This is a genomic window from Pseudomonas sp. JV241A (genome assembly GCF_900275665.1).
In the GTDB taxonomy this organism is placed as follows: domain Bacteria; phylum Pseudomonadota; class Gammaproteobacteria; order Pseudomonadales; family Pseudomonadaceae; genus Aquipseudomonas; species Aquipseudomonas wadenswilerensis.
The window spans coordinates 1-110,719 of the sequence record NZ_OPYO01000015.1; the positions used below are offsets into that span (position 1 = coordinate 1).

Below are 110,719 nucleotides of genomic sequence, written 5' to 3' on the forward strand. Positions count from 1 at the left end.
CACGTGGTGTCTGGATTGCGACCGGTGCGCGCTCGAGGGCCGGAAAGGCCAGCTCCCACAAGTCCGGCGTACAGAGATCGATTGTGGGAGCTGGCTTGCCAGCGATGAGGCCGGTCCAGCCAGCACATCACGTGGTGTCTGGATTGCGACCGCTGCGCGCTCGATCGCCGGCAAGGCCAGCTCCCACAAGTCCGGCGTACAGAGATCGATTGTGGGAGCTGGCTTGCCAGCGATGAGGCCGGTCCAGCCAGCACATCACGTGGTGTCTGGATTGCGACCGCTGCGCGCTCGATCGCCGGCAAGGCCGGCTCCCACAGGTCCGGCGTACACAGATCCACTGTGGGAGCTGGCTTGCCAGCGATGAGGCCGGTCCAGCCAGCACATCACGTGGTGTCTGGATTGCGACCGCTGCGCGCTCGATCGCCGGCAAGGCCAGCTCCCACAAGTCCGGCGTACAGAGATCGATTGTGGGAGCTGGCTTGCCAGCGATGAGGCCGGTCCAGCCAGCACATCACGTGGTGTCAGGATTACGACCGCTGCGCGCTCGATCGCCGGCAAGTCCGGCTCCCACAGGTCCGGTGTGTACCGATTCATTGTGGGAGCTGGCTTTCCAGCGATGAGGCCAGTCCAGCCAGCACATCACGTGGTGTCTGGAATGCGACCGCTGCGCGCTCGATCGCCGGCAAGGCCAGCTCCCACAAGTCCGGCGTACACAGATCTACTGTGGGAGCTGGCTTGCCAGCGATGAGGCCGGTCCAGCCAGCACATCACGTGGTGTCTGGAATGCGACCGCTGCGCGCTCGATCGCCGGCAAGGCCAGCTCCCACAGGTTCGGCGTACACAGATCTACTGTGGGAGCTGGCTTGCCAGCGATGAGGCCGGTCCAGCCAGCACATCACGTGGTGTCTGGATTGCGACCGCTGCGCGCTCGATCGCTGGCAAGGCCAGCTCCCACAAGTCCGGCGTACAGAGATCCACTGTGGGAGCTGGCTTGCCAGCGATGAGGCCGGTCCAGCCAGCACATCAGGTGGTGTCTGGATTACGATCGCTGCGCGCTCGATCGCCGGCAAGTCCGGCTCCCACAGGTCCTGCGTACACAGATCCACTGTGGGAGCGGGCTTGACCCGCGATGAGGCCGTTCAGTCCGCCGCCAACCCGTTGGCCAGCAACTGCGCTTTGAGCTGCGGCCGATAATTGCGCGCATAGCAACGACCGATACTGCCCGACCAATTCTGCCCCTCAACCCGCCCGGCAACTTGCCAATGCTCCATCAGCGCAGCATCGTATGCCTCGATCGCCGCCGGCAACGCTTGGGCGTCATAGCGCTCGTCATGACGAAACGAAGCCAAGGGCAAACGCGGTTTTTGCAGCGCCGGCTGTTGCACGTAACCCAGCGCAACCCCGCACAGGGCAAAGGATTTTTCCGGCAAGCCAAGCAGCTCGATCATGCCGCTGGCGTTGGCGCGAATGCCGCCCACCGGCACCACGCCCAAACCCAGCGAGCGCGCCGCGGTCATCAGCATCGAGAGGATGATGCCGCCATCGGTGCAGGCGGCAATCATGCCTTCCAGGTGTTGGTGGATGCACTGCTGGTCACCGCTCAGGCGCGCTGCCAGTTCGGTCTTGTAGAAGTCCACTACCAAGGTGATGAACACCGGCGCCGCGGCAATCCACGGTTGCCCACCGGCAAGCTCGGCGATTTGCCGGCGGCGCTCGGCATCGCGCACCACCACCGCGGAAATATGCTGAGCATTGAACGAAGTCGGCGCCTGGTGGGCCGCCTGGAGGATGGCGTCAAGCAGGTCGTCGCTGATCGGTCTGCTGTGGAAACTGCGCTCGCTGCGGTGGCTGGCGAGCAGCTCGATGGTCGGGTTCATGTGCGCCTCATTCCTTAAGGACTTAGGGGGTTACTGCGCGGGCGCCGTCCTCGGCGAAACCCGGTACACGCAGCGTCGGTCACCTGATATCAGATGTTCGCAGCGCTCGACAAGCGCCTGCTCGCCAAACACCGACTGGAAGATCTGCAACTCTGAGCGGCAAAACCCCTGGCAGCGTGATGCCGCCACACAAATAGGGCAGTGGTTTTCGATGATCAGCCAGCCGTTGTCGCTCTCGACCATTTCCGCCATGTAGCCGGCGCGTTCGCGCAGTTGCACCAGGACCCGCACCTTGTCTTCGATCGTTTCGGCCAGACTGCAGGCCTGCAGGTATTCGCTGCGGTTGGCGGTTTCCATGCGGGTGATGAGTTGGTCGACGCCTTCATGGCCGAACACCTGTTCGACCGTCTCGATCAGTTGCAGGGTCAGCACGCTGTGGGAGTCGGGGAAGCGCCGCTGCGCGGCTTCGGTCAGGGTCCACTTCTGCGAAGGACGGCCAGCGCCCTTGGCCGGTGCACTGATGCCAGTGATCAGCTCGGCGCTCTGCAGCTTCTGGATCTGCTGGCGCGCGGCTTCAAAGGTGATGTCCAGCAAGCTGGCAAGGTCGGTGGTTTTCAGCGCGCCACGGGTCTTGAGCAAAAACAGGATGCGGTCGGCGGTGGAGCTGGCGTCGGCGGCGGGTGCAGTCATCGTGTGCAAATAACCCTGCGAATAGGCGTTAACGGTCGACCTGTGGCGCCATCCATTGCGCAGGTAACGAGCTTGAGCATAGCCAGTTTTAGCATTGCGATGGTTATTTGTAAAAGGTATCAGCAGTAAAGTTTAAAGCTCGAAAAAATATAAAAGATCGAATTTGTGTTTTTCCAGCCAGCGACTAGGATCATTTCTTAGTTTTGCGCCTGTGGCCGCAGTGAGCACCGCCAACAGCCAGAACCTTGCCGTGCACGGCAGGCCATCGGCCTGGAACATGCAGGAAATGAAACTCAACAGGGAAGTGAGTGTATGAATGCGCAAAAACCGGTGACCATCTATGAACACGCCGAGGAAACCAATGCCCTCAATGGTGTGTTCGACCTGGTGAAACTCTCCGATCAGTACCGCCAGTCGGCCATCCTCCATGCGGCGGTGGCGCACCAGGTGTTCGACCACACCCGCACGCCGGTCAAGGCCGAGGCCGTGAGCCTGGCGCTGGGCTGGGTGGCCAACAAGGGCAAGATCTTCCTCAATGCCCTGGTCGCCATGGGCCTGCTGCAAAAAACCGACAACGGTTTCGTCAACCAGCCGTTGAGCGAGCGCTTCCTGGTCAGCAGCAGTGCTGAATTCATCGGCCCGATCATTGCTCACCAGCGCCTGCAATGGCAGAACTGGCCGCGCCTGGGCGAGATTCTCAGCACCACCCGGTCACTGGACTTTCAGCAGGAAAACCGCTTCAAGCATGACGTCGCCGCCCGCGATGCCTTTAACGATGCCATGGTCCGCTTCAGCCAGCCAATGGTCGATGTACTGCGTGAGCTGTCAGTCTTTGACCAGGCGAAGACGGTCATCGACCTGGCTGGCGGCCACGGTACCTACATCGCCGAGATCGCCCGCCGCCACCCGCAGGTCAGCGGCGAAATCTGGGACCTGGGCGCCACCCGCCAGGCGGCCGAGAGCACCATTGGCAAGTACCAGCTCGAGCAGCGCCTGAGCTTCAAGGAGCGCAACCTGCTCGACCTTGCCCGTTACCAGGACGCGCGCGCCGACGTGGTGATGCTCAACGACTGCCTGCATTACTTCACCCGTGAACAGACCACCACGCTGATCAAGGGCGCCAGCCGGTTGCTCGAACAACACGGCGCCTTGCTGATCCTCAGCATGACCCTGGACGAGGACGAGATTCACCCGGCGCTGTCGGCTGACTTCTCCCTGCACATGATGGTCAACACCGTGAATGGCGAGCTGCACCCGACCCGCTGGCTGGCAAAACAGCTGCAGGATCAGGGCCTGAGCGTCGACCAGGAGCCGATCGGTCGCTACACCCTGCTGGTCGGGCGGAGGGTCAACTGATGCTCAAGTTCATTCTGCTGCACGGGGCCAATCCTGACGCCCGTGCGCTGACCCTGATCGGTGAGCTGGGCCAGGTGGCCAGCGCCGCCGGTTTCGAATTGCACGCTACCGCGCAACTGTCCCGCCAGGGCGAGGCCGATGGCCTGATCGTGCTGCTGGCAAGTGATCAGCAAGCGGCGCTGGCGGCCCAGCTCAAGGCAGCCGAAGCCCTCTATCGCAATACGGCGGTGACCCTGGTGCGCCTGGCCGACAGCCAGGGCAGGGAGCCTGCTGCAGAGGCCATCAACCAGCAGCTGTCGCAGGCTGCGGCCTGCTTCGTCTACCCCTATGGCCTGACCCAGCTGGACAAGCCGCAGTCGAGCGAGGCGCTGAAAACCTGGCTGGCCGGGTACGCGAAGTTTACCGCTGCAGTAAAGATGTGGCGTGCCCTTGAAGGGGTGTCGATCGACGCCGCCGCGCTGGCCCGCCAGCAGCCGCAGCTCAATCACATCAACATCCTGGCCCGTGATCTGGAGGTTTCCCAGGCCTTCTACCGCAACATCTTCGGCGCGCGCTACTGCTACAACCTCGGCCCGCGCAAGGTGGTGATGGAGCTAAACGGCTTTGATTTCTTCATCGAGCAGAGCGCCGAGTTCAGCTACCCGCCGGGCTATCACATCGGCATTCGCGCCTTGCCCGAAGACGTCAAGCGCATCGCCGAGCGGGTCACCGCCAATGGCTCGATCAAGCTGGTCAAGGGCAACGGCCCGGCGCCGGGTTATCACCATGGCCCGGATAACGTGCGCAGCGCCGTGTACTTCGAAGACCCCGATGGCCTGGTGGTCGAAGTCTACAGCGCGGAAATCGAGATGATCGAAACCAATCGCCGGCTGCTGCTCGACCAGCTCTGAGGCTACCCCTGGGTACTACGTCGTGGGCCGAACCGGGTTCGGCCCCGTCGTGGGCGTCGTTACTCAAAACAAGGTGCAAGGATGAACAGTCTCAAGGATCGGCACTGGCCGCGGCTCCCCAGCCCGCTGCCCAAAGACGTTACCGACCGGGTGCTGATGGGCTACCCGGAACATTACCTGGAATACCCGCTGGTGGAGCAGGTGGGGCTGGCGATCAGCTCGATGCTCGATACACCGGTCGAACAATTGCTGGCGCTGCTTGAAAGCGCTGGCGCGCCGCTGTACCGGCGCATTGCCGCTGGCGAAGTGCTGGGCTTGCGCGGCGACCCGCGCATCGATGTGTTCAACCCGCAGATGATCGACATTCCCGCTGCGACCGTGCAGATCGGCCTGGACCCTGCAAGGGTCGGCCAGGTCATGGACGACTTCGAGGGCCTGGGCCTGGACCGTAGCTGGATCGAGAAGGAAACCCCGCTGCACAGCGTCGATCTGGACCGCTACCGCATCGCCCGCTTTGCCGTGACCAACAGCGAGTACCGGGAATTCTTGCTCGACACCGGCCACCCGGCGCTGCCCAGCAGCTGGGCCTTCGGCCGCTACCCGCTGCAGCGCGCCAACCACCCGGTGTACAGCGTCAGTGACACGGACGCCGATGCCTATGCGCAGTGGTTGAGCCAGCGCACCGGCCGACGCTTCAGCCTGCCCACCGAAGCCCAGTGGGAACATGCCGCGGCCGGGCCCCAGCGCCTGCAGTTTCCCTGGGGCGAGAGCTTCCACGCCGAATACGCCAACACCATCGAACTGGGTTACCTGGACAGCACCCCGGTGGGGGTATTTCCCCAGGGCGCCTCGGTGTTTGGTGCGCTGGACATGGCCGGTAACGTCGAGGAATACGTCGCCGATGACTATCGGCCGTACCCCGGTGGCCCGCAGATCAACGACGACCTGGTACTGGATGTCGGTCGTCACCGTATCGCCCGTGGTGGCAGCTTCACGCGCTTTCGCGACCTGGCGCGCAACCCTCGGCGACATGGGCGCTACCCGCGACCGATCTATGTCATGGGCTTTCGCCTGGTAGAAAACAACAACTGAATCATCTGTCAATCGTGCGAGGTTTGATCATGAACAACGACGTTTCGCTGCACACCAAGGTGCCGATTTCCATTTTGGGCGGTTCGGTCGACGCTCACTTCTTCGGCTTCAAGGGCTTCGACAAGCACAACGAGCATTTTGCCGTCGGCATCAACCTGGACAAGGCCGAGGTGCCGCTGGTGCGGGTGCATTCCGAATGCATTACCGGCGATGTGTTCGGCTCCCAGCGCTGCGACTGCGGCCCGCAATTGCAGGAGGCCCTCAACACCCTGAACGTGCAGGGCGGCTACCTGATCTACCTGCGTCAGGAGGGCCGTGGTATCGGCCTGTACTCCAAGTTCGAGACGTACCTGCTGCAGGACCGTGGCCTGGACACCTATGAGGCCAATCTCGAACTCAACCATCCGGCGGATTCGCGCAGCTTCAGCCCCGCGGCGCAGATGCTCAAGGCCCTCAACGTGCACCGCTGCCGTCTGCTCACCAACAACCCCGACAAGGTCCAGCAGCTGCGTGATGGCGGCATCGACGTGGTCGACCAGGTGCCGACCGGGGTGTTCCTCACCCAGCACAACCGCAACTACCTGCTGTCGAAGGTGGCCAAGTCCAGCCACTCCATCAAGCTTTGATTGTTCTCTGAAGAAAAAAGGATTTTTCGATGAAACACATAGGCCCCATCAGCGGCATTGCCGCCCATGCAGCAGAGTTCGTGGCCACCGCCGGCTACGACAACCAGGTCATCCTGTGGAACGCCCGCACCGGTCTGCCGATCCATCGCGTGCACCATGATCACCTGGCCAACCAGTGTGCCTTCAGCGCCGACGGCAAGCACCTGGTCAGCGCCAGCAGCGACTACACCGCGCGGATCTGGGAAGTGCCGAGCATGCGCCTCAAGGCGGTGCTGTCCGGTCACCAGGACGACGTCGAGATGGCGGTGTTCTCGCCCGACGGCACGCTGGTTGCCACCTGTTCACGTGATCATGTGCTGCGCATTTTCGATTTGCAGGGCAACCTCAAGGGCAGTTTCCATGGCCACCAGGCCGACGTGATTTCGGTGGTCTGGTCGCCGGACGGCAAGCGCCTGATTTCCAGCAGCGACGATGGCACCGTGCGCCAGTGGGACACCACCAGCTTCGCCCAGTGCGATGAGGTGGATATCGGCGGCGTCGAGACCGACACCATTGCCATCACCCGCAACGGCGTGGTGTTCGCCGGCGACGACGAGGGGCGCATCTCGATCATCGGCCAGGGCCAGGTGCGCAGCGTTGCCGCCCACGACGCCGGGATCAAGCGCATCGTCTGGAACGATGACAAGCAACTGTTGGTGACCCTCAGCTACGACCGTTCGGCAATTCTCTGGCGCTTCGATGCCCAGCACAACCTCAGCAAGCTGCGCAGCACCGCGCTGCCGAGCATCATCTGGCCGCGCAGCTGCGCCTTTGTTGGCGAAGAAGAACTGGTGTTCGCCACCTTCGGTTCACGCTACGCCACCTGGAACTACGAGCGTGACGAGTGGAGCGTCGACGGTATCCAGCCCGCGGTCAGCATCAACGCGGTGGTGACTGCCCAGGGCCAGCAGTACAGCATCGGCGATGCCGGCTTGCTGTTTCGCGACAACAAGCCGGTGACCGGGGTCGGCAGCCTGTGCAACTTCCTCCTGCCGTTCGGGCCGCTGCTGTTGACCGGCGGGCAGATGGGCCAGGTGTTCGATGCCCTCAGCGGACAGCTGTTGTACCAGCACCGCTCGCCCCTGAACTGTGGCACCACCTTTGAAAAGGATGGCGTGCCGCATGCGTTGATCGGCACCTACACCGGCGAAGGCCTGGTGTTCATCCTCGACGGTCGCGACGGCCTGAAGCTGGTGGCTTCGATCGCCATGCACGACAACGCCATCAAGGGCGTGGCCGCCAATGAGCGTTACCTGTTCAGCGTCTGCGCCTCGGCCGACGCCGCCTTGCACCGCATCGACGACTTTAGTTGCGCCCGCCACATCGACAACGCCCACGCGCGGATCTCCAACGGTTGCTGCCAGATCGAAGGCGGCTTTGCCAGCATCGGTCGTGACCTCAAGCTGCGTCTGTGGCTGGAGGGCGGTGATGAGGTCTACGATTCGCCGCACCAGCACTCGATCAAGTGCATCGGCGCCTCGGCCGATGGCGCGATCATCGCCACCGCCGCCTACAACGGCACCGTGGCGCTGTTCAACCTGGCCACGCGCAGCTGGCAGCCGCTGCAACGGCCAACCGCGAGCGGCATTTCCTGTATCACCCACAGCGGCCAGCAGCATGATTTTCTGGCCAGCTCCTATGACGGCAACATCTATGGCATCGCCGCCCGGCGTGCTTCCTGAGTGCGAGGAGATCGGTCAATGAGCAAGCAGGCAGTGGATTTCATGGAGCCTTCGGCGTACCGCAAGGCCCTCGATACCTCGTTCGTGCACCGCTATAGCCATGGCGAAGACGAGTGGTCGTGGGACATCGGCATGGCCCGGGCGGCGCGGGTTTTCCTCGCGGCGCTGGGCGACAAGCCCGACCAGCGCATCCTCGATGTCGGCGTCGGACGTGGCCGCGATGCCTCGGAGTTCATCCAGGCCGGGCACCGGGTCACCGGCCTGGACATCGTCGAGAACTCCAGCTGGCCGCTATTGCGCAAGCGCTGGGGCGAACGCCTGGAGCTGGTCAACAGCGCCTTGCAGGACTGGCAGACAGCGGACGGTCGGCAGTTCGACGCGGTACTCGACAACGGCTGCTTCCACCATCAGCACCCCGATGAGTGGGATGCCTACCTGGCGCATATGCGCAGCCATGTGCGCAAGGGCGGTCTGATTGCCCTTAACGTCTTTGGCGTGGACAGTAGCAACCCGGTACCGGGCTGGCGCGAGATGGACAACCAGCGCCAGGGTTACTTCTTCACCGAGCAGGGCATCCGCGACAGCCTCGAAGGCTACGGTTTTGCCTGGCAGGAACTGGTGGTGATCGAACGCCAGCATGGCGACGCCATGTACCTGCTGGCGCTGGTCCGCAACTGAGGTGATCACGGCCGGGATCTGAGGTTTCAGCTCCCGGCCGTTCTGTTTACTTCCTGCAGATCAGGCCGATCTGCAGGCTGTTGCTTTCGAACCCATCCCAGTAGCCCGGCTCCCGGGCATCCTTGCGTTGTTTGCTGATCAAGGGCGCGATCCAGCGGCAGTCGCTGAACCCCGCGGCTTTTGCCGCGTCTTCATACACGTCCTGACGCCAGCGGTAGTAGGTGAAGTCGGCCGGCGGCGTGGACATGAACTGCGCCTTGCAGCGATAGCCGCCATTCACGACATTTTCATCCAGCACACTGATGCCATAGCGGGTGAAGTTGCCCTTGCCCAGGTCGAACGCCGGGTTGGCGGTATAGGCCACCAACTGGCCGCCGGGTTTGAGGTTCTGCGCGGCGCTGCTGAACATCCTCCCCAGCTCCTCGACGCTGCTGGCGTAATTGAACAGCCAGGCAGCGGTAACCTTGTCGTAGGTGCCGATGCGCCCCATCTGCGCCACGTCCCGCACTTCGTAGGCGATGCCGTCGTTGGCCTGGCGGGCCTGATAGATCATGCTCGGCGAAATATCCACGCCGCGCACATGGGCAGCGCCCCAGTCCTTGAGCTGACGGCTGAAAAAGCCGTGACCGCAGGCCAGGTCGAGAATCTCCAGGCCCTGCACGTTGCCGACCATGTAGCGGAAGGTATCGACTTCGATGCCGCGCTGGCTGGCGTGGCTGGTGAAGTCTTCAAACTGTTCGCTGATGCGCTCGTACACCTGTTTGGCTTCTTTCATCGCTGCTCCTTGCATCGGACGGGGGACTCAACTCATCAGGCCAGGGCCCTGGCCGGGTTTCGGGTAAGGCGCCAGGTCAGCAGCAGGGCCAGCGCTGGTGCCAGGGCAAACACGCTGAACAGCCACGTCGAGGCCTGCTGTGCCCCGGCGACGCCGCCGGGCTCGACCAGCCCGGCGCTGTTGCTGACCAGCCCGGCCAGCGCCGCGGACAGGGCGGTGGCGTACAGTTGCACGGTGGTGATCGACGCCGAGGCGAGGTTCTCTTCGCCTGCGCGGGCAGCGCTGAGCACCCGCGTCAGCAGGTGCGGCCAGCCCAGGCCGATCCCTAGCCCGACCCCGGCCAGGGCCAGGCAATACAACGCCAGGCCCGACGCCTGGGCCAGCCACGGCTGTTGCGGGGTCATCAGCGCCAGCGCCAGCAGGGCCACGAGGATCACTGCCGGGCCGAAGCGGATCATGCGCTCGGCGCCAGCACCTGTGCGGCTGGCGCTGAACAACGCGGCGACGGTCCAGCCTGCGGCCATGGCCGCCGTCATATAGCCGGCGGCAAGTGGGCTCAGGCCGTGAATTTCCTGAAGAAAATAGGGGACGAATATTTCCGTGGTGATCGCCGCGATCAGCAGGCACATCACCGCGTACAGCGCGCCCAGCGGCGTGCCCAGTGCGTAGGCGCCGGTGGGCAGCAGGCGTCGGCCAGGGGTGTGGTCGAGGCGGGCGATGAGTGCGGCAAGGGCCAGCCCCGCGCCGATGCCGATCAGGTTCCAGAGCAGCTGCGTCGACAGGCTGGCGGCGGAAATCGCCAGTACTGACGCCACCAGGCAGGCGATCAGGCCATAGGGCGGACGGGATTGCGAGCGGGCGGCAACCTTGTTGCTCAACTGGCTGATGACGATCAGCGCCAGCAGCGCCGCCACCGGCAGCAGTGACCAGAATGCCCAGCGCCAATGGCCGCCCTGGGCAAAGATGCCACCGACCGCCGGCCCGCACAGGGTGGCCACGCCCCACATGCCGGACACCAGGGCCATGGCCCGCGGCCACAGGCGTTCGTCGAACACCAGGCGGATCAGCGCGTAGCTCAGGGCAAACAGGATGCCGCCGCCCAGGCCCTGGACGCTGCGGCCGATCAGCAGCACCGGCATGCTGGGCGCTGCGGCGCAGATCACCGAGCCCAGGGCGAACACTGCCAGGGCCAGGAGAAAGGCTGCCCGCGCGCCCAGGCGTTCGATCAATTGCGCCGACAGGGTCGAACCGATGATCGAGGTGGCGACGAACAGGGTGGTGCTCCAGGCATAAAAGGCCAGGCCGCCGATGTCGGCAATCACGGTCGGCAAAATGGTGGTCACTATATAGACGTTGATCGCATGCAAGGCCACACCTCCGGCCAGGGCAATCGAGCGCAGGGCGTTGCGCCCGCGCAACAATTCAGCCCATGAAGCGGGGGCAGGGGGATGGGCGGTGTTCATGCGCGGCTCCTTCGCAGGTGGGGTTTCGAGTGGCTGAAAGTCTAGGTGCAGTCGCACTATTACACAATGTATTGCTTGTATAAATAGACCGCGCGACTGGCCTTGGTTTTGCTACCATCGCGTTTTTTTACCGCCCGCTCGCTGAAGCGTCGGGCGGCTGACTGGCAAGGCCGAAGGAGAGCAGTATGATCATCACTACCACAGGGACCATCGAAGGCCGGGAAATTGCCGCCTATCTGGATGTGGTCAGCGCCGAGTCGGTCCAGGGTATCAACGTGGTTCGCGATATTTTCGCCAGTTTCCGCGACTTTTTCGGTGGCCGTTCACAAACCCTGGAAAGCGCGCTGAAAGAGGCACGCATCCAGGCCACCGATGAAATCCGCGCCCGCGCGCGCAGCCTGCAGGCCGATGCAGTGGTGGGCCTGGATTACGAAATCAGCATGCCGTCGGCGCGCGGTGGCATGGTCGTGGTGTTTGTCACCGGCACCGCCGTAAAGCTCAAGTAAGCCTCTCAAGTCACCCTGGGGTGCGACAAAATAGCCCGGCCATTGGTCGGGCTTTTTTGTCTTTGCCCGTGTGGTCCACAAATGACCGGCTAGTCTCAGAATCACCAGGGTCAGTGCTTTTCTGGGCAATCATCTGTTTGCCGGTACTGATCCGCTGTCGGAGGGAGACTGGGGCATGGTTGACTTGTTCAATGAGGACAACGGCGACGCTTTTCCAATCAACAATCTAATCCGTTGCGGGCAGAGCGGCTATCGGCTGGGTTTTACCAACATGACGCAGGAAGACGCACAGGTGCGCCTGAACGCGCTGCAGCGTAGCAAGAAGGGCAAATTCACCCCGCGCTTGCCCGCGAAGAAGTAAACGAATCGTCCACCACCCCGCCCAACGGCGGGGTTTTTTTTGCATTGTTTGACCTTGCGCAAAGGTTGCGCGGCTCGCACTCGCCTGATGCCGGGTTGTGTGCCTTACTATCGCCGCCATCAATACAGGAGCCATTCGATGCGTATCAGGGAAGAGACTTACTGGAACTGGGCCGACGCACAACTGCACAGCCGCAGCCATGACGAACAGCTCAGTGACGGGACCAGCCTCGACGTACAGGTAAGGCTGTCGCGTACCGGCGCCACGCAATTGTTCCTCGGTATCTATACGCGCCAGGGCAAGGCCATGGTCGAGGAGTACTACGACAACCGCCCCTGTGAAACCATGACGCGCGCCATGGTCTGGGGCGTCGACCGGGCCAGGGCACTGGCTACCGGGGCGTTGCCACTGGAGAAGGCGCCATTGCGCCGTCAGGCCTGAGGGTGACGGGCGCGGCTGGCCTGGACGATGCGCTGGGCCGGCACGCGTAGCTGGCGCAGCAGGTACTCGGCGAACTCGGCAGAATAATCCTGCAGGGCAATCGCCTGTTCCATGCAGTTCAACCAGATGGCGCTGTGGTTTTCATCGATCGGCCAATGGGCATGGAAGGCCGGGATGGCGATCGGACCATAGCGTTCACTGAACAGCCGCGGGCCACCGAGCCAGCCACTGAGGAAGCAGGTCAGCTTGTCGCGCGAGGCATCGAGGCTTTGCGGGTGCATCTGGCGCACGGCCAGTGCCTCGGGGTTCTCATCCATCAACCGGTAGAACGCATCGACCAGGCGGCGCAGGCCGTCGATGCCACCGGCGGCCTGGTAGGAGGCATCACCGGTGCCGAAAGCAGGTTGGGTCATAAGCGGGCTCTTGTGCAAAGCGCCATTCTAGCCAGGTACCGGGATAAATAAAAAAGGCTCTTCACGGAATCCAGGGTTGGGATGTTGAGGCTTAGCCCCCCAGGACTCCGTGAAGAACCATAAAAAAGCCCAATCCGCAGGGATTGGGCTCAAGCGTGGCTGGGGCAGTGCTGCACCCCAGCGACCCTTAGCAGAGACGGTCGATCACCGCGACGCCAGGAGTGTTCTGCAGCGCAGCCCATTCGCTTTGCAGGGTCTGCAGAACCCGTCCGACATACTGGGTGTCGGCAGCGGCTTTCTTGCCGACGTAGCCCTGGCCGCGACGGTACATCTTCAGGCGGGCACGCATGTTCGGGTTGCATTGCTCGAACTGCGTTTCGTCGCTCATGCTTTCCAGGCTGTCCAGGCGAACTTCACCCGATTCGCAAACCCAGAGGATGTGGCTGTCGAGAGTGTCCTTGCGCGCGGCGAACAGCCGGGCCAGTTCTTCAACAGTCGGTTGATTGTTCAGATTCATCATAAAGCCCCCTAGACCATTCGTTGTTTGTTCGCACTTGGCGCATAACATGTAGCGTTAAATGAAAGCTGCTACAGCAGCGTCACAACTGGGGGCTTCTACACGCTGCCTTTTGGGCAGTACCCATCCGCACACAGCTCATGGATCTGTCGAGCTGCCTGGAACACCCTTGCCAGTACCCCCGATCGGGGAGACGACCTCATCATGCAAGGGGCGACAAACGGCGTCAACAGGTTTTGTAGTGTTTTTTTTAGCGCACTACATCTTGTCCGACAATGCCTCGAATTCGGGGCATTGACACGCATCAGTCTGCGTTAAAGCGATCTGCAGGATCATGGCTGCACATGTTCTGCAGGGAGTTACTCATGAATTCGCCGGCCAATGCGCCTGTCTCTCAAACCGCCGGAACCCGCATGCCTATTGGCCTGCTGGTGGGTATCGCGGCCCTGGTCGGGGTGCTGTTGCTGCCGATGCCCGCCGACCTGCCAGTGGCCGGCCACCGGGTGTTGGCAATCCTGGCCTTTGCCGTGGTGGTGTGGATCACCGAAGCGGTGTCGTACGAAGCCAGTGCGATCATGATCACCTCGCTGATGGCCTTTTTGCTCGGCACTGCGCCGACCGTGGCCGACCCCTCGGTGATCTACGGCTCCTCCGCAGCCATTACCCTGGCCCTGACCGGGTTCTCCAACAGCGCCCTGGCCCTGGTGGTGGGCGCCTTGTTCATCGCCGCGGCCATGACCCACACCGGCCTGGACCGACGCATCGCCCTGGTGACGCTGTCGAGTATCGGTGTCAGCACCCGGCGCATCCTTCTCGGTGCAGTCGCGGTCACCGTGCTACTCAGCCTGGTGGTGCCCAGCGCCACGGCGCGCAGTGCCTGCGTGGTACCGATCATGATGGGCGTGATCGCCGCCTTTGGCGTCGACAAGCGCTCGAACATCGCCGCCGGGATCATGATCATCGTCGCCCAGGGCACCAGCATCTGGAACATCGGCATCCAGACCGCGGCGGCGCAGAACCTGCTGACCGTCGGCTTCATGGACAAGATGCTCGGCGCCCGGGTGTCGTGGATCGACTGGTTGATCGCCGGCGCGCCCTGGGCGTTGATCATGTCGGTGGTGCTGATCGTGCTGGTGCTGAAAATGCTGCCGCCCGAGAGCGACGCGATTCCCGGCGGCAAGGCGGCAGTGAGCAAGACCCTGGCCGAGCTCGGGCCGATGACCGCGGCGCAGAAACGCCTGCTTGGCGTGTCGCTGCTGTTGCTGCTGGCCTGGGCCACCGAGGGCAAGTTGCATCACTTCGACACCACCTCGACCACCTATGCCGGGCTGGTGATCCTGCTGCTGCCACGGATCGGGGTGATGACCTGGAAAGACGTGCAGGCGCGCATTCCCTGGGGGACGGTGATTGTCTTTGGTGTCGGCATCAGCCTGGGCACCACCTTGCTTACCACCCAGGCCGGGCAATGGCTGGGCGCGCAGGTGGTGGCTCATACCGGGCTGGATCAACTGGGCACCCTGGGGGTGTTTTCGATCCTCGCGGCCTTCCTGATTCTGATCCACCTGGGCTTTGCCAGCGCCACCGCGCTGACCTCGGCGCTGCTGCCGATACTGATCGCCGTGCTGCAGACCCTGCCGGGTGACTTCAGCCGGCTGGGCATGACCATGGCCCTGGGTTTCGTGGTCAGTTACGGCTTTATCCTGCCGATCAACGCGCCGCAGAACATGGTCTGCCTGGGCACCGAGACCTTCACCGCCAAGCAGTTTGCCCGGGTGGGGATTGTGGTGACCTTGATTGGCTATGGGCTGATGCTGGTGTTTGCCGCTACCTGGTGGCAGTGGCTGGGCTGGATGTAGCAGCAAGATTCATCGCGGGGCAAGCCCGCTCCTACACAGGTCCTGTAGGAGCGGGCTTGCCCCGCGATCGCATTCTCAGAAGTTCGCCGGGGTGTTGGCGCTGATGATCTCGGCCTCATCCTGGCCGATGTTCTTGAAGCTGTGGGGCAGGGTGGTGGGGAAGTAGTAACCGTCGCCGGAGTTGAGGATGCTGACCTGGCCATCCACCCGCAGCTCGATGGTGCCACGGGTCACCAGGCCACATTCTTCGCCCTCGGCATGCACGATCGGCTCACCGGAATCGGCACCTGGCGCATACAGCTCTCGCAACATGCGCATCTGCCGGCCTTCGACACTGGCACCCACCAGCAGCATGCGCAGGCCACTGTTGCCAAGGTCGGGCTGCTCGTTGGAGCGGAACACAAAGCGCTCTTCGCGGATCGGCTCGTCGAAACTGAAGAACTCCGCCAACGACATCGGAATGCCTTCAAGCAGCTTTTTCAGGGAACTGACCGAAGGGCTGACGCGATTCTGCTCGATCTGCGAGATCGTCGAGTTGGTCAGGCCACTGCGCCGAGCCAGCTCCCGTTGGGAGAGTTTGTTGCGTTCACGCACCAGTTTGAGTCGTGTCCCCGTGTCCATAGCCGCCTTATGTGTCAAAAATTTTGGGCGAAGCATTAAAGCACATTCCGTTAGGCTATAGCGGTCCGCCTGTAGGGATGGATGGCCGCAGGTGTTGCGGGCCCGATTTTGCACGCCACAACGACAGGGAGTGTTGGATGAGCCAGCTTGAACCTATCCCCGAGGGCAATAGCAGCTTGCGCGAGTACGCCAGGCAGTTGAGTGATGGTTTGCTCTGGATAAATGATCGTGCCTGGCCACTAGGGGGGTGTCTGCTATTCCTGTCCGGGCTCTATCTGCACCAGTACATCCAGGTCGAGAAGATCCCCTTGAGTATTACTTCGGGGGCGGTGATTACGGCATTGCCAATCATGTTTGCCATGATGATCTTCGTGATCGTGGTGCTCAGCACCAACATCCTGCTGCCGACCATGGTGCTGTTCCAGCGCCTGGATGCCAAGGGTAGGCGTCTGGCTGATCAGCTGGAGGGGAAGAGCCGGGGCGCAGTGAGCCTGGCGTGGCTTGCGGGCTCCCTCGCATTGGCATTGTTCCTGGCGTTTTCCGGGTATTTCGTGATTCAGATAGGCCCCATGGACTGGTACTGGCTGGTGCTGTTGCCGGTCGGGCTGATTGCCGTAGCAACCTTTGTAGGATTTATCCATTGGCTGGTTCCTACGGATCTCGACAAGCCCGAACGTGGCGAGTTTTACACGATTGCTTTGTGCAGCGCCGGGTTGCAACTGCTGGTGCTTCTGCAAGTCACAGCTGTCGTCGAAACACTGGTGGGCGAGCTGGCCGGCTCAGCCTCGACATTCCTGCCGATCATGGCTCTGGAAGTGCTGGTGCTGGTGATTGTGCAAGTCCTGGTGGTGGCAATGATGGTGCATTTCCATCGGCAAAAAAATGTCTTTCGCCCTTTGATGGTGAGCTTCACTTTGCTGCTGATGGTTGTGGGGCTGTTCCCCGAAGCAGCTGCAAAAATTGGCGGTTACGCCCTGCAAGTGTCGGGCTCGGGCGGCAGGACCTGCATTGTGCTCAATACCGAGCAGGGGCCGACCGAGTCAATGAAAATCCTCGCCGAGGCCGACGGCATCTATTACGCGCGGCCTATCACGGCGACGACAAAGGAACTGCAGTTGATCCGCCGCGACACCGTCAAGGGTTTCGACGAATGCGCGAAACCCAAACCCGCTCAGCCCTGACGCCGCGGCATCGGCCAAAACCCCACCAGCAATAACAAGGCACCCACGATCAGGTATGGCAGGCGTGGATCGACGGCGTAGATCAGGGTTCCGGCCAGCGGCCCGATGACCACGCCCAGGCCCTGCACGGCGCCGATGGAACCGGCCGTGGCGCCTTGTTCGGAGGCGTCCATGGCATTGGCCGCCAGCGCCGAGAACGCCGGGAACACCCAGCCCATGCCGCAGGCCGAGAAAAAGAAACACGCCCACAAACCCACGGCGCTGGTGGCCAGGGCGCTGGCGGCAAAGCCCACGGCGGCGATGCTGGCGCCGACGCGGATCATCCGCAGCGGTGGCCACTCGAGTTTGCGCACCAGGATCTGCGACAGGATCAGCGCCACGCCGACCATGGTCAGGGCAACCCCGGCGGTTTGCGCCGCATCGGCCGGGTCCATGCCCAGACGGTCGAGGGCGAAGAAGCCGACGGTGATTTGCGCCACCGAGACACTGAGCATCGCCACGAAAGCCACCAGCAACGGCTGGCGCAGGCGCGGGTCGGCCAGGCGTACCGGGCGGGGTGGCTGCTTGAGGTGCAGTTCCTGACGCTTGAGCTTGAGCAGCAGCACCAGGAACGCCAGCATCGGTAGCACCGCCATCACATAGAACGGCAGGCTCAGGCTGTAGCGGGCCAGGACCGCTGCCAGCGCCGGGCCGATCACCAGGCCGAAGGCGTTGGCCGCACCCAGCGAAGCCATTGCCCGAGCGCGGTGCTGAGGTTCGATGTTATCGGCAATCAGCGCTGCGCCAGCGACCGGCAGAGCGGCGTAGAAGGCGCCGATCAAGCCGCGGCCAAGCACCAGCCCGGCAAAGGCCAGGGCGGCACTGGGCAGCAGGTGCAAGGCGGTATCGATGAACAGGCATAACGCCCAATAGGCCGCGGTGAAGCCTGCGGTGCCAAGCAACAGCACCTTGCGCCGTCCCAGCCGGTCACTGGCTCGGCCCCAGGTGTGTGCCAGGAGCATCCAGATCACCCCGGCAACCGTCACCGCTGCGCCGGCCTGCCAGGTGGCCAGACCGAGCGTGCGGGCAATCGGGCCGATCAAGGACACGAAAGCCATCATCGCCATGGTGCAGGCCATGTTGGCCGCCAGTAACGGGCGTAGGTCGAAGGTAGATCGCTCGGGTTCGTCGAGCATGGCAGGGTCCGTTGCGGTGGTCATGGGCTATCCAGGGCAGGTGAGGGCAAGGCGGTCGACGACCGGCAGAAGATGATAACGATTGTCATCTGTCGGCGTCGACCGCAAATCACCTGCGTCAGAAATCGCCTTTGAGGGTCACCATGAAATTGCGCGGCTCACCATAGAAGTTGCCCCAGGCCAGGGCGCCGACGCTGGAGTAGTAATGCTTGTCGAACAGGTTGTTGCCGTTGACGGCGATACTCCAGTTGTCATCCAGCTGGTAGCCCAGGCGCGCGTTCCAGATTGCATAGCCGGGCTGTACGGTTTTCGCCGCGCGGTCCTGGTAGTGGTTGTCGCTTTGCGCATTGACCCCACCGCCCAGGCTCCAGCGTTGCAGCGGGCCGTCCAGCTGATAGTCGGCCCAGACCCGCAACAGATGGCGTGGCACATAGCTGGCGGTGAAGGTCGCGTCCTGGCTGTTGGTATTGGTCTTGAGGTATTCAAGCTCGGTGTAGGTGTAGCCGGCCAGCACCTGCAGGCGCTCGGCCAGCTCGCCGCTGAGTTCGGCCTCGAAGCCCTGGGCGCGGACCTTGCCCTTGTCGCTGTAGCAGTAACCGTCGGAGGAGCCGGCGCATACCGAGTTATAGTCGGCTTCGGCGCGGTGCGCCTCGATGGTGCGGAACAGGTTGAACGCCGCGTTCAGGCCGCCATCGAACCATTCGCCCTTGATCCCCAGCTCGTAGTTGGCGCCGGTCTTGGGTTGCAGCGGGCTGCCCTGGGCGTCGGTGTAAGTGCCTTGCGGCTGGAAGATATCAGCGTAGCTGCCGTACACCGACCAGGTGTCGTCCAGGTCGTAGATCAGCGCAGCAAACGGCGTGACCTGGCCGTTTTCCTGGCTGCGGTCATGCTGCCAGTAGTCCCAGGCCTGGGTGTAGGAATCGCGCTGGCTGCGGTACCAGCTGACCCGGCTGCCAAGCACCAGGGTCAAGGGCTCGGCCAGTTTCAGGCGCAAGGTGGCATAGGTGCCGATCTGCCGGGTGTCGCTTTCCACCGGCAGCGGGCCGCCGCGGTAGGAGGCGGTCTGGTACAGGCTGTCCGGCGGCTTGGGAATGTCGCGGTTGGGCGCGAACGGGTCCATGGTGGTGCCAAGCAACTGGGTCATGTTGATCAGCGCGTAGGTGTCGCTGCCCTTGGCCCGGCTGGCGTTGGCACCGATGATCAGCTCGTGCTCCAGGCCCCAGGCGTTGAATTTGCCATCCAGGTAGGCGTCCATGCCGTAGTCGTGCTGGTCGTAGTCGAACAGGCCGGAGTACAGCGGGTTGTTGGCCGAGCTGCTGCCGACCGGCACGCTGCCCAGGGTCATGGCGTACTGCATGTCCTGGGTGTTGTGGCTGTGCATGGCCGCGACTTTCAACAGCCACTGGTCATTGAAGTGATGGGTGAGGTCGGCGAACAGGTTGACCCGCTGGCTTTCCCAGCTGTTCCAGGTCGCGCCCAGGCAGGTGGAGCGCGACAGCTTCAGGTCCGAACCATCGCTGTAGCGCGGCAGGCCCTGCCAGCACGGGGTGGCATTGAGCTTCTCGTAGGCGGCGCCGATGCCGAGGGTGGTGGCGTCGTTGAAGTCGTAGTCGAGGGCGCCATAGACCACCTGGTCGTCGCGCTTGCCCATGTCGTAGAAGTATTGGCGGTCCTGCCCGGCGACCACCAACCGGCCACGCAGGCTGCCGGACGCGTTCAGCGGGCCGCCGGTGTCGAGCTGGGCGCGGTAGTTGTCCCAGGAGCCTGCCGAAAGGCTGACGCTGGTAGCGGCCTTTTCCTGTCCGCGCTTGCGGATGAAGTTGACGCCACCGGCGGAGCTGCCGGAGCCCTTGAGCATGCCGGCGGCACCGCGCAGCACTTCGACGCGGTCGTAGTAGGCCATGTCGCTGGCAAAACTGTTGGCCTGCACGTAGTTGCCACCGAGGTCCAGCGGCACACCGTCGTACTGGTACTGGCCGGCAAGCATGAAACCGCGCGAGTAGAAGTATTTACCGCCCATGGGCGAGTCATGCACGGTGATCCCCGGGGTTTTCTCCATCACCTGTTCGAGGGTGGTGAGGTTCTGCTCGTCCATCATCTTGCGGGTGATCACCGTCACCGACTGCGGCGTCTCGCGCAGTGAGTGCTCGCCCTTGGCAAAGCTGACCTGGCGCACCGTGAGGCTGTCGGTGGTTTCCATGCCGGTGTTGAGGGTGCTGGCGCCGATGGTGGTGGCGCCCAGTTCCAGTGCACCGTTGCTGGCCGGCAGCGGGCGGATCGAGTAGCTGCCGTCAGCCTGGCGGAACGCTTGCAGGCCGCTGCCGGCGAGGATCTGGCTCAACCCTTCGAGTACCCCGAAGCGGCCCTGCAGGCCTTGGCTTTGCAGGCTGGCAGTCAACTGGGCGTCATACGACAGGTTGACTCCGGCCGCTGCGGCAAAGCTGCCCAGCACCCGGCTCAGGGAACCCGCTTCAATGGCGAATACCTGGCCGCTGCTGGCGCTTTCGGTCTCTGCGGCCTGGGCAATGGCGAGGGGTAGCAGGGGCAGGACCAGGGCGGCAGCCAGCAGGTGGCTGCCAATCAGGTGGGGTAGAAGGGCACGGGGGAAGCGGGGTTGCATGGAAATCCTCTTCGTTCGCAAATGAGATTATTTCCTACAGAGGCGGACGAACGAAAAGAAACAGGCACCCCTCGCTGAAATTTTTTTAACTCAGGCCGACGCTGACCCAGAAGCGGTTGTAGCGACGCACCTGGAGCTTGAACGACGTGGCCAGCGCCGACAGCGCCGCATCGCTGTCTGTGAGGGAAAAGGTCCCGGATACCCGTAGCCCGTTCAGTTCGTTGGAGTAAGACAACAGCCCTGGCCGGTAGCGGCCGAGCTCTTCGAGCAAATCGCCCAGGCGCCAGTCTTCGACAATCAGGTGCCCGCCGGTCCAGGCCGCTTCGCTGCTGGCGACGGTCTGCGCGGCATGCACCACATGGCTGTCGAACTGGCAGCGCTGGCCGGCGTGCAGTCGACGTGCCGGCGCCTGGTGCGGGTTGATGCGCACCGCATGCTCGAAGACTTCGACCCGGCTGGCGGTGTCGCGCTGCTCAACGCTGAAGCGCGTGCCCAGGGCTTCGACCAGGCCTTGAGCGGTTTCCACTCGCAAGGGGCGTTGGCGGCTGTCTTTGCCACTGGTAAGAAAGATCCGCCCGTGACGCAAGCGAATCAGCCGTTGCTGGTGGTCGAAGCGAATGTCCACGGCGCTGGCGGTGTCGAGCACCAACTGGCTGCCGTCGTCCAGGGTAAGGTGACGAATTTCACCGGTGGCGCTGTGAACATCAGCCAGCCAGTGCTGCGCCGGCTGGCTGCGATAGCTGCCCCAGCCGCCAAGGCCCAGGCCGGTGGCCAGCAGCAGACCCTTGAGCACGCTGCGCCGGGGCAAGCCCTCAGCTTCGCTGCGCTGCAAGGTGTCGAAGGCCAGCGCCCCGGGCACACTGGCCAGGCGCCCCTGCAATTGCTCGACCCGCGCCCAGGCCCAGCGATGCTCCGCGGCGCTGGCCAGCCATAGCTGCCAGGCCTGGTGCAGTTCGGCCGGGGCATCGCCGGCGGCCAGTTGCACATGCCAGCGGGCGGCGGCTTTCAGGGCCTGGCGTTGGCGCTCGCGCTCCGTCATGGCTGGGCGTCGTAGGCGAGCAGCAGGCAGCGCTCGGTGGTCTTGATCAGGTACTTTTTCACCGTAGTCAGCGACACGCCCAGGGCCTCGGCGATTTCCACGTAGGTCATGCCCAGCCAGTTGGCCATCAGAAACGCCTTGCGCGCCTTGGCGCCACAGCCGGCCAGCAACTGGTCAATTTCACGCAGGGTTTCCAGAATCAGCACCTGCTCTTCGGTGGAGATCTGTTCGGCTTCCGGTTGCGCGGCCAGTGCTTCCAAGTAAGCGCGTTCCAGTTGCTGACGGCGGAAATGATCGATCATCACCCGCCGCGCCACCGTCGCCAGGTAGTTACGCGGCTCACGCAGCAGGCGCACCAGTTCCAGCGCCTCGGAGGAGGCGAGGATGCGCACGAAAGTGTCCTGCATCAGGTCCGCCGCCCGTTGCGGGCAGCTCAGGCGCCGGCGCAGCCAGTGTTGCAGCCACAGGTGATGGTGCTGATAGAGCTGGCCGAGCTCGGCATTGGGCGGTGACGGCGGTGCGCTCATCCTGGCTGCATCCCGGAAAAATGATGCAGATGATAAGCATTCCCAAAAAACTAATAAAGGGTTGTTTTCACACGGCCGCCAGCCGCGTTACCAGAGGGCCAGGGTGTAGCCGACGATCAGGCGGTTCTCGTCGATGTCCGTGGTCAAACCGCTGCTGGAGCGAAAGGTGGCGTTGCGCAGGCGCACGCTGACATTCTTCAGCGGACCGCTTTGCACCACGTAGGCAATGTCGGTATCGCGCTCCCATTCCTTGCCGCCGCTGACGCTGGCGGTTTCGATATGGCTGCCATTGACATAGCGGGTCATGAAGCTCAAGCCCGGCAGACCGAGCGCGGCGAAGTTGTAGTCGTAGCGCGCCTGCCAGGCATCGGTTTCGGCCTTGGTGAAGACGTTCACGGTGACCAGGTTGACCGAGTAGGGGTCCAGGCCCGGGTAGGCAAAATCGCCGTCGCCGGACAGGTTCTGGTAACCGAGGCCGAACTTGTGCGCACCCACGCCGAGGGTGAGCATGCCGTTGAAGAAGCGGTTGTCGATCTTGCCGCCGTCAACCCGCGAGGCGGCGCGCAGGTCGTGGCTGCCTTGTTCGCGGGTGTCGAAGTAACGCAGGTCGCTGCGCAGGTTGATGCCTTCGGCCAGGGGCAGGTCGTGGACCAGCCCGGCGTAGTGCTGGCGGTAGATGTCCTGCATCTGCGCGTAGTAATAACTGACCGCCAGGCGCGGGTTGACCGCGTAGGTGCCACCGGCCAGGTCCAGATGATTGCTCTCGACCCCGGCGTAGCTCATTTCGTCGTTGCTCGAGGAATCGCGCAGGTTCTGTTTTTCCAGGCGGCCGAGGTTCAGGGTCAGGCCGTCGATGTCCTGGGAGGTCAGCAGGCCGCCGCTGTAGGTCGAAGGCAGCAGGCGCACGTCGTTGATCGCCGCCACCGGCAGCATCGGTTGCAGGGTGCCGAGCTTGAGCGTGGTCTTGCTGACCCGCAGCTTGGCGGTCAGGCCCAGTTCACTGTAGTCGTCCACCGGTTCCTGGCTGGCGCCGAAGGGCAGCAGGCCGGTACCGCGACGGTCGCGGCTGGAGTCGAGCTTGACCCCCAGTTCACCCAGGGCATCGAGGCCGAAGCCTACGGTGCCTTCGGTAAAGCCCGACTCCATTTTCAGGATAAAACCCTGGGCCCATTCCCGCGCCTGGCTCTGCGGCGCGCCGCTCTGGCGAAAGTCGCGGCTGAAGTAGAAGTTGCGTGTCTCAAGGCTGGCCTTGCTGTCCTTGATGAACTCGGCCTGGGCGATGTAGGAGGTGAATGCGGCGCACAGGCCGGCACTCACCGTCAGCGAACGGGGCAGAAGCATGGGGCTACCTTTTTTTGTTGTTGTGTGTGGCGGGTGCCAGGTGTCTCTGCCTATATTGTTAACATATTATCTTTATTTTTGAATAGACCTCTTGTGGGTGCAATTGGACCTGAGCATAAAATAATTAAGATATTAATTCTTTGGCAGCGGCCCCGGCCACATGCTGCGCAGCACGCCGTCACGGCGTACCAGCCCGTGCACCAGTGCCGCGCCCAGGTGCAGCAGCACGGTGGCGAACAACACATAGGCCAGCCAGCCGTGGGCCTGGCGCAGCAGGGCATACAGCGGCAGGTCGTGGGGCAGCAGTGCCGGGAGTTGTAATGGCAGCGGATAGCCTCCTGCAGACTGCATGCCCCAGCCAAGCACCGGCATCGCCAGCATCAGCCCGTAGAGCAACAGGTGCGAAGCTTTCGCCGCCCAGCGTTGCACTGGCGGCATGTCGTCGGGCAGCGGCGGGGGCGCCAGGCTCAGGCGCACGCCAATGCGCACGAGCACCAGCAGCAACAGCGCCAGGCCAATGGCCTTGTGCAGGCTGACCAGCCAGGTGTGGCGCGGCGACAGGTCGCTGACCATGCTCACGCCGACGAACAGCATGGCCAGGATCAGCACGGCCATCAGCCAATGGAGCAGGCGGGCCAGGGGATGGAAGGCAACAGGTTTCATGGGCGAGCTCCCAGCTGCGCGGCTTCACGGCTGCGGCGGTTGAAGGATTCCGAATAGGCCGCCGAGCGGGCAGCGAGGATCGGGTCGGCCGAAGGCCTGATGCCGCTCGGTAGAATCAGCGGGTCGAAGTTCAGGTCGCGACAGGCGCCTCGTTCCGCGGCATCGACCTGGTCGAGCACCAGGGTGCCGGCGTTCACCGTGGGGCGTTGTGCGGGCCAGGGCTGGCTTGGGTCGTCGACTGCATCGCCGGCAGCTGCCAGGGTCAATTGCAGGGTCCAGCGCAGCGGGCCCTGGCTCAGGCGCTGGCGCAGGTCATGCTGCAGGTAGTCGTTGTCGTCGACCTTTGCCGGCAGCGCGCTGAACGGCGTTTGTGGCAACAGGCTCCAGCGCACGTAGTGGGCCTTGCCGCTGGCATCGATCAGGGCAAAGGCGTTGATGCTGTTGTAGCTGGTGCTGGCGAAACTGTCGGAGGCCTTGTAGTCCTTGGCCCATTGGCGAAAGGCGGCACTTTCCGGGTGGGCGGCGAAAAACGCCTGCAGGCGCGCGGGGTCGGGTTTGCCGGTGGCCGGGTCCGGGCTCATGGCCAGTACCTGCTGGTAGAAGGCTTCAGGCGTACCCACAGCCAGCACCGGCGGGGTGTTCATGCCGGTGCGCCACTGCTGGCCATCGTCCGTGCTCAGTTGCAGCGCCAGGCTACGGGTCGGCACGCTGGCGTCAGGGCTGTGGGGGTTGGCGCCGCCGATGGCGAAGCGACCGATCACCGCTACGTTGCTCTGGTTGAACACCCGGGCAGTGGACAGGCTCGCCGCCTGCCCGCTGCTCAGGAAATAGCCGCTGACGCACAGGCCCTTGGCGTGATTCTTACGGTAGCCGGGGTAGTGCCCGGCCTGGGTTTCGAAGGTGTCGATAAAGCGCTTCGGGGTCAGGCGCTCGGCGCCGATCCAGCCGGCAGCATAGGCAAAGCCGGTGGCCAGGGCGGTAAGCCCGAGGCCAATGGCAGCCAGGCGCAGGGCGCGGGAGCGACCGTGTAACGGAGTGCTCATGGCGGTGATCCGGGTCAGTGAATGAGCCGGTACGACGCGTGGGGCAGAAATTTATTCCAGCACCAGGGAATAATTCTTCACCACCAGCGTCTGCCTCGTACACTGATCGCCTACAGGCCAAGACTGCGGCAATGAACGAACTAGACGACGAGCAATTGCGCCAGATGCTCCAGCGCCTGCGCCGCTTCGCCCTGTGGCTGACCCGCGAGGCCAGCAGCGCCGACGACCTGGTCCAGGCCACCCTCGAGCGCGCCCTCAGCCGCCGCGCTCAACAACGCGAAGACGCCAGCCTGCGCGCCTGGCTGTTCTCGATCCTGCACCGGCAGTTTATCGACGGTAAGCGCCGCGAACGCCGTCAGGCGCGCTGGCTGGCCTGGTTCGGCCGCGGCGAGGAGGCGGGCAGCAACACCGAAGACATCGTCGTTGCCCAGTCGGGCCTGGCGGCGTTTGCGCAATTGCCTACCGAGCAGCGCGCCTTGCTGTTGCTGGTCAGCGTCGAAGGCCTGAGCTACAAGGAGGCCGCCCAGGCCCTGGATGTGCCGATCGGCACGATAATGTCACGCTTGTCGCGCGCTCGCGCGGCCATGCGCGAACTGGCTGAGGGCAATACGCCGCCCCCGGCGCTGCGGAGGTTGAAATGAGCTTGATTCCGTCTGACCACGAACTGCACGCCTATGTCGACGAACGCCTGGACAGCGAGCGGCGTCGGGCGGTGGAGCTGTACCTGGCGGCCAACCCCGAACAGGCGGCGCGGGTCGAGGCCTGGCGTAACGATGCCCGCCAGTTGCGCGCGGCGCTGTCCGGCTTTGCCGGGCAGGCAGCCAATCTGCGTCTGGACCCGGCCAACGTGCGCCGCGCGTTGCGTCGTCGCCGGCAGCGGCGCTGGGCCAGTGCCGCGGTATTGCTGGTGACCCTGGGCATCGGCGGCCTGGGCGGCTGGCAGGTGCGCGAGGCGAGCCTGCTGGCCAGCAACCCGCCGATGGCCGATGCCGTGCAGGCCCATCGGCTGTTCGCCAACGCCAAGGCCCTCGACCTCAACGCCCAGGACCCGGCGCGCCTGCAAGCCTGGCTGGGCCAGCACTTCGCCCATGTCGGCAACCTGCCGGACCTCTCGGCCTACGGCTTCACCCCGGTTGGTGCACGATTGTTGAGCAACGAGCAGGGGCCAGCGGCGCTGTTGCTGTTCGAGGACGCCCAGGGCCAGCGCGTCAGCCTGTTCCTGCGTTCGCCGGGCGAACACTATGCGCGCATGCCCAGCGGTGAGCGAACCGACGGCCAGTTGCAGGCACGCTACTGGTCGCGGGGTGACTACAACTACGCCCTGATCAGCGCCACGTCCGATAGCCGGGGCGAGCAATTGCGCCAGGCGCTCGATATCACTTTGTAGCTGAAATGCCATTAGGGGCGTAAGCTCAAAGCCGTTGTTCCTGTCGTCATTTCACTTCATTCGAGGTATCCGCCAATGAAGCGCAAGCAAGGTTTGGTATTGGCCGCAGTGGTTCTGCTGGCCGGCCAAAGCGCGCTGGCTTCGGCACCAGAGGTAAAGGATGCGCGTCTGGTTGCCCATGAGCAGGCAGTGCAGGCCTATGCAGCAAGAACCGGCAAGACCGTCCCGACCATCCAGGACTTTACCTACGGTAAATCCGTGGATGTCGCCCGTCTGATCGAACAGACCCCCATGGCCCGCGGCTGCGAAGCGGCGCCGATGCTGATGACCTATGAAGATTCCAGCGGCCAGCTGGTTACCTTGCGTTATCGGCTCGAAGGTCAGTGTCCGCGCTTTCAGTCAACGCGATAAAGCGCCCCGGCAGCGGCGAGGGATCGTCGCTGCGCCACACCAGGTACAGACCCAATCGCGGGCTGGCTCCCAGCAAATGGCAAAAGCGTACCCCCGGCTGGGCATTGGCCTGGGCGGCTGCCGCCGGCACCAAAGCGATGCCGAACCCGCAACCCACCAGGTTGATCAGCGTTTGCAACTGCGCCGCCTGCTGGCTGATGCGTGGGTAAAAGCCTGCGCTTTGGCACAGGTCAAGCAGTTGCTGATGGTATCCGGCGCCCAAGGCTTGTGGGGTGAAGACGAAATCTTCATCGGCAAAGTCCGCCAGGCTGACAGATGTTTCGCCAGCGTGAGAATGTTCACTCGGCACCGCCAGCAGAATCTCCTCTTCCAGCAACAAGCGGCTGCTCAGGCGTTCGCTCATGATCGGCAATTGCCTGACCACGGCGATATCCAGCTGGCCATCGAGCAGGTTCTCGACCAACTGCGCCGACGATCCCTGCTGCAGGTCCAGCTGTACCTTGGGCCAGTCGGCGCGAAACTGCTTGAGCGCATTGAGCAGCAGTGGATAGCCGGCCAGCGCCAGGCTGCCGATGCGCAACTGCCCGGCAATGCCTTCAGCCACGTGCCGGGCCTGGACGATGCCTTGCTGCAAGGTCGCCAGGGTTGCCCGCGCTGTTTGCACAAACGCCGCTCCGGCAGCGGTCAGCGCAACACCTCGGGAGTGACGGGTGAACAGGGCAAACCCCAGACGCTGTTCAAGCCTGCCAATGGCCTGGCTCAAGGGCGGCTGGGCCATGTGCAGGCGTTCGGCGGCGCGGTGAAAGTGCAGCTCTTCGGCCACGGCGATGAACTGGCGGAGCAGGCGGGTTTCGATCACGGCGGGCGTCCTTGATGCGCATCGATATCGGCAGGATATCGGCGGGTCAGCCCGATAGTATTCAACTTTGCAGTGCTCACTGGCTAGGCTGAACGGCCCATCAGGAGACTGCTTGTGATTTCATCCAGAACCGTACTCATCACTGGCGGCGCCCGTGGCCTGGGCCTGGCCTATGCCCGTGCCCTGGCAGAAACCGGTGCTCAAGTCGTCATCAGCGACCTTGGCACCGACCGCGTGGGGTGTGGCAGCGACGCTTCGATCGCCGAAGCCGCGGCCCAGTCCTTGCGCAACGAAGGCCACCAGGTGATCGGCCACAGCGCCGAGCTTGGCGATGAACAGGCCTGCCAGCAGTTGCTTGCCAAGGTACTGGACGCCTTTGGCGGCCTCGATGCGCTGGTCCATAACGCTGGCTGGGTCGGTTATCAGAATGTCGAGGACAGCAGCGCCGATTTCATCGAGCGCGCCCTGGCCATCAATGTTCACGCGCCGCTGTGGCTGAGCAAGCACGCCTGGCCTGCGCTCAAGGCCTCCGGTAGCGGGCGCATCGTGCTCACCACCTCCGACCGGGCCATGTACCTGCGCCATGCGCAGATCGGCCTTGGCGCCTACGCCGCCGGCAAGATGGCGCAATTGGGGATCATGAACGCCCTGGCTGCCGAGGGCGCCGAGCACGGGATTCGGGTCAATGCGATTTCGCCGGTGGCGCGCACGCGCATGTGGGGCCAGCAAGGCGAACCCGAGGATCTCAAGCCCGAGTGGGTTGTCCCCGGCGTGCTGTACCTGGCCTCGGCCGATTGCCAGGACAGCGGCTATATCCTGCGCGCCAGCAACGGCCAGTTCTGTGCCACGCGCTTCGAGGAAAACCCGCAGGTGGACTATCCGCGCGAACTGCGCGGGGTATCGGCCAGTACGGTGCGGGAAGTGCGCCAGCGCTGGCAGATGATAAAAGCCATGTAATAGCGCTTGGTTTGCGCAGGGGTATTAATTAGAATCAATCTCATTTGAGTCTAATCAATCCAGGTGCGTTGACATGAGCGAAGCGGCGGGCCCCACCGAGCAGACCCTGCATGGCCTCTATCGGGAGCATCGCAGCTGGCTTGAGCACTGGCTGTACCAGCGCCTGGGCAACCGCTGGGATGCCGCCGACCTCAGCCAGGACACCTTCCTGCGGGTGCTGGCCAGCCCCCAGGTGCTCAGCGAGTTGCGCGAACCGCGGGCCTATCTGCTGACCGTCGGCAAGCGTTTGCTGATCAACTTCCACACGCGCCGCAGCCTGGAGCGCGCCTACCTCGATGCCCTGGCCAACCTGCCTGAGGCACGGGTGCCTTCGCCGGAGCAGCGCTGGCTGCTACTGGAAACCCTGCAGGCCCTGGACGAACTGCTCGACGGTTTACCGGCAGTGGTGCGTCGGGCGTTTCTCTGGTCGCAGCTCGAAGGCCTGAGCTACGCACAGATCGCCGAGCGTCTGGCTGTCAGTGAGCGTACCGTCAAGCGCTACATGGCCCAGGCCTATGAGCATTGCCTGCTGGTCGAGCTATGAACCGCACCGTCACTCGCGAATCCCGGCAACTGGCCCGCACCGCCGCGCGCTGGCTGGCCCTGCTCGATTCCGGGCGGGCCAGCGCTGATGACCTGCAGCAGTTGCAGCACTGGCGCGCGGCCAACCCGCAGCATGAGCAGATCTGGCAGCGCGCCGAAGGCTTGCGCCAGCGCTTTCAAGAGGTGCCGCCAGCCTTGGCCATGGCCAGCCTGGATCGCCCCGAAACGAGCCGCCGAACCCTGCTCAAGCGCGGCCTGGCGTTGGCACTGCTACTGCCCGCCGGCGGGTTGCTCAGCCAGCAGACGCCGCTGCAGGCTCTGCGCGCCGACTTGCGTACCGCAGTGGGCGAGCGCCGCGGTGTGCGCCTGGCCGATGGCAGCCTGCTGCAATTGAACACCGCAACGGCCGTCAACCTTGACCTTGCCCACCAGCGCCTGACGTTGGTCGAGGGCGAAATCGCCTTGAGTGTCAGCCGCGCACAAGCGCTGCACGTCGATCTCGGCATGGCCCGGGTGAGCGTCGGCCAGGCCCAGGTCTGCCTGCGCCGCGATGCCGAGCAGTGCCGTATCGCCGTACTGCATGGCTCGGTGCAGGTACAGCCGCGCCACGGCACGGCGCTGGCCTTGCAGGTTGGCGATCAACTGACCATCAACGCCGACGGCAGTGGCGCCATGGACCGTTTCGATCCGCATCAACCGGATTGGCGCGACGGTGTGTTGAGTGTCAATAACCAGCCGCTGGGGCAGTTTTTGCGTGAACTGTCGCGTTATCGCCCGGGCTGGCTGCGCTGGGATCCGGCGCTGGAGTCGCTAAGAGTCACCGGCACTTTCCGCCTGGATGACACGGACCGGGTCCTGGCCTTGCTGGCTGCCAGCTTGCCAGTGGCGGTGCAGGCGCGCAGCCGTTACTGGGTGACCCTGGTGGCGCAACAGAAAACGGCCTGAGTCGTGCCTGGTATTTTTACCAGTAGCGCGCCCGCCCGCAGATGGTGATTATTCCGACTCAAGGGCCGGAGCCATGCCGACATGGACGACAACAACAAAGAGCGTCTTCGCCTGTATCAACCTGGAGACACCGTGGTGCTGTACGGCTGTTTTGCCGCCGAATACGGAGTGATGGACACCCAGTCAGGCGAAGTACGCAGCATCGACTGGCGCACTCACCAATTGCAGCTGTACTTCGCCTGCGATGATGAATGCCGCTGTATTCCATTCGCCAGCATCACCGCCGTGCTGGCGCCGGCTCCAGGCTGAGCGCCGACCTTCAAAATGCCGCCCGGACACCCATGCTCATGCTGCGCGGCTCGCCCCACCAGCCCTGGCTGTAGAAGCCGACCTGTTCGTAATAGCGCTTGTCGAACAGGTTGTCGACATGAGCGCTGACGCTGACGTAATCGGTAAGTTGATAACGCGCCATCAGGTTGAACAGGGTATGGCTGCCTTGCTCAAGGTCGGTAAAGCCGCCGGGACGGGCGACATTGTTACGGGAGATACCACTCTGCCAGGTAGCGCCACCACCGAGGGTAAGGCGGCTTAACGCACCGCTTAGGCGGTAGGTGCTGAACAGCTTGGCCTGGCTGCGCGGGAAGTTGCTGTTGATCGCTTCGCCGTCGCTGTTGCGGGCGATGAAATGGGTGTAGCTGGCCGACAGGTTCCACACTTCACTGAGCTGCCCGGCCAGTTCCAGGTCAAACCCGTCGACGCGCGCCCCCGTGCCAGCCTTGTAGGCTTGCTCATTGGCCTGGCCTTCCACGTTCACTCCCGGGATGGCTTCGGCCAGGCCTTCCTGCTGGGTGCGATACACCGCAAAAGCGGCATTCAGACGACCGTCAAAGTAGCCTGCCTTGATTCCCGCTTCGTAGCTGTCGCCGGTCACCGGATCGAGGATGCTGCCGTCGGCGCTACGGGCATTCTGCTGGTTGAAGATGCTGGTGTAGCTGGTGTACACGCTGTAAGTCTTGTCGATGTCATAGATCAGGCCAGCGTAAGGCGTAACCTCATTGTGGTAGCGGTATTTGCGCTGACTGCCGTAGTAATCCTGGTCGATTTGCCAGTCGCTGATCCGTGTGCCGATGATCAGGTGCAGCGGGTCGGCAAGCGAGAAACGCACCACGGCGTAGCTGCCGGTCTGTTTCGTGTGGGTGGCGTCACCGGATGCGCGGGTGCTTGACCAGACCGGTTGCGCAATGTGGTCCATGCCCCAGTCCATGAAGTTGCCGGTGTCCGGTACCGCGCCCAGAGGGCGGAACTGGTCGATGTTCAGGTCATCGTCGATGCTCATCCAGCCCAGGGCCAGCTCATGGCTGCGACCCAGCAGCTGGAACGGTCCGTTGGCCGTCAGATGCCAGTCGTCGCGGCTGCGTTCGCCGTTGTACTTGAGGAAGCTGGCATTCATGCCGCGGCCGCTGTCGCGGTCCGGATAGCCGCCCCGATAGAGGTAGCGCATGCGGTAGTTGCCATCGAAGCGGCTGTAGGCGGCGCGCAGTTTCCAGTCATTGTCCAGGCTATGTTCGAGGTCGACGAAGGCCGTGGTCGACTCGGTTCCGAAGTCGGCCCATTTGGTGTTGTTCGCCGCCGAGCGGCCGAAATCGGTGCGCGAACCGTCGCTGTAGAACAGCGGAAATCCGCTGCCCATGCCATTGGTTTGGTTTTTCTGGTACTCGATGCTGGTGGTCAGACGCGTGCTAGGTGTCAGCTCGCTGCTGATCACGCCGTAAAGGGTACGTGAGCCATAGTCGAGGAAGCTTACGTAGCTGTCTTTGTCCGAATAGGCTGCCACCACCCGTGCCGCGATCCGGCCATCGGCGCTCAGTGGTGTCGACACATCGATATCGCCGCGCCGCTCGTCCCAGCGCCCGGCCCCCGCCGAGCCACTCACGGCGAAATCTGGCAATGGTCTTTTGCGCACGAAATTGACTGCCGCCGATGGGCTGCCGGCACCGGTCAGCAGGCCTGTGGAGCCGCGTACCACTTCGACCCGGTCGTAGATTGCCGAATCCATTTCGGTGGCGCCAAAATTCCACAATCCATTGATCGGTGAAGCCAGACCGTCGAACTGAAAGTTGTCGATGGTAAATCCACGAGCAGAAAACGACAGGCGATTGCTGTCGTTGCGGGTGTAGGAGACGCCCGGCGCAGTGTTGAGAATATCGGCAGTGGTGGTCAGTTCCTGGTCTTCGATCTGCTGGCGGGTGACCACGCTCACCGACTGTGGCGTTTCCTTGATCGACAAGGGTAAACCGATGGCGGTGGACATCGCCCCGGTGGTATAGCTGCCACTGCCTTCGGTGGTTTGCGGCTGGTAGGCCTCGCCCTGGATGTCGATGGCCTGCAGGGTCAGGACCTGATCGCTTTCGGGTTGGGTGGGCTCTTCGGCGCTGGCGATCAGCGTGACGAAAGCGCTGCCCAACAATGCCGTGCGCAAGCGGACAGGACGAGCGGCAGGAGCAAGGCGGTACTGCATGGGAATAGTTCTCCGCAGAGTATAGTTATCGTCTGCGTATTATTCACATTTACCTGGGTTCTCAGTTTTGCCGGATGCCAGAGCCTGTATGGGCGCTGCCAAAGCATAAGGCAGGCGAGAACCTCAGGTGATTTCCCGCGGCGACTGGCCGAAGCGCTGGCGAAATGCCGTGGCAAAATTACTGGCATGACGGTACCCGACATAGTGCGCCGCCTGCTGAATGCGCCAACCTTCGTTGAGCAATTGCCGGGCTTGGTCCAGGCGCCGGTCACGCAGGTAGGCGAACACCGACTGGCCATACAGCAGGCGAAACTTGCCGCGCAGCGAGCTGCTGCTCATGCATGCCAAACGCGCGAGATCGGCCAGGTTATGATCATCGCCGGGTTGCAGGTGCAGATGCTCGCGGACCCGTTCGAGCATCAGTCGGTCGCGAGCGCAGAGGGTGCTGCTCGTCGGTTTTGGCTCGAACTGTGCCAGGGCGTGGGCCAGCAGTTGCAGGCTCACGCCCTGGCAGAGAATGTGCTGCAATGGTCCTCGCCAGCGTGCGGCCAGCAACTCCTCTATGCTGGCCAGCAGATAAGCGGGCAATTGCCAATGGCTCAAAACCGAGCCGTGGCTGCGCAGCCGGGCCTGGATCAGGTCGGCCAGTGCCTCTTCACCAACATCTTCGGGCTGACGCACCGCCAGGTTGAGCCCGCGCAGGTTGGCACCGCGCCGATGCAGCGCCGACATCGGCCGACCATCGGCGCAAAGGGTGGTCATGCAAGTGCCGGGTTGCAGGCGTTGAACAGCGGTATAGGAGATCGTTGCTTCGCCATCGAGCACCAGGGCCAGGGACAGGCCGGGCATGTCCAGTGAGTCGGCGCGGAACGTGTGATAGGGCTGTACATCCGAATGCACCAGGCTGAACCCGGGGGCCAGGCCATGTTCGCTGATCCGCCCCTGCATCAGGCACGGGTCGTCTTCGCCGCCATCGCCTTCGGGCAAGCTGTAGTGCACGTTGTAGCGGTGCCCCAGGGCGTGGAAGTCGGACAGCAGGTAACGGGTCGGTGCGGACAAGGCGCGAGCTCGTGGCGGTAGATAACGTTCACGATAATAACATTCATTCTCAAATGTGCGCTTGTGGAGGAGTATTTCCGGGCAGTTGTGTATTGCTCTGTCGCAGGGGGCTTTCAGTGCAGCTCGATTTGCGCGCAGAGGCCGCCACCGTCACGGTTGCTCAAGGTCAAGGTGCCGCCGATGGCCTGGGTCAGCTGCGCGGCGATGGCCAGGCCCAGGCCGGTGCCGCCGGTGCTGCGGTTGCGCGAGTTCTCTATGCGGTAGAAGGGCTGCAATACCGCGTCGAGTTCTTCGGCGGGAATCCCCGGGCCCTGGTCGAGCACGCGGATAATGGTGCTGTGGCTGGTACCGGTCTGCACCTCAAGCTGCGCTGCGCCGGCGAACTTCAGGGCATTGTCGATCAGGTTCACTAGCACCCGGCGCAAGGCTTGCGGGCGGGTCTCGATCCGCGCGCCGTTCTTGCCTTGCAGCTCGACCTGCTGGCCGCTGTCCTGGTAGTCGAACACCAGGCTGTCGAGAAAGGCATCGAGATTAACCCGGCACGGCGCCTCGCTGTTGCCATCGATGCTGCGGGCATAGGCCACGCCTTCGCGCACCAGGTGCTCCATGGCCTCCAGGGCGCTCCAGAGCTTGTCCCTGTCGATGCTGTTGTCCATGGCTTCGACCCGCAGCTTCATCCGCGTGATCGGCGTCTGCAGGTCATGGGAGATCGCCGCCAGCAGTTGCATGCGCTCTTTCAGGTAGGCGCCGATGCGTGCTTGCAGGCTGTTGAAGGCCACTGCGGCATACACCACTTCCCGAGGGCCGCTTTCGTCCAGTTGCGGCCCCGGGGCGTTGGGGTCGAGCTGGTCGACCGCTTCGGCCAGGCGGGTCAGCGGGCGGATCGCGATTTTCACCGCCAGCCAGGTGCACAGCAACAGAAGTGCCAGCTGGATCAGCAGCACCACGGGCAGCCAGCTCGACATGGGTACCGGCGCCGGGGTGACGTCGACGCTCAGCGGCGCGCCGTCGGCCAGGCGCAGGCGTACCTGGAAGTGCGGCTTGGGCCCGGGGATGTTCTGGTAATCCAGCACATACTGCCCACCCAGGGCCTTGCCGATGGACAGCGCGGCCATGGGCGCGTCGTCCATGCTCAGGCGCTGGCCGGGCTCGCCGGCATCCAGGCGGTAGCGGTAGGTGCGTCGCTCCAGGCGCGGCAGCCAGGCGGTGCGTTCGGCGGCCGGCAAGCGGTCGAGGATGGCCACGGAGGTGGCGACGTCCTGCTCCAGGTTGCCGAGCATCATCGAGCGCGAGCTCTGGTAACGCTCGTAGAACTGGAAACTGAACGACAAGCCGTAAGCCAGCACCAGGCCGGTGAAGAAGATCAGCGCCAGGCGCGAGGCGAGTGTGCGCGGCCAGCGCAGCAGGTTGTTCATGCTCAGGCCTCGACCAGTTGCACAGGCAAGGAGAACACGTAGCCCTCGCTGCGCACTGTCTTGATATAGGCCGGTTCGCGGGCATCATCCTGCAAGCGCTGGCGCAGACGGCTGACCAGCAGGTCAATGGAGCGGTCGAAGATATCCGCCTCGCGGCCCTGGGTGAGGTTGAGCAGTTGCTCGCGGCTGAGCACCTGTTGCGGATGATCAAGGAATACCCGCAGCAGCCGGTACTCGGCGCCGCTCAGGGCCACCAGGGTGCCGTCGGCATCGAGCAGGTGACGCGCCGTGGTATCCAGGCGCCAGTGGCCGAAGCCGATCAGGCGGCTGCTTTCGCTGATGGTCAGGTTCGGCGGCAGCATGCGCGTACGGCGCAGCACCGCGTTGATCCGCGCCAGTAGCTCGCGGGCCGAGAAGGGTTTGGTCAGGTAGTCGTCGGCGCCCATTTCCAGGCCGATGATGCGGTCGGTTTCGTCGTTGCGGGCGGTCAGCATCAGCACCGGCGTGGCCTTGTGCTTGCCGGCGCGCAGTTCGCGGCACAGTAGCAGGCCATCGTCACCGGGCATCATGATGTCGAGCACGATCAGGTCGACCACATCGGATTCGAGAAAGGCGCGCATCTGCCGGCCGTCGGCGACGATGGTCGTGCGCAACCCGTTCTTTTTCAAGTAGTTGCCTACCAGCTCCCTGATCTCGCGATCATCGTCGACGATCAGGATGTGATCGACATGTTCCATCGTCCGGCTCCCGTGGTGGTGGGGCAAGTGTACCGAGCCCGGTAGTGCTTGCCTGCCGGGCTTTGTATTGCAGTGTATCTGCTGTGGCCATAGATACCTGGGGAGGCAAAGCGGGCTGATCCGGACACATCGGCGATACCTGGCGGGCCTGCAATAGACAGCAACGGGGTGGAACCCTCCACCTCCTTGCAACGCTGATTCGGGAGTACCGCCATGAACATCAAGACCCTTGCCACTGCCAGCCTGTTTAGCCTGCTCAGCCTCGGCACCGTTGCTGCCCAGGCCGACGACACCGTACCGGTGCAGCAGTATCGCTACGGCCAGCAACTGGATGTGCACAAGGTCCTGGCCCTGCACGAGGACAGCAGGATTGGCTGCGGCGTGGTCAATGCGCAAATGGACTACCTTGATTCCCAGGGCAAGGAACACCGCCTGCAGTACCTGAAATTTGCCAGCGACTGCAATGACGGCGGTTAAGCCATCGATCAGGGAGGTTCGTACATGAGCATCAACGTCATCACTACCCGCCGCCGGGTGCTGGGCATCGCCGCACTGCTGGCCGTGCTGCTGGCGGTGGCGGGCCTTGGCAACCGCCTGTTCGCTGGCACGCCTTCAAGCCTTGAAGTGCTGGGGCCGATGCCGGAACTGGCCGGCGCCGTGCAGTGGCTCAACTCGCCGCCGCTGGACCGCGAAGCGCTCAAGGGCAAGGTGGTACTGGTGGACTTCTGGACCTACGAGTGCATCAACTGCCGGCGCAGCCTGCCGCACGTCAACACCTGGGCCAAGCGCTACGCTGATCAGGGCCTGGTGGTGATCGGCGTGCACACCCCGGAATACCCCGAAGAGCGGGTGGTCGACAATGTGCGCGAGCAAGTGGCGAAACTGGATATCGCCTACCCGGTGGCCATCGACAACGACTATGCGATCTGGAACGCCTTCGGCAACCAGTTCTGGCCGGCGCACTACATCGTCGATGGCAGCGGCCAGGTGCGCTATGTGCACTTTGGCGAAGGGGCCTACGACACCCAGGAGCAGGTGATCCAGCAACTGCTCAAGGAGCGTGACGGGCAGGCGGGGTGAAGGCGCTCGTCGGGATTGCTATCCTGCCCGGCAACGGCCACCGATGGCGCCGAGCTGACCCTGTACATCTGGCGCGAGTTCGCTGAAAGCCCGACGCCGCCAGCGGTCGAGGGGCCTTCGATCGAGCAGGTGATCGAGCGATTGAGGTTGGCCTTTCAGCGAGCGCCGCCTGATGTGTTGGTTGAACGGGCTTCATCGCGGGTCAAGCCCGCTCCTGCAGAGGGCCTTGGCCAGTTGCCGGATTGCCGTTTCGATCTCGCTGGCCGTCAGCGATGAATAGCCCAGCAACCAGCCCTGTTGTTTATGTTCACCGGCATACAAACGGCTGAGCCCCGGCAACTGCACACCGGCGCGGGCGGCCAGGCGCAGGGTTTGTTGTTCTGACCAGCCTGGCTCCAGCAAACAGGGAATCTGCAGGCCACCCGGCGGGCGCATGGCCGTGACGATGCCCGCCAGGTGCTTGCCAATGGCGTCGAGCAGGCACGCTCGGCGCCCGCCGTAGAGTTTGCGCATGGCGCGTACATGGGCGTTGTAGTGGCCGTCGTCCATGAAGCGCGCCAGGGTCAGTTGCAGGACCTGCGGCGTGTGTCCGTCGACAATGCTGCGCGCCGCACTGAACGGCGCCACCAGTTGCGTTGGCAGCACCATGTAGCCGATGCGCAGGCCGGGATAGAGGGTCTTGCTGAAGGTGCCGATGTAGAGGGTGCGCTGGTGGCGGTCCAGGCCCTGCACGCAGGCGGTCGGCAGGCCGTCGTAGTGGAACTCGCTGTCGTAGTCGTCCTCGATGATCCACTTGCCGTTTTCCGCTGCCCAGTTGATCAGCTCCAGGCGCCGCTCCAGGCTCAGGGTCGCGCCCGTGGGATACTGGTGCGACGGGGTGACGTACACGCAACTGGCACCGCTGCGGTCGGCTCGCAACAGGTCGGTGCGGATGCCGTGGGCATCGACGTCGATCGGCACGACCCGCGCTTGCGCCGCTTCAAAGGCCTTCTTCGCGCCAAAGTAGCCGGGGTTCTCCAGCAGGATCGGTTTGCCGGCGTCGACCAGCATCTGCGCGCAAAGGAACAGTGCCTGACGGGTACTGCTGAGCACCAGCACCTGCTCGGGCGCCACCTTGGCGCCGCGTTCTAGGTTCAGGTAGGTGGCAATGGCCTTGCGCAGGGCCTCGCTGCCTTGTGGGTCGCCGTGCAGCAGGATGTTGCCGCGATGGTCTTTAACGGCCTGGCGCTGCAGGCGTTCCCAGACCTCCAGCGGGAACGAGCGGGTTTCCGGCAGGCCGGTGGCAAAGGCCTTGATTGCCTGCTGGTCGCTGACGCCGCCGTTGTCGAACAGTATGCGTCCGCGCTGGCTCAGGCCCTGGCCGGGCTGCAGATCGCTGCGTTTTTGTGCCTGGGCGCGGATGCGCCGTTGCGTGCTGCCGCGCAGTTCGGCGCCAAGGCTGTCCGAGACATAGCTGCCCGAGCCCTCGCGACGCAGGATGTAGCCATCGCGCTGCAACTGCACGTAGGCGTTCTCGACGGTGTCGCGGGCGACCCCCAGCGACTTGGCCAGGGCGCGGCTGGCGGGCAGCTTGACGCCGCCGGCCAGGGCGCCTTCAAGGATCAGTGCGCGCAGGGCACGCTGGATGCGCTGGTGCAGGTCCAGCGGCGCGAACTCGGCGTCGTTGACGCGCATCTTCAGGGTTTCAAGCTCGAACGTGGTTGCCATGTGGTCTGCCGCAAGTGAAGAAACTGGCCTGAACGGGCAGGCCAGTCTATTCGTACACTCGGTCGCTCGTCACTGCCTCTTCGCAAGGAACCCTGCCGCCATGTCTACTTCAGCACTACGCCCCGGCGACCTCATGCACCCGCTCATTGCCGGTCTCATCTCGGTTATCGTCAATTACGGCGGGACCTTCATCCTGGTGTTCCAAGCGGCCAAGGTCGCTGGTTTGAGCCCGGCCCTCACGGCTTCCTGGGTGTGGTCGGTATCCATCGGCGTGGGGGTTAGCGGGCTGTTGCTCAGTTGGCTCAGCCGCCAGCCGATCATCACCGCCTGGTCGACACCGGCTGCCGCCTTCCTGGTCGTGGCCCTGGCCAGTACGCCCTACGCCGAGGCGGTGGGCGCCTACCTGATCTCGGCAGCCGCGTTTGTGCTGCTGGGCTTGTCGGGCTGTTTCGACAAGCTCATCCGCCTGATCCCGCCGGGCATTGCGGCGGGGCTGCTGGCCGGGATCCTGCTGCAATTCGGCATCGGTGCCTTTGCCGGGCTCAGCGTCGACCCGTTGCTGGCCGCGCTGCTGATCGTGGCCTATCTGCTCTTCAAGCGCTTCAGTGCGCGCTATGCGGTGGTCGGCATCCTGCTGCTGGGGCTGGGCTTTTTGCTGATGCGCGGGCAGGTCGAGCTGTCGGGGCTGCGCTTGCAACTGGCGACGCCGGTCTTCACCGCGCCTGCATTTTCGCTCAATGCCATGCTCAGCGTGGCCCTGCCGCTGTTCCTAATTACCCTGACCGGCCAGTACATGCCCGGCATGCTGGTGCTGCGCAATGACGGCTTCAAGGCCAGTGCCAACCCTATTGTCGCCGTTACCGGGCTGGGCTCGTTGTTGATGGCGCCGTTCGGCTCCCACGCCTTCAACATCGCCGCGATCACCGCGGCGATCTGCACCGGCAAGGAAGCCCACGAAGAACCTGCCAAGCGCTGGATCGCCGGGGTGGCGGCGGGCGTGTTCTACATTCTTGTCGGCGTCTTCGGGGTAACCCTGGCCGCGCTGTTCATGGCCTTCCCGGCCACCTTCATCAGCACCCTGGCGGGGCTTGCGCTGCTGGGCACCATTGGCAGCAGCCTGGCCAATGCCATGGCCGATGCGAAAACCCGCGAAGCATCGTTGATCACCTTTCTGGCTGCGGCCGCCAATATCAGTTTGCTCGGTATCGGCGGGGCGTTCTGGGGGCTGGTGATCGGCCTGGGCGCTTATGCCGTGCTCAATGGCCGCTTGCCGCGCCGGGAGCGGGCAGGGGTGATCGGTGCCAGCAATGGCGAGGGGTAATGCAGCGATCAGCGCTTGGCCGCCTTGGCGCGCTGATTCTCGTCGCTGCGCGCCCGTGCCGGGATGTTCTCCAGCGAAGTGGGCTTGTCGGCGATGTTGATCACCGTCCACTCCCAGAACGCGCTGGTCCAGTAGGTCAGTTCACCGTCTTCGAGCAGCAGGTCGTGGCGGCCACTGCTGTTCGGCGCTTCTTTGGCCTGACGCATCAACGGCACCAGTTGCATGGCGCGTTCGCCGTCGGTGGTCTCCAGCGACAGCGAAACCTGGCGCAGGCGGTCATCCTTGTCGAAGGCCGCTTCGATGCGGCTGACCTCGACGCCGCCGAGTTTGTAGGGTTCGATGCCCGGTACCGGGTCGACAGCCTGGTAGTACTGACGGGGCACGTTGTAGTGCACGCCGTTGATCAGCCAGACCCGGGTGAAATGCCGCTCCATTACCTCCACGACCTGCGCGCGCGGCATGCCCAGCGTGAACTCGCCAAGGCTCAGCGCCGACCAGGCGGTGGTCGGGAACAGGGCACAGCAGAGCAACAATGTCAGCATCCTTGGCACACCGAGTCCTCCTTGAAATGAGCGCAAAGGGTACTGCAGCCCTCGCATCCACGCTAGGATCAGCAGTCCTGCACTGACAATGAGGTCACCTGTGAAATACGCCATTACCCTGCTACTGAGCCTGATGCCGCTGCTGGCCAGCGCCGCCGAAGTCGGTGAACGCCTGGCACCCTTTACCTTGCTCGACCAGCACGACCAGGCCTACAGCCTCAACGAGCAGACCCGTGTGCTGCTGGTGGCGCGCAACATGGACGGTGCCAAGCTGGTCCAGGCTGCAGTGGGCGAACAGCCCAAGGGCTACCTGGAAGCGCGCGATGCGGTGTTCGTCGCTGACATTCAGCGCATGCCGGCGCTGATCAGCAAGCTGTTCGCGATTCCGGCCATGCGCGACTACAGCTACCGGGTGGTGCTGGACCGCGACGGCAAGGTGGTTGCGCGCTATCCGGGGGCTGAAGACAAGGTGCTGTGGATTCAGTTGGAGCAGGGGGTTGTGGCGGGGCAGAAGGAATATGCCAGTGCCGAGGCGTTGGCCACAGCGCTCAAGGAGTTGCCGCAGCCATAGTGGATTTGGATGCAGCGCAACTCTGTGGGAGCGGGCTGGACCCGCGATCGAGCGCGAAACGGTCGCAATCCAGACGCCACCTGATGGGGAGGCTGTACTGACCCCATCGCGGGGCAAGCCCGCTCCCACATGGGCAGTGCAGGCCGGCGCAGATCTTACAGCGGCACCTGCAAGGTCGTCTTGACCCGCTCCAGCACCACAATGGTCCGGAACCACTTCACGTTCGGATTATCGTGAAACAGCCGCTGGGCGATGTTCTGGAACACGGTCATGCTCGCCACCGTCAGCACCAACAAAAAGTCGGCATCGCCAGTGACGTAATAGCACTGCTGAATTTCAGGCCCAGAGAAGGCGCGCTTCATCACTTCCAGGTCCGCCGACTGGGTGCGGTCGGCATGTACCTCGACCATCAGGGTAATCACCTGGCCGACTTTGTCCGGGTCGATGACCGCGGCGTTGGCCTGGATCACCCCGGTCTTTTTCAAGCGCTGGATACGCCGCTGTACCGAGGCTGTTGATAAGTGCACCTGCTCGGCCAGCTCGCGCAGGGGCTGGCTGTTGTCGCGCTGCAAGGCGGCGAGCAGGGCAAGGTCGAATTCGTCCAGGTCCATGCAAAAATTTCTCATCTTGAGGGGTGAAAACGAGGGCACTTATCAGTGCCTGTGGAATAAATTATCACCGTCTGTGGCTCCTCATTAGGGAATTTGCAATGACCGCGCATAACTCCACGTTGGGTGTAGTGCTCAATGTCCTCGCCTCGGTGCTGTTCGCGGTGATGTACGCCTATACCAGCCTGCTCGCGCCCCTCGACGGCGCCGAAATCTACGGCTGGCGGATTCTGCTGACCGTGCCGTGCCTGACCCTGATGGTGATCGCCAGCGGACACTGGCCGCAGGTGCGGCGGATCTTCCAGCGGCTGTTCGAGGAGCGTTGGTTCTGGGCGATTCGCCTGGTCTCGGCAGCCTTGCTCGGCGTGCAGTTGTGGCTGTTCATGTGGGCGCCGATCAACGGCCATGGCCTGGATGTATCGCTGGGCTACTTCCTGATGCCGCTGGTCATGGTGATTGTCGGCCGCCTGGCCTTCAAGGATTCGATCAGCCGCCTGCAACTGCTGGCGTGTGCGTTGGCGGCGCTGGGCATCATCAACCAGATCGCCATCGCCAAGGCGATTTCCTGGCCGGTGCTGGTGGTATCCCTGGGCTACCCCCTGTATTTCTGGCTGCGCCGGGTGACCGACACCAACAATATGGGCGGGCTGTGGTTCGACATGAGTTTGAGCCTGCCGGTGAGCCTGTACTTCGTGCTCAAGGGCGGGGTGGTGCTCGGCCTTGCCGGGCTGGCCTCGAACCTGCCCTGGCTGGTGCTCGGCCTGGGTGCGATCAGCGCGGCGGCCCTGGGCTTGCAAGCACTGTCGGCACCGCGCCTGAACCTGTCCCTGTTCGGTCTGCTGATTTATGTCGAGCCGGTGCTGCTGGTGGTGGCCGCGGTGCTGCTGGGCGACAGCATCGCCCCGGCGCAGTGGCCAACCTACCTGGCGATCTGGCTGGCGGTGCTGGTACTGGTGGTGGAGGGCGGCTTGAGCCTCAACGGCAACCGCCGCACTTACTCGCCGAGCCGCTGCTCGCGCGAAGGCGGGTAGCCGAAGTAGGCGCAGTAGCACTTGCTGAAGTGCGAGACCGAAACAAAGCCACAGGCAATGGCCACATCCATCAGCGGCAGGTCGGAATACTGCAGCAGGCGCCGGCTCTTGGTGATGCGCAGTTCCATGTAGTAGCGGCTCGGCGAGGTGCCCAGTTGCGCCTGGAACAGGCGGTCGATCTGCCGCCGCGAACGGCCGCTGTAGGCTGCCAGCTGATCGAGGCTGAGGGTCTCTTCCAGGTTGCTTTCCATCAGCTCGACGATGGTGCGCAGTGGCGCGCTCATGGTTTTTTTCTGGCTGCTGTCGACCCGGCGAAAGCGCGCGCTGGAAAACGCCAGGATCTCCTCGACACCCTCGGCCAGCGCCTCGCCATGCTGCAACTTGAGCAACCCCAGCATCATCTCCAGCGCGCCGTTGGGGCTGGCGGCGGTCAGGCGCTCGCGGTCGAGCACAAAGCTTGCCGGGGTGATGGTGCACTGCGGGCTGCGCTCGGCCAGGCTTGCCCGTTGTTCGGGGTGGATGGTGCAGTTGTAGCCTTCCAGCACCCCGGCGCGGCCGAGAAACCAGGCACCGTTCCACAACCCGCCCAGGGCCAGTTGGTGGGCGGCGGCATCGGCCAGCAGCCTGTCCAGCTCCGGGTACTTGAGCGGGGTACGCAAGCCGCCGCAGACGATCAGCATGTCCAGGTGGTCCAGGGCCGCGCGGTCGATGTGCGCGGCATAGATCTCCAGGCCCAGGTCACTGGTCACCCGTTCGCTGCCCAGGGAAAACGGTGTGCTCAAATACAGCTGGCTCTTGAGCAGGTTGGCCGTGACCAGTACGTCCATCGCCACGGTAAAGCTGGCCATGGAGAAGTTCTCCAGCAGCAGGAAACCCACCTGATAAGCCGGGGTAGAGGCCGCCACAGGGTGTTTGAGATTGAGCATGTTGCTGGTGCTGGATTTCTTGCTGAACTGGCGTGGGGTGGGCAAGGCGCGGCTCCGCGAACTGGCAGGTTGAGGCGATGATGCCAGATATTGCCCTGCCCGCAATGGCAATCGAAATGAACCCTGGCGGACCCGGCACACCTAACCTTCAAAACCCCTCTGGAGGCTACCCATGAAAAAACGGTCATATCTCGTGGCTGGGCCGAAAGCCAGCGCAGGAGTGCCGATTTCCCGCGAGGGTTGACCAACCGGCTGGCGATAGGGATTGTAGGAGCGGCGCTGCACCGCCTCTCCTACACCGATACAAGGAAAGTATCCATGCCCCTGTTCGAAACCCCGCGCCTGCTCGTCCGCGAACTCTCTCGCCAGGACCTGCCCGCCCTGACGGCCATCCTTAGCGACCCCGAGGTCATGAAGTTCTCGCTGCGCGGCGTCTGCGACGAACAGATGACGGGCGCCTTCATCGACTGGTGCGTGCAGTGCTATGCCAATTACGGCATGGGCCAGTGGGCTCTGGTCGACAAGGCCAGCGGCGAGCTGGTCGGGTTCTGCGGGGTCAGCCCGGAGCAGGTCGCAGGGGTGCAGGAGGCCAGCCTGGGCTATCGGCTGGCCACGCGCTATTGGCGTCAGGGGCTCGCTAGCGAGGCGGTGAAGGGTGTGCTGGAGTATGTATTCAGCCAGCAACAACAGCCTGCAGTCATTGCGATCATTGAATCTGCAAACGTCGCCTCCTTGCGCGTGGCGCAAAAAGCCGGTTTCAATGCGTTCGATACCGTGCAGTTTCACGGCCGGCCCGTGCGTGTGTACCGGCTGACGCATCAGCACTGGAAGGCGCCATGACCAGCAGACACCTCGACCCGTTACGCCAGGCCATCCGCCAACAGCCGGTCTCGCCAGCACCCGCGCCGTGGAAACTGACCGGCCAGTTCACCGTCGCCGGCCTGCTGGAAATCGGTTTCGACCGCGACAGCGAGCGGCTGCTGGTGGCCTCAAGTTCAGGCCGCAGCGTGATCGACTGTCGCACCGGCGAGAAAATTGCCCGCGACCGTACCGACAACCTCGGCAGCGACCATTACCTGGAAACCCGCGGCATCGGCCCGTTGCACGACCGGGTGATTCGCATGGCCGGCATTCAGGGCGGCAGCCTGCCGATCAGCACCAGCGATGGCTGGGTCGTGGAGAACATCACCCTGGCCTGGCCCGAGCAGCACCTGCTGCTGGTCGAGCCGGGTTCGTGGCTGCATGGTGCGCGCTATAACCGGCCCTGGCAGTTTCATACCCTGGCGATCGAGACCGAAGTGCGCGCATTCGGGTTTTCCTACACCGGCCTGAGCCTGGTGATCGCCACGGGTGGCGAGTTGCTGATTTATGGGCGCGCCGCGTCCCATCGCGGATAAATGGAGTTGCCTGGGTTAGGGCAGATCCGATGCTGTTCTTGACTCTGGTGCATAACCTGTGGGAGCGGGCTTGACCCGCGATCGAGTGCGAAGCAGTCGCAATCCAGGCGCCGCTGGCGTATTTTCGATAACCCGGTCCAAGACGCCATTCCTGATGCCAGCCCAACCTTTCGATCCCTGCCAAGACCTCGCCGACATTTTGTTGCCGCACTTGCCTGCGGACAACGGCGATGGCTCCCACGACCTGGCTCACATCCACCGGGTCTGGATCAACGCCCGCACCATTCAGGCCCAAGAGGGCGGCGACCTGACCCTCCTCCTGGCCGCCGCGCTGTTGCACGACTGCGTCGTGATCGAGAAGAGTTCCCCACTGCGCTCAAAGGCCTCGAGCCTGTCTGCGGATAAGGCTGCAAAACTGTTGGCTGAACTGGGTTGGCCCGCCGAGCGCATCAGCGCCGTGGCCCACGCCATCGCCACCCACAGTTTTTCTGCTGGCTTGCAGCCTGAAACCCTCGAAGCGAAAATCCTTCAGGACAGCGACCGCCTGGACGCCATCGGCATGGTCGGCGTGGCCCGCTGCTTCTACGTCGGCGGGCGCATGGGCTCTGCCCTGTACGACTTCAATAATCCCACCGCAGCAGGGCGCGACTATCAGGACCGGCAGTACAGCCTCGAACACTTCCATAGCAAACTGCTCAAGCTGGCCTCGGGCTTTCAGACCGGGGAGGGCGCACGCCTGGCGGCGGAGCGGCATCGGCGGCTTGAGCTGTTTGTGCAAGGTTTCATGGATGAGATTGGCAGCCCGCAGCCTTGATCGACACCACACTGACCGAAAGGACGCCTCAGTGAACCCACTGACGCTCACCACCCATCAATTGTTGATCAATTTCGCCGTAAAACCGATGTGAAGATGGAGTGGGACTGATTTCAGTTCTGCCGTTTCCCTGGACAACAACCTGAGCGAGAACCCACCGATGATCACCTGCTACCTGCGCTACGTCCTCGACCCCTACAAACTCGCCGAGTTCGAGCATTACGGCAAACTCTGGATCCCGCTGGTGGAACGCTTCGGCGGCCAGCACCACGGTTACTTCCTGCCCTCGGAAGGCGCCAACAATATCGCCCTGGCGATGTTCACCTTCCCAAGCCTTGCCGAGTACGAACGCTACCGCCAGGACTCGATGAACGACCCCGAGTGCCTGGCCGCCTTCCAGTACGCCCAGGATACCCGGTGCATCCTCAGCTATGAGCGTTCGTTCTTTCGGCCAGTATTCGGTCGGGACTGACAAACGGCGGCTCAGCCTCTATAAGTAGGGCATTTCCCACTCAATGGGAATCGAGTTTCACCTATTGAGAAAGACTGTGCACCATGGCGACAAGGAGCACATATGACCTACACCGCGCCCACCGATCGCCTGCTGCAAATCCTCGTTGCCCTCGGCCAGGCCAACGAGGCCGTGTCGGCCAAGGAGCTGAGCCTGCAACTGGACCAGCCCCTGAGCAGTACCTATCGGCACCTGAAGACCCTGCTGCGCTGGGGGCTGGCCGAGGACAACGGTCATGGCCGCTATCTGCCGGGCCCGGCCTGCCTGCAGCTGGCGAAGAAATTCGACCGTGAGGCGCTGCTGGTGTCGCTGGCCAAGCCCGAGCTCAGGCGCCTGGCCGAACTCAGCCAGGAAAGCGTGGCACTGATGGTGCCCAGTAACGGCCAGGCCATCTGTATCGAACTGATCGACAGTCCGCAGCCGCTGCGCTGCTGTTACCAGAAGGGCCTGGCCCAACCGTTGCGGGTCGGCGCTTCGGCGCGGGTGTTGCTGGCGCACATGGAGCCGGCGCGCAGCCTGGCCATTCTCGAGGAACAGGGCCTGGAGGCTGAAGCACTGGACAGTTACCGCCAGAGCTTCGTGCAGATCCGTGACCAGGGTTATGCCATCAGCCTCGGTGAAATCGACGACGGCATCTGGGGCGTCAGTGCTCCGGTGCTCGACAGCCGCAACCGCCTGCACGGCGCAATCAGCCTGATGGCCCCGGCCATTCGAGCCCGGCAGAACAGCGAGCGCCTGACCCGCTGGACCTGTGAGGTCGCCCTGCGCATCGGTGCGCGGCTGGACTGAATCTACTGGAGTACCCCGCATGAACAGCAATACCGCACTGCCGCTATGGCAGGGTCGCGTCGATGCCGCAGAAGGTGCGTCGGCATTGCGCTGGCACCAATGGGTGCGGCCCTGGGCTGACGATCAACCGGCAGGCAACGCCCTGGTGGGCCTGGCCTGTGATGAAGGTGTCATCCGTAACCAGGGCCGCAGCGGTGCGCGCCAGGGGCCACCGGCCCTACGCAAGGCATTGGCTAACCTGGCCTGGCGCGGCCAGCGTCCGGTGTATGACAGCGGCGACTTCGTCTGCCTCGGCAGCGATCTGGAAGGCGCCCAGCAGGCCTATGCCAAGCGAGTGACGAAACTGCTTGATCAAGGGCATCTGCCATTGGGCCTGGGCGGCGGGCACGAAATCGCCTACGCCAGTTTTCTTGGCCTGGCCGGACATCTGCGACGGCACGAACAGCGCCCGCGCATCGGCATCGTCAATTTCGATGCGCACTTCGACCTGCGCCATAGCGCCCAGAGCAGTTCCGGCACGCCGTTCCGGCAGATCGCCGAGTACTGCCAGCAGGCGGGCATGGCCTTTGAGTATTGCTGCCTGGGCGTGAGCGAGTTGAACAATACCCAGGCGCTGTTCGACCAGGCCCGGCGCCTGAACGTGCGCTATCGCCTTGATCGGCAGATGCAGCCGTGGAACATCGCCGCTCTCGAAGCCTTTGTCGATGACTTCCTCAGTGGCATCGACCACCTGTACCTGACCCTCTGCCTGGACGTGCTACCGGCAAGCCAGGCGCCTGGCGTCAGTGCGCCTTCGGCCCATGGCGTCGAGTTGATGGTGGTCGAGCACCTGGCCCGCCGCGCCAAAGCGAGCGGCAAGTTGCGCATGGCCGATATCGCGGAACTCAACCCTGGCCTCGACCAGGACCAGCGAACGGCGCGCATAGGTGCGCGGCTGTTGGCCAGCCTGGTCGACTGAAACCCTTACCCCCTGATCCAACTATAAAAAGAAGAGTGTTAACCATGCTGACCCTGCAACTCGATGCTCTGACCACCGTCGCCCTGGCGCTATTGCTGCTGGCGATGGGCGCACAACTGAAAAAGCACAGCTACTGGCTGCGCCAACTCTGTGTCCCGGCCCCGGTCATCGGCGGCTTCGGCTTCGCCCTGGTGGTGTGGCTGCTGCGTGACCAGCAGTGGCTGGATATCAAGCTCGACACCGCCATGCAAACGCCGCTGATGGTGGCGTTCTTCACCACCGTGGGCCTGGGGGGCAGCCTTGGCTTGCTGCGCCAGGGCGGCAAGATCCTGTTCGTCTACCTCGGCGCCTGCTGGGCCCTGGCGCTGGTGCAGAACCTGGTCGGCGTGGGCATGGCCAAGGCACTGGGCATCGACCCGTTGCTGGGGATCATGGCCGGTGCAGTGTCGCTGGAAGGCGGCTTTGGTGCGGCCGCAGCGTTTGGTCCGATCGCCGAGAGCCTCGGCACTGTCGGCGCCACCACCGCAGCGCTGGCCTCGGCGACCTTCGGCATGGTTGCCGGTGGCCTGCTCGGCAGCCCGGTGGCGCGCTACCTGATCGAGCGCAAGAAACTGGTGGTTCAGGCGGACAAGGCCGATGCCCTGCAAGCCCTGGAAAAAGCCAACGAAACCCCTGTGGTCAGCCTCGATGCGCCGGTGCTGCTGCGCCTGCTGACCTGCATGCTGGTGATCATGGTGCTCGGTTTCTGGATTGGCGATGCCTTGAAGGCGCACCTGGGGATTGTTCTGCCGGTGTATGTCGGTGCCATGTTCGTTGCCATTCTGGCGCGCAACTTCAACGACCGCGCACGGCTGATCGAGATCCCCGACAACGCCGTCAGCACCCTGGGCGACATCAGCCTGGGGATGTTCCTGACCATGGCGATGATGAGCCTGAAGTTCTGGGAGCTGGAGCAACTGGGCCTGCCGCTGCTGGTGATCCTGGTGGTGCAGGTGCTGATCATGGTGCTGTTGTGCATCTTCGTGCTGTTTCGCCTGTTCGGCGGCAATTACGATGCGGCGGTGCTGTGCGCCGGCTACATGGGCCATGGCCTGGGCGCTACACCGAACGCGGTGGCCAACATGGGCGCCATCTGCGACCACTACAAGGTGTTCTCCTACAAGGCCTTCATCATCGTGCCGCTGTGCGGTGCGGTGCTGATCGACATCGTCGCGTTGCCGTTGATTACCTGGTTCATCAACGCGTTCAGCTGATGGGGCGAGGCGGGGCGCAAGGCCCCGCCATCCACCGGGCTAGAGGGTTTTCATGTATTCGACCAAGGCATAACGGTCGGCATCGGTGAAGGACGATGCGCCGTAGTCGTGGCCGAAGTTGAAGTTACCGGGCAAGGACGTGTCGTAGGTAAATTGACTGCCGGGCCCGAAGGCATCGATAAATCCGACTTTTTCCGGATCGAACTGGGTCGAGCCCATCTTGAAGCGCGAGGGACGTTGCTCTGCCGGCAGCAGCAGGTCGTAAAGCGTGGGTACCGAGCCGTTGTGCAGGTAGGGCGCGGTTGCCCAGATGCCAGTCAATGGACGGGCTTTATAGGCCAGCGGGTATTTCTGGACTGTTTTGCCTTTCTCCACCGTGTTCTTCTTGGCCAGCGCATAACATTGCTCGAGTCGATAGGCTTTATGCGGCGGGAGCAGTGTTTTCATCATGCTCAGTTGCTTGTCTTTGCTGACTTCCAGTTCCACCAGGGGGTCGACATGAAAGACCCCACGCAACGCCAGGTCGATAATTTCGCTCTTCTGGTTCAACAGTATTTCCCGGGCAGCGACACCTAGTTGAGTGACCAGCGACGAGCCATGGTCGATATGGCCGCGGTCTGCATTGAGGTGTTCGCCTAGAAGGTTGCCGGGGGCACTGCTGAACTGTACGGCATTGCACGCCATCCAGGGATCGGTTGCGATGGTCTGGGGCGTTTCCTGCGCAGCAATGCGCGTCATCTGTGCCTGGATCGGTGTGGTCAGGTCGTTGCGCGCCAGCGGTAGATGGCAGCTCGAACAATTGTTGGCGAACAGTGCAGCGCCTCGGCTGACTTTCACCGGGTCGATTTTCCCCAGTTGTTCCGGCCATTTTGGCGGCTTGAGTTTCTGAATGGTTCGCTCAAGGTGGTCAAGGTTCTGAACGCGCACGCTTGAAGCAAATCCCTTGAGCAGCGGGGCATGCTGCATCGCCACATCACCGAACACGCCGACCACTTCCGAAGCGTTACGGGCCAGGGCGCCGATGTCCAGGCCGTTCTTGCCCAGGCGCTTGTTCGGGGCCACGCCGTTCCACTGCACCACATTGTGCTGAGGGGTATTCCACAGGAACGGGTAGCTCACCGGTGCATCCGAAGGGTTGGGGGTCTGAGCGATGGCGCCATTGAGTTGCGCCACCCGGTTGAGAATATGCCCCACTGCATCGACGCGGCCGGGGCCATACTCCAGGTCGGTAGCGTTGAGTGAGGCGCTGGTCTTGAGGAACTGACCCAGGCTGTTGAGCGCCGTGTGCAGTTGCAGTCGATTGGCCGGTGTGTAGGCATCTTTCAAGACGTTTCGTGCAAAGCGGTCGAATGATTCTTCGTTTTCGGCGGTCGCAAACAGTGCTTCTCGAAAGGCATCGAGGAATTTCTGGAAATCCGCATTGGTGGGGCCACCCTGTATCACCCAGGTATTGTCACCATGGGAAATATTGGCGGTGTGGCACGCCGAGCAATTCATGCCTACCCAGGGCTCCTGGTCCCGTTGATTGGCGTACCAGCGCAGGCGGGAAAAGGTCAGGGTCCTGTCGTCGCCCTGATCGATGACGAAACCGCGAGGCAGTCGGAAGGTGGAACCATTGAAGGGCAGAAGGTGGGGCGTATAACCGTACGCCTTGATGTTGTCTTCGGAGAGGAACGCCTTCCGCGTGCCTGCGACCTCCAGCGCCATCAACCAGCTCAAGGGCACCAGGCGCGAGCCCTGGGAGGTGTTCTGCCAGAGCGCAAGATCCTTGGTGCTCCAGTTTTGGTCCAGAATGGCCTCATCGGCCTGGGCACCTGTCGAAGCCAGGCACCCGACTCCGATGCTGACCGCTGCCAACACAGACTTCATTGTCATTTCTTCGATCCTTCGTGGCTTAGCCAACGTTGTTGTTAGAACATCAGGTCAGGGGCAGTACCTCTTTCAGTTTGCGTTAGCGCATTGCAGCGCCGCCGTCATTCAGGCTGGATCTTGTCTTGCAGCGTAGAAGGTTTTCAGTACCGTGCTGGCGTCGTTTGAGTCTGGAAGCCTGGGCGAGAGCGATCCAGTGCTGGCTGGGCACGGCGGGCTCCGGGGGGTGAGGGGGCAAGCCCGACCATAGCGCGTTTGTGCGGCTGGCTTTAGAACAATTGTGCGCGCGGCTCACATCGGCAACGAGCGGTTCTCGATAACCCGCTTCATCACCAGGGTCGAGGTCAGGCGCTGCACATTGGGCAGTGCCGACAGCCGCTCATCGTACAGTTGCTGGAAGGCTGGCAGGTCGCGGGTGACCACCTGCAGCAGATAGTCCGGATCACCAAACAGCCGCTGCGCCTCGACGATCTGGGGTATCTCCTGCAGCGCCGCTTCAAAGGCGCTCACCGCCGGGCGATCACCTTCGCGCAAGGTCACGAACACCATTGCCGAGAAGTTCAGCCCCAGGGCACCCGGCGCCAGTTGTGCGCGGTAGCCCTGGATCACCCCGGATTGCTCCAGGGCACGCACCCGCCGGTGGCAGGGCGACAGGCTCAAACCCACCCGTTCGGCCAGTTCGGTCACCGACAGGCGCCCGTCGTTCTGCAGTTGCGCAAGAATATTGCGGTCAATCCTGTCCATGTGGAAGAACCTTTCTATATTGGCCAGTAGTTCTGGAATATTCGAAAGATAATCCTATCAGCTTTTCTCTAATCTCCCTGCGAACTCCAGATTTGCGACGAGGTAGAGCGATGCAGGCAAGAAACTTCCAGGCACAGCACGCGGCGGTGCGGCCATGACCTTGAACATGCTGGCCGCCTTCTGGGCGGTGTCGTTGTTGTTCGTGATCACCCCGGGGGTGGACTGGGCCTATGCCATTTCCGCTGGCCTGCGCGGCCGTGTGGTCGTGCCTGCCGTGACCGGGCTATTGCTCGGGCACCTGGCGGCAACCCTGGTGGTGGCTGCCGGGGTAGGCGGGCTGGTGGCGAGCACCCCCATGGCCCTCACGCTGCTGACCGTGGCGGGCTCGGCTTATCTGCTGTGGCTGGGCGTCAACATGCTTATCCATCCTTCGGTTCCACACGCCGGGCAGGCGCAGGCGTCGGCCTCCTGGGCGCGCTGGGCATTCAAAGGTGCCTGCGTCAGCGGCCTCAACCCCAAGGTCTTCCTGCTGTTCGTGGCCTTGCTGCCGCAATTCACCGACGCCATGGCCGCCTGGTCGGTGCCGGTGCAGATCGTCACCCTGGGCCTGGTCCATGCCTTCAGTTGCGCGGTGGTCTATCTGCTGGTGGGCTTCGGCTCCCAGGCAGTGCTGCAGTCGCGGCCCGCAGCGGCGAAAGTGGTCAGCCGGGTGTCCGGGCTGGCGATGATCCTGATTGCCGCGGTTTTGCTCGTCGAACAGTGGGTCGGCCACCTTCGGTTGCTCTGAAATTGACCGCTGATCAAGGGAAAAGCGCTTTTGCTCTTTCGACTTGGAGCAAGGGAAGGCACAATGCGTGTCCTTTTTTTGGCCGGCCTGGCCGGGGGCCTCGAAATGATCAAAACGCCGTACTACCTCATCGACAAAACCAAGCTGCTGCGCAACATGGAGAAGATCGCCTACGTGCGCGAGCAGTCCGGGGCCAAGGCCCTGCTGGCACTCAAGTGCTTCGCCACCTGGTCGGTGTTCGACCTGATGCAGCAGTACATGGACGGCACCACCTCGTCGTCGCTGTACGAGCTCAAGCTTGGCCGCCAGAAGTTCGAGGGCGAGACCCACGCCTACAGCGTGGCCTGGGCCGACGACGAAATCGAAGAGATGCTCGACAACTGCGACAAGATCATCTTCAACTCCATCGGCCAGCTGCAGCGCTTTGCCGATGCCTCCGAAGGCAAGGTCCGCGGCCTGCGCGTCAACCCGCAGGTGAGCAGCTCCGACTACCTGCTGGCCGACCCGGCGCGCCCGTTCAGCCGCCTGGGCGAGTGGGACCCGGTGAAGGTCGAAGCCGTCATCGAGAAGATCTCCGGCTTCATGTTCCACAACAACTGCGAGAACGACGACTTCGGCCTGTTCGACCAGATGCTCGGCACCATCGAAGAGCGCTTCGGCCATCTGCTGCACAAGGTCGAGTGGGTCAGCCTGGGCGGCGGCATCCACTTTACCGGTGAAGGCTACGCACTCGATGCCTTCTGCGCGCGCCTGAAAGCCTTCTCCGAGAAGTACGGCGTGCAGGTTTACCTGGAACCGGGCGAAGCGGCGATCACCCAGAGCGCCTCGCTGGAAGTTACCGTGCTCGACACCCTCTATAACGGCAAGCACCTGGCCGTGGTCGACAGCTCGATCGAAGCGCACATGCTCGACCTGCTGATCTACCGCCTGAACGCCAAGCTGGCGCCAAGCGAGGGCGAACACACCTACATGGTATGCGGCAAATCCTGCCTTGCCGGCGACATTTTCGGCGAATACCAATTCGATCGTCCGCTGGCCATCGGCGATCGGCTGTCGTTTGTTGACGCAGCGGGTTACACCATGGTCAAGAAAAACTGGTTCAACGGCCTGAAAATGCCGTCCATCGTAGTGAAACAACTCGACGGTAGTGTCGAGCTGGTTCGTGAATTCGGGTTCGAAGACTACTTGTCCAGCCTGTCGTAAGCTGGCAGTAAAGGAGAGAAAGAGAAATTGAAGAAGAACGTTCTTATCATTGGTGCAGGAGGTGTCGCCAAGGTGGTGGCCCACAAGTGCGCGCAGCACAACGACGAACTCGGTCGTATTGCTATCGCGTCGCGCAACATCTCCAAATGCCAGGCCATCATCGACAGCGTCAAGGCCAAGGGTAGCCTCAAGCAACCTGCAGAGATCAAGGCCTTCTCGTTGAATGCGCTGGACGTCGAAGCGACCAAAGCGCTGATCCGCGAAACCGAATCGCAAATCGTCATCAACGTCGGTTCCGCTTTCCTCAACATGTCGGTGCTGCGTGCCTGCATCGATACTGGCGTGGCCTACCTGGACACCGCCATTCACGAAGAACCGGGCAAGATCTGCGAGACGCCGCCCTGGTATGGCAACTACGAGTGGAAACACCTCGAGGAATGCCAACAAAAGAACGTTACCGCCATTCTTGGCGTGGGCTTCGATCCGGGCGTGGTCAACGCCTATGCGGCCCTGGCCAAGCAAAAGTATTTCGACAGCATTGACTCCATCGATATCCTCGACGTCAATGCCGGATCCCATGGCAAATATTTCGCCACCAACTTCGACCCGGAAATCAACTTCCGCGAGTTCACCGGGCAGGTGTGGAGCTGGCAGAACAGCCAGTGGACCAGCAACACCATGTTCGAAGTCAAGCGTACCGACGACCTGCCGGTAGTCGGCTCGCAGAACCTGTACCTGACCGGCCACGACGAAGTGCACTCGCTGTCGAAGAACCTCGACGTGCCGAACGTGCGCTTCTGGATGAGCTTCGGCGAGCACTACATCAACGTGTTCACCGTGCTGAAGAACCTTGGCCTGCTCTCCGAGCAACCGGTCAAGACCGCCGAAGGCCTGGAAGTGGTGCCGTTGAAAGTGGTCAAGGCCGTGCTGCCTGACCCCGCCTCGCTGGCACCGGGTTACACCGGCAAGACCTGCATCGGCGACCTGGTCAAAGGCACCAAGGACGGCCAGCCGCGCGAAGTGTTCATCTACAACGTAGCGGATCACGAAGAGGCTTACGCCGAAACCGACAGCCAGGGCATTTCCTACACCGCAGGCGTGCCGCCTGTGGCCGCGGCGCTGCTGGTCGCCCGTGGCGAGTGGGACGTGCAGCGCATGGTCAACGTCGAGGAACTGCCAGCCGAGCCGTTCCTCAAGGCGCTGGACGTGATGGGCCTGCCGACCCGGGTCAAGGACGAGAACGGCGACCGTCCGTGGAACTGAGTTCCACGCAGCGGTAAAACACCGGGTGCACCAGGTTAGGTGTACCCGGTGAGCGGTCGAGGCGCCGATCTGGCGCCTCGATTCAGAGTAAGTGGCTGTTTTAACAACAATTTGTGCAGTCAGGGGCTTCCCAGACACGACAAAGTTTGATAAATTGCCGGCCATTCTTGCAACGGCCCTCACGGGGCTGGCAGCGTAGGCCCGCAACGTCTCAGGTTGCACCACGTTGCATCATCGCAAGCGAGTGCCAGGCACTCATCGCTACAGCTACAGGGGCGTCGCCAAGCGGTAAGGCAGCAGGTTTTGATCCTGCCATGCGTTGGTTCGAATCCAGCCGCCCCTGCCATTTTCTCGTTGTACCTTTCCTCTTTGTAATGGTCGCTCCCAGAGCAATTGCAACACCCATGCAATTACTGTCATTGTTGCCACTTATTCCCCCTGGCAAGGACTGCCTCCATGGCACTGCACCTCTGGCTCACCTTTTCCCTGGCATACCTGCTGACTTCCCTGACCCCCGGCCCCAACGTACTGCTGACCGTGCGCAACGCCTTGCGCCATGGCCCGGCGGGCATGGGCGTGACCTTGTTCGGCAACCTGCTGGCGCAACTGCTGGTCATCAGTGCCGTGGCCTGGGGCGTGGGGGCGATGTTGCTGGCGTTGCCGACAGCGTTCCTGGCCTTGAAGGTGGTTGGCGCGGGGTACCTGATCTACCTCGGTGCACGCCAGCTGTTTGCGCGCAAATCGGTTTCGACTGCTGCCGCCGAAGTCGCCGTGCCGGCAGCGCAATCGAAATGGCGGATCGGCACTGAAGCCTTCCTGGTCTCGGCCAGCAATCCGAAAACCCTGATTTTCTTCTGCGCCTTCCTGCCGCAGTTTCTCGACCATGGCCGGCCGATCGCCGAGCAGTTCGCGGTCATGTACCTGACCAGTGCCGCCATCGTCTGCGGCGTGCACTCGTTCTACTGCTTTAGCGCCTTGCACTTCAGTAAGCACGTGAAGGCTTTGCGCGTGGTGGCGGCGCTCAAGCGTGCCACCGGTGCGCTGTTCATCGGCCTCGGGGTGCGGTTGTTGAGCGCCAGGGCGGTATAACGCGCTCGCTCACCAATGCCGCAAGGCGCCCATGCTGACCATGGCCGCCAGCCCCAGCAGGCACATGATGCCCACGGCATAGGCAATGGTGCGCCACGGTTGCCAGCGCGCCAGGTAGGTCACGGTGTGTACCAGGCGTGCGACGGTAAATAGCACCATCAACCCGGCCGTGAACAGCAACGGCGGGTTGAACACCAGGCACAGCGCGCCCAGCACAAAAAACAGCGGAATGTTTTCCAGGTCGTTGGCCCAGGCCTGGGCCGCGCGGCTGACCTGCGGCAACTCCTCGGGGCTCGCCTGGCGGCCGACAAACCCGGCGTCCTCGCTGTTTTTGAAGGTCAGGCGGCTGATGCGATAGAAACCCTGATAGCAGGAGATCGCCAGCATCTTCACAAACAGCGCGACCACGCAGAGGGCGTAGATGGAGATCAGCGTAGGCATCTTCATTCCTTCGAAAACGGGGAGCGCGATCATCGCCTGAATCGCGCAGGCGCGTACAGGTCAACCTGCGCTCACCGTTGTCAGGAAGGCTTAGAACGTGGCTTTGACCTGCAGGCCAAGCACCAGTGCATTGTCGATGTTGTCACCGGAAAACGCCCCCGGCTCGATGATGTATTGCACATCCGGGCGCAAGGTCAGCCAAGGGGTGGCCTGGTAGCCATAGCTGAGTTCGATCAACTGCTCGGCGCTGTCCAGGTTGGGGTAGGCGACGCCTGCGGCTGCGGCGGCATCTTGCTGCACATCACGGCTGCGCGGGTTCGGCACGGCGCGGCCATAGCCCAGGGCCACGGTGTCGCGCGGGCGACCTTCGAACGGCTTGTACAGCACGACACCTGCGCCATACCACTTGCTGAACGGCGAGGCGGCGGCGCTGGCGGCCGAGTACTGGCCAAAGGCATGCAGGCTGCGCCCCTCGGAACTCGACGAGGTCCATACGGCCTGATCCACCAGCAGGTAATGGCCGTCACGGCCGGACACCTGTTTGTCGCTGCCGATGCGTTTGACATCGGAGCTGTCGTAGTAGTAACCCAGCTTGTACTCACCCGGCAGTGCGCCCGACAGCTTGTACACCAGCTCGACCGGTACCACGGTGCCGGTGGTGTGCTTGGGCCCCAGGTGCCAGGCGCGGCTGGAGTTGCCGTTGCTTTCGGGGTCGACGTTGAACGCCGCCACGCGCAGTTGCCAGGCCGGCGACAGGTCGTATTTGACCCGCACGCCCAGGTGCGCATTGGGGTAGTTGGTCCAGCCACTGCCGCCGGACATGTTCAGTGGATGGCCGCAGAAACCGGCGTTCATGAAGTTGCAGAGGATGCCGCTGTCCAGGCCGCCGAGGTCGTTGCCCATCGCCATGTAACCGAGCTTGACGTTGAGTGCCGGGGTGAACAGGGTGCGCTCATAGCTCAGTTCAGTCAGGCGGGTATAGAGGCCACCGTAGTTTTCCTGGATCGGCAGGCGGTTGCCCACCAGGTCTTCGGAAGCGCTGTTGCCGCGGCGGTCGTTGACTGTCAGCTGGACTTTGCCGCCGTTGTCCAGGCCGTACAGTTTGCCCAGATCAAACTGCACGCCCAGCTTGAGGTTCTGCGAGTAACGCGCCGAGCGGTGCAGGCCGCCATCGGCGTTGTAGGCGGTTTCGCCGCTGTAGTCGCCAGTGAACTTGATGCCCTGTTCGTCGAGCTGGTGGCGCAGGCCGCCCCAGTCGCCGGTCAGGGTGTTGCGGGTCATCAGGTCGTCGGCCAGGGTTGTGGAGCTGGCCAGGGCCAGGAGCAGGGCAGGGGTGATGCGAGAAGCGCGGGGCATTGCGGGGTATTCCTGGGAGGTCGGTAAAAGTCCCATCGCGGGTCAAGCCCGCTCCCACAGGGAGCGGGCTTGACCCGCGATGGGGCGATGCGATTTACGGCAGCGCGTACGCCATCACATAGTCGCCACGATCAGTCGACTGACGCGCACCACCGGCGGTGATCACCACATACTGCTTGCCGGTTTTCGGCGACACATAGGTCATCGGGCCGCCCTGGCTGCCGACCGGCAGGCGGGCTTTCCACACTTCTTCACCGTTGGCGCTGTTGAAGGCGCGCAGGTAGAAGTCCTGGGTGCCGGCAATGAACACCAGACCGCCCTGGGTCGACAGGGTGCCGCCGAGGGTCGGCAGGCCAACCTTGATCGGCAGGTGCATGCGGATGCCCAGCGGGCCGGTGTCTTCAACGGTGCCGACCGGCACTTGCCAGGCAACCTTCTGGGTCTTCATGTTGATGGCGGTGAGGGTGCCGAACGGCGGTGCCTGGCACGGAATGCCGGCCACCGACAGGAAGCGGTTCTTGTTCACCGCATACGGTGTGCCCTTGAGCGGCACCGCGCCCATGCCGGTGTTCAGCGCTTCACCACCGGAGGCGGCCTGGCCCTGGTTCCGCGACGGGATCATCTGAATCCACAGGCCCAGGCGCATGTCGTTGACGAAGATAAAGCCATGCACCGGGTCGGTGGAGATGCTGCCCCAGTTCATGCCGCCCAGGGAGCCCGGGAAGCTCAGCGACAGGTCGGTGCCGGGCGCGGTGTACAGGCCGTCGTAGCGCATCTTCTTGAAGTCGATGCGGCACAGCAACTGGTCGTACGGGGTCGCGCCCCACATGTCCGACTCGGTCAGCTGCTGGGCACCGATCTGCGGCATGCCCACCGATTTAGGCTGGGTCGGCGAGTACGGTTCGTTGGGGATGTTGCCCGGCTTGACCGGGGTCTCGACCACTTCGGTCAGCGGCTTGCCGCTGGCGCGGTCGAGCACGTAGATCTGCCCGGCCTTGGTACCGATGACCAGCGCAGGCACCGACTGGCCGTCGGCCTTGGTGAAATCGATCAGGCTCGGCTGCATCGGCAGGTCGAAGTCCCAGAGGTCGTTGTGCACGGTCTGGTAGACCCACTTCTCTGCACCGCTGCTGGCGTCCAGGGCCAGTACCGAGGCGCCGTACTTGTGGTTCAGCTCGGTACGCTCGACGCCGTAGATGTCGGTGGACGAGCTGCCCATTGGCAGGAACAGGGTGTTCATCGCCGGATCGTAGGACATCGGCGCCCAGCTGTTGGGGGTGCTGCGCACGTAGGTGCTGTCGCCGGTCGGCGCATTGCGGTCTTCAGGGTTGCCCGGGTCGAAGGCCCAGCGCATCTGCCCGCTGATCACGTCGAAGCCACGGATCACGCCACCCGGCATGTCGGTCTGGACGTTGTCGGCGACGCGGCCACCGACCACTACGGTTGTGCCCGCCATCAGCGGCGCCGAGGAGAGCTGGTAGAAGGAGTCCGGAACGTTGCCCAGGCCGGCTTTCAGATCCACCTGACCATTGTTGCCAAAGCCCTGGCAGAACTCGCCGGTGTCGGCGTCGACCGCGATCAGGCGCGCATCGATGGTGTTGGTCAGCAGACGGCGCTGGCAGTTGGCACCGGCCGGCACGCTGGCGGCGATGATCGGCGAACTGTTCGGCTGGGTCGGCTGGGCGATCGGTGCGCTGGCATCGAAGTAGGCCATGCCGCGGCAACGCTGCCAGACCGCCGACCTGGCGTTGATTTCGTTCTTCCACAGCTCTTTGCCAGTGTCGGCATCGAGGGCGATCAGGTTGTTGTGCGGGGTGCAGATGAACACCTTGTTGCCGACCTGCAGCGGGGTCAGCTGGTCTTCGGCGCCGTTGCCGTCGCTGATGGCTACGTCACCGGTGTGGTAGGTCCAGGCCACTTTCAGTTTGTCGACGTTACTGCGGTTGATCTGGTCCAGCGCGGCGAAGCGGCTGCCACCTTCGGTGTTGCCATAGTGGGCCCAGTCTTTTTGCGCCTTGGCCGGGTCGACCGCGGTCAGGCCCGGGCCGTCACCGGTAGGGGCAACGCTTGGATGGGCGACGAACATATTGCCCGCTGCCACCGCCAGGGCAATTGCAAGCACCGCCGCCAAGCCATAGGCACCTCGGCCGGGCGTGGCGCCAGCGGCACGCTTGAGCAGCGGATAGACCAGCACCACCGCCAGGCCCATCGCGCCGAACATGAACAGGCGCGAGAACAGCGGCCAGAACACCAGGCCGACATCGGCCACGGCCCAGATCGCGGTACCGACCAGGAAGGCGGCGAACAGCCAGGCGCCGGCCAGTTTTCGGCGGGCGATCAGCAGGCCGGAAATGGCCATCAGCAAACCGCCGACCAGGAAGTACCAGGAACCACCCAGGCTGACCAGCTTCACGCCACCGGCGGCGAGCGCAAGGCCGAGCAGGGCGATGATCACGCCCAGGCCAACCAGGATGAATGTTGAGGCGCCAGATACGCGCGGTGTCTGTGTCATATCGAAGAAAACTCGAAGGGGGGAGTGGTCGAATTTTATACCCTTAGCAAGCTAATTAACAAGTTAGTACATAATTCGCTCGGGTTGGCACTGTGCCGGGAAACAGCTGAAACGCCCTCTCCCACAGGGGAGAGGGTGGGTATCAGACTTAGGTATGAGTGATGTCGCGGTCCTTGGTTTCCGGCAGGAAGAAGGTGCCAAGGATCGCCGTCATCACCGCGATGACGATCGGGTACCATAGCCCGTAGTAGATATCGCCGGTGGCGGCGACCATGGCGAAGGCCACGGTCGGCAGGAAGCCGCCGAACCAGCCGTAGACCATGGTCACGTAGATCACCAGGATGGTCAGCAGCAAGACCATCGGGTAGTTGGTCTTGGCCGGGTCGGCTTTTTCCGGGTAGCCAGCGTCCTTGAGGGCGGTGCCCGGGGTGGCGATGAAGGCGTCGTTCTGGGCTTTGAAGTCGGCGGCCGGCATGCCGGTGCCTTCAAAACTCTGGATCACCGTGTCGCCGATGCGGATCTGCGCGACGGTGCCGGGATCAGCGTTCTCGTTGCTGTAGGGATGGCTTTTTTCGCCGGCACGCTCTTGGCCAGGTCGCACGAACTGGTGAATTTGGCCTTGCCCTCGGCCTTCATCTTCTGGAACACCGGCGATTCGCTCAGTTGCAGGCGGATGTACACCGAGACGATCAGCAGCAGGATCGACAGCAGGAACGGAATCCGCCAGCCCCAGGCCTCGAAGGCCTCGGTGCCGAGGATAGTGCGGCAGGCGAGGATGCCGCCATGAGTCTTCTCCGTCTTGTGCTTGTAGGCCGGAGTTCCCACTATCCTTAATCGGCAAAGCCACTCACTCAACGATCATCCGGCGCCTGAGGGTTGGCGGCAATCTATCCATCTTGTCTGCATCGAGGTGGCCCCTGCGTACATGAAGCTGTGGCCAGATCACCACGCCGCAGGTCGACCATACCAAGTAACAACGCGACTTGAAGCTTGCAGTGCCCCATAGGTTCTTCTGGCGTTCGATCCAGGGGTTGCCTTGAATTGCCTCAATCAAAAAGGTCGAAATCACGGCTCAAGGCGACGCAGGCATTCATCGCCATTGCAGATAGCATCAATAGAAAAGGCGTTAATAAGAAAACCAGTTGCACGCCGGGCATCCGGGTTCGAGGATCTTCCAGCATGGTCGTTTCCTGTGGGAGCCGGACTTGCCGGCGATGAGGCCAGTTCAACCAGCACATCAGACGCTGACTGGATTACGACCGCTACGCGCTCGATCGCAGGCAAGCCAGCTCCCACGGGTCCGGCGTACTGATCCACTGTAGGAGCGGGCTTGACCCGCGATTGGGCCAGTCCAGCCATCACATTAGGTGTCGCCTGAATTACGTCCAGGCCGGGTTACTGCGAAATCGAACAGCCGATGCGCACAGAACTCACCCAACACAACGGTTACTTCCAGGGCGAGATCATCGGCTCATTCCGCTCAAGGTTTGAGTCAGGATCGTCCTTCGATGGCCTTGCGGATGAGTGTTGGTTAGGGCTAAAACATGCCCAGTTTTATCAGGCCTATACCAACCATCAGCCAGGCGAATCCTACAATTGTCAACCAGGACGAAATGTACATTCGGCGTTTTAGGTAAGGTGGGAAATCTGCTACTTCCGCTGGGTCCAATACGCCTTTACGGATACCAAGGCGCGGTCTAAGCATTGCGCCGCAGACACTACCCACGACAAGCGTGCGTGACCTTACGCTGGTGATTCCCCACAAGTTGACTTGCTGATGAAGCCAGGGGCTATTTTCAAGGGCCTTGAGCATGACCTTGAAATGTCGGCTACAAGCGAGATGGACGCCAATGCCTAAGCCAGACAAACACAATACGAAGGGGGCCAGGCCAAAAGCAATTTGAGCCCCTATTGGCCAGGTGCTCAGGTTCATCACGAGTGGGCAATCCATTGCGGGTTCGCTTGACTGCTGCACGGTGGTTTCAATACTTGCTCGCCTGCAGCAGCCCTGCGCCAATCATTACCCAGACAAAGACCGCCGCTGAGTAAACCAAATTCCAACGCGACGTAAAGCTGGATGTTCCCTGCGAGCGCTTCTGCGACTCAAACCAGGGGTTGCTCTGAATTGCCGAAATCAGCACAAGGAAATCGCGGCTACAAGCGATATACGCACTCATCATCAACCCGGTCAAACCGACCAGAAGAGGGGAGAGGCCGAAGATAATTTTCATTCCTAATGGCCAACTGTCGATATTGATCATTCCTGTGCTCCATAGATCAAATCACCCACCCACTCGTGTGGGAGCGGGCTTGACCCGCGATGAGGTCAGTACAACCAGCACATCAGGCACTGACTGGATTATGAGCGCTATGAGCTCAATCGCTGGCAAACCCAGCGCTCACAGATTCGGTGCATGCAGAACCATTTATCCGTTGCTGAGTTTCAGCAGTCCTGCGCCTGTCATCAGCCAGGCAAAACCGACTATCGACAACCAGGACGAGATGATCATTTTGCGCTTGAGAGAGGCCGGGAACTCCTGCAGTTCACCTGCATCGAACAGCCCTTTGCGAATGCAGAACCTGGGGTAGAGCATGGCGCCGCTGACTGTGTTTACCAGATACCAGCGTGACCTTAAGCTTGCGTTACCAGAATTGGGGGTTTGGTTCTGAAGTCGCAAGCTGTTTGGCAGTGCCGAGAGCATGACATTGAAATCACGGCCGCAAGTGATCTGGATACTCATCATTAAACCAATCAAGGCAAGAATGAACGGAGTAACCATGAAGGCGACAGCCCACCATGAATACCAGAACCCGCTCATGGCCTTGTTAGTCCAAAAATCACATCTCCCACCCATTCTCCTCCCATTCCAACACGTGCAGCGCCAGCCAACGATCCTCCTCCGACCAGGACAATCCCGCAAATGGGTCCACCAACCCCTGCTGTCATGGCCGCCACAGTGCCACACGTCAGAAATGCTGCGAGGCTTCCAACTCGTGCGCCGTAAATACCTCCAAGTAAGCCGCCAGTTAAGCTACCGATCTCTGTGTAACGGATCTTTTTACAAGATTCTGTCTCGCCAACCCGACAAGCATCCCGCACCGTCAACCACGACGCCGTCCCACCCAAGCCAATCCCGACGTACCCGCCATACTTGAGATACTTGGCCGTCTTCGCCACCTGGTCCAGATGCGTCGCATACCCCGGAATCTGCCCAGCCCCGCCGGCACGGCTCCTGGCTGCAACGTGCCGCTGGTGGCGGTCATCGCAGGCGGAGGGGAAAAAACGGCAGATGGCGTCCTTGTCATGCGCAGGTTCCTTGGGCAAAGATGCCCGGAACCTAGCACTGGCATTCACGGCTTAACGTACCGCTGGACGGAATAGGAAGCGTCCCACAGTAAAATCGGATTAATCGCCCCGTGGAGCTGGCTTGCCAGCGATGGCCTGGCTCACTCGAACAGCACTTCAGCCACCATTTGCGGATACTCGGCCTGCAGAGTGGCCAGGCATTTTTTCATCAGCTCGGCCTCCCTCGGCAAGCGCCTGGAAAAAGTATCCCTGCCACTGAGCTTCAACTGTCGAGGCATCTGCACAAGGCCGGTAATCGCATCCCAGAAGGCATCCCAGTTACAGCCATACCAATCGGGAAAACCGAGGGCGTCCCTTAACAGACAATGCAGTTCCCTGGCGCTTGTCACCGTGCCCAGATCAATCGCTACCACCTGTAAGCGGCTCAATTGAAATGCCCCACATAGGTGAGCGTGGCGGTGCTTTGTGGTTGCCGCGGATTGGAGTGATCTGGTGAGCGGCGGTCACCGTAAATCGCATTGTCGCCGACGATGATGAAGTGACTGAAACCGCCCAGAGACCGGGAACACAACAGCGCTTTCTGCGCCTCGTTGGCCACCAGGCTCTGCACATACTCCAGCGATTCATCCAGCTCGACAAAGTCCGAATCCATGAAGAATTCAAGCTCCTGGGCAAGCCGCCAGGTCGGATTGCGATCTTCCCACGCGGCGAACTCGGCAGAACTTGCGTCGGCGGGCGGCTCGGGTTGCCATTGCTCGAAAGCGAACTGGCGAGCGTGCGTTTCGCTCTCGAAGGTGGCGGCGAAGAGGTGGAAGGGGTAGCAGGTTGGATCGTCCATAATCGGCCTTGCTGAGTGTCCTGAACAGGGCTGCAGGTTACCAGTGATCGGTAGTTAATTTTTGCCGAGTTTGTAGGCACCGATGGCCAAGAACATCAATGCAAAGCCGGTAAATCCCAGCCAGATTGCAATGATCATCCTGCGCCTGAGCCCTCGCGGCAAATTATCCATCTTGTCTGCATCGAGATGGCCCCTGCGAACATGCAGCTTTGGCCAGATCACCACGCCGCAGGCCGACCATACCAAGTAACAACGTGACTTGAAGCTTGCAGTGCCCCATAGGTTCTTCTGGCGCTCGAACCAGGGATTGCCTTGAATTGCCTCAATCAAAAGGTCGAAATCACGGCTCAAGGCGACGCAGGCATTCATCGCCATTGCAGATAGCATCAACAGAAAAGGCGTTGATAAGAACACCAATTGCACACCGGGCATCCAGGTTCGCGGATCTTCTGTCATGGTCGTGTCCAGTCGTAAATCAAATCGCCCATTAACTCACCACCTTTACTTAAACCCAAGCCCCCAATTAGCGACCCACCCCCGACCAGAACTATCCCACAAACGGGTACACCCAATCCGGCACTTGCTACGGCAAACACTCCGCATACGGCGGCAGCAGTAGCAATTCCAGCTTTGGCGCCGAAGGCTCCACCAATAAGCCCCCCGGCAAAACTACCCGACGCGGTAAAGCGGATTCTTTTGCACTCATCCGTCTCCCCAACCCGACAAGCATCCCGGACCGTCAACCACGACGCCGTCCCTCCCAACCCAATCCCGACATACCCGCCATACTTGAGATACTTGGCCGTCTTCGCCACCTGGTCCAGGTGCGTCGCATACCCGGGAATCTGCCCAGCCCCGCCAGCCCGGCTCCAGTGGTGCACCAGGCTACGGGTCGAAATCCCCAGGTCCTTGCGCAAACTGTCGTAGCTCCCCAGGTTCAGCCGTTTGTTTAAAAAGGCACTCTTGAGCTGCGCATCAAGCTGCAAGTACAGCCGTCGGCGGGCATTGAAGAAGTCCGGGCTGTTCAACCTGCCGCTGCGGCTGAACTCGCGCTGATGCAATTGCTCAATACTGCGCAAGGTCGCTTCGACCTGGCGCAAGCCCTTTTCCAGCATGTCCTTGCCAATGCCCATGGCCTGGCTCGCGCCTGCGGACAGCCCGGCAATCTCGGCCTGATGGCGCATCATGAAGTTGGCTTCCTCAGCACTCAGTGCAGCCAGGCTTTCGCGCACCTGCGCCGCAGCCGTCATCAGCTCGGCCTCCTCACGGGTGCAGGCACTGGTGATGTCCGGGTCACCAACGACAAAGATTTCCCCCGCCTTGAAGCCACTGGTAAAGGTCGGGTTGAGCCGCTGTAGTCGAGCGATCAGTTGAGGCCCTTGTTGTGCCGTCAGCAAGGCCAGCACCTGGGCACCGGTCATGCTGTGCGGCACGATGTAGAAGCCAGGCTGCAAAGTACCGCTGGTGGCGGTCATCGCAGGCGGAGGGGGAAAAACGGCAGATGGCGTCCTTGTCATGCACAGGTTCCTTGGGCAAAGAGGCCCGGAACCTAGCACTGGCATTCACGGCTTAACGCACCGCTGGACGGAATGGGAAGCGTCCCACAGTAAAATCGGATTCATCGCCCTGTGGAGCTGGCTTGCCGGCGATGGCCTGGTTCACTCGAACAGCACTTCAGCCGCCATTTGCGGATACTCGGCCTGCAGAGTGGCCAGGCATTTTTGCATCAGCTCGGCGTCCCTCGGCAACTGCCTGGAAAAAGTGTCCCAGCCACTGAGCTTCAACTGTCGAGGCATCTGCACAAGCCCGGTAATCGCATCCCAGAAGGCATCCCAGTTACAGCCATACCAATCGGGAAAGCCGAGGGCATCCCTTAACAGGCAATGCAGCTCCCTGGCGCTTGTCACCTTGCCCAGATCAATCGCTACCACCTGTAAGCGGCTCAATTGAAATGCCCCAGATAGGTGAGCGTGGCGGTGCTTTGTGGTTGCCGCGGATTGGAGTGATCTGGTGAGCGGCGGTCACCGTAAATCGCGTTGTCGCCGACGATGATGAAGTGGCTGAACCCGGCCAGAGACCGGGAACACAACTGCGATTTCTGCGCCTCGTTGGCTACCAGGCTCTGCACATACTCCAGCGATTCATCCAGCTCGACAAAGTCCGAATCCATGAAGAACTCAAGTTCCCGGGCAAGCTGCCAGGTTGGATTGTGATCTTCCCACGCGGCGAACTCGGCAGAACTTGCGTCGGCGGGCGGCTCGGGTTGCCATTGCTCGAAAGCGAACTGGCGAGCGTGCGTTTCGCTCTCGAAGGTGGCGGCGAAGAGGTGGAAGGGGTAGTAGGTTGGATCGTCCATAATCGGCCTTGCTGAGTGTGCTGAACAGGGCTGCAGGTTACCAGTGATCAACGGTTAATTTTTGCCGGGTTCGTAGGTGTAGGTTGGTCCGGGACCTCCCAGTGCAAGGAGCGGATCTGTGGAAGGCAGTACGGATTACGACCGCTACGCGCTCGATCGCAGGCAAGCCTGCTCCCACAGGTCTGGCGCACACAGATCCACTGTAGGAGCGGGCTTGACCCGCGATGGGGCCAGTTCAGCCAGTACATTAGGTGTTGCCTGGATTACGTCCTTTGCGTGCTTGATTGACTGCTGCACGGTGGTTTCAATACTTGCTCGCCTGCACCAGCCCAGCACCAATCATTAACCAGACAAAGCCAATGACTGTCAGCCAGACTGACCAAAGCATTCGGCGTTTGAGGGGGAGGGGGAAGCGGCGGAATTCTTCAGCATCAAGCAATCCTCTTCGTATATGCAGATGCGGACAGATCAATACTCCCGCCGCTGAGTAAACCAAATTCCAACGCGACGTAAAGCTGGATGTTCCCTGCGAGCGCTTCTGCGACTCAAACCAGGGGTTGCTCTGAATTGCCGAAATAAGCACAAGGAAATCGCGGCTACAAGCGATATACGCACTCATCATCAACCCGGTCAAACCGACCAGAAAAGGGGAGAGGCCGAAGATAATTTTGATTCCTAATGGCCAACTTTCGATATTGATCATTCCTACGCCTCATAGATCAAATCACCCACCCACTCCCCGAATGCTCCGCCCGCGATACCCCCGGCAAGCGACCCACCCCCGACCAGAACAATCCCACAAACCGGTACACCTAATCCGCCACTCGCTACGGCAAACACACCCCATAGAGCAGTAGCGGCAACGAATCCGGCTTTGGCACCGTACGTTCCACCGATAAGCCCCCCGGTAAAGCTACCCGTCGCGGTAAACCGGATCCTTTTGCATTCATCCGTCTCCCCAGCCCGACATGCATCCCGCACCGTCAACCACGACGCCGTCCCACCCAACCCGATCCCGACATACCCTCCATACTTAAGATACTTGGCCGTCTTCGCCACCTGGTCCAAATGCGTAGCGTACCCGGGAATCTGCCCGGCCCCGCCGGCCCGGTTCCAGTGGTGCACCAGGCTACGCGTCGAAATTCCCAGGCCCTTGCGCAAGCTGTCGTAGCTCCCCAGGTTCAGCTGCTTGTTCAGGAAGGCACTCTTGAGCTGCGCATCAAGCTGCAAGTGCAGCCGTCGGCGGGCGTTGAAGAAGTCTGCGCTGTTCAACTTGCCGCTGCGGCTGAATTCGCGTTGATGCAATTGCTCGATACTGCGCAACGTTGCTTCGACCTGGCGCAGGCCCTTTTCCAGCATGTCCTTGCCGACCCCCATGGCCTGGCTCGCACCCGCGGACAGCCCGGCAATCTCGGCCTGATGGCGCATCATGAAATTGGCCTCTTCAGCACTGAGTGCAGCCAGGCTTTCGCGCACCTGCGCCGCAGCCGTCATCAGCTCGGCCTCTTCACGCGTGCAGGCATTGCCAATGTCCGGGTCAGCAATGACGAAGATTTCCCCCGCCTTGAAGCCACTGGCAAAGGTCGGGTTAAGTCGCTGTAATCGAGCGATCAACTGAGGCCCCTGTTCTGCCGTTAGCAGGGCCAGCACCTGGGCACCGGTCATGCTGCGCGGCACGATGTAGAAGCCTGGCTGCAACGTGCCGCTTGCGGCGGTCATCGCAGGAGGTGGGGAAAAAACGGGGGATGGCGTCCTTGTCATGCGCAGGTTCCTTGGGCAATGAAGCCCGGAACCTAGCACTGGTGTTTACGACTTAACGCACCGCTGGACGGAATCGGAATCGTCCCACGGCAAAATCGGATTGATCCAATACGCCTAGAATGTCTGGCCAAGAACCCTTTGGGTGCTGGCGTGCCAGCGATGGCCACGTTCACTCGAACACCCAGTCAGCAGCCAGATGCGGATACTCAACCTGCAGTTTGCGTTTTTCAGGGGCCCGCTCAACCACCCGTCGGACATCATGCACTTTTGCCACCACCCCCTGGCCGGTCCGGTTTTCCCTGCTTTACTGATCAGGGCTGCCAGGCAGGCAGCTATGCGCCCAGGGAGGGTTTCATACCCGTTGCACCTCGGCGAACCTTGCCCATTGGGCATGGCCGTGCCGGACCGCAGCGTCTTCGCCGCAGGCAATCTGCGCGTGACGCCATCACGGAGGTCGCAACGCCGTTCGCCTACATCCAACTGCGCGCCAAGGAAGTCGCCCGCCAGAAACAGCCCACGCGCTTGTTTCCACTCATTGTTTGCAATGGAGGCACCATGACTGACTCACTACAAGCACCCGTAATAGGACTCTTCCCCGTGTCCTACATCATTGGCACCGATGCACCCGGCGCCCAGCGCCTGGTGCTCGACCTGCTGGTTCATCCGTCTGACCGCACCCTGCGCGGCACCGCCCATCTCACCCAGTCCACCAACCCGCCGCTGGACCAGCACCTGGACGTGTGGGGCACCTACAGCTATCAGCTGTTCCTGCCGCCAAGCCCAAGCAATATCCTCATCACGTTGCAGGGCAACCATGGCGGCAAAACTGCCAACTCGCCGATCATCTTCAGCCTCAAACTCGCGGTGGGCTCGGACTGGCAGAAAGGCCAGGCCGGTTACCGCTACCTGAACAGCCAGGGGCAATGGATCGTGGTCGAAGCGCCAGCGCATCGGGAAGACACCCGCATCAAGGCTTTTGGTGATGTCGACATCCAGGCACGGCTAAACGCCACCACCCTGGAGGCGGCCATTGCCACCGGCGATGTCGATCATCTCAAGGCCCTGGCTACCGGTGACGCAGGCGCTGCCCTGAACACCGCCATCGATTCGACCAAGAGCACTTCCGGCAAAGCCGGCAAATCCAGCCGCGCCTGAACAGACAAGGAGTCGCACCATGCCCGCAATCGGACTGTTCCACACCCGTCTCAATGTGCGTACCGGCCTGCTCGGTGCTCCCGTCCTGACCCTCGATCTGTTGGTCAATACCGTGCAGAAGAAGATCACCGGCGTAGCCAGTATCTTTGCTGCCACCTATCCACCGCTGAACTTCCATGCCGATGTCTGGGGGGACTATTCCGACCTCAAGCTCGGCCTCAAAGGTGATGGCCATATCGTGCTCAACCTGACCGGCAGCCCCAGCGGTCCGTTCAGCACCCTGGAGCAGACCTTCCATCTGCACGGGATCCTCAGCGCCAACTGGGCCAGCGGTACCGCCAGCTATCGCTACCTGCGCCTGGACGGCGGAGGGTGGCAGGTGGTGCCCCATGCCAACGTGCGCCAGGCACCGACCGAGACTCACCAGAGCCAGAAGGATGTCAGCGAACGTAGCCGCAGCCGCCTGCAGGCAGCGATTGGTCAGCTGGAAAACGCGTAGACGCGCGTGAGAAGCGGGCGGCCCGGAAGACCGGGCTGCCTTTCTCGTGCTTGCAAAGGTTGTGGGATTTAGGCTAGATCGACGTTGAATCTGTTTCGCTGCCAGGGTCGATCTATGCCGCTGAGCTTTCACAAGATGCACGCCAATGGCGATGACTTCGTTATCGTCGACGCGCGGAACGCAGCCAACCCGATCACTGGCGACATTGCCCGGCGACTGGGGGATCGCAGCCACGGTATCGGCTTCAATCAGCTCGCGGTGCTGCTCGATTGTGATGATGCCCAGGCGCGCCTGCTGTTCTGGAATGCCGATGGCTCCCCGCTGGACGTTTGCGGCAGCGCAACCCGGGGTGCTGCGGACAGGTTGATGCACGAAGCGAACACCACGTCGCTAACCTTGCGCTCCAACCGTGGGCTACTGACGTGCGAACGAACGGCATCGGGCGCCATTGCCATCAGCATGGGCGCGCCGCTGTTCGGCTGGTCGGATGTTCCGCTGGCTGACGCAATGGATACGGCTGTATTGCCACTGGCTGGAGGCCCCAGCGCCTGCAGCATGGGCAACCCGCACTGCAGCTTTTTTGTCGATGATCTGGCGGCCATTGACCTGGCGGCTATCGGCCCGGGCATCGAGACCCATCCGCTGTTCCCCAACCGGACCAATGTGCATTTCGTCCAGGTCATTGACCGAGCGCACATTCGCTTGCGCATCTGGGAGCGTTGGGGCGGCATTGCATTGGGTTCGGGGTCCTGCTCCTGTGGTGCGGTGGTCAACGGCATCCGTCGCGGCCTGCTGGACCCTTGCGTTGAGGTGGAATGCGATGGCGGGACCGTCACTGTGCAATGGGATGGCGAGGGCCCGGTCTTTCTCACCGGGCCGGTGGCCTTGAGCTATTCGGGCGTAGTTGCAGATGGCCTGTTACCGGCCGGCTTCGTCGGTAGCTGAGCCTCACGCAAGCCCCTCACAGCTGGATATCTATCACAACCGGGCAATGGTCCGATATCGCCAATGCAGCGACGGGGTACTGCGGTGGCTTTGCAGGAAGGGAGCCGCCCATGTTGCCGATTGGAACCTTGTAAGTCGACTGGACACTATTGGCCAGCGTCTCAGATACAAGGATGTGGTCCAGGCCAACCGGGTTTCGGCAGCCCAGCCCATCAGCAGCAGTCAGTGCCTTGCGCTGCGCCTGGGACAGTTTGGAGGTTTTTGCCGACTCGCACGCAGCCTTTACTGACGGGGCTCCAGGACACACTGCTGACAGAAGTCTGGCCTTCGACCCTGCGGGTGCTCCGTCATTGATTTCCAAGAACAGATTGCGCGTTGATACCGTGGCGGCCCGGCTCTTTGTCAAATCGGTCTCTCCGTCGCTTCGCAGTGGCTCTGCGCCCGCCAGTTTGTTGGCTTCGTGCCAAAGATTACGGTTGAAATCGCCAAGTACAACGAAGCCATCCACGTTCAACGGCAGTGTTTCGAATGCGACTTCAAGTGGGCCTACCTGCTGCTGCAAAACAGGACATGGGTCGTCGGCTCCCTTGTCGCCGTCGAGACGATCACCTTCCAGCGGTGTGACACACCCGGATTTGAGATGGACCGTCAAAAAGCGAACCCGTTTGCCGCCCAGATTCAACGTGACGGTATACCCCGGTCGTACCTGTTTGGTCGCTGGACGATCGGGCAGGGACAGCTCTACCAGGTCGGTGCATGCCTCGACGGCCTCGCCCAACGACCTTTTCCAGGCAAACGCCAGGCGTTGTATCTTGTAGGCACCCTCGAAGGAGCAGACGTTGTAGTCTGCTGCGGCGTCGCCAAGCGCTTCGCGAACACTTTGTGCTCCGGAAACTTCCTGGAAAGCAATGACGTCCGGCTTGATCTCGGCAGACATCAATCTGGCTATTTGCGCCAAGCGTTTGGCATAGGCTTCAGGCGTAACTTCCACGACCTGATGAGTTGCAGTCATGTAGACCGCGCAGGGCGGCATTCTGGCAAGGTCCACCCCTTCGAGTGAAGCACGTGACTCGCTGATGTCCCATCCACGCTTGGCCTGCGGTGTACCGACGGGTACCAGCTTCCAATCACCTTGAGCGTCTTTCGCGTAGGTTTTTGAGCACTGTGCAATCCAGGTTGGCAGCTCTTGTTCAGCGATATGCCAGCCAAGGTTCCACGTGGCAATTCGAAAGCTATCGCCTTGTGCGACAGACGAACCAAACAACATTGCGCTGAACACGACGAGCTTCCAGGCCGGGTACATTCGATGCTCCTTCTCAAAGAGATCATGTTGGGGCCATAGCTGGCAGAGAGCCATAATTCATGGGTATAGACTGCATCCAGATTCACGGCAAACACCGTTGAGCTTATTGGCCTTCCCGAGAATAGGTTTTTGCATGCTTGGCAAAGCCGATCTTGATCGCTACCAACACGGGCGCCGCCACGGCAAACAGCAGCGTCACGGCCATGAACGCACTGTCGAAGGCAATCACCTGGGCCTGCCCGGACAGCGCCCGCCCCAGCAAATTTGTCGCCGCCCGCGCCGCCGCCGCTGCATCCATGCCTTTATCCATCAGCAACGCCGTGCTGCTGGTCAAACGCTCCATCATCGCCGCGCTGCCGGGCGTGACACGGGTGCCGAGCACCACGGCATTGGTCGCGACGTCATGCTCGATCAGGGTCTGCAACCCGGCCACCCCCATCAGCCCGCCTAACTGCCGCCCGGCATTGAACAGGCCAATGCCGGCCGCCAGGTTGCGGCTGTTGAGGTGCGTGAAGGCAATCAGGGTGATCGACAAAAACAGAAAACCCAAGCCCAGCCCGCGCAATACAATGGCCGCCATCATGTCTGCGCTGCCGCTTTCGCTGGTCGAGCCAGACAGCATCCACATGGCGATCATGATCAGCCCGATGCCAAAGGGCACCGTGGCAAACGGCGGCACCCCACGTGCCTGCATGAGGTAGGCCGAAACCAGCAGCGCACCCACGAAAAACGCGCCACTGGGCAACAGCAACAAACCGGCACTCGTCGGGGTAAAGCCCAGCACCGACAAGGCAAATGCCGGGATCAGGTACGCACTGCCAAACAAGGCCGCACCGGCGACAAAACTGACGATAAAGGCGAAGGCAAAATCGCTCGATTGGAACAGGCTGAAGTCGAGCAGACCTCGACCCTTGGCCAGCACTTGCCGACCGAGAAACACCAGCAGCGCCGCTGTGCCAATCACCGTCAGCCAGCGGATGCGAGGTTCCTCGAACCAGTCCCAGCGGCTGCCCTGGCTGAGCACATAGGTAAAGCACAACAGCGCAGTGGCGAGGAAAAACAAGCCAAGCCAGTCAAACGGTAGCTGTCGGGCTTTGGCCGGCTTCGGCACGTCGGCGAGCAGCACAAGCCCACCGGCCAGCAGCGCCAGCGGCAAGACGCTGAAGAAGATCCAGGTCCACGACTGGCTGTCCAGCAACCAGCCATGCAGGGCCGGGGCGAGGGTAGCCGGGGCAACCACGGCGCCCATGGCGAACAGCGCTTGAATGAGCGGTTGCCAGGCGCGCGGGTAGGCCCGAAACAGGATCATCTGACCGCCGACCAGCAGCGTGCCGCCGGCAAAACCCTGCGCCACCCGCAACGCAGTCAGCAACTGCAGTTGCGTGGTGTAAACCGCGATCGCGCAAGCCAGACCCATGGCCAGGGTCGCACCGATGACCACCTGCCGGGGATCGAAGCGCCTGAGCAGCCAGGCGGCGCTCATGAAACCGATCAGTTTGAACCCGGTGTAGCCGATATCCAGCCAGGCGAACTCATCGGGCGTGGCATAGGTGTCGCCGATGATGTCGCCGCGGCCCAGCGCCAGTACGGTACTGGCGATGGCCTCGGTCAGGGTGGCGAGCAGTATGCCGACCACCAGCAGGCTAGCGCCGCCGCGCTTCACGAGCCACCGCCATGGGCCACCTCGACCCGCGCCGACAGGCCCGGCACGATACGCCCGGGCAGGGGGTTATGGGCCAGGCGGATCTTCACCGGCACACGCTGCACGACCCGGACGAAATTGCCGGTGGCGTTGTCGGCCGGCAGCAGGCTGAACGCCGAACCACTGCCGGGGGCAAAGCTGTCGACCACGCCTTCCAGCACGTCGTCGGGGTAGCCGTCGACGGTGATGCGCACGCGCTGGCCAGGGTGGATCGGCTCAAGCTGGGTTTCCTTGAAGTTGGCCACCACCCACACATCGTTGACCGGCACGATATCGAGCAAGGCCACGCCGGTGGTCACAAAGCGCCCGACCCGCACCTGGCGGTTGCCGACCACGCCATCCACCGGGGCACGCACCACCGTGCTGTCCAGGTCGATCCGCGCCAGGTCCCGCGCGGCCTGGGCCTGGGCCACGGCAGCAACGGCGGCTTGACGCTGGGCGAGCAGCACGGCGATGTGCTGCTGTTGCGCGTCCACCGAGGCCGAGGCGGCAGACACCGTCGCCGCGGCCTTTGATTGCGCCGCGCCGGTTTCATCGACCAGGGCCTGGCTGACGGCGTTGCTGACGATCAGCTTGCGGCTGCGGTCGTGGGTTTAGCTCGCCAGGTTCATTTCGGCGGCGGCCGAGCGCCGCTGGGCCTCGGCCTGGCGAATCAGTGCGCGTTGCAGCTGGGTCTGCGCATCGACATGGCTCAGGCGTGCCTGGGCCGCGTTGTAGTTGGCCTCGGCCTGGTCGAGGTGAGCGCGATAGTCCTGGTCGTCGATGCGAAACAGCACGTCACCGGCGCGCACGCTCTGGTTGTCCCGGACCTGGACCGCGGTTACGTAGCCGGCCACCTTGGCCGCTAGCGAGGTGACGTCGCCGCGCACATAGGCGTTGTCGGTGGAGGTGCTGGCGCCGCTGAACCCTGCAGCCCAGCCAGCCAGCAACACCGCCAGGGCACTGGCGCAAAGCAGCAGGCCGACGACCTTGCGCTTGCCGCGCCGTGGCGCTGTCGGTGCTGCCTCGACGTCGGGGGAGGGCACGAGCACGTTCATGATGGGTGTCCTGTTCAATGCCGGCGCCTGCGGCAGCCGAAGCCGAAGCTGCCGAGGGTCGCCTGGCGTGGTTACTTGTTAACGGGCTTGACCAGCTCCTGCTCGCTGCTGTCGAGCACGAACACCGCCAGCAAACGGGCCGGCTCGGTGCTGCTGGCATTAGCGCTGACTGCATGAAAGGCGCCGGGCTCCTCGACGAAATGCTCCCCGGCCTTGTAGACCTTCTCCGGGCCGTCGCCGACCTTGCTGCGCACCGCGCCTTCGAGCACCGTGGCGTAGATGAACGCCGACTTCGGATGCAGGTGCGCCGGTGATGCGCCGCCTGGCGCGTATTCCACCAGCACGCCCTTCATGCTCTTGCCTGGCACATTGGGCAGGGCGCGGTCGAACACCACACTGACCTTGCCCGGTTGCGGTTCGCCAGCCCAGGCGCTGGTGATTGAAAAACTGGCAAAGGCGGCGGCGAGAACCAATCGGCTAAACATGGCAATGCTCCTTCAATGAGTGGGTGAGCGTGTCTCAGTGCGGTGCCTGGGGGGTGGATTGCGCCAGCCAGTCCTCGAAGCGGATCGCACCCAGGCGCGGGTTGCTGCCGGGGGTCAGCGACTGGTCGTCGAGCACATCGCCGAAGTAGCGCGCGTGTACATCCGGCACCACCTTGCGGGTGTCGTCGGTGGCGCGGAACAAACGCCGCACCAGCTCATCCAGCGGCAGGGCTTCGGGGCCGGCGACTTCCACGGTGGCGTTGAGCGGCGCCGCCAGGGCCACATCGGTGAGCGCCGCAGCGACGTCATCGGAAGCCATGGGCTGGATCAGCGCCGGTGACAGGCGCACTTCGTCGCCAACCATGGCCGCCTGGGCAATGCCGCCGACAAACTCGAAGAACTGCGTGGCGCGCAGCAGGGTGAAGGGCTGGCCGGACGCCTTGATCAGGTTCTCCTGGGCGACCTTGGCACGAAAGTAGCCGTTGGCCGGCAGCCGCTCGCTGCCGACGATCGACAGCGCCACATGATGGCCGACGCCGGCAGCGGCTTCGGCGGCCAGCAGATTACGGGTGGAGGTTTCAAAAAACTCCAGCACCGCCTGGTCTTCCCACGATGGCGCGTTGGCCACATCGACCACCACCTGGGCGCCATCCATCGCCTCGGCCAGGCCTTCGCGGGTAATGCTGTTGACCCCGGTGTTGGGCGAGGCGGCGACGGCGTCATGGCCGCGCTCGCGCAGGTTTTTCACCAGTTTCGATCCGATGAGGCCGGTGCCTCCGATGACGACGATTTTCATGGGGACTCTCCGCTTGCCGACGGCAACCATTGCTGTCGATGGGCTCAAGCGTGCCAGCGGCGCCGGGGCAAGTCCTTGCAGCAGGCGTGGATTTGCCTTGGCATTGGCGTGGATTTATGTCCAAAGCCTCCAACCTGCGCCGACCCGCCCGCTGGACGGTGCAGCCGGCCACGGCCTGCCGTATGATCGAAACCACGACCAATCGCCAGCTCGGACACTGAGTCGGGGGCGCTCGACCCAGGGGATAGCCACCGTGCAATTCGTGTTTGAAGACTACGTGCTCGACCAGCAGCGCCGGGAGCTGACCCAGCGCGGCCAGGTCGTGGCCATCGGCCCGCAGGTGTTCGACCTGTTGCTGCTGCTGGTCAGCAACCACGAACGGGTGGTCAGCAAGGACGACCTGCTGCAGGCGGTATGGAGCGGGCGCATCGTCTCCGAATCGACCATCACCAGCCACATCAACGCCGTGCGCAAGGCCATCGGCGACACCGGCGAGCAGCAGCGCCTGGTGCGCACCGTGCCGCGCAAGGGCTACCGCTTCACAGGCGTGATCAGCCGTTGCGAGGGCCTGGCCGACGAGCCTGCACTGTCAGCCGAACCACTGCCGGCGCCAGCCGCCATACTGAACCTGCCAGACAAACCGTCGATCACCGTGCTGCCGTTCCACAACCTCAGCGGCGACCCCGAGCAGGACTACTTCGCCGACGGCATGGTCGAAGACATCATCGCTGCCTTGTCGCGCCTGCGCTGGCTGTTCGTCATCGCCCGCAACACCAGTTTTACCTACAAGGGCAGGGCGGTGGACGTGCAGGGTATCGGCCAGGAGCTGGGTGTGCGCTACGTGCTTGAAGGCAGCGTGCGCAAGGCCGGCAACAAGGTGCGTATCACCGGCCAGTTGATTGATGCCAGCAGCGGCACGCATCTGTGGGCCGAGCGCTTCGAAGGCCTGCTCGACGACATTTTCGACCTGCAGGACCGCATTGCCGAAAGCGTGGTCGGCGCCATTGCCCCACAGCTGGAACGGGCCGAAATCGAGCGGGCCAAGCGCAAACCCACCGACAGTCTCGATGCCTACGACTACTACCTGCGTGGTACGGCCAAGCTGCATAACGGCACCCGCGAAGCCATCGAACAGGCCCTGGCGCTGTTCTACCGGGCTATCGAACTGGACCCGGAATTCGCCTCGGCCTACGGCATGGCCGCCTGGTGCCACTTCTGGCGCAAGATCAATGGCTGGATGAGCGATCGCCCGCGGGAGATCGCCGAAGGCACGCGGCTGGCGCGCCTGGCCGTGGTGCTTGGCCGCGACGACGCCGTGGCCCTGACCCGTGGTGGCCATGCCCTGGCGCACCTGGCGGGCGATGTCGACAGCGGCATCGCCTTGCTCGACCGCGCCCGGCTGCTCAACCCCAACCTGGCGCCGGCCTGGTACCTGGGCGGTATTTTGCGTGCCCTGCGCGGCGAAACCGAGGCGGCCATCGACAACCTCAACCATGCCGTGCGCCTGAGCCCGCTGGACCCGGAGATGTTTCGCATGCAGGTGGGCATGGCCCTGGCGCACTTTTTTGCCGGGCGCTTCGACATCGCCGCCAGTTGGGCCGAAAAGGCCCTGGGTAACCTGCCCAGCCTGCTGCCGGCTGCGGCCCTGCTGGCGGCCAGCTATGCCCACGCCGGCCGGCAGGACAAAGTCGAGCAGGCGCTGCAGCGCCTGCGGGCGATGGACCCGACCTTGCGGGTGTCGCGGCTCAAGGAATGGCTGCCGATCCAGCAGGGCGAGGATTTCGAGCGGTTTGCCCAGGGGCTGCGCCTGGCGGGTTTGCCCGAGTAATTGCGCCCGGCACAAGACTTCCCGGCGAAAACCCGGATAATGGCGGCCAAATCGTTTTGCTCGTATGGTATTCCCGCATGGAAATCAAGGTTAACTTTCTCGACAACCTTCGACTTGAAGCCAAGTTCGATGACTTCACGGTGGTGGCCGATCAACCGATCCGCTACAAGGGCGATGGCTCGGCACCGGGGCCGTTCGATTACTTTCTGGCTTCGTCGGCCCTGTGCGCGGCGTACTTTGTAAAGCTGTACTGCCAGACCCGGGGTATCCCCACCGATAACATCCGCCTGTCGCAAAACAACATTGTCGACCCGGAAGACCGTTACAAGCAGATCTTCAAGATCCAGGTCGAGTTGCCGGCCGATATCTCCGAGAAGGACCGCCAGGGCATCCTGCGCTCCATCGACCGCTGCACGGTGAAAAAGGTGGTGCAGACCGGCCCTGATTTTGTCATCGAAGAAGTGGAAAACCTCGATGCCAACGCCCAGGCCTTGCTGATGCTCGACCCGGCGTCGGACACCAGTACCTTCATCGCCGGCAAGGACCTGCCGCTGGAACAGACCATTGCCAACATGTCGGGGATTCTCGCCGGCCTTGGGATGAAGATCGAGATCGCCTCGTGGCGCAATATCGTGCCCAATGTCTGGTCGCTGCACATTCGCGATGCGCAGTCGCCGATGTGCTTTACCAATGGCAAGGGCGCGACCAAGGAAGGCGCGCTGGCCTCGGCGCTGGGCGAATTCATCGAGCGGCTCAACTGCAACTTCTTCTACAACGACCAGTTCTGGGGCGAAGACATCGCCAACGCAGAATTCGTCCATTACCCGGACGAGCGCTGGTTCAAGCCAGGCCGTAAAGATGCGCTGCCGGCGGAAATCCTCGACGAATACTGCCGCGAGATTTACAACCCCGATGGCGAACTGTGCGGCTCGCACCTGTACGACACCAACTCCGGCAATGTCGAACGCGGTATCTGCTCGCTGCCGTTCGTGCGCCAGTCCGATGGTGAGGTGGTGTACTTCCCCTCCAACCTGATCGAGAACCTGTACCTGAGCAACGGCATGAGCGCCGGTAACACCCTGGCCGAAGCCCAGGTGCAGTGCCTGTCGGAAATCTTCGAGCGCGCGGTCAAGCGTGAAATCCTTGAAGGCGAGCTGGCATTGCCGGATGTGCCACAGGAAGTACTGGCCAAGTACCCCGGCATTCTCGCCGGCATCCAGGGCCTGGAAGAGCAGGGCTTCCCGGTGCTGGTCAAGGATGCGTCGCTCGGCGGCGCCTTCCCGGTGATGTGCGTGACCTTGATGAACCCGCGCACCGGCGGCGTGTTTGCCTCGTTCGGCGCGCACCCAAGCTTTGAAGTGGCGTTGGAGCGCAGCCTCACCGAACTGCTCCAGGGCCGCAGTTTCGAAGGCCTGAACGACCTGCCGCAGCCGACCTTCGAAAGCCACGCGGTGACCGAGCCGAACAACTTTGTCGAGCACTTCATCGACTCCAGCGGTGTGGTGTCGTGGCGCTTCTTCAGTGCCAAGGCAGACTTCGAATTCGTCGAGTGGGACTTCTGTGCCGAGGGTGAAAACGCCAACGCCGACGAAGCCGCAGCGCTGTTCGGTATTCTCGAAGACATGGGCAAAGAAGTGTACATGGCGGTGTACGAGCACCTGGGCGCCACGGCTTGCCGCATCCTGGTACCGGATTATTCGGAAATCTATCCGGTGGACGACCTGATCTGGGACAACACCAACAAGGCGCTGTTCTTCCGTGAAGACATCCTCAACCTGCACCGCCTGGATGATGAGCAGCTGCACGCTCTGGTCGAGCGCCTGGAAGAAAGCGAGCTGGATGATTACACCGACATCACCACCCTGATCGGCATCGAGTTCGACGACAACACCGCCTGGGGCCAGCTGACCATCCTGGAGTTGAAGCTGCTGATCCACCTTGCCCTGCAGCAATTTGAACCGGCCAAAGAGCTGGTCGAGACCTTCCTGCAGTTCAACGACAACACCGTCGAGCGCGGCTTGTTCTATCAGGCGGTGAATGTGGTGCTGGAAGTGGCGCTGGACGATGAACTGGAACTGGCCGATTACGAGGTCAATTTCCGCCGCATGTTCGGCAACCCGCGCATGGACGCGGTGCTCGGCTCGGTGGACGGCAGCGTGCGCTTCTACGGCCTGACGCCGACCAGCATGAAACTCGAAGGCCTCGACCGTCACCAGCGCCTGATCGACAGCTACAAAAAACTGCATGCGGCACGGGCCAAGGTGGCCAACCTGTCGCGCTAACACGCGCTGACAACAAAAGCACCTTCGGGTGCTTTTGTTGTTTATGCGCTGGGGTTATAGCCCTGTAGCCAACGGGTCTTGCCGCTGAAACGGCGGCCCTTGCCGGATGATGGGGTTGGGGTTTAGCTGATTGTTCGTGTGAACAACCTCATCAGGTGCAGACCATGAGCACACCCCTGGATTTGAATGCTTTGAAAGCGCGCCAGCAGGCGACGTGGGCCAGTGGCGACTACGCGGTGATCGGTACCACCTTGCAGCTGGTCGGTGAACACCTGGCCGAAGCCTGCGACTTGCGCTGGGACGAAAAGGTCCTGGATGTCGCGGCCGGCAACGGCAATGTCACCCTGGCCGCCGCACGCCGCGGCTGCCAGGTCACCTCCACCGATTATGTGCCCGAACTGCTCAAGCGCGGCGAAGAGCGCGCCCGCGCCGAACGTCTGAATGTCGTGTTTCAGGTCGCCGATGTTGAGGCCTTGCCGTTTCAGGACGGCGCCTTCGATGTGGTGTCATCGACCTTCGGCGTGATGTTCGCCCCCGACCAGGCGCAAGCGGCGAAGGAACTGGGCCGCGTGTGCCGCTCGGGCGGCCGTATCGGCCTGGCCAACTGGACCCCGCAAGGGTTTATCGGCCAGATGTTCAAGACCCTCGGCCGCCATGTGCCGCCACCTGCCGGTGCGCAACCGCCCTCACGCTGGGGGGATGAAGAACAGTTGCATAGCCTGTTCGGCGACGACATCGGTTCGATCAAGGTCAGCCGCGAGCACTTCAATTTTCGCTATCGTTCGGCGGCGCATTTCATCGAAGTGTTCAGGACCTGGTACGGGCCGGTACACAAGGCGTTTGCATCGTTGGAAAGCGACAAGGCCAGCGCGCTGGAACGCGATCTGACCCAGCTGTTGAACGACAACAACGTGGCGGGAGGTGCGTCGCTGGTGGTGCCGAGCGAGTACCTGGAGGTGGTCATCAGCCGCCGCTGAAATCATCGCGGGTCAAGCCCGCTCCTACAGGCCCTGCGCCGAACCTGTGGGAGCGGGCCTTGCCCCGCGAAACGCTCGGCCAAAGCAAAACCTGTAGTAGTCAATGAATGAGAAGTATTACCATGCACGGATTTCCTTAGCTGCCAGGAGATCCCGTCCATGTCCCCATCCAGCCCCCACGATGTCGGCGCGCTGTATCTCCAGCATCACAGCTGGGTAGTGGCCATGCTCCGGCGCAAACTGGGCAATCGCGAACAAGCGCTGGACCTCGCACAGGACACCTTCGTAAAACTCCTTCGTAGCGAGATGCCGCCGTTGCTGCGCGAACCCCGGGCCTACCTGGGCACCATCGCCAGCCGCCTGTGCCTGCAGCATTTTCGCCGCCAGGCCCTGGAGCGCGCATATCTGCAAAGCCTGGCTCAGCTTGAGCCGCAGCATCAGCCTTCGGAGGAAACCCGGGTGCTGGTGCTCGAGGCGCTGGACGCGGTGGGCCAGGTGCTCGATGGCCTGGCCAACCGGGTGCGTGAAGTGTTTTTGCTGTCCCAGCTCGACGGCCTGACCTACCCGCAGATCGCCGAGCGCCTGGGCCTGACCGTCAATGTCGTGCAGAAGGCCATGCTCAAGGCCTATCGGCATTGCTATGCCGCAGTGCATGGCGAATGAAGCCGTTGACCGCACACGAGCCGTGTCTCGATCCGCAAATCCTCGAACAGGCCATGTTGTGGATGGTGCGCCTGCAATCGGGTGTGAGCAGCGACGCCGAGCAGCTCGCCTGCCAGCGCTGGCGCCAGGAAAGCGCGGCCCATGAACTGGCCTGGCAGCGGCTCACGGGCATCAGCCAGGGCCTTCGTGAAGGCACCCGCGGCCTGTCGGCGGCTGGTGCGCGTAGCCTGCTTGAGGCACGTTCGCTGCCCTCGCGAAGGGCAGTGCTCAAGAGCCTGGCTGCCGGTGGCGTGCTGATAGCCACTGGTTACGGGGTACAGCAACGCACAGTGCTGCCGACCCTGTTCAGCGACTACGGGACCGCCACCGGCGAGCGCCGACACTGGAGCCTCGCCTCGGGGCTGGCGTTGCAACTGGATACCCGCAGCGCCCTGGACAGTGACGTGGTGGCCGGCGACCGGGTGCTGACCCTCAACCGTGGACGAGTGCTGCTGGAGGTGGAGCAGGGTGCCAGTGTCAGCCTGCGCACCGCTGATGCCCGGGTTCGGCCGGCGACGCTGTCGCGCCTGGTGGTCAGCCAGCAATCCACTGGCACCCTGGTGCAGGTGCTCAAGGGGGCGGCGCAGGTCGAGCACGGGCAAGGCGCGCGCGTCACCCTGGAGGCCAGCTGGCAACAGCGGTACAGCAGCTCCCGGGCCGGCCCGTTGGTGCCGCTGGCTGTGGGCGCGGAGGCCTGGACCCAGGGTCTGCTGGTTGCGCAACGCATGCCGCTCGGCGAGCTGCTGGCCGAGCTCGACCGCTATCGCCCCGGCGTGCTGCGTTGCGATCCGCGAATTACCGGGCTGCAGGTCAGCGGCTCGTTCTCCATCGATCAACCCGACGCCAGTCTTGAGCTGATCACCCAGGTCTTGCCTGTTCGCGTCCAGCGCGTGCTGGGCTATTGGGCCAGTGTCGTGCCCGCCTGAAATAATTTTCATTGGCGTTGGCAGGTTTTGTCGCTTCGCGCATCAAGACAAGGGAAAGCGCTGCACTGCCAGCGCCATGCCCACCCCTGCTTCCCAAGGATTGCCTCGATGCGTTGTCGCCTTACCCCCCTTGCCACTGCTGTACGCACCCTGATGCTTGGTTTTACCCTGGTGTCCTTCAACCAAACCGCAATTGCTGCCCAGGTGATCGCGGAGCAGGCCGGTGTGCGCAGTTATGACATCGCCCCGGGGAGCCTCGACCGCGTACTCGGGCAATTTGGCCAGCAAGCCGGGGTGATGGTTGCCGTCGACTCGCAGTTGTCCAATGGCCTGCAGAGCCCCGGGCTGCGCGGCCAGTTCGGCGTCGACCAGGCGCTGGCGCAGCTGATTGCCGGCACCGGCCTGCAGCCGCTGGTAATGGGGCAGGGGCGCTATCGCCTGATCCCCCGGGCCAGCGAGGCCGGCGCCCTTGAACTGGGTGCGACCAGTGTCAGCGCAGCAGGCCTGGGTGCCACCACCGAAGGTACCGGCTCCTACACCAGCGGCTCGACCAGCACTGCCACCAAGATGAACCTGTCAATCCGCGAAACGCCGCAGTCGATCAGCGTCGTCACCCGCCAGCGCATGGATGACCAACAGCTGCGCAACATGTCCGATGTGCTCAACCAGACCCCCGGCGTGACCATGTCCCAGGATGGCGGCGAGCGCTTCAACATCTATTCGCGCGGCAGCGCCATCAACACCTACCAGTTCGACGGCGTCACCACTTACCAGGAAAACCAGACCCGCACCATGCCCAGCACCTTGCTCGACATGGCCATCTACGACCGGGTGGAAGTGGTGCGCGGCGCCACCGGGCTGATGACCGGCGCGGGCGACCCCAGCGGCGTGGTCAACGTGATCCGCAAGCGCCCGACCCGCGAGTTCCAGGCCTATGTGCAGGGCGGTATCGGCTCCTGGGATTTCAAGCGCCTGGAAGCGGACGTCTCCGGGCCGCTGACGCCGACCGGCAACCTGCGCGGGCGCATGGTCGCGGCCAAGCAGCTCAACGATACCTTCATGGACTGGTACCAGCAGGACCGCGACATCCTTTACGGAGCGCTCGAAGTCGACCTCAGCGACAGCACCCTGGTGCGCCTGAGCATCGATCACCAGCGCTACCGGCCAACGGGCGGCCAGGGTGTGCCGATCATGTTCACCAACGGCCAGGCGACGGACTTCTCCCGCGATACCAGTTCCGGCGCACGCTGGGCCTCGGACCGTTTCGACACCAACAACTACAGCCTGGCGCTCGAACAGCAATTGGCCAACGACTGGCAGCTGAAAGTCGCGGGCACCTTCATGGATGTCGATCGCGATACCCGCAGCGGCTCCTACCAGAGTTCGACCGGCATGTCGTACATCACCCCCGAAGGTAATGCCACCATCAGCCAGGGCTGGTCCGAAGCCACCCAGCATCAGAAGGCCATCGATGCCACCCTGCAGGGCCCGTTCGAACTGTTCGGCAACAGCCATGAGCTTATCGTCGGGGCCAACTACCTCGACTACGTCAACCACCACTACGCGACCACCGGGCGCTCGGCCATCGTCGACTTCAACCACTGGAACAACGAACTGCCCAAGCCCGACAAGGACGGCTTCACCCCGGCGCTGGACTACGACGTCGACACGCGCCAGAGCGGCTACTTCGTCGCCGGGCGCTTCAACCTCAGTGACAGCCTGCACCTGATCCTCGGTGCCCGCGCCAGCAATTACCGCTATCACTACTATTCCAAGAGCCTGGCTTCCGGCTACGTCCTGGACTACAGCATGACCGAACGCGGCGAAGTCACGCCCTACGCTGGCGTGGTCTATGACCTGACGCCCGAGCAGTCGATCTACGTCAGCTACACCGACATCTTCAAGCCGCAGTCGAGCCAGGACCGCAGCGGCAAGGTGCTTGAGCCGGTGGTGGGTAAAAACTATGAGTTGGGTTGGAAGGGCGAGTTCTACGACGGCCGGCTCAACGCCAACATCGCCGGTTACATGATCAAGCGCGACAACGTCGCCGAACTGGATGCCGGCTACACCGTGCCGGGCACCGATCAGGACGCCTACCGCGCGGTGAGCGGCGCCAAGACCAAGGGCATTGACCTGGAACTGGCTGGCGAACTCGCCCCGGGTTGGGAGCTGCAGGCTGGCTTCAGCCACTCGCGCACCGAAGACGCCGAAGGCCAGCGCCTGACCGCCCAGCTGCCGCTGGACACCTTCCGGCTGTGGACCACCTACCAGCTACCCGGTCAATGGCAGCGCCTGACCCTCGGCGGCGGTGCCAGCTGGAACTCCAGCAACTCGCTGTACTTCAGCCGCTACAACAGCCGCGTCGGCCAGGATGATTACGCCGTGCTCAACCTGATGGCGCGCTACCGGCTTAGCGATCATCTTTCCACCACGCTGAACCTCAACAACCTGCTCGACGAGAAGTACTACGCCGGGTTTTCCGGGAGCTACGGGCACTACGGGCCGCCGCGCAATGTGATGATGAATGTGCGTTACGACTTCTGAGGTTTGCAGTCGCAATGGATCTGCATGCTCTCTGTTTCGTTTCGATGGATGTCAAAGCCGCATTGTTTTAATGCGTCTTTGACCCTATCGATAACCACCAGGTAGTGCGCTGCGCGTGCGCGCTGGCGAGTCAGCGAGGTAAAGACGCCAAAGGGCAGGAAGCGCAGCCTTTTTCCCTTTAACACAATGGAGACATCGACATGTGAGCCATCCACGTCATGTCCATTGGAGCCAAATATCTCGCCGACTTCATCCTTGCGACCGGGGTAGCAGGCGCAGAACACCTTGATGCCCAGCCAGCGTGAGAGCGTTCTGAACGAACCCAGATGGCTGTTTTTGTTTTCATACCCGCGCACCAGCAACAGCTCAATGTCGGGTGGCAGCGTTGATTGGGCCTCAATCAACTTATGGAAAGTTTCTTCATCGATGGCTACTTCAGAGGACGGCCAGCGCGGGGATACTCGTACCCCGTGGCGCTCTCCCTTTGGCAGTACAAGCATGTTGGGCATTCTCAAATGGGGCTATCCGGGGGGAGGGGGCTGGTCAGATCAAGCACATCGACGACCGCACCGCTGAAAAAGTCCACGACCTCCAGACGGTGGGTCAGCAACTGATCGCCGAACCAGTCAGCGGCGAGCCGGCCGGGTGGGCCTTTGTGGCGTACAACCGTGGTCTCGATCTGGCCGCTGTCAGCCGCAAGGATGATGTCTTCACCCCAGTTCGAACGCTGCGTCGCCGAGATCGGCAGGCACAGGTGAGTAGCGGATTCATTGAACAGGATTGTCCCGGCGCCTACCTGACCATATTCGCCGATGTCCCTGGACCACAATGTCGCGCCGTTGCGATCGCAGCACAGCAGGCGGTTGTTTTCACCGGTGACAAACAGGTATTGACCATCACGGGAAAAGCGCAGGCTTCTGACCTTGGCGTCCAGCGCCAGGGTGATCTTGTTGATCTCGCCACTGGCGCAATCAACCGTCAGCACACTGTTGCTGGCCCGCTCATCGGGTGCCCAGAGTTTGCCTTGCACGGGGTCGATGCAACCAAACCGGGCATCGACATTACGGGCGATCGGTTCGCTGCATTCGCCGCTGTCCAGGTCGATGACCACCGGGCGCTTTTTATCGTTGCCGACCCCGACCAGCGCGTACCGGCCGTTGGGGTCCAGGTGCGACCAGTACGCCAGGAACCTGTCGGTCTCATGCAGCGCCGTGCGATCTTCAAGAAAGCTCAGGCGCGAGCGACTGGCGCCGCGCACCACCCGCCAATCGGTGCCTTGCAGGGCCATGCGCCGGCCATCGTGAGAGATGTCGCAAACCCTGTCGTCGGCCTGGGTACCGACGGGGTGGGTCAATGCACCGGTGTCCGGATCGTACTGGGTCAGGCAGGCGGGGCGAATGCTGTCGCTTTTATCGAAGAACACCAGGCGGCGGGGTACATCAATGTACATTGCAACTCCCGAAAGTCAGCGAGCAAAGTGCGCAAGGATAAGGCTGTGGCGGCTACCTGAAAAGCAGGTGCGAGCTGTGGGAGATTCTATGGTTCACAGGAAGGCCTCAAATCGGCTTCAACGACTCGAACTGATTGGCCAGCCACCCATGCAGCCGTGACACCGCAGGCGAGACCTGTTTGCGGTGCGGGCAGACCAGACTCAACGGCAAGGCCTCGCCAGGATGGTCCTGCAACAGCACCAGCAGACGCCCGGCCAGCACATCGGCACTGACATCCAGCCAGGACTTGAAGGCAATCCCTTCACCCTCAACCGCCCAGCGCCGGGCGACATCGGCGTCGTCACTGAACAGCGGCCCGGACACCTGGACCGTCTGCGCGCCTACCCGCCACTTGTCAAACACGCGGCCGTTCTGCAGGTAAAGCAAACACGCATGACTGAGCAAATCTGCCGGTACCCGTGGGCTGCCATTGCGTCTGAGGTAATCCGGCGAGGCTACCAGCACCCGCCGATTCCACGGCGCCAGCGGTAGCGCAACGTAGTTGGCGTCACCATTGAGCCCATAGCGAATGGCGACATCCACCGGGTCGCGAAACAGGTCGGCAATCTGGTCAGAGAGAAAAAAGCGCAGGTTCAGCTGCGGGTGCTCGCGTCGAAACGCCGAAAGCCAGGGCAGCAGAATATTGCGCCCCAGGTCCGACGGCGCTGCAATCTGCAGCACCCCGCGCAGCGGCGCATTATCACCGCGCAGGCTCTCGCGCCCTTGCTTGAGGGTCTCCAGCACCGACACCGCGGTGGGCAGGTACTGCTCGCCTTCGGCCGTCAGGCGCAGGCTGCGGGTGGTGCGGGCAAACAGGCGCACATCAAGTTCGCGCTCAAGGCGCTTGATCGCCGCCGCCACCTGGCCTGGCAGTAAATCTGCCTCGAGCGCGGCGGCGGTAAAGCTGCCAAGGGCAGCGCTGCGGACAAACATGCCCAGATCATCGATACGGATCATTTTCACTCCTGCAGTGAAAGTGTTGGCGCATTCTGCCGGTTTTTCTTTGCCCCAGGGAAGGCGCACCCTTCGTTCCTGCTTTTTCAACCAGGAGTAACCCATGGATCTCGTCAGCTTGGCTCAACGCCGCTACACCACCAAGGCCTTCGATGCCGCCCGCAAAATACCTGCCGCCACCGTGCAAGCCTTGCTTGAACAACTGCGCAACAGCCCTTCTTCGGTGAACTCCCAGCCCTGGCATTTCGTCATCGCCCAGACGCAGCCGCAGCGCGCCCGGGTGGCCAAAAGCACTGACGGCGGGTTTGCCTACAACCAGGCAAAAATCCTCAATGCTTCCCACGTCATTGTCTTCTGCACGCGGACCCACATGCCCGACGACCACCTGCAGGCGGTACTGGCCCAGGAAGCTGCGGATGGACGTTTTCACAATGCCGAGGCGAGGGCAGGGCAGGACCGCAGCCGACGTGGCTACGTCGACCTGCATCGCTTTGACCAGAAAGACTTGCAGCACTGGATGGAAAAGCAAACGTACCTGGCACTGGGCACGCTGTTGCTGGGCGCGGCCGCCCTGGGCGTTGACGCCACGCCCATGGAGGGCTTCGACAGCAAGATGCTGGACGCAGAGCTGGGGCTGCGTGACCAGGGCTTTACCAGCCTGGTGCTGGTCAGCCTTGGCTACCACAGCAGCGATGACTTCAACGCCGGCCTGCCCAAGTCAAGGTTGCCGGCCGAGTCGCTGTTTACCTTTCTGTAACGACCGGATTGCCTTTGGCCTGACCTGAACAGTGGAGCATTGATGATGACTGAACATGAGAAACACCTGGTATCGATCGCGGTACTCAAAGCTGCAACCGGTAAACAGCAAGTGTTGAAAGAGGCGCTGGTGGCGCTGATCGAACCTACCCGGGCGGAGCCGGGCAACCTTGACTATGTACTGTTCGAACGCCGGGACGAACCGGGCACGTTCTATATGCGCGAAGCCTTCAAGGATCAAGCGGCACTCGATGCACACTTCGCTATGCCGTACTTCCAGAACTTTGCGGCTGCCAGCGCAGCGCTGCTCGCAGCACCCCTGGAACTGATCTTCCTCGAGCAGGTTTCGACTTAGCGCATTGCGTCTCGGCGCGGGCCCGGCATGACCGCCGGGCCGGGTAGCTGCCGATCGCTTGAAATGCACCGCAATGCCCGCCAGAATCGCCCCCGATCCGGCCAGCAGCGCCGGACGTTGCAGGTGAAAAGGGGCTGCAGTTGAACGAACAGACATTGTCCATGCGCCTGGAGCGCGTGGCGGCGCATGTGCCAGACGGTGCGCGCCTGGCCGATATCGGCTCGGATCACGCCTACCTGCCGGTGACCTTGATGCGTCGGGGCGTCATCGCAACTGCCGTGGCTGGCGAGGTGGCGATGACCCCGTTCAACGCAGCCCAACGCACCGTGCGCGACAACGACCTGGAGCAGCAGGTCAGCGTGCGCCTGGCCAATGGCCTGGCGGCGATCGAGCCGGCAGACGGCATCACCGCGATCAGCATCTGCGGCATGGGCGGGGAGACCATCCGTGACATTCTCGAGGCTGGCAAGGCACGCCTGAGCGGCCAGGAGCGGCTGATCCTGCAACCCAACGGCGGCGAGCAGCCGCTGCGCCAATGGTTGATGGACAACGGTTACCGTATCGTCGGCGAGGAACTGCTGCGGGAAAACCGCTTCGACTACGAAATCATCGTCGCCGAGCGGGACGGCCCGGTGACCTACAGCGCCGAACAGCTGTACTTCGGCCCGCTGCAGATGCAGGCCCGCAACCCGGCGTTCCTGGCCAAGTGGCAGAGCATCCTGCAGCGCAAGCAGCAGACCCTGGCGAGCTTCGCCCGGGCGCGGCACAGCGTGCCCGAGGACAAGGTTCAGCAAGTCGCCCGGCAAGCCCGGTGGATCACCGAGCTGCTGGCGTAAGCGGGTTTACTGCTGGGCATCCCGAGGGCGGATCAGCGCCGGATCGGACTGCAACTGCCACTGGCTGCGTTGCGATTGCAACTGTGCTTCCAGGATCGATACGCCGCGGTCACGCTGGGAGATGCGCTCGCGTTCGAACAGGTCAGTGAGCAGGCCAAGCAGGTTGCGCGATTCGGAGACCGACGCCGGTGTGCTCACGTCGCTTTCCAGCACGCCCTCGGCGTACGAGCGCACACGTTCATTGCGACTGGCCTGTTGGCTGACGCTGGCTTCCACCAGGCTATTTTTGTCGTAGCGCAAACGCGTGCTGGTGCTCGATTGGTCGCTGATCTCGTGGTAACGGTAGTTCTGCGTCGCCATGGCCTCGAGCATCGACATCTGCGGGTTGAGGCTGGTGTGGTAGGCGGCCGTGAGGCTCGCCTGCTGATCCTGTTGCACCGAGCGGTTCGCCGGCGACGCACCACTGATCGTGGTTGACTGGGACACTTTGTAGTCGAAGCGATCCAGCTCGGTCGGGCGCAGCGAGTTGGGCTGCTGGCTTGTCTGGCTGATCGAGGCGCTGAAGTCGGCCAGGCCGCTGAGCAGGGCTGTGTCTTTGGCTGCCAGCAGCGGGATACGGCCGGTCGCTGGCCTGGCGATGTCGTCGGCGCTGTTGAGCTGAACGAAGGCGTCCTTGAGCAGGCTCACCAGGTTCTCGTCGCCTTTGCCGCGGCCCTGCGCCGCATCGAACTGGCTCAGGTAATTGCTGATCGCCGCCTGGCGCTGGGCGCTTTTACCCAGCAGAGAGGTGTCGCGGGTGTCGAGGTTCAACTGCACGTTGCCGGCGGGGCCCTGCAGGCTGAGTTTGCGTGCGCTGTCGTCCAGGGCCAGGTCGAAGGACAGCTGTTCGCCATTTACCGTGTCCAGCTTGGCATTCATTTGCAGCGCGCTGAACAGGGCCGGGTCGAGCGTGGCCAGCTTGCCCAGCTGCAGGCGAGGAGGCTGCTCGCTCAGGCCGTTGATGGTCCCCTGGAAACTGTCGGCCAGTGACGCCAGGCCCTTGAGCTCATCGCTGGTGAGCTGGCCGCCCTGCACCTCGGCGCTGACTGCCAGGCCTTGCTCGCCGCTGGCCAGGGACAGCGTGACGGTCGCTCCGGAGGCGGTGGTCAGGCTCAGGTTCACGGCATTGGCCGGGTGTTGGCGCAGGTTATTGCCCTGGATCCTCAGTGTTTCGGCGCTTGGCTGCGCGCCGTCGGCGAAGGCAAACACCGATTGTGTGAACGACTGGCCGCCGTTGGCTACCAATTGATTCACCAACGCTGCGCCGAGCCCGTTGAAGCGCGAACCGATAGCGCTGGACTGAACACCGATCATCATGTTCATGCTCAGCTTGTTCAGGCTGTCGTTTTCCAGCACGTAGCGCAACGGCACCGCGAGGGTTCCGCGGGACGAATAGGTCGCGGTATCGTCGCTACGAGGGCTTTGGCCCAGGCTGACGGTGGTGCTCGGCGTTGCCGCAGCTTGCTCGGCGCGGCTGCTGCCAGCACTTGCCGGGGCCGGCTGGGGGGCCGTGTAGGCGGGGGCGATGCGCACTCCTGCATTGATTGGGGTCATGCTCTGTACCCGTAGTGTCCATACTTGTTCAAGGGGTATCGGCGGCGGATTGCAGAGCTTGAGTGTCGGTACCGCGATTCTGGCCCCTGTGGGAGCTACGCTGAGCTTCGTATGGGGTTGGTTGTCGGGGGGCGGGGAGTCGAGCTACGTCGAGATTGCTGCGCAGCGATGACGCGGACCATCGGCTGGATCAAATACACCCCGGGCACGTCCTAGCGACGATAGTAGCGGCGATCGTCCTCGTAACGGTAACGCATGGCCCGATCATGGTGGCGTTCCCAATAACGATGGCGCTCGGCCTCGCGGCGGGCTTGCTCTCGGCGCCATTGGTCCCTGCGCCAGTTTTCGCGGCGCCAGTCGTCCCTGCGATCATGCCAACGGTGGTCATGCCGGTAGCGGTCATCATGGGCCAGCAACGGCCCTGGTTGCTTGTCGGTCATGCTGGCCAGGCTCGGCCAGGGGGTTTCGGCAGTCCGGGTGGCCGGGACTTCAGGAGCCAGAACCGGGGTTGAGGTCTTCATCTGCGTTGCCGATGCCGAGCCCACTGCCGCGAATGCGAACAGGGCAACGAGCAGCATCCGTGGGGCATGGAATTTCATGAGTGAAGACAACCTCTGAATGACGATTGAACGTATCCAAATAGACAGATAAACAGAGAAAAGTTCTACGGCGCCGCTGTTAAAAAAAATGCGCCTGAGCGGCGTACCCCGAGCAACTGTGGGAGCGGGCTTGACCCGCGATGAGGCCGGTACAGTCCGCTCATCAGGCAGTGTCTGGATTGCGGCCGCTGCGCGCTCGATCGCTGGCAAGCCAGCCCCCACATGGTGCTCCTGGCGTATGATGCCCAGCCGTTTTTGCCGACAAGGAAATCGCCATGCTCCCCGACAAGGCCTGCGCAGTAGTGCTTTCATCCACGCTGCGCCCGAGGATCCTCTTGTTTCGTCATCCGCTGGCGGGTGTGCAACTGGTAAAGGGCAGCATTGAAAAAGATGAAACAGTGGGTCAGGCAGCGCTGCGGGAATTGGCGGAAGAGTCTGGTATCAATTGCGCCACCATCGCGGACGACCTGGGGTGTTGGGATGCCGGGCATCTTGGTCAGGTGTGGTCGTTTCAACTGTGCGAGGCGAGCGGACCGTTGCCTGAGCAGTGGACTCATCAGACGCTCGATGACCATGGCCACGCTTTCGCGTTCTTCTGGGCATCGCTCGAGCATCTGCCCCTTGCCGAGTGCCACCCGGTCTTTCAACGCGCGCTGCTGTTTTTGTCCGCGACCCTGAAAGCGCGTGGCCATTGGGCAGGCAAACAGCGCTAAATAATCCACCTCGGGGCGATATACTCCGCACCATTGGTCAATGCTCGAGAGAAGTGTATGCGGCAGGTTTTGCTAATCGTTGATGTGCAGTCCACATTCAGTCCACCCGAGTGGCTGGTCGATGGTGTGCGGGCGTTGTCAGAGCGGATTCTGACGGTTGCCTCGGTCGAGTTGCATGATGAGCAGGTGACGCCGTTTGAAAAGCAACTCGGCTGGCATCCTGCGGCCGAAGACGAAAGCCTGGTCGAGGCCGACAAAGTATTTGTAAAGCACGGCTACGGACAGACCGCTGAAGCCATCGAGTACATCAGGCAGCTCGGCGCCGAGCGCGTGCTGGTTTGTGGCCTGCAGACCGAAACCTGCGTGCTCGCCGCCGGGTTTGCCCTGTTCGATGCAGGGCTCACGCCCACGCTGGTTACCGACCTGACCGTCGGCTCATCCCTGGACCGGTCAGGTCGGTTGGGCATCGATCTGTGGAAGCATCATTTCCGTCAGGTCACGACCAGAGCAGAAGTGTTTGCCGAACTTGATGCATGAGTTCGTGGAGGCGTGAGGGCAGGGGTAAGATCGACTGACAATCGGCGATTCGGGTGCGATCAGCGCACACGCTTACTGACGATCTCGCCGGTAGCTGCATCCTCCATCCATACCTCCAGGCGATTGAGACCAACGTACTGCGTGCGGGCGATTATCTTTTGGCCCGGCTTACCTTCAAACTCCAGATCCGCAAACATGAAGTGCTGAGGCAGTCGGTACTCCAGCTGAACGGTGTAGGTGCCCGGCTTGAGGATCGCGCGCTGGGGCGAGTCATTCTTGTAGTAATAGGTAGAGAACGGGATGTTTCCGACCTTTTTGTCGTTGATCTTTATGATGTTCAAGTCAGGCTGGAGGTCGGCGTAATGGCGCTGGGCTCTGCCTGCGTAAGTGTCGGTTTCGATGATGGTGTAACGAGCGTCATCACCGGGTACGAGGGGATCAACGTTCGAGTAATCGGGCATCTCCGCGCAGCCGTGCAGGCCCAGAAGTGCGATAAAGACAGGGGTGAAGATTTTTCTCATTTTCTATCCAGCTTGGTGGGGCTCGGGCAAAAGCTCTTGATCTGTTTCGGCCGCTAATTTTAGACGGTCGGCTTTGCTGATGTATTTAGGCTTGCTTTTAGGCGCTAATTTGGCACTGGCCTTTTTGGCGTGAGCCTTTAACAGCTGCTTTATTTTCTTTTGACGATTCACGTTGTTACTCGGCTTGTAAATGCTTGAACACTATCCGCTGTGCGGAGCGTTGTTTTTTGATCCGGTACATATCGCCATCCGCATGGCTGAGCAGCGTATCGGCATTCTCTGCGTCCTTGGGGTAAAAGGCCACGCCCACGCTGCAGGACGGCATTGTGAACCCGCCAAATTCTGCGCTCAGGGGCTCGGCCATGGCCGCGAGAATCTGCTCCACCTTGGCGTAAACGTCGTCCTGCGACTGGATATCCGGCAACAGCACAGTGAATTCATCACCCCCCATCCGGGCCACTGTGTCGGTCTCGCGCACGCAGCCTTCCAACCGCCGTGCAATCATGCAGAGGATCCGGTCACCCATGGCATGCCCATGGACATCATTAATGCCCTTGAAGTCATTGATGTCCAGAAACAGCAACGCCAGTGTGCTCTGGTGGCGGTGTGCCGCGCGAACGGCCGACTCCAGCCGATCATTGAAAAGCGCGCGGTTGGTCAGTGCCGTCAGTGGATCATGATGGGCCAGGAAGCGTAATTCATCCTCGGCTTGCCTGAGGGCTGTCACGTCCCGCGCAACGCCGATTCGCGCACCCACTTCCTCGGACCAGAAGGCCGCCCACAGGATATGTACGACACCGCCATCCTTGCGGATGTAACGGTTGCGGAAATCGACGTGGGATTGACCATTCATGACCCGGACAATGGAGGCCCGTGTCACCGCCAGGTCGTCAGGATGGATGTAGTCGGTGATCGGCGTACCGGTCAGCTCGCCGGCAGAGTAACCGAGCAGCGCCTCGCAGGCATCGCTGACAAATACAATCTGGTTATCCCTGTCGACCACGAAGACCGTGTCCAGCATCAGATGGATCAGTTTGGGGTAGAGCGCTTGGAGGTCAACGGGCATAGGCAGGCACGTCCGGTTCAGATCGGCTGATCATAACGCGATTGCGTTTGGCCAATACAGTGCAAGCCTAATGCCGATGCGACGCCCGACGAGACTCTGGAGCAAGCCGGGCTGATGGGGCTGACGCAGATTAAAGTGATTGGCCGCACCAACTGACGCGAGGAACGGTTGCTGGCGTTTACGCACCCATCCTAGATAGCAAGACAGGACGCGACCGTCTCCTCAAGGATGGCGACCAACTCCGGGTCCATGTAGCGAAAATCATCTGGAATATCCAGCGTGTAAACCCGCTTATGCTCCAGCAGCCGCGCGTATTGTGCCTGCAGGCGATTCTGGTGTTTGCGTTCCATGACAAAAATCACATCGGCCCAGCGAATGTCCGCTGGGCCGATGGGTTTGCGCGCATTCGGGCTGGTGCCCGCCGACCGGGCATCGAAGCCGGGGCGGCGGCGCCAGAGCGCTTCTGCAGTAGGGCTGCGCCATTGGTTGCGGCTGCAGACGAACAGGAGGTTAGTCACTCTTGATCCAACAGTTGGCGGGTGGAGCGGATGGGGTAGCTCATGCCGAGTTGGCGTGCCCGTATCAACTTGTCGGCGCGGGTGTACAGCAGCTTCCAGTTCTTTTCGGGCTTGAATTCCAGCGGATACACCGCTTTGCTTCTGCCACTTTTACGGGCCTGTGAGCGTCTCCAGGCGCGGGTTCTTTCCATGATCGTGTCCTCGTGAGTACCGGGTTCAGCAGCCGCGGTAATACGAGTTGGGCTTATAGTAAGCGCGAATCAGGATTGTGGCCAGGTTGGCGCAGTTTTTCATTCAGGAGCGGGCTTGCCCCGCGATCCAGATAACGCATACAGGGAGTACTCAATGAACACCCCCCAATGGCTCGCCTTATTCGAGCGAGCTTTTCGCAACATGGAAAAGAAACTTGAGCAGGTCGTGCAACTGAACAGTTGCCGCGAACACTGGATACAGGCCGAAATCAGCCTCCACGCCTGGTTCGAAGATGGCATTGAAATCTGGACGGAGCTGCCGATAGGCGACAGGCGCAAAGCTGACCTGTACGCATTGGATGACAATGGCGCCCCGGCCATGGTTGCCGAAATCAAATGCCTGGGCGATGTATCGCAAACCAAGTGTTTGGAAGGCGACTGGTCGGTTCGGGCTGATGTCGATCGGTTGCGCTCGTTCGAGTGCCCGACCCGGTTGTTCGTGCTGGTGATCGCCAAAGGTGAACGGGAAACCACTACCGGGCGGCGCCTTCGTGAGGACGAATGGGTGGATGGGCGTGAATGCGTCAGCGTGGATCTGGAGTTTGCGCTGGTGCGGATGTGGGCCCTGTGATCGACCTCAGCGGTTGGTAAACCGGGGTTTGCAAATCCATTGTAGGAGCGGGCTGGCCCCGCGATCAGGCCAGCCCAGCCAGCACATTAGGCGGCGCCTGGATTACGACCGCTTCGCGCTCGATCGCGGGGCAAGGCCCGCTCCCACAGGCCCCATTACGCCTCGCTACCGCAACGGCACATAAATATCCGTCTGCCACTGCTCCTGTGGCGTTTGCGGATAAGCACTCAGGTAATGAAAAAACAGTGGCTGATCGCGCAGCTCCTCGCCACTGTCCGGCAACCAGTCGCGATACAGCGGATAGATGGATTCACCAATATGGTCCGGCGAACCCACATGCCGCACCAGCGCATAACGCCCGCCAGCAATCACCCGTTCGTGCACGCCGAGTTCATTTGCCGCCACCGCCTCATCAATCTCACCACAAATGGCGAAACGAAAATCCTCCGCCGGCGTGGTGTCGGGGTTGCCATAGGGGATGCCAAAGGTACGGCTCGACGCCACCGGCGACTGCCCGCTGGCCATGCGCCAGGCGATGAACTGACTCACGCTCTCGTTGACCTGCGCGGCCGGCCCGCGGTGCTCCAGCGCCGCGACCCGGGTTTGAGCAAACTCCACAATACGAACCTGCATGATGACGCTCCTGGAAAAGTGAGGGATAGCGAACACCGCATTCCAGGCCTGCCAGTCCGGCTGCCGGCGAAAGGCACTCGGCGACCTGCCCAGCGCCCGCCGAAACGCCCGGCTGAACGCCTCGGGGCTTTCGAAGCCTGCCGCCAGGGCGGCCTCCAGCACCGAGTGTTCGGCATTGGCAGCCAAACGATGCGCCGCCAGGCGCAAGCGCATCAACTGCACATAGCGCGAGACCGGCACTCCGACATACGCCGTGAACTGGCGATGAAAGTGAAACACCGAAAAGTTCGCCACCTGGCTCAGGGTCTTTACCGACAGATCACCTTCGAGGTTGGCGTCGATGTAGGCGAGCACAGCGCTGAAGCGCTGGGTGTAGGCGGCGTTGGGCGGCAGGTCGGGCACGGCTGGAGGCTCTTGGAAGTACGGTCGGCATAGAATCGACTATACCCGCGTCGCTGTGCCTAGCCGTGTTTGCTCAAGGTGTGTTTTTTACGGGGATGAGTATTCGCTCGATGGGCCGCATCGGCGGCCCGGGCTTGGTCCTCGGCGTTTACTTGGCTGAGGCTTGATCCACCTGCGAAAAACGACGCTGCAAGGCTGTCGTCATGGCGTATGCCTCGACTTCATCCAGGCATGCTTCTACGAGCGCAATGCTCATTTCCAGCGAGTGCTGAGTAGCCCAGAGCAGACCGCGCACTTCAGGGTCGACCTTTTCACAGGCCTGGGCGTTGGTCTGGTAGGCGCTTTTGAGCAGAACGGTGGCATGGACCAGGGCGTCTTCGGCTGAAGCCCCTGTGCGCACGGCGAACAGTGGAGCGTGGCTGCCGTTGCAGGAGCCGAAGGTGGTGGCGGTTTGGGTGGCGAGGGGTGGATCGGGGACGGGCTTTGTCATTGTTGTGCTCCTAGAGTGGTGGAGCCAGCATCAATCGCTACCAAACGATTGGTGACGGCTGTACGCAGGTTGGTAGACCGGGACTCTAGGAACCCAGCGCGCACGAATGCGCCCCACGCACAGCCGCCATAACACGAACAGCAGGCACAAAAAAACGCCGGCTGATCGGGAGCGGCGTCTGCACGCCTTAGAGTACTCGGGCTACCAAACCCGGTCGCTGGATTTACAGCGACTAGAGGAGGGTAGCGAGGTTGCAGATTGGATTCAAGGGAAGATTGGAGTGCTCTCGTAGTTAAAGGCTTGGCCCTTGCTGATGTTCACGCAAACAGTGCTGGCCAGCTGTTCATCAGGCAACATGTCATTAACCGTAAACAGATAAAACCTATATAAATCAACACATTACCCACCTGGCACAACCATTGCGAAGCCCCCCGTCTCTTTCCCCTTCGTGGAACATAGACGTTCATGACCGCTCCCTTCGCCCGCTTGCCCCTGTTACTGGCCATCGCCGCCGCACTCCCCACGCTACCGAGCTTTGCCGCCGACCCCACGCCCGAAGCCCTGCCGACCATCACCGTCACCGCGCAAAAGCGCGAAGAGTCGGTGCAGGATGTGCCCTCGGCCATCTCCGTGGTCAGCGCCAAGCAGATCGCCGACAGCGGTGGCGGCTTCAGTGCCGGCAAGGCCCTGCAGAACGTGCCCAACGCCATCGCCCCGGAGTTCGCCGGGCACCAGCGGCCGCGCTGGTACATTCGTGGCATGGGCTCGGGGGACATGGCGTCGACCACGGTTTACCCGGTGGGCATCTACACCGATGACGTGTACATCGACCCCCACGTAGCCACCGGTTTTCCGCTCTATGACATGGAGCGCGTCGAGGTGCTGCGCGGGCCGCAGGGCACGCTGTGGGGCAAGAACACCACGGGCGGGGCGATCAACTTCGTTTCGCGCAAGCCGGATTTCGAGAAAGCCAACGGTTACTTCAAACTCGACCTGGGCAACTACAATTCGCGCCTGTACGAAGGCGCCTATGGCGATACGCTGATCGACAACAAGCTGGCCGCACGGGTGGCGTTTGTCGACCAGAGCGCCGATGGCCAACTGGAGAACCAGGTCGATGGCCATACCGTTGGCGACATCCACGACCAGGCCCTGCGCCTGCAATTGCTGGCGCAGATCAACGATGACCTGCAGGCCACCCTGCAACTGCATGGCCGTGACTACAAAGGGCAGGGCATTGCCACCCGCGCCTGGGGTTCGGGGCCGGGGGGCAATACGCTGTTCGGCCCGGCGCCGAAGCCGGGTACCGACGAGGCCGCCTTTACCGGTAAAGCCGAAGACCGCATCGAGCACAACGGTGTGCAGTTGGCACTGAAGTGGGATCTGGGCGACCTGCAACTGGACTCGATCACCGCCTTCGACGATATCCACGAAAAAGCCGAAAGCCCGAACATGAGCCTCTACGAATTCGGCCGTGGCTTTAACGATGACCGCTGGAAGCAGGTGTCCCAGGAGCTGCGCTTGTCTTCGGCGAAAAACCAGCCAATCAGCTGGATCGTCGGCACCCACCTGTTCCATGAACAGCTCGACAGCCGCAACGACAACGGGCTGTTGCCCAAGCCCTACAACCAGGCCTTTGGCGTGGCTGACTATGGCCGTACCGATATCGACCAGAGCACCGACAGCTTCGCGGTGTTCGGCAGCAGCACCTGGCAGGCCACCGACAACCTGAGCCTCACCGCCGGCCTGCGCTGGACCCGCGAAACCAAGGACATCGACCTGCACCGCGTAGCCGCACCAGATGCCGATGCGGTCAGCTACAACAGCGAGCGCGACTGGTGGAAAAACTACACCGGCGACCTGGTGACCCGCGTCGAGCAGGATGAAAAACGCACCTGGAACAAGCTCACCTACGACTTCACCCCCGAGTACCAGCTCAACGACAACGCGCGGGTGTATTTCCGTTATGCCAAGGGTTTTCGTTCCGGTGGTTTCAGCGGCGGTGCGCAGGTGCAGGCGGAGGCCTCGGTGGTGGCGCCGGAGAACGTCGATGCCTATGAACTGGGGGTCAAGAGCGAGTGGTTCGACGAACGCCTGATCGCCAATGCCAACGTGTTCTACTACGACTACTCGGACATCCAGGTCAACGCCGTGTCGGTGCGTGACGGCCAGGTGGTGTCGCTGCTGACCAACAGCGGCCAGGGGGTGATTCGCGGCGCGGAGTTCGAGCTGCAGGCGTTGCCGTTCAGCAACCTGGAGCTGCATGGCTCGCTGGGCTTGCTGCATACAGAGTTGCAGGATTTCGAGTCGGGCGGGGTGGATTATTCGGGTAACCGCATTGCCCGCTCGCCGTCGCGGACCCTGGCGGTGGGCGGCAGTTACCGGATACCGCTGGAGAATGGTGATGAAGTGCGCTTGGGCACCGACTGGCGCTATCAGAGCCGGATCTTCTTCCTGCCGACGGCGCAGCAGGATCACAGCGTTTCCCAAGGCGGCTATACCTTGGGCAATGCCAGTGCGACCTATCATCTGGGCGGGCGCTATGACCTGGATCTGACGGCGTATGTGAACAACCTGACCGACAAGCAGTACAAGACCGACAGCGTGCCGTTGCCGTTCGATATTGCCTGGGATGCGCGCGGGGATCGGCGTACCTTCGGGGTGAGTGCGACTACGCGGTTTTGAGCCGGGGCTGCCGGCCTCATCGCTGGCAAGCCAGCTCCCACAGGGTGCGATGACCATCGGTCGGGCTTGCGTGCAAGCCTGTCGATCCACCCCCGGCCCAATCGACCATCCTGCACACACCACGTGCAGGAGTTCCCCCATGTCTTATGTAGATGGTTTCGTTCTCGCAGTCCCCACCGCCAACCGCGACGCTTTCAAGCAACACGCCGAAGAGGCCGCCGTGGTGTTCAAGGAATGCGGCGCCCTGAAGGTCGTCGAGTGCTGGGGCGATGATGTGCCGGACGGCAAGATCACCTCGTTCCCCATGGCCGTGAAGCTCAAGGATGACGAGACGGTGGTGTTCTCCTGGATCCTCTGGCCGTCACGCGAGGTGCGCGATGCCGGGATGCAGAAAATGATGGAAGACCCGCGCTTGCAGCCGGACCAGAATCCGATGCCGTTTGATGGCATGCGGCTGATTTTTGGCGGGTTCAGGATTCTGGTGGAAGCTTGAGGTTTTTGGGCTGCTTTGCAGCCCATCGCTGGCAAGGCCAGCTCCCACAGGGAACTGTGAACGCTGACCCTGTGGGAGCTGGCTTGCCAGCGATGCAAGGCAAAGCCTTGCTGCTTTTGATTACACCCTGAACCGCGCCACCAGCGCCGTCAGCTGCCCGGCCAGCCCCGCCAACGCCTGGCTGGCCTCGCGGGTTTCCCGGGCCCCGGCCGCCGAGCGAGTCGACAGTTCGCGAATGTTCAGCAGATTACGATCCACCTCCCGCGCCACCTGCGCCTGCTCCTCCGCAGCGCTGGCAATTACCAGGTTGCGCTCGTTGATCTCGCCGATCGCGCTGTAGATCCCCTCCAGCACCTGCCCCGACGCCTGGGTAATGCCCAGGGTCGACTGCGCCCGCTGGGTGCTGGCGTGCATCGATGCCACCGCCGCCTCAGTGCCATGCTGCACGCGGCCGATCATCTGCTCGATTTCCTGGGTCGATTGCTGGGTGCGGTAGGCGAGGGTGCGTACCTCGTCGGCGACCACGGCAAAGCCACGCCCGGCTTCACCGGCACGGGCCGCTTCGATGGCGGCATTGAGCGCCAGCAGGTTGGTCTGTTCCGACACCGAGCGGATCACTTCCAGCACCTGGCCGATGTCGCGAATCTGCCCGGCCAGTTGTTCCAGGTGCTCGCTGCTGGTCTGCACTTCACGGGCCATGGCCTGGGTACCGTCGAGGTTGTCGCTGACCTGGCGGCGGCTCTGTTCGGCCAGTACGTTGGAGGCGCTGGCCGCTTGCGAGGTGGACACCGCATTGCGCGCCACTTCTTCCACGGCGGTGGTCATTTCGGTGACGGCGGTGGCGGCCTGTTCCAGCTCCTGGTCTTGCTGGCGCAAGCTGTGGGAACTCTGTTCGGTAATGCCGTTGAGCGCCCCGGCGGCCTCGGCCAGTTGCGTCGCGCAGCCGGTGATTTGCCCCAGGGTGTCGCGCTGGCTGTGCTGCATGCGCTGCAGTTCGCTGAACAGCTGGCCGATCTCGTTGCTGCTGTGCACCGCTACCGGCACGCTCAAGTCGCCGCCGGCGATGCGCTGGAAGTGCTGACCGGCGTCACGCAGCGGGCGCAGCACGCGCTGGGCGATAAAGCTCCAGCAAAGGGCGGCCAGCAGCAAGGTCAGCAGCCCCAGCGCCACGCTCAGCAGCTGGGCACTGCTCAGGCGCCGGTCAGATTCGAGCATGATCTGCTGGCTGCGCTCGTTCAGCGCCGCCACCAGTTTTTGCCGCAGCGCCTGCAGGCGGCCCATGGCGTTGCCTGCGTCGGTGTTGACCCTGAAGTAGTGCTGCAAGTCGTTGTGCCGGGTGGCTTCACGTTGCCCGGCCACGGCCTTGGCGTAGTCGGCGAAGGTGCTTTGCAGCTCCACGGCGAGCGCTTTGAATGTCGGCTCCTGGGCATTGCTGACCAGCGCATTGATCAGCTGCGCGCTATTGCCCAGCAGTTCTTCCGAGAGCTTCAGGCGTTTGTTGGCGCTCTCGCTGTGGCCACCGGTCTGTTCGATAAAGCCCGAGGAGACGTTGGCGCTGGCGCGGATCGCCATCAGCAGCGCGTTGTTCAGGCGGTCCGACTGGTGCGCGGTCTGGTCCAGCTCGGTGATCTGCTGGTCGCTGCCCACCGCCGCGCGCCAGGCGCTGACGGTGGAGAACAGCAAGGTCAGGCTGAACAGCGACAGCACCCAGAACATACCGGTGCGGATTTTCAGGTCGGCGAACATGCGGGCAGTACTCCTCGAGTTGTTATCAGCGCCACTCTTTGCCGCTGGAGCGGCGGTGGGTGGTCTGCTATCGGAGTAATGGCAGGCGGACTTGAGGGGGCAGGGGCGGCTTGTGTTCGATTACCGAACGGTGATTTCGTCGGCGGCGGCCTATCGGCCAGCGCAGATAATTCGCTACATCAGCGCAATTGCTTATGAACAATGGGTACTGGCTGTGTGCCATCCCTGGGCTAGCGTTAGGGCTTCGGCGGCATGTCGTCGCCGAAGGCTGGAAGTTGAACGACTTTCTGCTCTCCCTCATTCAACAAGGATGTCGTCATGGCTATTAGTATCGCGATCAATGCTGGGCAATCTTCATCCGCGTCAACCGTCATTGCCACGGGCACGGTCCAGAACGTTATCACCGACACCGAGCGAACCTTGTTCAACATCCAGGATGGGTCGTTGAAAGCGGCGGTGTCTGCCTATTTTGGCCGCTCGCCCAATGACGCTTACGTTTGCAGCCCCACGCCCTGGGGTGATCTGTACCAGACCTACAACTGGCCGCAGGTACAAGCCACGCTGTCGGTGGTGAGCGCAAGGATTGTCTCGGAAACCTCGAACCCGATTGCCCTCAATACCAATACCTTCACCAACCACTCCTCGGTGCCGGCGGAGTTCAACTGCGGGGTCACCCAGGAGGTGACGGTCACCGCGGAAAGCAACTGGTCGAGCTCGTCGGAAGTCGGCATCAGCCAGACGATTTCCTACGGGATCTCGTTCCTCGGCGCCGGCGCCCAGGGCGAAACCGCCTTGAGTTTCACCCAGACCTGGGAGCAGGGCGGTTCGCAAAGTGAGTCGGTAACCCTGGGTTCGAGCGCCGGAGTGACCCTGACCTTGCAACCCGGGCAGACCGTAGAGGCGATACTGTCGGCCAGCAAGGGGGTACTGACGGTAGAAGTTGAGTATCAAATAACCCTGGCGGGGGTAACGGCGGTCAATTACAACCCGACGTATCAGGGGCATCACTTCTGGGCACTGGATATCAACAACGTCATGAGTGCCGGCAAACTGTCGAATGTCATCACCAGCAAAGAAACCATCGTGATCGACTACTTCACCAATACCACGATCACCGTGCAGGACCCTGAAAGCCAGGATGTCATCCGCACCCTCGTCACCTCGGCCAGGCCGGGCATCAGTTCATAACGCAAGCAAGGGGTGCAGGCAGTGCGCTGCACCCCTTTCAACACGTTCAGCGCCCTTCATGCTGACGCCGATACGCCCCCGGCTGCACCCCGACGGCCTTGCTGAAGGCGCGGGTGAAGGCAGCAATCGACTGATACCCCACCGCCGCGCACACCTGCTCGACGGTGTTGTTGGCCTTGAGCAACTGGCAGGCATGGCGCATGCGCAGGGCCAGCAGCACCTGCCCGGGTGATTGCCCGGCAAGCTCACTGAAACGCTTGAAGAACGCCGAACGCGACAGCCCCGTGCAGGCCGCCATGCTCTCCAGCGACCAGGGCTGGTCGGGATGTTCGATCAACTGCTCGAGCAGGCTGGCAAAGTTGGCGTGGCGCGCCAGCGCGACCAGGCCGCTGATGCCCTGATCGTCACTGACCCGCTGGCGCAGTACATACAAGAACAGCAGATGGCTCAGGCGTTCGAGCAAGGCCGAGGAGGGCGCGGGCAGGCGTTGGCATTCGGCCAGGATCAGCTCGAACAACGCCCGCGCCGCACTCAGCGCCGGGTCGCCGGCACGCAGGATGATCCAGTCGTCGAGGCCTTCGATGATCAGCGACGACAGGCCCGGCTGAAAATGAAAGAACCCGCACACCAGGCCCACGCCGTCGGTGGCGTCACTGTCCAGCGGCTGCATGGCCTGGCGCGGCTGCTGTTGCGCCAGCTCGCAATCCGCGACATTGGACAGCCGATAGTTGAAGTCGCGCAGCAGGAACACCGCATCGCCGGCTTGCAGGCAAATGGCCTCGGCCTGGCCGTCGATATGCAGCCAGCAATGACCTTGGACAATCAGGTGGAAACTGGCCCGCGCCAGGCCGTGGGTGCTGGCGTGCCAGCCGCCGCAATAGCGCCCGACATGGAACAGGCTGGCGTCTAGCTCAAGGCTTTCTAATAACCAATCGACTACGGGGCTGGACGAAATCATCTAATGAAAAGACTCAGGAGCAAGTAATAGCGACTGCAGAATATGGCAGGTAATTCTTATAACCAACAGACTTGTCGCACACCCCCAGTCTGCAGGAGTCCACTCCAATGTCGCGCGTCACTGTCCATACACTGCAAAGCGCCCCTGAGGCCGCCCGTCCTTACCTGGAGAACGCCCAGAAGGCCTCGGGCTTCATCCCCAACCTGCTCGGCGTGCTGGCCAACGCCCCGGCGGCGCTGGAAACCTACGTCACTGTGTCGGCACTCAACGGCAAGGCCGAGCTGAGCCTGGCCGAGCGTGAAGTGGTGCAACTGGTGGCCGCCACCCACCACGGCTGCGACTTCTGCGTGGCCGGCCACACCGCCGTGGCGCTGAACAAGGCCAAACTGGGGCAAGAGGTGGTCGATGCCCTGCGCGCCAAGGGCGAGTTGCCGCAAGACAAGCTTGAAGCGCTGGCGGCGTTTACCCGCGAAGTGATCGCCACCCGCGGCAATGTCAGTGAGGCGGGTTATGGCGCGTTCCGCGAAGCGGGCTACAGCGAAGGCAATGCCCTGGAGGTGATCCTCGGCGTCAGCCTGGCAACCCTGTGCAACTTTGCTAATGTGTTCGCCCAGACGCCGCTCAATGACGAGCTGAGCAAGTACCGCTGGCAGCCTTCGGCATAACGAACCCTCGGCGCCAGCGCAGGCTGGCGCATTTTTAAAGGAGTAAACGCTATGCTCGATCCCGCATTGGTCGCGTGGCTGGATGCCCAGGCCGAAGCCCTCGACCAGGGCCACGGCGACCCGCAGGCGGTGCTGGGGCAACTGGCAGCGGCGCAGGTGCTGCGCGTCGGTATCGACGAAGCCCTGGGCGGTAGCGGCGGCACGGTCGCCGACGCGGTAGAGACGGTCGCCAACGTTGCCAGCCATTCCCTGGCGGCGGCCTTCGTGTTCTGGGGCCAGCGCGCTTTTATCGAATACCTGCTGCACAGCCCCAACGGCGGGCTGCGCGAGCGTCTGTTACCCGACCTGCTCAGCGGCCAGCTGGCGGGTGCCACCGGGCTGTCCAACGCCATGAAGTACCTCTCGGGTATCGAAGCGCTGCAGGTCAAGGGCCTGCGTGACGATCGGGGCTGGACCCTGGCCGGGCGCCTGCACTGGGTGACCAACCTGCGCAAGGGCGGTTTCGTGGTGGCGGCGGCGATTGAAGAGGAGGGCGCCTCGCCATTCGTTCTGGCCATTCCGGACAACGCTGCCGGGCTGACCCGCTCCGACGACCTGCAACTGCTGGGCCTGCAATCGAGCAACACCGCCGCCTTGGGTTTCGAGCAGGTGCCGATCAGCCGCGACTGGCTGCTGCACGAGAACGCCAAGCAGTTTCTGCCGGCGGTGCGCCCGTCATTCCTGGGCCTGCAATGCGGCATGTCGATTGGTCTGGCGCGGCGCTCGCTGAGCGAAGTGGAAGGGCACCTGCAGGGCATGCGCCCGTTCCTTGGCGAGGCGCTGCAAGTGTTGCACGAGCGCTTGGAAAACACCGTGGGCGAGTTGAAAAAGGGCCTGCTCGATGGTCGTTTCCTGGCCCAGCCCGCGGCCCTGTTCAAGCTGCGCATCACCTTGGCCGAAACCGCTGCCGACGCCGTGCAGCTCGAGTTGCAGGCCAGCGGCGGCAAGGCTTATCTCACCGCTTACGGCGCCGGTTTCGCCCGCCGCTGGCGCGAGTCGGCCTTTGTGCCGATCGTTACCCCGAGCCTGGTGCAACTGCGCGCCGAGCTGCAACGCCAGGCGCCGTCAGCATGACCGAGGTGTTACTCGAAGCCCGTGGCATCAGCCTTGGCTACCCGCGTGAACAAGGCTGGCAAAGCGTGCTGGAAAACTTCGACCTGCAACTGGCGCCGGGTGAAGTGATCACCATTCTCGGCCCCAGTGGCGTCGGCAAGTCCAGCCTGTTACGGGTGCTGGCCGGCTTGCAGCAGGCCCGCGCGGGCAGCGTCAGCTTGCTCGGCGAGCCGCTGCAGGGCCCGCACCCGCGCCTGGCGGTGGCCTTCCAGGACCCCAGCCTGCTGCCCTGGCTGAGCCTGGAAAGCAACGTCGCCTTCGGTCTGGATTTCGCCCGCCAGCCCACGCTTGCCGCCAGCGAACGGCGTGCACGCATCGACCACGCCATCGAGGCGGTCGGCCTGCAGCACGCTCGCGAGCAGTACCCGGCGCAGCTTTCCGGCGGCATGGCCCAGCGTACTGCGCTGGCTCGCTGCCTGGCGCGCCAGCCACAAGTGCTGTTGCTCGATGAACCCTTCGGCGCCCTGGATGAAGTGACCCGCGCCGACATGCAGCAACTGCTGCTGCAACTGATTGCCCGGCACAACACCGCGGCCGTCCTGATTACTCACGATATCGACGAAGCCCTGCTGTTGTCTGATCGCGTGCTGCTACTGGGCAACCACCCGGCGCGCACCCTTGGTCAATGGCACATCGACCTGCCGCAACCACGCGAGCAGCGGGTCGAGGAACTGGGCGCGCTGCGCATCGACATACTCAAAACCCTTCGGCGGGCCAGCCGCACACCCGAACCTTCTTCTGAACCTATGCCGCTGCCGTCGGAGACTGCCCATGTGCCTGGACGACTTCACCCACACTCGTCGTGACTTCATCAAACTCAGCGCCTTGCTCACCGCCGGCGGCGCCATGCCGCTGCTCAGCAGCCTGCAGGCCCGGGCGGCCAGCGACCCGGATGCGCCGGTGCGCATCGGCTACCTGCCGATCACCGACGCCACGCCGCTGCTGGTGGCGCACAACAATGGCCTGTTCGAGGCTGAAGGGGTAAAGGCCGAGCGGCCGGTGCTGTTGCGCAGTTGGGCGCAGGTGATCGAGGCGTTCATCTCCGGGCAGGTCAACGTCATTCACCTGCTGTCGCCGATGACCGTATGGGCGCGCTACGCCAGCAAGGTGCCGGCCAAGGTGGTGGCCTGGAACCACGTCGGCGGCTCGGGCCTGACCGTGGCCCCGGGGATTACCGAAGTCACGCAATTGGGCGGGCAGACCGTGGCCATTCCGTTCTGGTACTCGATCCATAACGTGGTGGTGCAGCAGCTGTTCCGCGACCACGGCCTGACCCCGGTGTCCAAAGCCGCCACTGCCCAGCTGGCGGCCAACGAGGTCAACCTGGTGGTGCTGCCGCCGTCGGACATGCCGCCGGCGCTCGCCAGCAAGCGCATTGCCGGCTACATCGTTGCCGAGCCGTTCAACGCCTTGGCCGAAGACCTCAAGGTTGGCCGCGTGCAGCGCTTTACCGGCGACATCTGGCGCAACCATGCCTGCTGCGTGGTGTTCATGCACGAACATGACCTGAACAACCGCCCCGAGTGGTCGCAGAAGGTGGTCAATGCGATCGTCAAGGCCCAGCTATGGACCCGCGACCACCGTGCCGAAGCCGCCGCACTGCTGTCCAGGAGCGGGCCGAACAAGTACACCCCGCACACCCCGCAGGTGCTTAGCCAGGTGCTGGCGCCGACAGCAGCGGCCCGTGACGCCTACATCGCCAGCGGTGCGATCCAGCATGCGCAGTGGGACGAGAAACGCATCGACTTCCAGCCGTATCCATTCCCCAGCTACACCGAAGAACTGGTGCGCCGCCTGCAGAACACCCTGATCGAAGGCGACAAAGGCTTCCTCGCCGGCCTCGACCCGCAACAAACCGCCCGCGACCTGGTCGACGACCGCTTCGTCCGCAACAGCATCGCCGCCGTCGGCGGGCTCAAGGCCTTCGGCTTGCCCGAGAGCTTCGAGCGTAGCGAGGAGTTCGCGATCTGATGGGCAAGCATGCAATCCATGGCGCCCTGGGCGTTGCCGGCCTGTTCGGCTTGATATTGCTCTGGTGGCTGGGCGTGCACCTGTTTGGCGAGGCCGATGGCCTGTCGGCGCGTTTTTCACCGCAGGCGACGCTCGGCAGCCTGATCGAGCTGCTGGGCCAGGCCGAGGTGTACGAGCACATCTGGGTCAGCCTCAAGCGCATCCTTATCGGTTTGGTGCTGGCCTTGCTGATCGGCGTGCCATTGGGCTTGCTGGTGGGCAGTTATCGCCACCTTGAAGCGGCAACCACCCCGGCGTTCCAGTTTTTGCGGATGATCTCGCCGCTGTCGTGGATGCCGGTGGTGGTGATGCTGATGGGGGTAGGCGATCAGCCGATCTACTTCCTCCTGGCCTTTGCCGCGCTGTGGCCGATCCTGCTCAACACCGCAGCGGGGGTGCGTCAGCTCGACCCGCGCTGGTTGCAACTGAGCCGCAGCCTGAGTGCGACGCGCTGGGAGACCCTGTGCAAGGTGATCATCCCCGGCGTGCTTGGCCATGTGCTGACCGGCGTGCGCCTGGCCATTGGCATCTTGTGGATCGTGCTGGTGCCGTGCGAGATGCTTGGGGTGAGTGCCGGGCTGGGCTACTTCATCCTCGATACCCGTGATCGGCTGGCGTATTCGGAGCTGATGGCGATGGTGCTGCTGATCGGGGTGCTGGGCTTTATGCTTGACGCCATGGCCCGTGGGCTGCATCGGAGGTGGGTGCATGCCTGACCGAGGAGGCAGGAGCGGGCTTGCCCCGCGATGCGGACGGCGCAATTTTGAAAGCTCAGGTGCAGCACCGAACTCAGTTGGATAAACTTCCCGACCGGTTCAACTTCACGGTCGATGGATCACCACATGACAGCACCAGCAAACCCACGGCGTAGCGGCAAAGGCCATGATGCGGCGATCAGCCTGCAACAGGATGACGATCTGCAGCGCTGGTCGATTGCCCGCTCGGTGCTGCGCTCGATCGAATCGGCGCCGGACAACTGG

General features: G+C 62.6%; 115 protein-coding genes, 1 tRNA gene and 3 pseudogenes (1 of these 119 cut by a window edge). 60 read left to right on the forward strand and 59 right to left on the reverse strand.

All coding sequences use genetic code 11. The features are described from left to right. Positions 1 to 1,139 precede the first annotated feature (1,139 nt). Complete coding sequence (locus JV241A_RS09535) at positions 1,140 to 1,877, reverse strand: nitroreductase family protein (RefSeq protein ID WP_115087479.1); 738 nt, start codon at positions 1,875 to 1,877, stop codon at positions 1,140 to 1,142. Positions 1,878 to 1,907: 30 nt separating this feature from the next. Continuing rightward, positions 1,908 to 2,567 carry a metalloregulator ArsR/SmtB family transcription factor gene (locus JV241A_RS09540; RefSeq protein ID WP_115087478.1) on the reverse strand — a complete coding sequence of 220 codons (660 nt, stop codon included), beginning with the start codon at positions 2,565 to 2,567 and terminating at the stop codon, positions 1,908 to 1,910. A gap of 312 nt (positions 2,568 to 2,879) precedes the next feature. Between JV241A_RS09540 and JV241A_RS09545 the strand changes: the two genes are divergently transcribed. From JV241A_RS09545 to JV241A_RS09570, 6 genes are all read left to right on the forward strand, one after another. Next, entirely contained in the window at positions 2,880 to 3,923 is a 1,044-nt protein-coding gene (locus JV241A_RS09545) for a methyltransferase (RefSeq protein WP_134062181.1), read from the forward strand. Beyond that, positions 3,923 to 4,813 carry a VOC family protein gene (locus JV241A_RS09550; RefSeq protein WP_115087476.1) on the forward strand — a complete coding sequence of 297 codons (891 nt, stop codon included), beginning with the start codon at positions 3,923 to 3,925 and terminating at the stop codon, positions 4,811 to 4,813. Before JV241A_RS09545 ends, JV241A_RS09550 begins: the two co-directional genes overlap by 1 nt. A gap of 81 nt (positions 4,814 to 4,894) precedes the next feature. Beyond that, complete coding sequence (locus tag JV241A_RS09555) at positions 4,895 to 5,905, forward strand: SUMF1/EgtB/PvdO family nonheme iron enzyme (protein WP_115087475.1); 1,011 nt, start codon at positions 4,895 to 4,897, stop codon at positions 5,903 to 5,905. 29 nt (positions 5,906 to 5,934) lie between these two features. Continuing rightward, positions 5,935 to 6,531: a GTP cyclohydrolase II RibA gene (ribA, locus tag JV241A_RS09560; protein ID WP_115087474.1), complete on the forward strand. Its 597-nt coding sequence runs from the start codon at positions 5,935 to 5,937 to the stop codon at positions 6,529 to 6,531. A gap of 29 nt (positions 6,532 to 6,560) precedes the next feature. Next, complete coding sequence (locus JV241A_RS09565; RefSeq protein ID WP_134062182.1) at positions 6,561 to 8,252, forward strand: WD40 repeat domain-containing protein; 1,692 nt, start codon at positions 6,561 to 6,563, stop codon at positions 8,250 to 8,252. An 18-nt stretch (positions 8,253 to 8,270) separates the two neighbouring features. Beyond that, positions 8,271 to 8,930 (forward strand): class I SAM-dependent methyltransferase, encoded by a 660-nt coding sequence (locus tag JV241A_RS09570; protein ID WP_115087472.1) that lies wholly within the window; start codon positions 8,271 to 8,273, stop codon positions 8,928 to 8,930. Between the two features lie 46 nt (positions 8,931 to 8,976). Here JV241A_RS09570 and JV241A_RS09575 read toward each other — a convergent pair whose 3' ends face one another. Beyond that, a complete protein-coding gene (locus JV241A_RS09575) occupies positions 8,977 to 9,705 on the reverse strand; it encodes a class I SAM-dependent methyltransferase (RefSeq protein ID WP_115087471.1) in 729 nt (242 codons plus the stop codon). A gap of 35 nt (positions 9,706 to 9,740) precedes the next feature. Next, positions 9,741 to 11,168: an MFS transporter gene (locus tag JV241A_RS09580; protein ID WP_115087470.1), complete on the reverse strand. Its 1,428-nt coding sequence runs from the start codon at positions 11,166 to 11,168 to the stop codon at positions 9,741 to 9,743. Positions 11,169 to 11,353: 185 nt separating this feature from the next. Here JV241A_RS09580 and JV241A_RS09585 point away from each other — a divergent pair, with 185 nt between their 5' ends. From JV241A_RS09585 to JV241A_RS09595, 3 genes are all read left to right on the forward strand, one after another. Continuing rightward, on the forward strand, positions 11,354 to 11,674 hold the full coding sequence (locus JV241A_RS09585) for a YbjQ family protein (RefSeq protein ID WP_115087469.1): 321 nt from the start codon (positions 11,354 to 11,356) through the stop codon (positions 11,672 to 11,674). 175 nt (positions 11,675 to 11,849) lie between these two features. Beyond that, the gene (locus tag JV241A_RS09590) at positions 11,850 to 12,035 is read left to right on the forward strand and encodes a hypothetical protein (RefSeq protein WP_115087468.1); all 186 of its coding nucleotides are present in this window, start codon (positions 11,850 to 11,852) and stop codon (positions 12,033 to 12,035) included. Positions 12,036 to 12,173: 138 nt separating this feature from the next. Then, positions 12,174 to 12,476: a hypothetical protein gene (locus tag JV241A_RS09595; protein ID WP_115087467.1), complete on the forward strand. Its 303-nt coding sequence runs from the start codon at positions 12,174 to 12,176 to the stop codon at positions 12,474 to 12,476. Here JV241A_RS09595 and JV241A_RS09600 read toward each other — a convergent pair. Then, positions 12,467 to 12,889: a group II truncated hemoglobin gene (locus JV241A_RS09600; protein WP_134062185.1), complete on the reverse strand. Its 423-nt coding sequence runs from the start codon at positions 12,887 to 12,889 to the stop codon at positions 12,467 to 12,469. The genes JV241A_RS09595 and JV241A_RS09600 overlap by 10 nt on opposite strands. Before the next feature lie 187 nt (positions 12,890 to 13,076). Further along, a complete protein-coding gene (locus JV241A_RS09605; RefSeq protein WP_115087465.1) occupies positions 13,077 to 13,409 on the reverse strand; it encodes a hypothetical protein in 333 nt (110 codons plus the stop codon). 410 nt (positions 13,410 to 13,819) lie between these two features. Between JV241A_RS09605 and JV241A_RS09610 the strand changes: the two genes are divergently transcribed. Next, complete coding sequence (locus JV241A_RS09610; RefSeq protein ID WP_205125907.1) at positions 13,820 to 15,262, forward strand: DASS family sodium-coupled anion symporter; 1,443 nt, start codon at positions 13,820 to 13,822, stop codon at positions 15,260 to 15,262. Between the two features lie 75 nt (positions 15,263 to 15,337). On the opposite strand, the gene JV241A_RS09615 is transcribed toward JV241A_RS09610, so the two are convergent. Beyond that, positions 15,338 to 15,883, reverse strand: a complete 546-nt coding sequence (locus JV241A_RS09615) for a cupin domain-containing protein (RefSeq protein ID WP_038995852.1) — start codon at positions 15,881 to 15,883, stop codon at positions 15,338 to 15,340. Between the two features lie 137 nt (positions 15,884 to 16,020). Between JV241A_RS09615 and JV241A_RS09620 the strand changes: the two genes are divergently transcribed. Continuing rightward, positions 16,021 to 17,064 carry a hypothetical protein gene (locus JV241A_RS09620; RefSeq protein WP_134062187.1) on the forward strand — a complete coding sequence of 348 codons (1,044 nt, stop codon included), beginning with the start codon at positions 16,021 to 16,023 and terminating at the stop codon, positions 17,062 to 17,064. Here the strand turns inward: JV241A_RS09620 and JV241A_RS09625 are convergent. The 7 genes from JV241A_RS09625 to JV241A_RS09655 all read right to left on the reverse strand — a co-directional run bounded on the left by JV241A_RS09625 (position 17,055) and on the right by JV241A_RS09655 (position 25,472). Beyond that, complete coding sequence (locus tag JV241A_RS09625; protein WP_134062189.1) at positions 17,055 to 18,263, reverse strand: MFS transporter; 1,209 nt, start codon at positions 18,261 to 18,263, stop codon at positions 17,055 to 17,057. The genes JV241A_RS09620 and JV241A_RS09625 overlap by 10 nt on opposite strands. Before the next feature lie 94 nt (positions 18,264 to 18,357). After that, positions 18,358 to 20,859: a TonB-dependent siderophore receptor gene (locus JV241A_RS09630; protein WP_134062191.1), complete on the reverse strand. Its 2,502-nt coding sequence runs from the start codon at positions 20,857 to 20,859 to the stop codon at positions 18,358 to 18,360. Positions 20,860 to 20,944: 85 nt separating this feature from the next. Continuing rightward, the gene (locus JV241A_RS09635) at positions 20,945 to 21,898 is read right to left on the reverse strand and encodes a FecR domain-containing protein (RefSeq protein WP_134062193.1); all 954 of its coding nucleotides are present in this window, start codon (positions 21,896 to 21,898) and stop codon (positions 20,945 to 20,947) included. After that, positions 21,895 to 22,425, reverse strand: a complete 531-nt coding sequence (locus tag JV241A_RS09640; RefSeq protein WP_115087453.1) for a sigma-70 family RNA polymerase sigma factor — start codon at positions 22,423 to 22,425, stop codon at positions 21,895 to 21,897. Before JV241A_RS09640 ends, JV241A_RS09635 begins: the two co-directional genes overlap by 4 nt. An 87-nt stretch (positions 22,426 to 22,512) precedes the next feature. Further along, positions 22,513 to 23,766, reverse strand: coding sequence for an OprD family porin (locus tag JV241A_RS09645; RefSeq protein ID WP_134062195.1), 1,254 nt, complete (start codon positions 23,764 to 23,766; stop codon positions 22,513 to 22,515). A 132-nt stretch (positions 23,767 to 23,898) separates the two neighbouring features. Next, complete coding sequence (locus tag JV241A_RS09650) at positions 23,899 to 24,429, reverse strand: cytochrome b/b6 domain-containing protein (protein WP_115087449.1); 531 nt, start codon at positions 24,427 to 24,429, stop codon at positions 23,899 to 23,901. Further along, complete coding sequence (locus JV241A_RS09655; protein WP_134062197.1) at positions 24,426 to 25,472, reverse strand: catalase family peroxidase; 1,047 nt, start codon at positions 25,470 to 25,472, stop codon at positions 24,426 to 24,428. The genes JV241A_RS09650 and JV241A_RS09655 overlap by 4 nt, the downstream gene beginning before the upstream one ends. Positions 25,473 to 25,603: 131 nt before the next feature. On the opposite strand from JV241A_RS09655, the gene JV241A_RS09660 reads away from it, so the two are divergent. The 3 genes from JV241A_RS09660 (at position 25,604) to JV241A_RS09670 (ending at position 27,270) form a co-directional block, all read left to right on the forward strand. Beyond that, a complete protein-coding gene (locus JV241A_RS09660; protein ID WP_134062199.1) occupies positions 25,604 to 26,113 on the forward strand; it encodes a sigma-70 family RNA polymerase sigma factor in 510 nt (169 codons plus the stop codon). After that, entirely contained in the window at positions 26,110 to 26,859 is a 750-nt protein-coding gene (locus JV241A_RS09665; RefSeq protein WP_134062201.1) for an anti-sigma factor, read from the forward strand. The genes JV241A_RS09660 and JV241A_RS09665 overlap by 4 nt, the downstream gene beginning before the upstream one ends. Positions 26,860 to 26,934: 75 nt before the next feature. Continuing rightward, the gene (locus tag JV241A_RS09670) at positions 26,935 to 27,270 is read left to right on the forward strand and encodes a DUF2790 domain-containing protein (RefSeq protein WP_134062203.1); all 336 of its coding nucleotides are present in this window, start codon (positions 26,935 to 26,937) and stop codon (positions 27,268 to 27,270) included. On the opposite strand, the gene JV241A_RS09675 is transcribed toward JV241A_RS09670, so the two are convergent. Further along, a complete protein-coding gene (locus tag JV241A_RS09675; RefSeq protein WP_134062205.1) occupies positions 27,215 to 28,129 on the reverse strand; it encodes a LysR substrate-binding domain-containing protein in 915 nt (304 codons plus the stop codon). The genes JV241A_RS09670 and JV241A_RS09675 overlap by 56 nt on opposite strands. Positions 28,130 to 28,237: 108 nt before the next feature. Between JV241A_RS09675 and JV241A_RS09680 the strand changes: the two genes are divergently transcribed. The 4 genes from JV241A_RS09680 to JV241A_RS09695 all read left to right on the forward strand — a co-directional run bounded on the left by JV241A_RS09680 (position 28,238) and on the right by JV241A_RS09695 (position 30,922). After that, the gene (locus tag JV241A_RS09680) at positions 28,238 to 29,086 is read left to right on the forward strand and encodes an SDR family oxidoreductase (RefSeq protein ID WP_115087438.1); all 849 of its coding nucleotides are present in this window, start codon (positions 28,238 to 28,240) and stop codon (positions 29,084 to 29,086) included. Positions 29,087 to 29,159: 73 nt separating this feature from the next. Beyond that, entirely contained in the window at positions 29,160 to 29,669 is a 510-nt protein-coding gene (locus JV241A_RS09685; RefSeq protein WP_115087436.1) for a sigma-70 family RNA polymerase sigma factor, read from the forward strand. Further along, complete coding sequence (locus JV241A_RS09690) at positions 29,666 to 30,613, forward strand: FecR domain-containing protein (protein WP_134062207.1); 948 nt, start codon at positions 29,666 to 29,668, stop codon at positions 30,611 to 30,613. Before JV241A_RS09685 ends, JV241A_RS09690 begins: the two co-directional genes overlap by 4 nt. A gap of 81 nt (positions 30,614 to 30,694) precedes the next feature. Further along, positions 30,695 to 30,922, forward strand: coding sequence for a hypothetical protein (locus JV241A_RS09695; protein ID WP_115087432.1), 228 nt, complete (start codon positions 30,695 to 30,697; stop codon positions 30,920 to 30,922). Positions 30,923 to 30,932: 10 nt separating this feature from the next. Here JV241A_RS09695 and JV241A_RS09700 read toward each other — a convergent pair whose 3' ends face one another. The 4 genes from JV241A_RS09700 to JV241A_RS09715 all read right to left on the reverse strand — a co-directional run bounded on the left by JV241A_RS09700 (position 30,933) and on the right by JV241A_RS09715 (position 36,342). Next, positions 30,933 to 33,131 carry a TonB-dependent siderophore receptor gene (locus JV241A_RS09700; protein ID WP_134062209.1) on the reverse strand — a complete coding sequence of 733 codons (2,199 nt, stop codon included), beginning with the start codon at positions 33,129 to 33,131 and terminating at the stop codon, positions 30,933 to 30,935. A 123-nt stretch (positions 33,132 to 33,254) separates the two neighbouring features. Then, on the reverse strand, positions 33,255 to 34,190 hold the full coding sequence (locus JV241A_RS09705) for a helix-turn-helix transcriptional regulator (protein WP_134062211.1): 936 nt from the start codon (positions 34,188 to 34,190) through the stop codon (positions 33,255 to 33,257). A 113-nt stretch (positions 34,191 to 34,303) separates the two neighbouring features. Then, a complete protein-coding gene (locus JV241A_RS09710) occupies positions 34,304 to 35,593 on the reverse strand; it encodes a HAMP domain-containing sensor histidine kinase (protein WP_115087667.1) in 1,290 nt (429 codons plus the stop codon). 14 nt (positions 35,594 to 35,607) lie between these two features. Next, positions 35,608 to 36,342, reverse strand: a complete 735-nt coding sequence (locus JV241A_RS09715) for a response regulator (protein ID WP_115087427.1) — start codon at positions 36,340 to 36,342, stop codon at positions 35,608 to 35,610. Between the two features lie 213 nt (positions 36,343 to 36,555). Here JV241A_RS09715 and JV241A_RS09720 point away from each other — a divergent pair, with 213 nt between their 5' ends. The 3 genes and pseudogenes from JV241A_RS09720 to JV241A_RS27610 all read left to right on the forward strand — a co-directional run. After that, entirely contained in the window at positions 36,556 to 36,819 is a 264-nt protein-coding gene (locus tag JV241A_RS09720; protein WP_115087425.1) for a DUF2790 domain-containing protein, read from the forward strand. Positions 36,820 to 36,843: 24 nt separating this feature from the next. Continuing rightward, complete coding sequence (locus JV241A_RS09725) at positions 36,844 to 37,422, forward strand: thioredoxin family protein (RefSeq protein ID WP_134062213.1); 579 nt, start codon at positions 36,844 to 36,846, stop codon at positions 37,420 to 37,422. Between the two features lie 36 nt (positions 37,423 to 37,458). Then, a pseudogene (locus JV241A_RS27610) lies at positions 37,459 to 37,578 on the forward strand (HIT family protein); the annotation flags it as partial. A gap of 36 nt (positions 37,579 to 37,614) precedes the next feature. On the opposite strand, the gene JV241A_RS09735 reads toward JV241A_RS27610, so the two are convergent. Further along, positions 37,615 to 39,129: a PLP-dependent aminotransferase family protein gene (locus tag JV241A_RS09735; protein WP_100782468.1), complete on the reverse strand. Its 1,515-nt coding sequence runs from the start codon at positions 39,127 to 39,129 to the stop codon at positions 37,615 to 37,617. 100 nt (positions 39,130 to 39,229) lie between these two features. Between JV241A_RS09735 and JV241A_RS09740 the strand changes: the two genes are divergently transcribed. Beyond that, on the forward strand, positions 39,230 to 40,450 hold the full coding sequence (locus JV241A_RS09740) for a benzoate/H(+) symporter BenE family transporter (protein ID WP_134062215.1): 1,221 nt from the start codon (positions 39,230 to 39,232) through the stop codon (positions 40,448 to 40,450). Between the two features lie 8 nt (positions 40,451 to 40,458). Here JV241A_RS09740 and JV241A_RS09745 read toward each other — a convergent pair whose 3' ends face one another. Continuing rightward, complete coding sequence (locus JV241A_RS09745) at positions 40,459 to 41,001, reverse strand: hypothetical protein (protein WP_145959288.1); 543 nt, start codon at positions 40,999 to 41,001, stop codon at positions 40,459 to 40,461. 91 nt (positions 41,002 to 41,092) lie between these two features. Here JV241A_RS09745 and JV241A_RS09750 point away from each other — a divergent pair, with 91 nt between their 5' ends. Continuing rightward, a complete protein-coding gene (locus tag JV241A_RS09750; RefSeq protein ID WP_134062217.1) occupies positions 41,093 to 41,563 on the forward strand; it encodes an FAD/FMN-containing dehydrogenase in 471 nt (156 codons plus the stop codon). A gap of 155 nt (positions 41,564 to 41,718) precedes the next feature. On the opposite strand, the gene JV241A_RS09755 is transcribed toward JV241A_RS09750, so the two are convergent. After that, a complete protein-coding gene (locus tag JV241A_RS09755; RefSeq protein ID WP_115087415.1) occupies positions 41,719 to 42,174 on the reverse strand; it encodes an Lrp/AsnC family transcriptional regulator in 456 nt (151 codons plus the stop codon). 98 nt (positions 42,175 to 42,272) lie between these two features. On the opposite strand from JV241A_RS09755, the gene rarD reads away from it, so the two are divergent. Next, positions 42,273 to 43,202 (forward strand): EamA family transporter RarD, encoded by a 930-nt coding sequence (gene rarD / locus JV241A_RS09760; RefSeq protein WP_134062219.1) that lies wholly within the window; start codon positions 42,273 to 42,275, stop codon positions 43,200 to 43,202. Here the strand turns inward: rarD and JV241A_RS09765 are convergent. Beyond that, complete coding sequence (locus tag JV241A_RS09765; protein ID WP_134062221.1) at positions 43,166 to 44,173, reverse strand: GlxA family transcriptional regulator; 1,008 nt, start codon at positions 44,171 to 44,173, stop codon at positions 43,166 to 43,168. The genes rarD and JV241A_RS09765 overlap by 37 nt on opposite strands. 273 nt (positions 44,174 to 44,446) lie before the next feature. Here JV241A_RS09765 and JV241A_RS09770 point away from each other — a divergent pair, with 273 nt between their 5' ends. From JV241A_RS09770 to gltS, 7 genes are all read left to right on the forward strand, one after another. After that, positions 44,447 to 44,968 carry a GNAT family N-acetyltransferase gene (locus JV241A_RS09770; RefSeq protein WP_134062223.1) on the forward strand — a complete coding sequence of 174 codons (522 nt, stop codon included), beginning with the start codon at positions 44,447 to 44,449 and terminating at the stop codon, positions 44,966 to 44,968. Beyond that, positions 44,965 to 45,525, forward strand: a complete 561-nt coding sequence (locus tag JV241A_RS09775; protein ID WP_115087409.1) for a hypothetical protein — start codon at positions 44,965 to 44,967, stop codon at positions 45,523 to 45,525. The genes JV241A_RS09770 and JV241A_RS09775 overlap by 4 nt, the downstream gene beginning before the upstream one ends. 154 nt (positions 45,526 to 45,679) lie before the next feature. Continuing rightward, positions 45,680 to 46,339 carry an HD domain-containing protein gene (locus JV241A_RS09780; protein WP_115087408.1) on the forward strand — a complete coding sequence of 220 codons (660 nt, stop codon included), beginning with the start codon at positions 45,680 to 45,682 and terminating at the stop codon, positions 46,337 to 46,339. Positions 46,340 to 46,499: 160 nt separating this feature from the next. Further along, positions 46,500 to 46,811, forward strand: a complete 312-nt coding sequence (locus JV241A_RS09785; RefSeq protein ID WP_115087407.1) for an NIPSNAP family protein — start codon at positions 46,500 to 46,502, stop codon at positions 46,809 to 46,811. A 102-nt stretch (positions 46,812 to 46,913) separates the two neighbouring features. Beyond that, the gene (locus JV241A_RS09790; RefSeq protein WP_115087405.1) at positions 46,914 to 47,639 is read left to right on the forward strand and encodes an IclR family transcriptional regulator; all 726 of its coding nucleotides are present in this window, start codon (positions 46,914 to 46,916) and stop codon (positions 47,637 to 47,639) included. Between the two features lie 19 nt (positions 47,640 to 47,658). Next, positions 47,659 to 48,597 (forward strand): formimidoylglutamase, encoded by a 939-nt coding sequence (gene hutG / locus JV241A_RS09795; RefSeq protein WP_134062225.1) that lies wholly within the window; start codon positions 47,659 to 47,661, stop codon positions 48,595 to 48,597. A 44-nt stretch (positions 48,598 to 48,641) separates the two neighbouring features. Further along, positions 48,642 to 49,850 carry a sodium/glutamate symporter gene (gene gltS, locus JV241A_RS09800; protein WP_115087402.1) on the forward strand — a complete coding sequence of 403 codons (1,209 nt, stop codon included), beginning with the start codon at positions 48,642 to 48,644 and terminating at the stop codon, positions 49,848 to 49,850. A 39-nt stretch (positions 49,851 to 49,889) separates the two neighbouring features. Here gltS and JV241A_RS09805 read toward each other — a convergent pair whose 3' ends face one another. Together JV241A_RS09805 and JV241A_RS09810 are read right to left on the reverse strand one after the other, a co-directional pair. Continuing rightward, the gene (locus JV241A_RS09805) at positions 49,890 to 51,725 is read right to left on the reverse strand and encodes a di-heme-cytochrome C peroxidase (RefSeq protein ID WP_233674339.1); all 1,836 of its coding nucleotides are present in this window, start codon (positions 51,723 to 51,725) and stop codon (positions 49,890 to 49,892) included. Positions 51,726 to 52,010: 285 nt separating this feature from the next. Then, a complete protein-coding gene (locus JV241A_RS09810; protein ID WP_115087398.1) occupies positions 52,011 to 52,463 on the reverse strand; it encodes an Lrp/AsnC family transcriptional regulator in 453 nt (150 codons plus the stop codon). A 154-nt stretch (positions 52,464 to 52,617) separates the two neighbouring features. Between JV241A_RS09810 and JV241A_RS09815 the strand changes: the two genes are divergently transcribed. The 5 genes from JV241A_RS09815 to JV241A_RS09835 all read left to right on the forward strand — a co-directional run bounded on the left by JV241A_RS09815 (position 52,618) and on the right by JV241A_RS09835 (position 56,805). After that, positions 52,618 to 53,250, forward strand: a complete 633-nt coding sequence (locus JV241A_RS09815) for a LysE family translocator (protein WP_134062229.1) — start codon at positions 52,618 to 52,620, stop codon at positions 53,248 to 53,250. 105 nt (positions 53,251 to 53,355) lie between these two features. Then, positions 53,356 to 54,453 carry a carboxynorspermidine decarboxylase gene (gene nspC / locus JV241A_RS09820; RefSeq protein WP_115087666.1) on the forward strand — a complete coding sequence of 366 codons (1,098 nt, stop codon included), beginning with the start codon at positions 53,356 to 53,358 and terminating at the stop codon, positions 54,451 to 54,453. A gap of 27 nt (positions 54,454 to 54,480) precedes the next feature. Beyond that, the gene (locus JV241A_RS09825; RefSeq protein WP_115087394.1) at positions 54,481 to 55,716 is read left to right on the forward strand and encodes a saccharopine dehydrogenase family protein; all 1,236 of its coding nucleotides are present in this window, start codon (positions 54,481 to 54,483) and stop codon (positions 55,714 to 55,716) included. Positions 55,717 to 55,987: 271 nt separating this feature from the next. Then, positions 55,988 to 56,062: transfer RNA gene (locus tag JV241A_RS09830), tRNA-Gln, on the forward strand. A 110-nt stretch (positions 56,063 to 56,172) separates the two neighbouring features. Further along, positions 56,173 to 56,805, forward strand: coding sequence for a LysE family translocator (locus tag JV241A_RS09835; RefSeq protein ID WP_134062231.1), 633 nt, complete (start codon positions 56,173 to 56,175; stop codon positions 56,803 to 56,805). Between the two features lie 9 nt (positions 56,806 to 56,814). On the opposite strand, the gene JV241A_RS09840 is transcribed toward JV241A_RS09835, so the two are convergent. From JV241A_RS09840 to JV241A_RS09910, 15 genes and pseudogenes are all read right to left on the reverse strand, one after another. Then, positions 56,815 to 57,246 carry an MAPEG family protein gene (locus JV241A_RS09840; protein ID WP_115087390.1) on the reverse strand — a complete coding sequence of 144 codons (432 nt, stop codon included), beginning with the start codon at positions 57,244 to 57,246 and terminating at the stop codon, positions 56,815 to 56,817. A gap of 90 nt (positions 57,247 to 57,336) precedes the next feature. Further along, positions 57,337 to 58,602 carry a carbohydrate porin gene (locus JV241A_RS09845; RefSeq protein ID WP_134062234.1) on the reverse strand — a complete coding sequence of 422 codons (1,266 nt, stop codon included), beginning with the start codon at positions 58,600 to 58,602 and terminating at the stop codon, positions 57,337 to 57,339. Positions 58,603 to 58,696: 94 nt separating this feature from the next. Beyond that, on the reverse strand, positions 58,697 to 61,114 hold the full coding sequence (locus JV241A_RS09850; protein ID WP_134062236.1) for a glucose/quinate/shikimate family membrane-bound PQQ-dependent dehydrogenase: 2,418 nt from the start codon (positions 61,112 to 61,114) through the stop codon (positions 58,697 to 58,699). A 148-nt stretch (positions 61,115 to 61,262) separates the two neighbouring features. Further along, positions 61,263 to 61,891 (reverse strand): annotated as a pseudogene (locus tag JV241A_RS09855) (hypothetical protein); the annotation flags it as partial. A 269-nt stretch (positions 61,892 to 62,160) separates the two neighbouring features. Beyond that, the gene (locus tag JV241A_RS27800; RefSeq protein ID WP_275670881.1) at positions 62,161 to 62,295 is read right to left on the reverse strand and encodes a hypothetical protein; all 135 of its coding nucleotides are present in this window, start codon (positions 62,293 to 62,295) and stop codon (positions 62,161 to 62,163) included. An 801-nt stretch (positions 62,296 to 63,096) separates the two neighbouring features. Next, complete coding sequence (locus JV241A_RS09860) at positions 63,097 to 63,375, reverse strand: hypothetical protein (RefSeq protein WP_134062238.1); 279 nt, start codon at positions 63,373 to 63,375, stop codon at positions 63,097 to 63,099. A gap of 165 nt (positions 63,376 to 63,540) precedes the next feature. Further along, positions 63,541 to 63,933, reverse strand: a complete 393-nt coding sequence (locus JV241A_RS09865) for a hypothetical protein (protein ID WP_134062240.1) — start codon at positions 63,931 to 63,933, stop codon at positions 63,541 to 63,543. A gap of 628 nt (positions 63,934 to 64,561) precedes the next feature. After that, on the reverse strand, positions 64,562 to 64,849 hold the full coding sequence (locus JV241A_RS09875; protein WP_134062242.1) for a barstar family protein: 288 nt from the start codon (positions 64,847 to 64,849) through the stop codon (positions 64,562 to 64,564). After that, entirely contained in the window at positions 64,846 to 65,259 is a 414-nt protein-coding gene (locus JV241A_RS09880) for a hypothetical protein (protein ID WP_134062244.1), read from the reverse strand. Before JV241A_RS09880 ends, JV241A_RS09875 begins: the two co-directional genes overlap by 4 nt. 54 nt (positions 65,260 to 65,313) lie before the next feature. After that, the gene (locus JV241A_RS09885) at positions 65,314 to 65,715 is read right to left on the reverse strand and encodes a hypothetical protein (RefSeq protein ID WP_177414858.1); all 402 of its coding nucleotides are present in this window, start codon (positions 65,713 to 65,715) and stop codon (positions 65,314 to 65,316) included. Further along, positions 65,712 to 66,776, reverse strand: coding sequence for a hypothetical protein (locus JV241A_RS09890; RefSeq protein WP_134062246.1), 1,065 nt, complete (start codon positions 66,774 to 66,776; stop codon positions 65,712 to 65,714). The genes JV241A_RS09885 and JV241A_RS09890 overlap by 4 nt, the downstream gene beginning before the upstream one ends. Before the next feature lie 141 nt (positions 66,777 to 66,917). Next, positions 66,918 to 67,205, reverse strand: a complete 288-nt coding sequence (locus JV241A_RS09895) for a barstar family protein (protein ID WP_115087382.1) — start codon at positions 67,203 to 67,205, stop codon at positions 66,918 to 66,920. Further along, entirely contained in the window at positions 67,202 to 67,615 is a 414-nt protein-coding gene (locus tag JV241A_RS09900) for a hypothetical protein (protein ID WP_134062248.1), read from the reverse strand. Before JV241A_RS09900 ends, JV241A_RS09895 begins: the two co-directional genes overlap by 4 nt. A 304-nt stretch (positions 67,616 to 67,919) precedes the next feature. Then, complete coding sequence (locus tag JV241A_RS09905; protein WP_115087379.1) at positions 67,920 to 68,318, reverse strand: hypothetical protein; 399 nt, start codon at positions 68,316 to 68,318, stop codon at positions 67,920 to 67,922. Positions 68,319 to 68,320: 2 nt separating this feature from the next. Continuing rightward, positions 68,321 to 69,376, reverse strand: a complete 1,056-nt coding sequence (locus JV241A_RS09910) for a hypothetical protein (RefSeq protein WP_134062250.1) — start codon at positions 69,374 to 69,376, stop codon at positions 68,321 to 68,323. Positions 69,377 to 69,973: 597 nt separating this feature from the next. Here JV241A_RS09910 and JV241A_RS09915 point away from each other — a divergent pair. From JV241A_RS09915 to dapF, 3 genes are all read left to right on the forward strand, one after another. After that, positions 69,974 to 70,531: a DUF1842 domain-containing protein gene (locus tag JV241A_RS09915; RefSeq protein WP_240047849.1), complete on the forward strand. Its 558-nt coding sequence runs from the start codon at positions 69,974 to 69,976 to the stop codon at positions 70,529 to 70,531. A 19-nt stretch (positions 70,532 to 70,550) separates the two neighbouring features. Beyond that, positions 70,551 to 71,030, forward strand: coding sequence for a DUF1842 domain-containing protein (locus JV241A_RS09920; protein ID WP_115087372.1), 480 nt, complete (start codon positions 70,551 to 70,553; stop codon positions 71,028 to 71,030). A gap of 114 nt (positions 71,031 to 71,144) precedes the next feature. Next, positions 71,145 to 71,975 carry a diaminopimelate epimerase gene (gene dapF, locus JV241A_RS09925; RefSeq protein ID WP_134062254.1) on the forward strand — a complete coding sequence of 277 codons (831 nt, stop codon included), beginning with the start codon at positions 71,145 to 71,147 and terminating at the stop codon, positions 71,973 to 71,975. Positions 71,976 to 71,991: 16 nt separating this feature from the next. Here dapF and JV241A_RS09930 read toward each other — a convergent pair whose 3' ends face one another. From JV241A_RS09930 to JV241A_RS09950, 5 genes and pseudogenes are all read right to left on the reverse strand, one after another. Further along, entirely contained in the window at positions 71,992 to 73,278 is a 1,287-nt protein-coding gene (locus JV241A_RS09930) for an endonuclease/exonuclease/phosphatase family protein (RefSeq protein ID WP_166675678.1), read from the reverse strand. 103 nt (positions 73,279 to 73,381) lie between these two features. Continuing rightward, positions 73,382 to 74,941 carry an MFS transporter gene (locus tag JV241A_RS09935; protein ID WP_134062258.1) on the reverse strand — a complete coding sequence of 520 codons (1,560 nt, stop codon included), beginning with the start codon at positions 74,939 to 74,941 and terminating at the stop codon, positions 73,382 to 73,384. After that, positions 74,938 to 76,017 (reverse strand): annotated as a pseudogene (locus tag JV241A_RS09940) (HlyD family secretion protein). Before JV241A_RS09940 ends, JV241A_RS09935 begins: the two are co-directional and overlap by 4 nt. Before the next feature lie 71 nt (positions 76,018 to 76,088). Next, positions 76,089 to 76,502: a cupin domain-containing protein gene (locus JV241A_RS09945; protein ID WP_115087356.1), complete on the reverse strand. Its 414-nt coding sequence runs from the start codon at positions 76,500 to 76,502 to the stop codon at positions 76,089 to 76,091. Between the two features lie 34 nt (positions 76,503 to 76,536). After that, positions 76,537 to 77,298: an SDR family oxidoreductase gene (locus JV241A_RS09950; RefSeq protein WP_134062260.1), complete on the reverse strand. Its 762-nt coding sequence runs from the start codon at positions 77,296 to 77,298 to the stop codon at positions 76,537 to 76,539. A 253-nt stretch (positions 77,299 to 77,551) separates the two neighbouring features. Here JV241A_RS09950 and JV241A_RS09955 point away from each other — a divergent pair, with 253 nt between their 5' ends. From JV241A_RS09955 to JV241A_RS09980, 6 genes are all read left to right on the forward strand, one after another. After that, positions 77,552 to 79,126 (forward strand): winged helix-turn-helix domain-containing protein, encoded by a 1,575-nt coding sequence (locus JV241A_RS09955; protein ID WP_134062262.1) that lies wholly within the window; start codon positions 77,552 to 77,554, stop codon positions 79,124 to 79,126. 77 nt (positions 79,127 to 79,203) lie between these two features. Further along, complete coding sequence (locus JV241A_RS09960) at positions 79,204 to 81,408, forward strand: OsmC domain/YcaO domain-containing protein (protein ID WP_134062264.1); 2,205 nt, start codon at positions 79,204 to 79,206, stop codon at positions 81,406 to 81,408. Positions 81,409 to 81,572: 164 nt separating this feature from the next. After that, positions 81,573 to 82,385 (forward strand): class I SAM-dependent methyltransferase, encoded by an 813-nt coding sequence (locus tag JV241A_RS09965; protein ID WP_134062266.1) that lies wholly within the window; start codon positions 81,573 to 81,575, stop codon positions 82,383 to 82,385. A 159-nt stretch (positions 82,386 to 82,544) separates the two neighbouring features. Continuing rightward, a complete protein-coding gene (locus JV241A_RS09970; RefSeq protein ID WP_115087346.1) occupies positions 82,545 to 83,048 on the forward strand; it encodes a sigma-70 family RNA polymerase sigma factor in 504 nt (167 codons plus the stop codon). After that, entirely contained in the window at positions 83,045 to 84,013 is a 969-nt protein-coding gene (locus tag JV241A_RS09975) for a DUF4880 domain-containing protein (protein WP_134062268.1), read from the forward strand. The genes JV241A_RS09970 and JV241A_RS09975 overlap by 4 nt, the downstream gene beginning before the upstream one ends. 108 nt (positions 84,014 to 84,121) lie before the next feature. Further along, positions 84,122 to 86,557 (forward strand): TonB-dependent siderophore receptor, encoded by a 2,436-nt coding sequence (locus JV241A_RS09980; RefSeq protein ID WP_115087342.1) that lies wholly within the window; start codon positions 84,122 to 84,124, stop codon positions 86,555 to 86,557. Here JV241A_RS09980 and JV241A_RS09985 read toward each other — a convergent pair. The 3 genes from JV241A_RS09985 to JV241A_RS09995 all read right to left on the reverse strand — a co-directional run bounded on the left by JV241A_RS09985 (position 86,545) and on the right by JV241A_RS09995 (position 89,004). Then, positions 86,545 to 87,057 carry a hypothetical protein gene (locus tag JV241A_RS09985; RefSeq protein ID WP_134062270.1) on the reverse strand — a complete coding sequence of 171 codons (513 nt, stop codon included), beginning with the start codon at positions 87,055 to 87,057 and terminating at the stop codon, positions 86,545 to 86,547. The genes JV241A_RS09980 and JV241A_RS09985 overlap by 13 nt on opposite strands. 11 nt (positions 87,058 to 87,068) lie before the next feature. After that, positions 87,069 to 88,007, reverse strand: coding sequence for a WD40 repeat domain-containing protein (locus JV241A_RS09990; RefSeq protein ID WP_115087340.1), 939 nt, complete (start codon positions 88,005 to 88,007; stop codon positions 87,069 to 87,071). A 106-nt stretch (positions 88,008 to 88,113) separates the two neighbouring features. Continuing rightward, positions 88,114 to 89,004 (reverse strand): LysR family transcriptional regulator, encoded by an 891-nt coding sequence (locus JV241A_RS09995; RefSeq protein ID WP_134062272.1) that lies wholly within the window; start codon positions 89,002 to 89,004, stop codon positions 88,114 to 88,116. Between the two features lie 100 nt (positions 89,005 to 89,104). On the opposite strand from JV241A_RS09995, the gene nfsB reads away from it, so the two are divergent. The 3 genes from nfsB (at position 89,105) to JV241A_RS10010 (ending at position 90,948) form a co-directional block, all read left to right on the forward strand. Continuing rightward, complete coding sequence (gene nfsB, locus JV241A_RS10000) at positions 89,105 to 89,758, forward strand: oxygen-insensitive NAD(P)H nitroreductase (RefSeq protein WP_115087336.1); 654 nt, start codon at positions 89,105 to 89,107, stop codon at positions 89,756 to 89,758. A gap of 45 nt (positions 89,759 to 89,803) precedes the next feature. After that, positions 89,804 to 90,112: a putative quinol monooxygenase gene (locus tag JV241A_RS10005; protein WP_134062350.1), complete on the forward strand. Its 309-nt coding sequence runs from the start codon at positions 89,804 to 89,806 to the stop codon at positions 90,110 to 90,112. 140 nt (positions 90,113 to 90,252) lie between these two features. Continuing rightward, a complete protein-coding gene (locus JV241A_RS10010) occupies positions 90,253 to 90,948 on the forward strand; it encodes a tRNA (adenine(22)-N(1))-methyltransferase TrmK (protein ID WP_345789717.1) in 696 nt (231 codons plus the stop codon). A 6-nt stretch (positions 90,949 to 90,954) separates the two neighbouring features. Here JV241A_RS10010 and JV241A_RS10015 read toward each other — a convergent pair whose 3' ends face one another. Together JV241A_RS10015 and JV241A_RS10020 are read right to left on the reverse strand one after the other, a co-directional pair. Beyond that, complete coding sequence (locus JV241A_RS10015; RefSeq protein WP_134062274.1) at positions 90,955 to 92,541, reverse strand: hypothetical protein; 1,587 nt, start codon at positions 92,539 to 92,541, stop codon at positions 90,955 to 90,957. A gap of 212 nt (positions 92,542 to 92,753) precedes the next feature. Beyond that, entirely contained in the window at positions 92,754 to 93,140 is a 387-nt protein-coding gene (locus JV241A_RS10020; protein WP_134062276.1) for a hypothetical protein, read from the reverse strand. A gap of 275 nt (positions 93,141 to 93,415) precedes the next feature. Here JV241A_RS10020 and JV241A_RS10025 point away from each other — a divergent pair, with 275 nt between their 5' ends. Continuing rightward, the gene (locus JV241A_RS10025) at positions 93,416 to 93,853 is read left to right on the forward strand and encodes an NUDIX domain-containing protein (protein WP_115087328.1); all 438 of its coding nucleotides are present in this window, start codon (positions 93,416 to 93,418) and stop codon (positions 93,851 to 93,853) included. Positions 93,854 to 93,910: 57 nt separating this feature from the next. Continuing rightward, entirely contained in the window at positions 93,911 to 94,390 is a 480-nt protein-coding gene (locus tag JV241A_RS10030) for an isochorismatase family protein (RefSeq protein WP_115087326.1), read from the forward strand. 59 nt (positions 94,391 to 94,449) lie between these two features. Here JV241A_RS10030 and JV241A_RS10035 read toward each other — a convergent pair whose 3' ends face one another. The 5 genes from JV241A_RS10035 to JV241A_RS10055 all read right to left on the reverse strand — a co-directional run bounded on the left by JV241A_RS10035 (position 94,450) and on the right by JV241A_RS10055 (position 96,686). Continuing rightward, complete coding sequence (locus tag JV241A_RS10035) at positions 94,450 to 94,911, reverse strand: hypothetical protein (protein ID WP_115087324.1); 462 nt, start codon at positions 94,909 to 94,911, stop codon at positions 94,450 to 94,452. A gap of 3 nt (positions 94,912 to 94,914) precedes the next feature. Then, a complete protein-coding gene (locus tag JV241A_RS10040) occupies positions 94,915 to 95,082 on the reverse strand; it encodes a DUF2986 domain-containing protein (protein WP_115087322.1) in 168 nt (55 codons plus the stop codon). Positions 95,083 to 95,086: 4 nt separating this feature from the next. Then, positions 95,087 to 95,977 carry a GGDEF domain-containing protein gene (locus tag JV241A_RS10045; protein WP_134062278.1) on the reverse strand — a complete coding sequence of 297 codons (891 nt, stop codon included), beginning with the start codon at positions 95,975 to 95,977 and terminating at the stop codon, positions 95,087 to 95,089. Positions 95,978 to 96,168: 191 nt separating this feature from the next. Continuing rightward, positions 96,169 to 96,495: a phosphotyrosine protein phosphatase gene (locus JV241A_RS10050; protein ID WP_115087318.1), complete on the reverse strand. Its 327-nt coding sequence runs from the start codon at positions 96,493 to 96,495 to the stop codon at positions 96,169 to 96,171. After that, complete coding sequence (locus JV241A_RS10055) at positions 96,492 to 96,686, reverse strand: hypothetical protein (RefSeq protein ID WP_115087317.1); 195 nt, start codon at positions 96,684 to 96,686, stop codon at positions 96,492 to 96,494. The genes JV241A_RS10050 and JV241A_RS10055 overlap by 4 nt, the downstream gene beginning before the upstream one ends. A 154-nt stretch (positions 96,687 to 96,840) precedes the next feature. On the opposite strand from JV241A_RS10055, the gene JV241A_RS10060 reads away from it, so the two are divergent. After that, positions 96,841 to 97,317, forward strand: coding sequence for a hypothetical protein (locus tag JV241A_RS10060; RefSeq protein WP_134062280.1), 477 nt, complete (start codon positions 96,841 to 96,843; stop codon positions 97,315 to 97,317). A 165-nt stretch (positions 97,318 to 97,482) separates the two neighbouring features. Here the strand turns inward: JV241A_RS10060 and JV241A_RS10065 are convergent, their stop codons facing one another. Further along, a complete protein-coding gene (locus JV241A_RS10065; RefSeq protein WP_134062282.1) occupies positions 97,483 to 98,352 on the reverse strand; it encodes an AraC family transcriptional regulator in 870 nt (289 codons plus the stop codon). Between the two features lie 148 nt (positions 98,353 to 98,500). Then, positions 98,501 to 98,842 (reverse strand): DUF3077 domain-containing protein, encoded by a 342-nt coding sequence (locus JV241A_RS10070; protein ID WP_134062284.1) that lies wholly within the window; start codon positions 98,840 to 98,842, stop codon positions 98,501 to 98,503. A 465-nt stretch (positions 98,843 to 99,307) separates the two neighbouring features. Here JV241A_RS10070 and JV241A_RS10075 point away from each other — a divergent pair, with 465 nt between their 5' ends. Further along, entirely contained in the window at positions 99,308 to 101,527 is a 2,220-nt protein-coding gene (locus JV241A_RS10075) for a TonB-dependent receptor (RefSeq protein WP_134062286.1), read from the forward strand. Between the two features lie 139 nt (positions 101,528 to 101,666). Then, on the forward strand, positions 101,667 to 102,020 hold the full coding sequence (locus JV241A_RS10080) for a DUF1428 domain-containing protein (protein WP_115087311.1): 354 nt from the start codon (positions 101,667 to 101,669) through the stop codon (positions 102,018 to 102,020). A 120-nt stretch (positions 102,021 to 102,140) separates the two neighbouring features. Here the strand turns inward: JV241A_RS10080 and JV241A_RS10085 are convergent, their stop codons facing one another. Beyond that, on the reverse strand, positions 102,141 to 103,766 hold the full coding sequence (locus JV241A_RS10085) for a methyl-accepting chemotaxis protein (RefSeq protein ID WP_134062288.1): 1,626 nt from the start codon (positions 103,764 to 103,766) through the stop codon (positions 102,141 to 102,143). A gap of 318 nt (positions 103,767 to 104,084) precedes the next feature. On the opposite strand from JV241A_RS10085, the gene JV241A_RS10090 reads away from it, so the two are divergent. After that, positions 104,085 to 104,954, forward strand: a complete 870-nt coding sequence (locus tag JV241A_RS10090) for a follicular epithelium yolk protein subunit (RefSeq protein WP_134062291.1) — start codon at positions 104,085 to 104,087, stop codon at positions 104,952 to 104,954. Positions 104,955 to 105,000: 46 nt separating this feature from the next. Here JV241A_RS10090 and JV241A_RS10095 read toward each other — a convergent pair whose 3' ends face one another. After that, positions 105,001 to 105,912: an AraC family transcriptional regulator gene (locus tag JV241A_RS10095; protein ID WP_115087305.1), complete on the reverse strand. Its 912-nt coding sequence runs from the start codon at positions 105,910 to 105,912 to the stop codon at positions 105,001 to 105,003. Between the two features lie 107 nt (positions 105,913 to 106,019). Between JV241A_RS10095 and JV241A_RS10100 the strand changes: the two genes are divergently transcribed. The 6 genes from JV241A_RS10100 to JV241A_RS10125 form a co-directional block, all read left to right on the forward strand. Next, complete coding sequence (locus tag JV241A_RS10100; protein ID WP_134062293.1) at positions 106,020 to 106,577, forward strand: carboxymuconolactone decarboxylase family protein; 558 nt, start codon at positions 106,020 to 106,022, stop codon at positions 106,575 to 106,577. 51 nt (positions 106,578 to 106,628) lie between these two features. Then, positions 106,629 to 107,690 (forward strand): acyl-CoA dehydrogenase family protein, encoded by a 1,062-nt coding sequence (locus JV241A_RS10105; protein ID WP_134062295.1) that lies wholly within the window; start codon positions 106,629 to 106,631, stop codon positions 107,688 to 107,690. Next, the gene (locus JV241A_RS10110) at positions 107,687 to 108,535 is read left to right on the forward strand and encodes an ABC transporter ATP-binding protein (protein WP_115087299.1); all 849 of its coding nucleotides are present in this window, start codon (positions 107,687 to 107,689) and stop codon (positions 108,533 to 108,535) included. The genes JV241A_RS10105 and JV241A_RS10110 overlap by 4 nt, the downstream gene beginning before the upstream one ends. Next, positions 108,501 to 109,700 (forward strand): ABC transporter substrate-binding protein, encoded by a 1,200-nt coding sequence (locus JV241A_RS10115; protein ID WP_134062297.1) that lies wholly within the window; start codon positions 108,501 to 108,503, stop codon positions 109,698 to 109,700. The genes JV241A_RS10110 and JV241A_RS10115 overlap by 35 nt, the downstream gene beginning before the upstream one ends. Beyond that, positions 109,700 to 110,455 (forward strand): ABC transporter permease, encoded by a 756-nt coding sequence (locus JV241A_RS10120; RefSeq protein ID WP_115087295.1) that lies wholly within the window; start codon positions 109,700 to 109,702, stop codon positions 110,453 to 110,455. Before JV241A_RS10115 ends, JV241A_RS10120 begins: the two co-directional genes overlap by 1 nt. 126 nt (positions 110,456 to 110,581) lie before the next feature. Continuing rightward, positions 110,582 to 110,719: the beginning of a P-loop NTPase fold protein gene (locus JV241A_RS10125; RefSeq protein ID WP_166675679.1), read on the forward strand. It continues 2,142 nt past the right edge of the window; 138 of the gene's 2,280 nt are visible here — the first part of the coding sequence; it begins with the start codon at positions 110,582 to 110,584; its stop codon lies off the right edge, out of view.

Coding starts and splice junctions, on each gene's coding strand:
- JV241A_RS09535 (WP_115087479.1), bottom strand. CDS start 1,877: ATGAACCCGACCATCGAGCTGCTCGCCAGCCACCGCAGCGAGCGCAGT.
- JV241A_RS09540 (WP_115087478.1), bottom strand. CDS start 2,567: ATGACTGCACCCGCCGCCGACGCCAGCTCCACCGCCGACCGCATCCTG.
- JV241A_RS09545 (WP_134062181.1), top strand. CDS start 2,880: ATGAATGCGCAAAAACCGGTGACCATCTATGAACACGCCGAGGAAACC.
- JV241A_RS09550 (WP_115087476.1), top strand. CDS start 3,923: ATGCTCAAGTTCATTCTGCTGCACGGGGCCAATCCTGACGCCCGTGCG.
- JV241A_RS09555 (WP_115087475.1), top strand. CDS start 4,895: ATGAACAGTCTCAAGGATCGGCACTGGCCGCGGCTCCCCAGCCCGCTG.
- ribA (WP_115087474.1), top strand. CDS start 5,935: ATGAACAACGACGTTTCGCTGCACACCAAGGTGCCGATTTCCATTTTG.
- JV241A_RS09565 (WP_134062182.1), top strand. CDS start 6,561: ATGAAACACATAGGCCCCATCAGCGGCATTGCCGCCCATGCAGCAGAG.
- JV241A_RS09570 (WP_115087472.1), top strand. CDS start 8,271: ATGAGCAAGCAGGCAGTGGATTTCATGGAGCCTTCGGCGTACCGCAAG.
- JV241A_RS09575 (WP_115087471.1), bottom strand. CDS start 9,705: ATGAAAGAAGCCAAACAGGTGTACGAGCGCATCAGCGAACAGTTTGAA.
- JV241A_RS09580 (WP_115087470.1), bottom strand. CDS start 11,168: ATGAACACCGCCCATCCCCCTGCCCCCGCTTCATGGGCTGAATTGTTG.
- JV241A_RS09585 (WP_115087469.1), top strand. CDS start 11,354: ATGATCATCACTACCACAGGGACCATCGAAGGCCGGGAAATTGCCGCC.
- JV241A_RS09590 (WP_115087468.1), top strand. CDS start 11,850: ATGGTTGACTTGTTCAATGAGGACAACGGCGACGCTTTTCCAATCAAC.
- JV241A_RS09595 (WP_115087467.1), top strand. CDS start 12,174: ATGCGTATCAGGGAAGAGACTTACTGGAACTGGGCCGACGCACAACTG.
- JV241A_RS09600 (WP_134062185.1), bottom strand. CDS start 12,889: ATGACCCAACCTGCTTTCGGCACCGGTGATGCCTCCTACCAGGCCGCC.
- JV241A_RS09605 (WP_115087465.1), bottom strand. CDS start 13,409: ATGATGAATCTGAACAATCAACCGACTGTTGAAGAACTGGCCCGGCTG.
- JV241A_RS09610 (WP_205125907.1), top strand. CDS start 13,820: ATGCCTATTGGCCTGCTGGTGGGTATCGCGGCCCTGGTCGGGGTGCTG.
- JV241A_RS09615 (WP_038995852.1), bottom strand. CDS start 15,883: ATGGACACGGGGACACGACTCAAACTGGTGCGTGAACGCAACAAACTC.
- JV241A_RS09620 (WP_134062187.1), top strand. CDS start 16,021: ATGAGCCAGCTTGAACCTATCCCCGAGGGCAATAGCAGCTTGCGCGAG.
- JV241A_RS09625 (WP_134062189.1), bottom strand. CDS start 18,263: ATGACCACCGCAACGGACCCTGCCATGCTCGACGAACCCGAGCGATCT.
- JV241A_RS09630 (WP_134062191.1), bottom strand. CDS start 20,859: ATGCAACCCCGCTTCCCCCGTGCCCTTCTACCCCACCTGATTGGCAGC.
- JV241A_RS09635 (WP_134062193.1), bottom strand. CDS start 21,898: ATGACGGAGCGCGAGCGCCAACGCCAGGCCCTGAAAGCCGCCGCCCGC.
- JV241A_RS09640 (WP_115087453.1), bottom strand. CDS start 22,425: ATGAGCGCACCGCCGTCACCGCCCAATGCCGAGCTCGGCCAGCTCTAT.
- JV241A_RS09645 (WP_134062195.1), bottom strand. CDS start 23,766: ATGCTTCTGCCCCGTTCGCTGACGGTGAGTGCCGGCCTGTGCGCCGCA.
- JV241A_RS09650 (WP_115087449.1), bottom strand. CDS start 24,429: ATGAAACCTGTTGCCTTCCATCCCCTGGCCCGCCTGCTCCATTGGCTG.
- JV241A_RS09655 (WP_134062197.1), bottom strand. CDS start 25,472: ATGAGCACTCCGTTACACGGTCGCTCCCGCGCCCTGCGCCTGGCTGCC.
- JV241A_RS09660 (WP_134062199.1), top strand. CDS start 25,604: ATGAACGAACTAGACGACGAGCAATTGCGCCAGATGCTCCAGCGCCTG.
- JV241A_RS09665 (WP_134062201.1), top strand. CDS start 26,110: ATGAGCTTGATTCCGTCTGACCACGAACTGCACGCCTATGTCGACGAA.
- JV241A_RS09670 (WP_134062203.1), top strand. CDS start 26,935: ATGAAGCGCAAGCAAGGTTTGGTATTGGCCGCAGTGGTTCTGCTGGCC.
- JV241A_RS09685 (WP_115087436.1), top strand. CDS start 29,160: ATGAGCGAAGCGGCGGGCCCCACCGAGCAGACCCTGCATGGCCTCTAT.
- JV241A_RS09690 (WP_134062207.1), top strand. CDS start 29,666: ATGAACCGCACCGTCACTCGCGAATCCCGGCAACTGGCCCGCACCGCC.
- JV241A_RS09695 (WP_115087432.1), top strand. CDS start 30,695: ATGGACGACAACAACAAAGAGCGTCTTCGCCTGTATCAACCTGGAGAC.
- JV241A_RS09700 (WP_134062209.1), bottom strand. CDS start 33,131: ATGCAGTACCGCCTTGCTCCTGCCGCTCGTCCTGTCCGCTTGCGCACG.
- JV241A_RS09715 (WP_115087427.1), bottom strand. CDS start 36,342: ATGGAACATGTCGATCACATCCTGATCGTCGACGATGATCGCGAGATC.
- JV241A_RS09720 (WP_115087425.1), top strand. CDS start 36,556: ATGAACATCAAGACCCTTGCCACTGCCAGCCTGTTTAGCCTGCTCAGC.
- JV241A_RS09725 (WP_134062213.1), top strand. CDS start 36,844: ATGAGCATCAACGTCATCACTACCCGCCGCCGGGTGCTGGGCATCGCC.
- JV241A_RS09735 (WP_100782468.1), bottom strand. CDS start 39,129: ATGGCAACCACGTTCGAGCTTGAAACCCTGAAGATGCGCGTCAACGAC.
- JV241A_RS09740 (WP_134062215.1), top strand. CDS start 39,230: ATGTCTACTTCAGCACTACGCCCCGGCGACCTCATGCACCCGCTCATT.
- JV241A_RS09755 (WP_115087415.1), bottom strand. CDS start 42,174: ATGGACCTGGACGAATTCGACCTTGCCCTGCTCGCCGCCTTGCAGCGC.
- rarD (WP_134062219.1), top strand. CDS start 42,273: ATGACCGCGCATAACTCCACGTTGGGTGTAGTGCTCAATGTCCTCGCC.
- JV241A_RS09770 (WP_134062223.1), top strand. CDS start 44,447: ATGCCCCTGTTCGAAACCCCGCGCCTGCTCGTCCGCGAACTCTCTCGC.
- JV241A_RS09775 (WP_115087409.1), top strand. CDS start 44,965: ATGACCAGCAGACACCTCGACCCGTTACGCCAGGCCATCCGCCAACAG.
- JV241A_RS09780 (WP_115087408.1), top strand. CDS start 45,680: ATGCCAGCCCAACCTTTCGATCCCTGCCAAGACCTCGCCGACATTTTG.
- JV241A_RS09785 (WP_115087407.1), top strand. CDS start 46,500: ATGATCACCTGCTACCTGCGCTACGTCCTCGACCCCTACAAACTCGCC.
- JV241A_RS09790 (WP_115087405.1), top strand. CDS start 46,914: ATGACCTACACCGCGCCCACCGATCGCCTGCTGCAAATCCTCGTTGCC.
- hutG (WP_134062225.1), top strand. CDS start 47,659: ATGAACAGCAATACCGCACTGCCGCTATGGCAGGGTCGCGTCGATGCC.
- gltS (WP_115087402.1), top strand. CDS start 48,642: ATGCTGACCCTGCAACTCGATGCTCTGACCACCGTCGCCCTGGCGCTA.
- JV241A_RS09805 (WP_233674339.1), bottom strand. CDS start 51,725: ATGACAATGAAGTCTGTGTTGGCAGCGGTCAGCATCGGAGTCGGGTGC.
- JV241A_RS09810 (WP_115087398.1), bottom strand. CDS start 52,463: ATGGACAGGATTGACCGCAATATTCTTGCGCAACTGCAGAACGACGGG.
- JV241A_RS09815 (WP_134062229.1), top strand. CDS start 52,618: ATGACCTTGAACATGCTGGCCGCCTTCTGGGCGGTGTCGTTGTTGTTC.
- nspC (WP_115087666.1), top strand. CDS start 53,356: ATGATCAAAACGCCGTACTACCTCATCGACAAAACCAAGCTGCTGCGC.
- JV241A_RS09835 (WP_134062231.1), top strand. CDS start 56,173: ATGGCACTGCACCTCTGGCTCACCTTTTCCCTGGCATACCTGCTGACT.
- JV241A_RS09840 (WP_115087390.1), bottom strand. CDS start 57,246: ATGCCTACGCTGATCTCCATCTACGCCCTCTGCGTGGTCGCGCTGTTT.
- JV241A_RS09845 (WP_134062234.1), bottom strand. CDS start 58,602: ATGCCCCGCGCTTCTCGCATCACCCCTGCCCTGCTCCTGGCCCTGGCC.
- JV241A_RS09850 (WP_134062236.1), bottom strand. CDS start 61,114: ATGACACAGACACCGCGCGTATCTGGCGCCTCAACATTCATCCTGGTT.
- JV241A_RS27800 (WP_275670881.1), bottom strand. CDS start 62,295: ATGCTGGAAGATCCTCGAACCCGGATGCCCGGCGTGCAACTGGTTTTC.
- JV241A_RS09860 (WP_134062238.1), bottom strand. CDS start 63,375: ATGATCAATATCGACAGTTGGCCATTAGGAATGAAAATTATCTTCGGC.
- JV241A_RS09865 (WP_134062240.1), bottom strand. CDS start 63,933: ATGAGCGGGTTCTGGTATTCATGGTGGGCTGTCGCCTTCATGGTTACT.
- JV241A_RS09880 (WP_134062244.1), bottom strand. CDS start 65,259: ATGGACGATCCAACCTGCTACCCCTTCCACCTCTTCGCCGCCACCTTC.
- JV241A_RS09885 (WP_177414858.1), bottom strand. CDS start 65,715: ATGACAGAAGATCCGCGAACCTGGATGCCCGGTGTGCAATTGGTGTTC.
- JV241A_RS09890 (WP_134062246.1), bottom strand. CDS start 66,776: ATGACAAGGACGCCATCTGCCGTTTTTCCCCCTCCGCCTGCGATGACC.
- JV241A_RS09900 (WP_134062248.1), bottom strand. CDS start 67,615: ATGGACGATCCAACCTACTACCCCTTCCACCTCTTCGCCGCCACCTTC.
- JV241A_RS09905 (WP_115087379.1), bottom strand. CDS start 68,318: ATGATCAATATCGAAAGTTGGCCATTAGGAATCAAAATTATCTTCGGC.
- JV241A_RS09910 (WP_134062250.1), bottom strand. CDS start 69,376: ATGACAAGGACGCCATCCCCCGTTTTTTCCCCACCTCCTGCGATGACC.
- JV241A_RS09920 (WP_115087372.1), top strand. CDS start 70,551: ATGCCCGCAATCGGACTGTTCCACACCCGTCTCAATGTGCGTACCGGC.
- dapF (WP_134062254.1), top strand. CDS start 71,145: ATGCCGCTGAGCTTTCACAAGATGCACGCCAATGGCGATGACTTCGTT.
- JV241A_RS09930 (WP_166675678.1), bottom strand. CDS start 73,278: ATGTACCCGGCCTGGAAGCTCGTCGTGTTCAGCGCAATGTTGTTTGGT.
- JV241A_RS09945 (WP_115087356.1), bottom strand. CDS start 76,502: ATGTTTAGCCGATTGGTTCTCGCCGCCGCCTTTGCCAGTTTTTCAATC.
- JV241A_RS09950 (WP_134062260.1), bottom strand. CDS start 77,298: ATGAAAATCGTCGTCATCGGAGGCACCGGCCTCATCGGATCGAAACTG.
- JV241A_RS09960 (WP_134062264.1), top strand. CDS start 79,204: ATGGAAATCAAGGTTAACTTTCTCGACAACCTTCGACTTGAAGCCAAG.
- JV241A_RS09965 (WP_134062266.1), top strand. CDS start 81,573: ATGAGCACACCCCTGGATTTGAATGCTTTGAAAGCGCGCCAGCAGGCG.
- JV241A_RS09970 (WP_115087346.1), top strand. CDS start 82,545: ATGTCCCCATCCAGCCCCCACGATGTCGGCGCGCTGTATCTCCAGCAT.
- JV241A_RS09975 (WP_134062268.1), top strand. CDS start 83,045: ATGAAGCCGTTGACCGCACACGAGCCGTGTCTCGATCCGCAAATCCTC.
- JV241A_RS09980 (WP_115087342.1), top strand. CDS start 84,122: ATGCGTTGTCGCCTTACCCCCCTTGCCACTGCTGTACGCACCCTGATG.
- JV241A_RS09985 (WP_134062270.1), bottom strand. CDS start 87,057: ATGCTTGTACTGCCAAAGGGAGAGCGCCACGGGGTACGAGTATCCCCG.
- JV241A_RS09990 (WP_115087340.1), bottom strand. CDS start 88,007: ATGTACATTGATGTACCCCGCCGCCTGGTGTTCTTCGATAAAAGCGAC.
- JV241A_RS09995 (WP_134062272.1), bottom strand. CDS start 89,004: ATGATCCGTATCGATGATCTGGGCATGTTTGTCCGCAGCGCTGCCCTT.
- nfsB (WP_115087336.1), top strand. CDS start 89,105: ATGGATCTCGTCAGCTTGGCTCAACGCCGCTACACCACCAAGGCCTTC.
- JV241A_RS10005 (WP_134062350.1), top strand. CDS start 89,804: ATGACTGAACATGAGAAACACCTGGTATCGATCGCGGTACTCAAAGCT.
- JV241A_RS10015 (WP_134062274.1), bottom strand. CDS start 92,541: ATGACCCCAATCAATGCAGGAGTGCGCATCGCCCCCGCCTACACGGCC.
- JV241A_RS10020 (WP_134062276.1), bottom strand. CDS start 93,140: ATGAAATTCCATGCCCCACGGATGCTGCTCGTTGCCCTGTTCGCATTC.
- JV241A_RS10025 (WP_115087328.1), top strand. CDS start 93,416: ATGCTCCCCGACAAGGCCTGCGCAGTAGTGCTTTCATCCACGCTGCGC.
- JV241A_RS10030 (WP_115087326.1), top strand. CDS start 93,911: ATGCGGCAGGTTTTGCTAATCGTTGATGTGCAGTCCACATTCAGTCCA.
- JV241A_RS10035 (WP_115087324.1), bottom strand. CDS start 94,911: ATGAGAAAAATCTTCACCCCTGTCTTTATCGCACTTCTGGGCCTGCAC.
- JV241A_RS10045 (WP_134062278.1), bottom strand. CDS start 95,977: ATGCCCGTTGACCTCCAAGCGCTCTACCCCAAACTGATCCATCTGATG.
- JV241A_RS10055 (WP_115087317.1), bottom strand. CDS start 96,686: ATGGAAAGAACCCGCGCCTGGAGACGCTCACAGGCCCGTAAAAGTGGC.
- JV241A_RS10060 (WP_134062280.1), top strand. CDS start 96,841: ATGAACACCCCCCAATGGCTCGCCTTATTCGAGCGAGCTTTTCGCAAC.
- JV241A_RS10070 (WP_134062284.1), bottom strand. CDS start 98,842: ATGACAAAGCCCGTCCCCGATCCACCCCTCGCCACCCAAACCGCCACC.
- JV241A_RS10075 (WP_134062286.1), top strand. CDS start 99,308: ATGACCGCTCCCTTCGCCCGCTTGCCCCTGTTACTGGCCATCGCCGCC.
- JV241A_RS10080 (WP_115087311.1), top strand. CDS start 101,667: ATGTCTTATGTAGATGGTTTCGTTCTCGCAGTCCCCACCGCCAACCGC.
- JV241A_RS10085 (WP_134062288.1), bottom strand. CDS start 103,766: ATGTTCGCCGACCTGAAAATCCGCACCGGTATGTTCTGGGTGCTGTCG.
- JV241A_RS10090 (WP_134062291.1), top strand. CDS start 104,085: ATGGCTATTAGTATCGCGATCAATGCTGGGCAATCTTCATCCGCGTCA.
- JV241A_RS10095 (WP_115087305.1), bottom strand. CDS start 105,912: ATGATTTCGTCCAGCCCCGTAGTCGATTGGTTATTAGAAAGCCTTGAG.
- JV241A_RS10100 (WP_134062293.1), top strand. CDS start 106,020: ATGTCGCGCGTCACTGTCCATACACTGCAAAGCGCCCCTGAGGCCGCC.
- JV241A_RS10105 (WP_134062295.1), top strand. CDS start 106,629: ATGCTCGATCCCGCATTGGTCGCGTGGCTGGATGCCCAGGCCGAAGCC.
- JV241A_RS10110 (WP_115087299.1), top strand. CDS start 107,687: ATGACCGAGGTGTTACTCGAAGCCCGTGGCATCAGCCTTGGCTACCCG.
- JV241A_RS10115 (WP_134062297.1), top strand. CDS start 108,501: ATGTGCCTGGACGACTTCACCCACACTCGTCGTGACTTCATCAAACTC.
- JV241A_RS10120 (WP_115087295.1), top strand. CDS start 109,700: ATGGGCAAGCATGCAATCCATGGCGCCCTGGGCGTTGCCGGCCTGTTC.